Origin of the sequence: Streptomyces sp. NPDC006872, from assembly GCF_040635845.1 — a bacterium.
In the GTDB taxonomy this organism is placed as follows: Bacteria; Actinomycetota; Actinomycetes; order Streptomycetales; family Streptomycetaceae; genus Streptomyces.
The window spans coordinates 1,083,293-1,182,147 of record NZ_JBEYIL010000001.1 but is presented as its reverse complement, the minus strand read 5'-3'; the positions used below and the strand labels follow the sequence as shown (position 1 = coordinate 1,182,147).

Annotated in this window: 73 protein-coding genes and 1 pseudogene (1 of these 74 cut by a window edge); 33 read left to right on the top strand and 41 right to left on the bottom strand. The window is 71.6% G+C overall.

Annotated features, from left to right (window positions below):
• The 3 genes from treS to glgB all read left to right on the top strand — a co-directional run.
• A partial coding sequence (gene treS / locus ABZ725_RS05090) for a maltose alpha-D-glucosyltransferase (RefSeq protein WP_358801336.1) occupies positions 1-1,356 on the top strand: 1,356 nt, incomplete at its 5' end.
• A gap of 87 nt (positions 1,357-1,443) precedes the next feature.
• A complete protein-coding gene (locus ABZ725_RS05085) occupies positions 1,444-2,838 on the top strand; it encodes a maltokinase (protein ID WP_358801335.1) in 1,395 nt (464 codons plus the stop codon).
• Positions 2,839-2,851: 13 nt separating this feature from the next.
• Positions 2,852-5,479: a 1,4-alpha-glucan branching enzyme gene (glgB, locus tag ABZ725_RS05080; RefSeq protein WP_358801334.1), complete on the top strand. Its 2,628-nt coding sequence runs from the start codon at positions 2,852-2,854 to the stop codon at positions 5,477-5,479.
• Positions 5,480-5,520: 41 nt separating this feature from the next.
• Here glgB and ABZ725_RS05075 read toward each other — a convergent pair whose 3' ends face one another.
• From ABZ725_RS05075 to ABZ725_RS05055, 5 genes are all read right to left on the bottom strand, one after another.
• On the bottom strand, positions 5,521-6,918 hold the full coding sequence (locus tag ABZ725_RS05075) for a cytochrome (protein ID WP_358801333.1): 1,398 nt from the start codon (positions 6,916-6,918) through the stop codon (positions 5,521-5,523).
• 75 nt (positions 6,919-6,993) lie between these two features.
• The gene (locus ABZ725_RS05070; protein WP_358801332.1) at positions 6,994-9,237 is read right to left on the bottom strand and encodes a UvrD-helicase domain-containing protein; all 2,244 of its coding nucleotides are present in this window, start codon (positions 9,235-9,237) and stop codon (positions 6,994-6,996) included.
• 180 nt (positions 9,238-9,417) lie between these two features.
• The gene (locus tag ABZ725_RS05065) at positions 9,418-9,771 is read right to left on the bottom strand and encodes a thioredoxin domain-containing protein (RefSeq protein WP_358801331.1); all 354 of its coding nucleotides are present in this window, start codon (positions 9,769-9,771) and stop codon (positions 9,418-9,420) included.
• Positions 9,772-10,194: a MerR family transcriptional regulator gene (locus ABZ725_RS05060; protein WP_358801330.1), complete on the bottom strand. Its 423-nt coding sequence runs from the start codon at positions 10,192-10,194 to the stop codon at positions 9,772-9,774.
• A gap of 29 nt (positions 10,195-10,223) precedes the next feature.
• Positions 10,224-10,679 (bottom strand): Lrp/AsnC family transcriptional regulator, encoded by a 456-nt coding sequence (locus tag ABZ725_RS05055; RefSeq protein ID WP_358801329.1) that lies wholly within the window; start codon positions 10,677-10,679, stop codon positions 10,224-10,226.
• A gap of 99 nt (positions 10,680-10,778) precedes the next feature.
• Here ABZ725_RS05055 and ABZ725_RS05050 point away from each other — a divergent pair, with 99 nt between their 5' ends.
• Both ABZ725_RS05050 and ABZ725_RS05045 read left to right on the top strand, forming a co-directional pair.
• Positions 10,779-11,693, top strand: a complete 915-nt coding sequence (locus ABZ725_RS05050) for an NAD-dependent epimerase/dehydratase family protein (RefSeq protein WP_358801328.1) — start codon at positions 10,779-10,781, stop codon at positions 11,691-11,693.
• A 1-nt stretch (position 11,694) separates the two neighbouring features.
• Positions 11,695-12,591, top strand: coding sequence for an aldo/keto reductase (locus ABZ725_RS05045; protein ID WP_358801386.1), 897 nt, complete (start codon positions 11,695-11,697; stop codon positions 12,589-12,591).
• Positions 12,592-12,776: 185 nt separating this feature from the next.
• Here the strand turns inward: ABZ725_RS05045 and ABZ725_RS05040 are convergent, their stop codons facing one another.
• Complete coding sequence (locus ABZ725_RS05040; RefSeq protein WP_358801385.1) at positions 12,777-14,210, bottom strand: cation:dicarboxylase symporter family transporter; 1,434 nt, start codon at positions 14,208-14,210, stop codon at positions 12,777-12,779.
• A 121-nt stretch (positions 14,211-14,331) separates the two neighbouring features.
• Between ABZ725_RS05040 and ABZ725_RS05035 the strand changes: the two genes are divergently transcribed.
• The 3 genes from ABZ725_RS05035 to ABZ725_RS05025 all read left to right on the top strand — a co-directional run bounded on the left by ABZ725_RS05035 (position 14,332) and on the right by ABZ725_RS05025 (position 17,534).
• The gene (locus ABZ725_RS05035) at positions 14,332-15,981 is read left to right on the top strand and encodes a sensor histidine kinase (RefSeq protein WP_358801327.1); all 1,650 of its coding nucleotides are present in this window, start codon (positions 14,332-14,334) and stop codon (positions 15,979-15,981) included.
• Positions 15,978-16,673 carry a response regulator gene (locus ABZ725_RS05030; protein ID WP_358801326.1) on the top strand — a complete coding sequence of 232 codons (696 nt, stop codon included), beginning with the start codon at positions 15,978-15,980 and terminating at the stop codon, positions 16,671-16,673. Before ABZ725_RS05035 ends, ABZ725_RS05030 begins: the two co-directional genes overlap by 4 nt.
• Positions 16,674-16,811: 138 nt before the next feature.
• Entirely contained in the window at positions 16,812-17,534 is a 723-nt protein-coding gene (locus ABZ725_RS05025; protein ID WP_358801325.1) for a helix-turn-helix transcriptional regulator, read from the top strand.
• 21 nt (positions 17,535-17,555) lie between these two features.
• Here the strand turns inward: ABZ725_RS05025 and ABZ725_RS05020 are convergent, their stop codons facing one another.
• The gene (locus tag ABZ725_RS05020) at positions 17,556-18,581 is read right to left on the bottom strand and encodes an ATP-dependent 6-phosphofructokinase (protein WP_351913199.1); all 1,026 of its coding nucleotides are present in this window, start codon (positions 18,579-18,581) and stop codon (positions 17,556-17,558) included.
• A gap of 183 nt (positions 18,582-18,764) precedes the next feature.
• Between ABZ725_RS05020 and pta the strand changes: the two genes are divergently transcribed.
• From pta to pyk, 3 genes are all read left to right on the top strand, one after another.
• On the top strand, positions 18,765-20,855 hold the full coding sequence (gene pta / locus ABZ725_RS05015) for a phosphate acetyltransferase (protein WP_358801324.1): 2,091 nt from the start codon (positions 18,765-18,767) through the stop codon (positions 20,853-20,855).
• A complete protein-coding gene (locus tag ABZ725_RS05010; protein ID WP_358801323.1) occupies positions 20,852-22,060 on the top strand; it encodes an acetate kinase in 1,209 nt (402 codons plus the stop codon). Before pta ends, ABZ725_RS05010 begins: the two co-directional genes overlap by 4 nt.
• Positions 22,061-22,175: 115 nt before the next feature.
• Positions 22,176-23,606 (top strand): pyruvate kinase, encoded by a 1,431-nt coding sequence (pyk, locus tag ABZ725_RS05005; RefSeq protein ID WP_358801322.1) that lies wholly within the window; start codon positions 22,176-22,178, stop codon positions 23,604-23,606.
• 104 nt (positions 23,607-23,710) lie between these two features.
• On the opposite strand, the gene ABZ725_RS05000 is transcribed toward pyk, so the two are convergent.
• From ABZ725_RS05000 to ABZ725_RS04985, 4 genes are all read right to left on the bottom strand, one after another.
• Positions 23,711-25,066, bottom strand: a complete 1,356-nt coding sequence (locus tag ABZ725_RS05000; RefSeq protein ID WP_358801321.1) for a hypothetical protein — start codon at positions 25,064-25,066, stop codon at positions 23,711-23,713.
• Complete coding sequence (locus tag ABZ725_RS04995) at positions 25,056-25,694, bottom strand: DUF6114 domain-containing protein (RefSeq protein WP_358801320.1); 639 nt, start codon at positions 25,692-25,694, stop codon at positions 25,056-25,058. Before ABZ725_RS04995 ends, ABZ725_RS05000 begins: the two co-directional genes overlap by 11 nt.
• Before the next feature lie 132 nt (positions 25,695-25,826).
• Positions 25,827-26,459, bottom strand: coding sequence for a DUF6230 family protein (locus tag ABZ725_RS04990; protein ID WP_351913211.1), 633 nt, complete (start codon positions 26,457-26,459; stop codon positions 25,827-25,829).
• A gap of 670 nt (positions 26,460-27,129) precedes the next feature.
• Complete coding sequence (locus ABZ725_RS04985) at positions 27,130-28,107, bottom strand: tetratricopeptide repeat protein (RefSeq protein WP_358801319.1); 978 nt, start codon at positions 28,105-28,107, stop codon at positions 27,130-27,132.
• Positions 28,108-28,355: 248 nt separating this feature from the next.
• Between ABZ725_RS04985 and ABZ725_RS04980 the strand changes: the two genes are divergently transcribed.
• Positions 28,356-28,991 (top strand): TetR/AcrR family transcriptional regulator, encoded by a 636-nt coding sequence (locus ABZ725_RS04980; RefSeq protein ID WP_358801318.1) that lies wholly within the window; start codon positions 28,356-28,358, stop codon positions 28,989-28,991.
• On the opposite strand, the gene ABZ725_RS04975 is transcribed toward ABZ725_RS04980, so the two are convergent.
• The 4 genes from ABZ725_RS04975 to ABZ725_RS04960 all read right to left on the bottom strand — a co-directional run bounded on the left by ABZ725_RS04975 (position 28,988) and on the right by ABZ725_RS04960 (position 32,965).
• Positions 28,988-30,688: a methylmalonyl-CoA mutase family protein gene (locus tag ABZ725_RS04975; RefSeq protein ID WP_358801317.1), complete on the bottom strand. Its 1,701-nt coding sequence runs from the start codon at positions 30,686-30,688 to the stop codon at positions 28,988-28,990. The two genes, ABZ725_RS04980 and ABZ725_RS04975, sit on opposite strands and share 4 nt — an antisense overlap.
• An 87-nt stretch (positions 30,689-30,775) precedes the next feature.
• Positions 30,776-31,114 carry a DUF3817 domain-containing protein gene (locus tag ABZ725_RS04970; RefSeq protein ID WP_351913218.1) on the bottom strand — a complete coding sequence of 113 codons (339 nt, stop codon included), beginning with the start codon at positions 31,112-31,114 and terminating at the stop codon, positions 30,776-30,778.
• 63 nt (positions 31,115-31,177) lie between these two features.
• Positions 31,178-31,687, bottom strand: a complete 510-nt coding sequence (locus ABZ725_RS04965) for a MarR family transcriptional regulator (protein WP_358801316.1) — start codon at positions 31,685-31,687, stop codon at positions 31,178-31,180.
• Positions 31,688-31,720: 33 nt separating this feature from the next.
• On the bottom strand, positions 31,721-32,965 hold the full coding sequence (locus ABZ725_RS04960; RefSeq protein ID WP_358801315.1) for an MFS transporter: 1,245 nt from the start codon (positions 32,963-32,965) through the stop codon (positions 31,721-31,723).
• A 108-nt stretch (positions 32,966-33,073) separates the two neighbouring features.
• Between ABZ725_RS04960 and ABZ725_RS04955 the strand changes: the two genes are divergently transcribed.
• A complete protein-coding gene (locus tag ABZ725_RS04955) occupies positions 33,074-34,078 on the top strand; it encodes a DUF5937 family protein (protein WP_358801314.1) in 1,005 nt (334 codons plus the stop codon).
• On the opposite strand, the gene ABZ725_RS04950 is transcribed toward ABZ725_RS04955, so the two are convergent.
• The 3 genes from ABZ725_RS04950 to ABZ725_RS04940 form a co-directional block, all read right to left on the bottom strand.
• Positions 34,072-35,046 carry a matrixin family metalloprotease gene (locus ABZ725_RS04950; RefSeq protein ID WP_358801313.1) on the bottom strand — a complete coding sequence of 325 codons (975 nt, stop codon included), beginning with the start codon at positions 35,044-35,046 and terminating at the stop codon, positions 34,072-34,074. The genes ABZ725_RS04955 and ABZ725_RS04950 overlap by 7 nt on opposite strands.
• Positions 35,047-35,180: 134 nt before the next feature.
• Positions 35,181-35,474 carry an MTH1187 family thiamine-binding protein gene (locus ABZ725_RS04945; RefSeq protein ID WP_358801312.1) on the bottom strand — a complete coding sequence of 98 codons (294 nt, stop codon included), beginning with the start codon at positions 35,472-35,474 and terminating at the stop codon, positions 35,181-35,183.
• Complete coding sequence (locus ABZ725_RS04940) at positions 35,471-35,815, bottom strand: DUF3817 domain-containing protein (RefSeq protein ID WP_351913229.1); 345 nt, start codon at positions 35,813-35,815, stop codon at positions 35,471-35,473. The genes ABZ725_RS04945 and ABZ725_RS04940 overlap by 4 nt, the downstream gene beginning before the upstream one ends.
• 164 nt (positions 35,816-35,979) lie before the next feature.
• On the opposite strand from ABZ725_RS04940, the gene ABZ725_RS04935 reads away from it, so the two are divergent.
• From ABZ725_RS04935 to ABZ725_RS04920, 4 genes are all read left to right on the top strand, one after another.
• A complete protein-coding gene (locus ABZ725_RS04935) occupies positions 35,980-36,612 on the top strand; it encodes an AIM24 family protein (protein WP_351913307.1) in 633 nt (210 codons plus the stop codon).
• Position 36,613: 1 nt separating this feature from the next.
• Positions 36,614-37,264 (top strand): AIM24 family protein, encoded by a 651-nt coding sequence (locus ABZ725_RS04930; RefSeq protein ID WP_351913231.1) that lies wholly within the window; start codon positions 36,614-36,616, stop codon positions 37,262-37,264.
• Between the two features lie 2 nt (positions 37,265-37,266).
• Complete coding sequence (locus tag ABZ725_RS04925) at positions 37,267-38,073, top strand: AIM24 family protein (protein WP_358801384.1); 807 nt, start codon at positions 37,267-37,269, stop codon at positions 38,071-38,073.
• 92 nt (positions 38,074-38,165) lie between these two features.
• Positions 38,166-38,642, top strand: a complete 477-nt coding sequence (locus ABZ725_RS04920) for a MarR family transcriptional regulator (RefSeq protein WP_351913233.1) — start codon at positions 38,166-38,168, stop codon at positions 38,640-38,642.
• A gap of 27 nt (positions 38,643-38,669) precedes the next feature.
• Here the strand turns inward: ABZ725_RS04920 and ABZ725_RS04915 are convergent.
• The 4 genes and pseudogenes from ABZ725_RS04915 to ABZ725_RS04900 all read right to left on the bottom strand — a co-directional run.
• Positions 38,670-38,957 (bottom strand): annotated as a pseudogene (locus ABZ725_RS04915) (ATP-binding protein); the annotation flags it as partial.
• A gap of 158 nt (positions 38,958-39,115) precedes the next feature.
• Complete coding sequence (locus ABZ725_RS04910) at positions 39,116-40,357, bottom strand: MFS transporter (protein ID WP_358801311.1); 1,242 nt, start codon at positions 40,355-40,357, stop codon at positions 39,116-39,118.
• A 193-nt stretch (positions 40,358-40,550) separates the two neighbouring features.
• Positions 40,551-41,507 carry a methylmalonyl Co-A mutase-associated GTPase MeaB gene (meaB, locus tag ABZ725_RS04905; RefSeq protein WP_358801310.1) on the bottom strand — a complete coding sequence of 319 codons (957 nt, stop codon included), beginning with the start codon at positions 41,505-41,507 and terminating at the stop codon, positions 40,551-40,553.
• A gap of 42 nt (positions 41,508-41,549) precedes the next feature.
• The gene (locus tag ABZ725_RS04900; RefSeq protein WP_358801309.1) at positions 41,550-42,761 is read right to left on the bottom strand and encodes an acetyl-CoA C-acetyltransferase; all 1,212 of its coding nucleotides are present in this window, start codon (positions 42,759-42,761) and stop codon (positions 41,550-41,552) included.
• 151 nt (positions 42,762-42,912) lie between these two features.
• Between ABZ725_RS04900 and mce the strand changes: the two genes are divergently transcribed.
• The 7 genes from mce (at position 42,913) to ABZ725_RS04865 (ending at position 52,739) form a co-directional block, all read left to right on the top strand.
• The gene (mce, locus tag ABZ725_RS04895; protein ID WP_358801308.1) at positions 42,913-43,353 is read left to right on the top strand and encodes a methylmalonyl-CoA epimerase; all 441 of its coding nucleotides are present in this window, start codon (positions 42,913-42,915) and stop codon (positions 43,351-43,353) included.
• Between the two features lie 232 nt (positions 43,354-43,585).
• Positions 43,586-47,434 carry a polarized growth protein Scy gene (scy, locus tag ABZ725_RS04890; protein ID WP_358801307.1) on the top strand — a complete coding sequence of 1,283 codons (3,849 nt, stop codon included), beginning with the start codon at positions 43,586-43,588 and terminating at the stop codon, positions 47,432-47,434.
• Positions 47,435-47,617: 183 nt separating this feature from the next.
• Complete coding sequence (locus ABZ725_RS04885; RefSeq protein WP_079659495.1) at positions 47,618-48,556, top strand: cellulose-binding protein; 939 nt, start codon at positions 47,618-47,620, stop codon at positions 48,554-48,556.
• 85 nt (positions 48,557-48,641) lie between these two features.
• Positions 48,642-49,595, top strand: a complete 954-nt coding sequence (locus ABZ725_RS04880) for an ABC transporter ATP-binding protein (RefSeq protein WP_358801306.1) — start codon at positions 48,642-48,644, stop codon at positions 49,593-49,595.
• Complete coding sequence (locus ABZ725_RS04875) at positions 49,595-50,365, top strand: ABC transporter permease (RefSeq protein WP_358801305.1); 771 nt, start codon at positions 49,595-49,597, stop codon at positions 50,363-50,365. Before ABZ725_RS04880 ends, ABZ725_RS04875 begins: the two co-directional genes overlap by 1 nt.
• A 110-nt stretch (positions 50,366-50,475) precedes the next feature.
• Positions 50,476-51,855 carry an ABC transporter ATP-binding protein gene (locus ABZ725_RS04870; RefSeq protein ID WP_358801304.1) on the top strand — a complete coding sequence of 460 codons (1,380 nt, stop codon included), beginning with the start codon at positions 50,476-50,478 and terminating at the stop codon, positions 51,853-51,855.
• A complete protein-coding gene (locus ABZ725_RS04865; RefSeq protein WP_358801303.1) occupies positions 51,852-52,739 on the top strand; it encodes an ABC transporter permease subunit in 888 nt (295 codons plus the stop codon). The genes ABZ725_RS04870 and ABZ725_RS04865 overlap by 4 nt, the downstream gene beginning before the upstream one ends.
• 30 nt (positions 52,740-52,769) lie before the next feature.
• Here ABZ725_RS04865 and ABZ725_RS04860 read toward each other — a convergent pair whose 3' ends face one another.
• The gene (locus ABZ725_RS04860) at positions 52,770-53,102 is read right to left on the bottom strand and encodes an ATP/GTP-binding protein (RefSeq protein ID WP_351913257.1); all 333 of its coding nucleotides are present in this window, start codon (positions 53,100-53,102) and stop codon (positions 52,770-52,772) included.
• Positions 53,103-53,324: 222 nt separating this feature from the next.
• Between ABZ725_RS04860 and ABZ725_RS04855 the strand changes: the two genes are divergently transcribed.
• Complete coding sequence (locus ABZ725_RS04855) at positions 53,325-54,353, top strand: LLM class flavin-dependent oxidoreductase (protein ID WP_358801302.1); 1,029 nt, start codon at positions 53,325-53,327, stop codon at positions 54,351-54,353.
• A gap of 89 nt (positions 54,354-54,442) precedes the next feature.
• Here ABZ725_RS04855 and ABZ725_RS04850 read toward each other — a convergent pair whose 3' ends face one another.
• Positions 54,443-54,835 carry an SCO5389 family protein gene (locus tag ABZ725_RS04850; RefSeq protein WP_358801301.1) on the bottom strand — a complete coding sequence of 131 codons (393 nt, stop codon included), beginning with the start codon at positions 54,833-54,835 and terminating at the stop codon, positions 54,443-54,445.
• Positions 54,836-55,088: 253 nt separating this feature from the next.
• Between ABZ725_RS04850 and nucS the strand changes: the two genes are divergently transcribed.
• Positions 55,089-55,760 (top strand): endonuclease NucS, encoded by a 672-nt coding sequence (gene nucS, locus ABZ725_RS04845; protein ID WP_327185120.1) that lies wholly within the window; start codon positions 55,089-55,091, stop codon positions 55,758-55,760.
• Between the two features lie 67 nt (positions 55,761-55,827).
• On the opposite strand, the gene ABZ725_RS04840 is transcribed toward nucS, so the two are convergent.
• On the bottom strand, positions 55,828-58,338 hold the full coding sequence (locus ABZ725_RS04840; RefSeq protein ID WP_358801300.1) for an ATP-binding protein: 2,511 nt from the start codon (positions 58,336-58,338) through the stop codon (positions 55,828-55,830).
• Between the two features lie 235 nt (positions 58,339-58,573).
• Complete coding sequence (locus ABZ725_RS04835; protein ID WP_358801299.1) at positions 58,574-58,897, bottom strand: STAS domain-containing protein; 324 nt, start codon at positions 58,895-58,897, stop codon at positions 58,574-58,576.
• Positions 58,898-59,347: 450 nt separating this feature from the next.
• Between ABZ725_RS04835 and ABZ725_RS04830 the strand changes: the two genes are divergently transcribed.
• On the top strand, positions 59,348-59,920 hold the full coding sequence (locus tag ABZ725_RS04830; protein WP_351913267.1) for a cob(I)yrinic acid a,c-diamide adenosyltransferase: 573 nt from the start codon (positions 59,348-59,350) through the stop codon (positions 59,918-59,920).
• On the opposite strand, the gene ABZ725_RS04825 is transcribed toward ABZ725_RS04830, so the two are convergent.
• The gene (locus ABZ725_RS04825; protein ID WP_358801298.1) at positions 59,917-60,498 is read right to left on the bottom strand and encodes a hypothetical protein; all 582 of its coding nucleotides are present in this window, start codon (positions 60,496-60,498) and stop codon (positions 59,917-59,919) included. The two genes, ABZ725_RS04830 and ABZ725_RS04825, sit on opposite strands and share 4 nt — an antisense overlap.
• A gap of 153 nt (positions 60,499-60,651) precedes the next feature.
• Between ABZ725_RS04825 and ABZ725_RS04820 the strand changes: the two genes are divergently transcribed.
• The 3 genes from ABZ725_RS04820 (at position 60,652) to ABZ725_RS04810 (ending at position 64,463) form a co-directional block, all read left to right on the top strand.
• Positions 60,652-61,866, top strand: coding sequence for a histidine kinase (locus tag ABZ725_RS04820; protein WP_358801297.1), 1,215 nt, complete (start codon positions 60,652-60,654; stop codon positions 61,864-61,866).
• A 1-nt stretch (position 61,867) separates the two neighbouring features.
• Entirely contained in the window at positions 61,868-62,515 is a 648-nt protein-coding gene (locus tag ABZ725_RS04815; protein ID WP_358801296.1) for a response regulator transcription factor, read from the top strand.
• Between the two features lie 124 nt (positions 62,516-62,639).
• On the top strand, positions 62,640-64,463 hold the full coding sequence (locus tag ABZ725_RS04810; protein WP_358801295.1) for a glycoside hydrolase family 18 chitinase: 1,824 nt from the start codon (positions 62,640-62,642) through the stop codon (positions 64,461-64,463).
• 14 nt (positions 64,464-64,477) lie between these two features.
• Here the strand turns inward: ABZ725_RS04810 and ABZ725_RS04805 are convergent, their stop codons facing one another.
• The 13 genes from ABZ725_RS04805 to ABZ725_RS04745 form a co-directional block, all read right to left on the bottom strand.
• Complete coding sequence (locus tag ABZ725_RS04805) at positions 64,478-64,924, bottom strand: DUF2550 domain-containing protein (protein ID WP_351913277.1); 447 nt, start codon at positions 64,922-64,924, stop codon at positions 64,478-64,480.
• 141 nt (positions 64,925-65,065) lie between these two features.
• Complete coding sequence (locus tag ABZ725_RS04800; protein WP_079659511.1) at positions 65,066-65,440, bottom strand: F0F1 ATP synthase subunit epsilon; 375 nt, start codon at positions 65,438-65,440, stop codon at positions 65,066-65,068.
• Between the two features lie 133 nt (positions 65,441-65,573).
• Positions 65,574-67,010, bottom strand: coding sequence for a F0F1 ATP synthase subunit beta (atpD, locus tag ABZ725_RS04795; protein WP_351913279.1), 1,437 nt, complete (start codon positions 67,008-67,010; stop codon positions 65,574-65,576).
• Positions 67,010-67,927, bottom strand: coding sequence for a F0F1 ATP synthase subunit gamma (locus ABZ725_RS04790; protein ID WP_351913281.1), 918 nt, complete (start codon positions 67,925-67,927; stop codon positions 67,010-67,012). The genes atpD and ABZ725_RS04790 overlap by 1 nt, the downstream gene beginning before the upstream one ends.
• A 21-nt stretch (positions 67,928-67,948) precedes the next feature.
• On the bottom strand, positions 67,949-69,538 hold the full coding sequence (atpA, locus tag ABZ725_RS04785; RefSeq protein WP_351913283.1) for a F0F1 ATP synthase subunit alpha: 1,590 nt from the start codon (positions 69,536-69,538) through the stop codon (positions 67,949-67,951).
• Positions 69,539-69,672: 134 nt separating this feature from the next.
• Positions 69,673-70,494 carry a F0F1 ATP synthase subunit delta gene (locus ABZ725_RS04780; RefSeq protein ID WP_358801294.1) on the bottom strand — a complete coding sequence of 274 codons (822 nt, stop codon included), beginning with the start codon at positions 70,492-70,494 and terminating at the stop codon, positions 69,673-69,675.
• Entirely contained in the window at positions 70,491-71,039 is a 549-nt protein-coding gene (locus ABZ725_RS04775) for a F0F1 ATP synthase subunit B (RefSeq protein ID WP_351913313.1), read from the bottom strand. The genes ABZ725_RS04780 and ABZ725_RS04775 overlap by 4 nt, the downstream gene beginning before the upstream one ends.
• 46 nt (positions 71,040-71,085) lie before the next feature.
• Positions 71,086-71,331 (bottom strand): ATP synthase subunit C, encoded by a 246-nt coding sequence (locus tag ABZ725_RS04770; protein ID WP_020131181.1) that lies wholly within the window; start codon positions 71,329-71,331, stop codon positions 71,086-71,088.
• A gap of 90 nt (positions 71,332-71,421) precedes the next feature.
• Positions 71,422-72,231 carry a F0F1 ATP synthase subunit A gene (atpB, locus tag ABZ725_RS04765; RefSeq protein ID WP_358801293.1) on the bottom strand — a complete coding sequence of 270 codons (810 nt, stop codon included), beginning with the start codon at positions 72,229-72,231 and terminating at the stop codon, positions 71,422-71,424.
• 225 nt (positions 72,232-72,456) lie between these two features.
• A complete protein-coding gene (locus ABZ725_RS04760) occupies positions 72,457-72,870 on the bottom strand; it encodes a hypothetical protein (protein ID WP_358801292.1) in 414 nt (137 codons plus the stop codon).
• A 371-nt stretch (positions 72,871-73,241) separates the two neighbouring features.
• Entirely contained in the window at positions 73,242-74,150 is a 909-nt protein-coding gene (locus ABZ725_RS04755; RefSeq protein WP_358801291.1) for a 3-hydroxybutyryl-CoA dehydrogenase, read from the bottom strand.
• Positions 74,151-74,188: 38 nt separating this feature from the next.
• Positions 74,189-75,526, bottom strand: a complete 1,338-nt coding sequence (ccrA, locus tag ABZ725_RS04750; protein WP_358801290.1) for a crotonyl-CoA carboxylase/reductase — start codon at positions 75,524-75,526, stop codon at positions 74,189-74,191.
• Positions 75,527-75,581: 55 nt separating this feature from the next.
• Positions 75,582-76,085: a hypothetical protein gene (locus tag ABZ725_RS04745; protein WP_358801289.1), complete on the bottom strand. Its 504-nt coding sequence runs from the start codon at positions 76,083-76,085 to the stop codon at positions 75,582-75,584.
• 206 nt (positions 76,086-76,291) lie between these two features.
• On the opposite strand from ABZ725_RS04745, the gene ABZ725_RS04740 reads away from it, so the two are divergent.
• From ABZ725_RS04740 to ABZ725_RS04730, 3 genes are all read left to right on the top strand, one after another.
• The gene (locus tag ABZ725_RS04740) at positions 76,292-88,078 is read left to right on the top strand and encodes an SDR family NAD(P)-dependent oxidoreductase (RefSeq protein WP_358801288.1); all 11,787 of its coding nucleotides are present in this window, start codon (positions 76,292-76,294) and stop codon (positions 88,076-88,078) included.
• A 38-nt stretch (positions 88,079-88,116) separates the two neighbouring features.
• Complete coding sequence (locus tag ABZ725_RS04735; RefSeq protein WP_358801287.1) at positions 88,117-93,717, top strand: type I polyketide synthase; 5,601 nt, start codon at positions 88,117-88,119, stop codon at positions 93,715-93,717.
• Between the two features lie 149 nt (positions 93,718-93,866).
• The gene (locus tag ABZ725_RS04730) at positions 93,867-95,081 is read left to right on the top strand and encodes a cytochrome P450 (protein ID WP_358801286.1); all 1,215 of its coding nucleotides are present in this window, start codon (positions 93,867-93,869) and stop codon (positions 95,079-95,081) included.
• 260 nt (positions 95,082-95,341) lie between these two features.
• On the opposite strand, the gene ABZ725_RS04725 is transcribed toward ABZ725_RS04730, so the two are convergent.
• A protein-coding gene (locus ABZ725_RS04725) for a type I polyketide synthase (RefSeq protein ID WP_358801285.1) crosses the window boundary here: on the bottom strand, positions 95,342-98,855 show its final stretch. The gene runs 7,289 nt beyond the window's last position; 3,514 of the gene's 10,803 nt are visible here — the last part of the coding sequence; its start codon lies beyond the right edge, outside the window — the gene reads right to left on this strand; its stop codon occupies positions 95,342-95,344.

The window sequence follows — 98,855 nt, the reverse complement described above, 5'->3', positions numbered from 1 at the left end:
ACCAGCGACCAGCACCCGTGGTTCCAGGAATCGAGAAAAGACCCCGACGGACCCTACGGCGACTACTACATGTGGGCCGACGACGACAAACAGTACGCCGACGCCCGCATCATCTTCGTCGACACCGAGGTCTCCAACTGGACCTTCGACCCCGTCCGCAAGCAGTACTTCTTCCACCGCTTCTTCTCCCACCAGCCGGACCTCAACTACGAGAACCCTGCCGTGCAGGAGGAGATGATCTCGGCGCTGCGATTCTGGCTGGACCTCGGCATCGACGGCTTCCGCCTCGACGCCGTGCCCTACCTGTACGCGCAGGAGGGCACGAACTGCGAGAACCTCCCGGCCTCCCACGAGTTCCTCAAGCGGGTCCGCAAGGAGATCGACGCGCACTACCCGGACACGGTGATCCTCGCCGAGGCCAACCAGTGGCCGGAGGACGTCGTCGACTACTTCGGCGACTACGCGTCCGGCGGCGACGAATGCCATATGGCGTTCCACTTCCCCGTCATGCCCCGCATCTTCATGGCGGTCCGCCGGGAGTCCCGCTATCCCGTCTCGGAAATCCTCGCCAAGACCCCGGCGATCCCCGCCAACTGCCAGTGGGGAATCTTCCTGCGGAACCACGACGAGCTCACCCTCGAAATGGTCACCGACGAGGAACGCGACTACATGTACGCCGAATACGCGAAAGACCCGCGTATGCGCGCCAACATCGGCATCCGGCGCAGGCTCGCACCGCTCCTCGACAACGACCGCAACCAGATCGAGCTCTTCACCGCGCTCCTGCTGTCCCTGCCCGGCTCGCCGATCCTCTACTACGGCGACGAGATCGGCATGGGCGACAACATCTGGCTCGGCGACCGCGACGCTGTCCGCACACCGATGCAGTGGACACCGGATCGCAACGCAGGTTTTTCGTCCTGTGACCCCGGGCGGCTCTTCCTGCCGACCATCATGGATCCCGTCTACGGGTACCAGGTGGCCAATGTCGAGGCGTCGATGTCGTCGCCCTCGTCGCTGCTGCACTGGACCCGGCGCATGATCGAGATCCGCAAGCAGAATCCCGCCTTCGGGCTCGGGACGTACACCGAACTGCAGTCCTCCAACCCGGCCGTCCTCGCGTTCCTGCGCGAGGCCCCCCTCACCGAAGGGGGAGGGGACGACCTGGTGCTGTGCGTGCACAACTTCTCGCGCTTCGCACAGCCCACGGAGCTGGACCTGAGCCGCTTCAACGGGCGGTATCCGGTGGAGCTGTTCGGCGGGGTGCGCTTCCCGGCGGTCGGCGAGCTGCCCTACCTGCTCACGCTGGCCGGGCACGGCTTCTACTGGTTCAGGCTGCGCAGGGACGCGGCCTAGAACTCCGGGGCGGGGCGGTTTCCCCTGTCCCGCCCGGGGCACGCATCACTCACACCCCGACCCCCCGGGGAAAGGAATGTGACACATATGGCGGAGACTGTCACAATTTCCGGCAAGACCAGCCCCGGCCTGCTCGCATCGTTGGACCCCCTGCTGCGGGAGTGGCTTCCCCGGCAGCGCTGGTTCGCCGGCAAGGGGCGTCCGATCACCGGGTTCTCGCTGGTGACGGCCACCGAGCTGCTGCCCGCCGGGGCCAGGCTCGGCCTGTACCACCTGCTGGTGCGCGCCCGTCAGGGAGCCGCGCCCGGCGACTGCTACCAACTGCTGATCGGCGTCCGCGAGGCCCTTCCGCCCCGGCTGGCTCCCGCGCTGATCGGCCACGTCACGGACGGCCCGCTGGCCGGGCGGACCGTGTTCGACGCCTTGTACGACAGCCGGCCCGCCGAGGTGCTTCTGGAGGCGCTGCGCAGCCGGGCCCGGATCGGCGGGCTGCGCTGCGAGCGCGACCCGGGGCAGGAGATCCGGTCGGGGCTGGTCCCGCGCCGGCTGACCGGCGAACAGTCGAACTCGTCCGTCATCTATGGAGATACGTTCATCCTGAAGCTTCTGCGGCGGGTCGTGCCGGGCGTCAATCCCGACCTGGAGCTGCCGCTGGCGCTGGCCCGCGAGGGCTGCCCCAGGGTGCCCGCGCCGACCGCGTGGATGTTCGCGGACCCGAATGAGGACGACGGCGGCGGGGGCGAGGGCCAGTCGTACGTCCTGGCGGTGCTCCAGCCCTACGTCCAGGGCGCGGCGGACGGCTGGGAGCTGGCGTTGCGGGAACTGGCCAAGGGCGAGGACTTCGTCGCGGAGGCGCGGGCGCTGGGGCGGGCCACGGCCGAGGTGCACGGGGCCCTGGCCCGGGCGCTGCCCACGGCGACGCTGGGGCAGGCGCAGATAGGGCCGATGGTGGACGGCATGACCGAGCGGCTCGACGCGGCCGCGCAGGCGGTGCCCGCGCTGCGCCCGTACGCGCCCGCGCTGCGCACCGCCTTCACCGCGCTGGCCGACCTCGCGGCCGAGGGCTGCACCTGGACCGCCCAGCGCATCCACGGCGATCTGCACCTCGGCCAGTGTCTGCGCGCGGCCTCCGGCCAGTGGGCGCTGATCGACTTCGAGGGGGAGCCCGCCCGGCCGCTGGCCGAGCGGCGGATGCCCCAGCCGGCCGTGCGGGACGTGGCGGGCATGCTGCGCTCCTTCGACTACGCGGCCCGGTCGGCCGACCCGCCCGCCCCGGGCTGGGCGCACGCCTGCCGGGCGGCGTACTGCTCCGGGTACGCCGAGGCCGCGGGCGTCGATCCGCGTACCGACCCCGTGCTGCTGCGGGCCCACGAGACGGACAAGGCGGTCTACGAGGTCGTCTACGAAGCCCGGCACCGCCCCGACTGGCTCCCCGTCCCCCTGTCCGCGATACATCGCCTCGCCGCTCCCGACCTGCCTTGAGGAGGCTCCGTACGTGACTCCCCCGAAGAAGAAGGCCGCCGCGAAGAAAGCAGTGACCCAGAAGGCTGCGGGCAAGAAGGCGGCCGGCGACGAGGGGGTGGGCAAGAAAGCCGTGAGCAAGAAGGCGCCGGGCAAAAAGGCTCCGAGCAAAGAGGCTCCGGGCAAAGAAGCTCCGGGCAAGAAGGCGACAGGCGTCGCGAAAGCCGCCGCGCAGCCCGTGGCACCCGTGCCGCCTGTAGCGCCCGCGCAGCCCGTGGCACCCGCACAGCCCGTAGCACCCGCACAGCCCGTGGCAGCCGTGCCGCCTGTGGTGCCCGTGCTGCCTGTAGAGCCCGCGCCGCCCGTGGCACCCGCGCAGCCCGAAGCGCCCGCGCAGCCCGTGCCGCCCGTGGCAGCCGCGCAGCCCGTAGCGCCCGCGCAGCCCGTAGCACCCGTGCCGCCACTCGAAGCGACCCCCTCCCCCGCCCTCGACGCCGCCGACCGTGAGCGTCTGCTGCACGGCACGCACCACGACCCGCACGGCGTGCTCGGCGCGCATCCGGCGTCCGGCGGGATCGTCTTCCGGGCACTGCGCCCGTACGCGCGGTCCGTCACCGTCCTGTCGGGCGCTCTGCGCGCCGAGCTGCACGACGACGGCGACGGCTTCTTCTCCGGTCTGCTGCCCCTGGTCGAGGTCCCGGCCTACCGGCTCCTCGTGGAGTACGAGGGCACGAGCGTGGAGACCGAGGACGCCTACCGTTTCCTGCCCACGCTGGGCGACCTGGACCTGCATCTGATCGGCGAGGGCCGGCACGAGGAGCTGTGGACGGTGCTCGGCGCGCACCCGACGGCCCACGAGGGCGTGCCCGGCACCGGTTTTCGCGTGTGGGCGCCGAACGCGCGCGGGGTGCGGCTGGCCGGCACCTTCAACTTCTGGGATGGCACCGGGTATCCGATGCGCTCCCTCGGTTCGTCCGGGATCTGGGAGCTGTTCGTGCCCGGGATCGGCGAGGGCGAGCTGTACAAGTTCGACATCACCCGCCCGGACGGCTCGCACACCCTGCGCGCCGACCCGATGGCGAGGCGTACGGAGGTCCCGCCGGCGACCTCGTCGATCGTGCACGCCTCGCACTACGAGTGGGGCGACGAGGAGTGGCTGGCCCGGCGGGCCGAGACACCCGTGCACGAGGCCCCGTTCTCCGTCTACGAGGTCCATCTGCCCTCCTGGCGGCCTGGCCTGACGTACCGTCAACTCGCCGAGCAGCTGCCCGCGTACGTCAGGGACCTGGGCTTCACGCACGTCGAGCTGATGCCGGTCGCCGAGCATCCCTTCGGCGGCTCCTGGGGCTACCAGGTCACCGGCTTCTACGCGCCGACGGCCCGGCTCGGCACGCCGGACGACTTCAAGTACCTGGTGGACGCGCTGCACCGGGCCGGCGTCGGCGTCCTGATGGACTGGGTGCCGGCGCACTTCCCACGCGACGAGTGGGCGCTGGCCGAGTTCGACGGGCGTCCGCTGTACGAGCACGAGGATCCGCTGCGGGCCGCGCACCCCGACTGGGGGACTCTGGAGTTCGACTTCGGGCGGCGCGAGGTGCGCAACTTCCTGGTCGCCAACGCCAGTTACTGGTGCGAGGAGTTCCATGTCGACGGGCTGCGGGTGGACGCCGTCGCCTCCATGCTCTACCTCGACTACTCACGCGAGCACGGTCAGTGGTCGCCGAACGAGCACGGCGGCCGGGAGAACCTGGACGCGGTGGCGTTCCTGCAGGAGATGAACGCGACGGTCTACCGCCGCAGTCCCGGGGTCGTCACGATCGCGGAGGAGTCCACGGCCTGGGACGGCGTCACACGGGCCACCCACCACCCGGGTCCGAGCGGCTTCGGCGGGCTGGGTTTCGGGCTGAAGTGGAACATGGGCTGGATGCACGACTCGCTGCAGTACATGAGCCACGAGCCGGTGCACCGCAGCTTCCACCACCATGAGATGACCTTCTCGATGGTGTACGCGTACAGCGAGAACTATGTGCTGCCCCTGTCGCACGACGAGGTGGTGCACGGGAAGCGCTCGCTGGTGTCGAAGATGCCCGGCGACTGGTGGCAGCAGCGCGCCAACCTGCGCGCGTACCTGGGCTTCATGTGGGCCCACCCGGGCAAGCAGCTCCTGTTCATGGGGCAGGAGTTCGCCCAGGGCGCGGAGTGGTCCGAGGCGCACGGCCCGGACTGGTGGCTGCTGGACCCGGCGTACGGCGCGCAGGCCGATCACCGGGGGGTCAGAGACCTGGTCCGGGACCTCAACACCGTCTACCGGACGGCCCCCGCCCTCTGGCAGCGCGACACCGACCCGGGCGGCTTCCAGTGGGTGGTGGGGGACGCGGCCGAGGACAACGTCTTCGCGTTCCTGCGGTACGACGCCGAGGGCTCCCCGCTGCTGTCCGTCTCCAACCTGTCCCCCGTCGTCCGCCACGACTACCGCCTCGGCGTCCCCGACGACGTCCCGGCCTGGCACGAGATCCTCAACACGGACGCCGAGCGGTACGGCGGCAGCGGGGTCGTCGGACCGGAGCCGGTCAAGCCGGAGCCGCAGGCCCTGCACGGCCGGCCGGCGAGCGTCCGGCTGACCCTGCCTCCGCTGGCGACGGTGTGGCTGCGGCCGGCCTGAGCCACGGCGGTCTGAGCCACGCCGGTCTGAGCCGCGGCGGCCTATTTCCTGCCGAACATCAGCCGTCGCAGCGCCGCCAGCAGTCCGCTCGTCCGGTTCTCGTCGCGGTGCGAGGCCGGCGTGGCCTGCCGGGGGTCCGTAGGGCGCAGCGTGGGCGCGTCGGCGGAGAGTTCGTAGCGCACGGGCAGTACCCGCAGCCCCCGCACCACCGGGCCCGAGCGCCAGGGCAACTGGTCGGAGGGAAGGGTCAGTTCGGCGCGGATGAAGTGGTCGAAGACGCGGCCGACGGCGGTGGTGACGATGAGGCCGCCGAGTTCGCGGGCCGCGCTGGGGCACTGGTGGGCCCCGGCGCCCCAGCCCAGATGGGCGCGGGTGGAGACGGTGGAGCCGACCATGTGGGAGGAGCCGATCGCCAGCAGGTCCTGGTGGGCGGCGGCGGAGGACGGGGAGACGATGTCCCCGGCACGGATCCAGAACCGGCCCAGCCGCACGTCCCGGGCGGCGAACCGGAAGCACATGTTGGCGACGGGCGGGTTGGCGAGGGCGGCCCGGTTGACGGTCTCGCCGAGCTGCCCGGCCGACAGGCTGCGGCGTACCGTCGCGTTGCCCCGCAACACCTCCAGGAGGGTGTTGAGGACCATGTTGCCGGTGATGTCGTTGAGGTAGACGGCGTTCATGAACAGCTCCCGGCCGAGCTGATCGTCGGTGAGGTCGGGGTCGGCGAGCATCATGTACGAGGTGAGGTCGTCGCCGGGCCTGGCCCTGCGGTGGGCGGCGAGGCGGGTGAAGGCGGCCAGCGCCCGGCCGGTGGCGGGCCCGGAGTCGGGGCCGCCGTCGAGCATCCGCCACAGGTCCATGACCAGTTCGTCGCCGAGTTCGACCGGGCAGCCGAACAGTTTGGCGGTGATCATCAGCAGCAGCGGCCGGGTGTACTGCGCGCCCAGGTCGGCGAAGCCGGAGCGGCCCGACTCGGCGGCGAGCAGCGCGACGAGTTCGTCGGCGTAGCGGGCGACGGCCGCGCGCAGTTCCCAGCCCTCGGGGCTGCTGGCGTCCTGGAAGGGGCGCAGGGCGGCGTGCTGGGTACGGCGGGCGGCCCGGTGCTCCTCGTCGTCCATGAACATCGTCTGCCGCACCTCGTAGCCCGCGAGCAGCGGCCAGCCGGGCGGCAGTTCGCCCTGGGCGCGGGCCCGCCAGTGCCGTACGTCGCGCCGCCACCGGCTCTCGTTCTTCAGGACCTCGAGGACCTCCCGGTAGTCGAGCACGAGCCACACCGGCACGCCCATGAGCCCGACGGGGGCCACCGGCCCGTACCTGCTCCGCAGCCGCCGGTACACCGCGCCGGGGTCCGCGTCGAACTCCGCCGTGAGCAGCGGCTGGACGGGGAGCGACTCCAGGTGCGGGCTGTCGGCCGGTGCGAGGGCGTGCGGCTGGGCTTCCATACCGCCACGCTTACCGCACCGGCCGTGCACGCGCAGTGATCACGGCACGAACTGTTACGTCTTGGTGATCCTGAGTCAGACCGAGGGCGCCTCCAGGGCCGCGGCCAGCGCTTTCGGCAGTTCCTTGGTATGGACCACTGCGAGCCGTTGGGTGGCGCGGGTCAGCGCGACATAGAGATCGCTGGTGCCGTAGTCGCTCGGTTCGACCACGAGCACGGAGTCGAACTCCAGGCCCTTGGACTGGCGGGGGTCGAGCAGGACGACGGTGTGGGTGAGGTCCGGTTCGGCCCCCGCGGTCACCCCGTCGAGGCGGGCCGCCAGCCGCCGGTGCAGTGCACGCGGGGCGATCACCGCGAGCCGGCCCTCGGCGGGCGTGAGCTCGGCGACGGCCTCGGCGACCGCGCCGGGCAGGTCGTCCGTGGCACGCGCCCAGGGCCGTACGCCGGTGGAGCGGACCGAGCTGGGCGGCTCGAAGCCGGGGTGCTCGGCGCGGACGACCGCCGCCGCGACCTCCATGATCTCGGCCGGGGTGCGGTAGTTGACGCCGAGCCGGGTGTGCTCCCAGCGGTTCTCGACGTACGGGGCGAGGATCTTCGACCAGGAGCCGACGCCGGCCGCCTCCGCCGTCTGGGCCGGGTCGCCGACCAGGGTCATCGAGCGGGTCGGGCTGCGCCGCATGAGCAGCCGCCACGCCATCGGCGACAGCTCCTGCGCCTCGTCGACGATGATGTGTCCGAACGCCCAGGTCCGGTCGGCCGCCGCGCGCTCGGCGGCGCTGCGGTGATCGTCCTCCTCGTGCCGCTCGGCGAACCGCTCGGCGTCGATGATGTCGTGCGCGGAGAGGACCTCGCCGGCCTCGGGGTCGTCGTCCTCCTTGTCCTCGAACTCGAAGCTCCGGGAGGCGTAGGACACGTCGAGCACGCCCTGCGCGTAGGCGACCTGTGTCTCCCGCTCGCGCTCGGCGAGCGCCCGCGCCGACCGGTCGTCCTCGCCGAGGAGTTCGGCGGCCTCGTCGAGGAGCGGCACGTCCGACACGGTCCAGGCCAAGGTCACCGGACGGCGGACGGCGGCCGCGTCCTCGGCGCTCAGATGGGCCTCGGGGGCAGCGAGGAAGTCGGCGACCAGGCGCTGCGGGGTGATGCGCGGCCACAGCTCGTCGATGGCGGACCAGACTTCGGGGTTCTCGGCGAGCTCGTCGCGGATCTGGGTGATGTCGCTCGCGTCGAGCAGGTTCGAGCCGTCGTAGGGGTCGGTGCCGATGCGTTCGGCGACCATGTCCGTCAGCGCGTTGAGGATGTGGCCCTCGAAGTGCTCGCGGGCCGCGTTGTGCGGCAGCCCGGCGGCGCGGGTGCGGTCGCGGGCGACGCCGGCCAGTCCGTCGTCGAGCATCAGGATCTCGCGGTCGTGCTCGATCGTGATCACCGGGTCGGGCAGCGCCTGCCGGTCGCGTACGACGGCGGCGAGGACGTCCGCCATGTCGGCGCGGCCCTTGACGGCGGCCGCCTCGGGCCGGTCCGCGGCCGTCGCGTGGACGCCCGGGTACAGCTCGCCGACCGTGGCCAGCAGGACGCCGGTCTCGCCCAGCGAGGGCAGCACCTCGCCGATGTAGCCGAGGAAGGCGGGGTTGGGGCCGACGATCAGGACGGCCCGCTTGGCGAGGAGCTCCCGGTGTTCGTACAGCAGGTATGCGGCGCGGTGCAGGGCGACGGCCGTCTTTCCGGTGCCGGGGCCGCCCTCGACGACCAGCACCCCGCGGTGCGGCGCCCGGATGATCTCGTCCTGCTCGGCCTGGATGGTCTGCACGATGTCGCTCATCCGGCCGGTGCGCGCGGCGCCCAGCGCGGCGAGCAGCACGGCGTCGCCGGTCGGGTCCTCGTGGCCGGTGCGCTCCTGGTCGCCGAGGTCGAGGATCTCGTCGTGCAGGGCGGTGACCCGGCGGCCCTCGGTGGTGAGGTGCCGGCGTCGGCGCAGCCCCATCGGGGTGTGGCCGGTGGCCAGGTAGAAGGGGCGGGCGACGTCGGCCCGCCAGTCGATCAGGATCGGCGTGAGCTCGGCGTCGTCGGCCCGCAGACCGATGCGGCCGATGTGGTGCTTCGTGCCCGAGGTGAGGTCGATGCGGCCGAAACAGAGGGAGCCGTCGACCGCGTTCAGCGCGGCCAGCAGCCCCGAGCGCTCGGCGACGAGGATGTCGCGCTCCAGCCGGGCCTGCATGGGCGTGTTGCCCTGGGCGAGGGCGTCGGTGACGGAGGACTCGGTGTCACCGCGCAAGGCGTCCACGCGCGTGTACAGGCCGTCGATGAATTCCTGTTCGCGGCACATTTCATCGTCTGGAAATTCGCTGTTTGACAATTCTGCTCCCGCCCGGATATACTGTGCTCACTGAGCTTCTTTGTGACTCCAATTCCCGTGAAGTCACGAACCATTAAATATACGCAAAGCAATCCCCCGAGCGCAATTGCTCGGGGGATTTCTTCGTATTACGTCAGGTCAGAGCTCAGGTCAGAGCTCAGGTCGGAACACCGCGTCCGGGAGCACCTCGGACAGTTCCGCCAGGAGTCGGCGCTTGGGCCGGGCGCCCACCATCGACTTCACCGGCTCGCCGCCCCGGAAGACCATGAAGGTCGGCATCGACAGCACCTTGTAGGCGTTGGTCGTCGACGGGTTGTGGTCCACGTTCAGCTGCACCACCTTCAGCCGCTCGCCCTCCTCCGCGGCGAGAGCGCTGAGCACCGGCCCCATCTGCCGGCACGGCGGACACCAGTCCGCGGTGAACTCCACGAGCACCGGCAGATCGGACCCGATCACCTCGGCCTCGAAGTCGTCGTCCGTCACATCGGTCACACCTGTCCCCATTTACCGGCCTCCCAGTTCGCACCCGGGTTCCGGACCCCCCGGAACCAGCGCCTCGGCGCCCAGCCGGTCCCGGGCCCGCTCGGCCCGCACCAGCTGCCCGGCGACCGTCTCCCGCACCGCCTTCAGCTCCCCGATGAGCGCGTCCAGCTCGTCCAGCTTGCTCCGGTAGACCGCGAGCGACGCCGGACACGAGTCGCCCTCGGGATGCCCGGCCCGCAGACACTCCACGAAGGGCCGGGTCTCCTCCAGGTCGAACCCGAAGTCCTGGAGCGTCCGGATCTGCCTGAGCAGCCGCAGATCGCTCTCGTCGTACGTCCGGTACCCGTTGTCGCCGCGCCGCGCGGGCAGCAGCCCGCGCGACTCGTAGTACCGCAGCGTCCGGGTCGTGGTCCCGGCCCGCGCGGCCAGCTCTCCGATGCGCATGCCTACGAACGTAGGGCTTGACGCCGACGTCAAGGCAAGAGGGGTTTGCGTTCGACCGGCGAGGTGAGCACGATCGAGGTGGTGGTGCGGCCGAGGACCGAGACCGCCTCCAGGACCTCCTCCAGGTGCACCGTGTCGGTGACGGCGACCTTGAGGATCCAGCAGTCCTCGCCGACCACGTGATGCACCTCGGTGATCTCCGGCCGCTCCATCAGCTCCAGGGTCCTGGGGTGCTTCAGGTTGTAGCCGCCGTGCGGATTGACCCGGATGAACGCCTGGATCCCGTAGCCGAGCCGGGCCGGGACGACCCTGGCGCCGTACCCGCTGATCACCCCCGCGGACTCCAGCCGCCGCACCCGCTCGGTCACCGCCGCGGGACTCAGCCGCACCCGGCGGCCCAGCTCGCTGAGCTTGATCCGGCCGTCGGTCTGGAGCAGCTGGAGGATCTGCCGGTCCACGGCGTCGAAGGCCGCCGATGTTTCCATGGCGCCGACTCGTGAATGCCGCGGTTCTTTCGGCGCGGCGGCCGGAACTCCCATGGTTCCCCCTTCAGAACAGACGGACACGCCGGGAGAATTATGGTCATGGACAAGCCACGAGAGGTACTGGTCATCGGCGGGAACCGCTACTTCGGCAAGCGGCTGATCAGTCGGCTGCTCGCCGCCGGGGACCGGGTGACCGTGCTGAACCGCGGATCGTCGGCCCCGCCGCCGGGCACCGTGCACCTGGTCGCGGACCGCGACGACGAGACGTCGCTGCGCAACGCCCTGGGGTCCCGCGTCTTCGACGTCGTCGTCGACCAGGTCTGCTACACCCCGCGCCAGGCGGCCGTCGCCCGCCGGGTGTTCGCGGGCCGCACCCGGCGGTATGTGATGACGTCGACGGTCGAGGTGTACGAGTACGAGGACTCGATCACGCTCGTACGGGAGGACGCCGTCGATCCGCTGGAGGTGTCGGTCGATCTCGAACTCCCCTGGGACGACCCGGAGTTCCTCGACGCCCACTACGGCGAGGGCAAGCGGCAGGCGGAGGCGGTGTTCGCGGCCTCGGGTCCCGAGCTCCCGTATGTGGCCGTGCGCGTGGCCCATGTACTGGGCGGGGACGACGACTTCACGGGCCGCCTCGACCACTACGCCTCCCGTATCCGGGACGGCCGGCCCATCGCGGTGCCCTTCTCGAACCAGCCCGCCACCTACATCCACGTCGAGGAGATCGCCGACTTCCTGGCGTGGACGGCGGGCGAGGAGTTCACCGGGCCGGTCAACGCGGCCTCCCACTCCCTGCTGACCACCGTCGATCTCTGCGAGGCGGTGGCCGCGCACCTGCCCGAGAGCGAGGTCGTGCTCCAGCTCGTCGAGATCGGCGAGGTCTCGCCGTTCTCCTTCTTCCGCTCCTACGGCATGGACAACTCCCGGGCCACCCGCCTCGGTTTCACCTTCGCAGACGTACGGCACTGGCTGCCCACGGCGGTCGCCGAGACCCTCGGGACGGGTGACTGACATGCGCTACCGCACACTTGGCGACCTCCGCGTGAGCGCCATCGGGCTCGGCGCGATGCCGCTGTCCATCGAGGGCCGCCCGGACGAGGCCCGCGCCCTGGCGACGATCCACACCGCGCTGGACGCGGGCGTCACCCTGCTGGACACCGCGGACTCCTACCAGCTGCCCGGCGCCGACCCCGGCCACAACGAACTGCTGGTCGCCCGCGCGCTCGCCGCATACGGCGGCGACACCTCCGACGTGCTGGTCGCCACGAAGGGCGGCCGGGGCAGACCGTCCGACGGCAGCTGGACGGTGAACGGCGACCCACGCCACCTCAAGGCGGCCGCCGAGGGCTCCCTCAAGCGGCTCGGCGTCGAGGCGATCGGCCTCTACCAGCTGCACAAGCCCGACCCGGCGGTCCCCTTCGAGGAGTCCGTGGGCGCGCTGCGGGACCTGCTCGACGAGGGGAAGATCAGGCTGGCCGGCGTCTCCAACACGGACCCTGCCCAGATCCGCCGGGCCCACGAGATCCTCGGCGACCGACTGGTGTCCGTACAGAACCGGTACTCCCCCGCCGTGCGCGACAGCGAGCCCGAGCTGCGGCTGACGGCCGAACTGGGACTGGCGTTCCTCCCGTGGAGCCCCCTGGGCGGCATCTCCCGCAGCGCACTGGACGGACCGGGCGCGGGGAGCGGCGAGCGGAGGTTCGGCGCGTTCCACGAGATCGCCCGGGAGCGAGGCGTGAGCCCCCAGCAGATCTGCCTGGCCTGGCTCCTGTCCCGCGGCCCCACAGTGATCCCGATCCCGGGCGCGAGCCGCCCGGAGACGATACGAGACTCGGCGGCGGCAGCCGACTTGGTGTTGGGCGAGGCGGAGCTGCGGCGACTGGATACGGCGGTGGAACGCACCCCCTAAGGGGCGCGGGGCTGTGACATCTGCGGCTCCGCCGCGGGGCACGACCAGCCCCAACGCACCCGCGGACAAAGACCGGACGGCCGAGCCACGGGGGAGTGCTCGACCGTCCGGAGTATGGGGGGCTGATGGCCGGATGTCCGGCCCCGGTTCAGGCGGGGCCGGACATCCGGAACTGAGGGGAGGAACTACGCCTTCGCGAGTTCCTTCTCGCCGCCTTCGCGCTGCTCGGGCAGGCTGCTGTCCGTCAGGACGTCGTCGTCGCCGTCCTCGTCGAGAAGGGTCTTCTCGTCGAAGGGCAGGCCGCCCGCGAGCACCAGCTGCACGCGCTCCTTGTCGATCTCCTTGGTCCAGGTGCCGACCAGGACGGTCGCGACGGCGTTGCCGGCGAAGTTGGTGAGGGCGCGGGCCTCGCTCATGAAGCGGTCGATGCCGACGATGAGGCCGATGCCGTCCACCAGGGCGGGCTTGTGCGACTGCAGTCCGCCGGCCAGGGTCGCCATGCCGGCGCCGGTGACGCCCGCGGCGCCCTTGGAGGCGACGAACAGGAACAGCAGCAGCGGGATCTGCTCGCCGATCGACATCGGGGTGCCCATCGCGTCGGCGATGAACAGGGACGCCATGGTCATGTAGATCATGGTGCCGTCGAGGTTGAAGGAGTAGCCGGTCGGGACGGTGATGCCGACGACGGGCTTGCTGATGCCCAGGTGCTCCATCTTCGCGATGAGGCGCGGCAGCGCGGACTCGGAGGAGGAGGTGGACAGGATCAGCAGGAACTCACGGGCCAGGTACTTGAACAGGGAGAGGATGTTCAGGCCCGAGATGATCTTCAGCAGGGCGCCGAGGACGATGAAGACGAAGAGGAAGCAGGTGACGTAGAAGCCGAGCATCAGCACCGCGAGGCTCTTCAGGGCGTCCACGCCGGCCGAACCGACGACCGCGGCCATCGCGCCGAAGGCGCCGACCGGGGCGGCCCACATCACCATCGTCAGGACGCGGAAGACGAGCCGCTGGATGTGCTCGACGCCGCGCAGGATCGGCTGGCCGGCCTTGCCCATGGCCTGCAGGGCGAAGCCGCAGAGCAGGGCGATGAGGAGGGTCTGCAGGACCTCGCCCTCGGTGAAGGCGGAGACGATCGTCTTGGGGATGATGCCGAGCAGGAACTCGGTGGTGTCCTTGGCCTCCGGCGAGACCTGCGCCTGTCCGGTCTCCTTGACGGCGTCCGTGATGGCGAGGCCCGTGCCCGGCTCCAGGATGTTGCCGACGACGAGGCCGATGCCGAGCGCGACCAGTGACATGACCACGAAGTAGCCGAGGGCGATACCGCCGACGGCGCCGACCTTGGCGGCCTTCCGTACCGACCCGATACCGAGGACGATCGTGCAGAAGATGATCGGCGAGATCATCATCTTGATCAGGTTGACGAAACCGGTTCCGATGGGCTTCATCTCGACGGCGAAGTCGGGGGCGATGAGGCCCACGGCGATGCCGATGGCGACCGCGACGATCACCGCGATGTACAGATAGTGGGTGCGGTCCCGCTTGACTGCGGGTGCGGCAGGTGCCGTATCGGGGGTGCTGCTGGCGGCCACGGCTGCCCTCCTTGACGTCTTCGTCGGCATCACCGGCGTGCGGCTCACGTCCGGGGTTATGGGGGATTGCCGTGACTATCTCCCGCCCTGTGAGGCCGGTCACCCTTCCGTTCATTTAGTTCACACTTAACCTCGGGGGCACACTGACGACATGCGCATCCCGTCGCTCCCCAGACCCCGCAGCCTGGCCGGCCAGCTCTTCGCCATGCAGGCGGTGCTGATAGCGGTCCTCGTGGCGGGGTACGCGCTGTTCACGTACGTCAGCGACCGCAGCCAGGCCGAGGAGGCCGCGGCCCGCCAGGCCACGGCGGTGGCCCGCTCGGTCGCCGACTCCCCCTCCGTGCGGGCGGCCATAGGGACCCCGGACCCCACCGCCGAGCTCCAGCCGTACGCGCTGCGGGTCATGCGCGACACGGACGTCGACTTCGTCACGATCATGAACCCGGAGGGCATCCGCTGGACCCACCCGGACGAGACGCAGATCGGCCAGCGCTTCCTCGGCAACACGGCGAAGGCCCTGAAGGGCGAGTCCTTCACCGAGACCTACACCGGCACCCTCGGCGCGTCCGTCCGCGCGGTCACCCCGATCGAGGACGACGACAAGCACGTCGTCGGGATGGTCAGCGCGGGCATCAAGGTCGAGTCGATCAGCCATCGGGTGCAGGACCAGGTGACGGCCATGCTCGCGGTGGCCGTCGGCGCGCTCGCGCTGGGCGCGATCGGCACGTACGTGATCAACGCGTCCCTGCGCCGGCACACCCACGGGATGAACGCGGCCGAGCTCAGCGCCATGCACGACTACCACCAGGCCGCGTTGCACGCGGTGCGCGAGGGACTGCTGATGCTGGACGGGCAGTACCGGGTGGCGCTGATCAACGACGGGGGTCGGGAACTGCTCGGGGTGTCGGGCGAGGTGGTGGGCAGGTCGGTGGCGGAGCTCCGTCTGCCGGCCCCCCTGACGGGCGCGCTGCTCGCCTCGGAGCCGCGGGTGGACGAGGTGCATCTGACGGCGGACCGCGTCTTGGTGGTGAACACCTCGCCCGTGTCGGGCGGCGAACGCAGGGGCACGGTCGTCACCCTGCGCGATGTGACCGAACTCCAGTCCCTGATGGGCGAGCTGGACTCGGAGCGCGGCTTCACACAGGCCCTCCGCTCGCAGGCCCACGAGGCCGCGAACCGGCTGCACACGGTCGTCTCGCTGATCGAGCTGGGGCGCGCGGAGGAGGCCGTGGACTTCGCGACGGCGGAACTGGAACTGGCCCAGGCCCTGACCGACCAGGTGGTCGCGGCGGTGAGCGAGCCCGTGCTGGCCGCCCTTCTGCTGGGCAAGACGGCCCAGGCGAACGAGCGGGGCGTGGAACTCGTCGTCTCGGAGGCGAGCGGCCTGGACGACGGCCTGCTGCCCGAGTCGCTCCCGGCCCGCGACCTGGTCACGATCCTCGGCAACCTCATCGACAACGCGGTGGACGCGGCGCAGGGCAGCGTCCGGGGCCGGGTGACGGTGACGGCGTGCACGGAGGGCGACGAGCTGCTCCTGCGGGTGGCGGACACCGGCGCGGGGGTCGATCCCGCGCACGCCTCGCTGGTCTTCGAACGCGGCTTCTCCACCAAACCGGCGGGACCGGGCGGCCGGGGCCTCGGGCTGGCCCTCGTCCGGCAGGCCGTGAACCGGCACGAGGGAACGCTGTCGGTGGCGGAGGCCGAGGGCGGCGGAGCCGAGTTCGTGGTACGCCTGCCGTTGCGGACCACGGCCGTGTCCGGTACCTCCGGGTCCGTGTCCGGGACTGGAGGCCGAGGATGACAAGCGAAGAGCCGATCAGAGTGCTGGTCGTGGAGGACGATCCGGTCGCCGCGGACGCCCATGTCATGTACGTGGGACGGGTCCCGGGTTTCGTGGCGGTGGGCAAGGCCCACACCGGCGCGGAGGCCCGACGCCTCCTGGACCGCACCCCGGTGGACCTTCTCCTCCTGGACCTGCACCTCCCCGACGCGCACGGCCTGCAGCTGGCCCGCTCGCTCCGGGCGGCCGGCTACCACGCGGACGTGATCGCGGTGACGTCGGCACGCGACCTGACGGTGGTGCGGGAGGGCGTCTCGCTGGGGGTGGTGCAGTACGTCCTGAAGCCGTTCACCTTCGCGACGCTCCGCGACCGCCTGGTCCGGTACGCGGAGTTCCGTGGGGCCGCGGGCGAGGCGAGCGGCCAGGACGAGGTGGACCGCGCCCTGGCCGCACTCCGCGCACCGGGCCCGGCAGCCCTCCCGAAGGGCCTGAGCGCGCCGACGCTGGAACGGGTGACGGAGACGGTGCGGGAGGCGGCGGAGGGACTGACGGCGGCGGGGGTGGCCGAGGCGGTCGGAATCTCTCGTATTACGGCCCGCCGGTACCTGGAGCACCTGGTCGAGGCCGGGCGGGCGGAGCGGAAGCCGTTGTACGGGCAGGTGGGGCGGCCGGAGCTGGTGTACCGGTGGGTGAAAGGGACTCGGGGGCGGTGAGGGGGCGGGCCTGACGGCCCCGTCGTCGGAAAGATCGACGGACGCCGGTGAGCCGACGACCCACGGGGAATTCAACAATCCGTTGCCTTCGGCCAACCCCCAGTAGTCATCGCACGCCCCACCGCCTACGGTGTCCCCGTGCCCAGACCCCCGTCCCACACTCACCAGCCCGGTCCGCCCTTCGACTCCCCCGCTGCCGCCAGGCTCCGCTCAGCCCTCGGCATGGCCCCCGAGCATGTCGCCCACAGTCTTCGCTCGTCCTACGGGCTCCCCTACGCCACCCCGGATCTCGTCGTCGCCTGGGAACGCGGGATCATGACGCCGAGCAGTCCCGAACTCACCGCCCTCGCGGGCGTGTTGTGGTGTTCGCCCGCCGAACTGCTCGGCAGGCCCCGCACGCTGCGCGAACACCGCATCGCCCGTGGCTTCGCGCCCGAGGACGTGGCGCGGGCCGTGGGGCACGCGTTCCCGGAGTACGCGCGGATGGAGGAGAGCGGGCAGTGGGAGGGCTCGGACCGGCAGTGCGCGGCCCTCGCCGAGCTGCTGGACCTCTCGCTGCCCGACCTGGTCACCGTCACCGGCCGTGAGGGCAGGCTCGGTGATCTGCTGCGGACCGCCGCCCGCACCCGTTGGCAGGCACATGTGAAGCCGGTGGCCAAGCTGCTGCCGCTGGACCGGCGGCTCGTGGAGCACGCGCTGCGGGAGCTGCATCAGGTCTATCAGGGGCAGCTGGTCGCCACGCCGAACTGGTCCGGGGGCGACGCGGCCGGCGCCGCGAGCGACGCCGGCCGGGACTTCCTCGACGGGATCGTCGACGCCTTCTGGACGATCGTGCAGAACCGCACGTCGCAGAACGGTTGAACGCTTGACCGGTTGAACGGGTTAGAAGACCGACTCCGCCTCGTCCATCCGGTCCTTCGGGACCGTCTTCAGCTCGGTCACCGCCTCCGCCAGCGGCACCATGACCACGTCCGTTCCGCGCAGGGCCGTCATCCTCCCGAACACGCCTCGGTGCGCCGCCTCCACCGCGTGCCAGCCGAAGCGGGTCGCGAGGACACGGTCGTACGCCGTCGGGACGCCGCCGCGCTGGATGTGGCCGAGGATGACCGGTCGGGCCTCCTTGCCGAGCCGCTTCTCCAGCTCGTAGGCCAGGGCCGTGCCGATGCCCTGGAAGCGCTCGTGGCCGAACTTGTCGATCGCGCCCTTGCCGTAGTCCATGGTGCCGTCGGCCGGGTGGGCGCCTTCCGCGACGCAGATCACCGCGAACTTCTTGCCGCGGGCGAAGCGCTCCTCGACCATCTTGACCAGGTCGGCCGGGTCGAAGGGCCGCTCGGGGAGGCAGATGCCGTGCGCGCCCGCCGCCATCCCGGACTCCAGCGCGATCCAGCCGGCGTGGCGGCCCATGACCTCGACGACCATCACCCGCTGGTGGGACTCGGCCGTCGTCTTGAGGCGGTCCATCGCCTCCGTGGCGACGCCGACCGCCGTGTCGAAGCCGAACGTGCGGTCCGTCGAGGAGATGTCGTTGTCGATGGTCTTCGGGACGCCCACCACCGGCAGCCCGGCGTCCGACAGCATGCGCGCGGCCGTCAGCGTGCCCTCGCCGCCGATCGGGACGAGCGCGTCGATGCCGAAGGCCTCGATCATGTCGGAGGCGCTCTCGCAGGCCTCGCGCAGCCGGTCGCGCTCCAGACGGGACGAGCCGAGGATGGTGCCGCCGCGGGCCAGGATGCCGCTCACCGCGTTGAGGTCGAGGACTCGGTAGCGGCCGTCGAGCAGACCCGCGTAGCCGTCCTCGAAGCCGATGACCTCGTCGCCGTAGTTGTCGACCGCTCGGTGTACGACCGACCGGATCACTGCGTTCAGGCCTGGACAGTCGCCACCTGCGGTGAGAACTCCGATGCGCATCGTGCTGTGTCTCCTGCTCGCTGTCGATACCGGTGAGCCGGGTTCGATTGTTTCACGCCGCCGAACGGGCTGTCGCTTGACGGGCGCCTTAACTACGCGCAGAGGTATTGTCAAGAGGGATCTGCTCACCTAGGTGGGCGATTTTTGCGACAGGGCCAGAACTTCATCGAACGGAGAGCTCGCGTGACCCGCAGCGTGTACGTGACCGGGATCGACCGCGGCGACGGCCGCCAGGTCGTCGAGCTGGGAGTCATGGAGCTCCTGACCCGACAGGTCGACCGGGTGGGCGTGTTCCGCCCCCTCGTCCACGACGGGCCCGACCGGCTCTTCGAGCTGCTGCGCGCCCGCTACCGGCTGGCGCAGGATCCGGCCACGGTCTACGGGATGGACTACCACGAGGCGTCCGCCCTCCAGGCGGAGCAGGGCGCGGACGAGCTGGTCTCGACCCTCGTCGACCGGTTCCATCTCGTCGCCCGCGACTACGACGTCGTCCTGGTCCTCGGGACGGACTTCGCCGACACGCAGTTCCCCGACGAGCTGGCCCTCAACGCCCGGCTCGCGAACGAGTTCGGCGCTTCGGTGATCCCCGTGGTCGGCGGCCGCAAGCAGACCGCGGAGTCGGTGCTCGCCGAGACCCGCAACGCCTACCGGGCCTACGAAGGCCTCGGGTGCGACGTCCTCGCCATGGTCGCGAACCGGGTCGCCCCGGAGGACCGGGACGAGATAGCCGCCGGTCTCGCCCTCCGGCTGCCCGTGCCCTGCTACGTCGTGCCCGACGACGCCGCCCTGTCCGCGCCGACCGTCGCGCAGATCAGTCACGCCCTGGGTGCGCGGGTGGTCCTCGGCGACGACTCCGGGCTGGCCCGCGACGCGCTCGACTTCGTCTTCGGCGGGGCGATGCTGCCGAACTTCCTCGACGCGCTGACCCCGGGCAGTCTGGTCGTCACCCCGGGCGACCGGGCGGACCTGGTCGTCGGCTCGCTCGCCGCGCACAGCGCCGGCACCCCGCCGATCGCCGGGGTGCTGCTCACGCTGGGCGAGGTCCCGAGCGCGGAGGTCCTCACGCTCGCCGCCCGGCTGGCCCCCGGCACCCCCGTCCTCTCGGTGCCCGGCACCAGCTTCCCCATCGCCGAGCAGCTGTTCTCCCTGGAGGGCAAGCTGAACGCGGCCACCCCGCGCAAGGCCGAGACCGCCCTGGGGCTGTTCGAACGGCACGTCGACACGAGCGAGCTGCTGAAGCGGGTCTCCGCGCCCAGCACCGACCGCGTCACCCCGATGATGTTCGAGCACAAGCTCCTCGAGCAGGCCCGCTCCGACAAGCGCCGGGTCGTCCTCCCGGAGGGCACCGAGGAGCGCGTCCTGCACGCCGCCGAGGTGCTGCTGCGCCGGGGCGTGTGCGACCTCACCCTGCTCGGTCCCGTCGACCAGATCCGCAAGAAGGCCGCCGACCTGGGCATCGACCTCGGCGACTGCCAACTCATCGACCCCGCGACCAGCGAGCTGCGCGACCGCTTCGCCGAGCTGTACGCCGGCTTCCGGGCCCACAAGGGCGTCAGCGTCGAGCTGGCGTACGACGTCGTCTCCGATGTGAACTACTTCGGGACGCTGATGGTGCAGGAGGGGCTCGCCGACGGCATGGTCTCCGGGTCCGTGCACTCGACGGCCGCGACCATCCGGCCCGCCTTCGAGATCATCAAGACGAAGCCGGACGCCGACATCGTGTCGTCGGTGTTCTTCATGTGCCTGGCCGACAAGGTCCTCGTCTACGGCGACTGCGCGGTGAACCCCGACCCGAACGCGGAGCAGCTCGCCGACATCGCCGTCCAGTCGGCCGTGACCGCCGCCCGGTTCGGGGTGGAGCCGCGGATCGCGATGCTGTCGTACTCGACGGGCACGTCCGGGTCGGGCGTCGACGTCGACAAGGTGCGCGAGGCGACCGAGCTGGTCCGCTCGCGGCGGCCCGATCTGAAGATCGAGGGGCCCATCCAGTACGACGCCGCCGTGGAGCCGAGCGTCGCCGCGACCAAGCTGCCGGGCTCCGAAGTCGCCGGACAGGCAAGCGTGTTGATCTTCCCGGACCTCAACACGGGCAACAACACGTACAAGGCCGTGCAGCGTTCGGCCGGCGCGATCGCGGTCGGGCCGGTGCTGCAGGGTCTGCGCAAGCCCGTCAACGACCTGTCCCGGGGCGCCCTCGTCCAGGACATCGTCAACACCGTCGCCATCACGGCCATCCAGGCCCAGAGCTCCGAGCAGAAGGTTTCCCAGCTGTGAGCCCCACCCGTGTCCTCGTCCTGAACTCCGGCTCCTCGTCGGTGAAGTACCAGCTGCTCGACATGCGCGACGGCAGCCGGCTGGCGATGGGGCTCGTCGAGCGCATCGGCGAGCAGTCCTCGCGGCTGAAGCACACCCCGCTCGCCGCCGGCGGCGCGAGCCGTGAGCTGACCGGGCCGATCGCCGACCACGACGCCGCGCTGAAGGCCGTCGCGGAGGAGCTGGCGAAGGACGGGCTCGGCCTCGACTCCCCCGAACTCGCCGCCATCGGGCACCGCGTCGTGCACGGCGGGCAGAGCTTCACCGAGCCGACGGTCGTCGACGACGCCGTCCTCGCCGAGATCGAGCGGCTGATCCCGGTCGCCCCGCTGCACAACCCGGCCAACCTCACCGGTATCCGCACCGCGCAGGCGCTGCGCCCCGACCTGCCCCAGGTCGCCGTCTTCGACACCGCGTTCCACACGACGATGCCGGAGGCGGCCGCGCGCTACGCGATCGACGTCGAGACCGCCGACGCCCACCGGGTGCGGCGCTACGGCTTCCACGGGACCTCGCACGCGTACGTCTCCCGGGCGACGGCGAAGCTGCTCGGCAAGACGCCCGAGGAGGTCAACGTCATCGTGCTGCACCTGGGCAACGGGGCGTCCGCGTCGGCGGTCGAGGGCGGCCGGTGCGTGGACACGTCCATGGGGCTCACCCCGCTGGAAGGCCTCGTCATGGGCACCCGCTCGGGGGACGTCGATCCGGCCGTCATCTTCCATTTGGCGCGTGTTGGCGGAATGTCCATCGACGAAATCGACACTCTTCTCAACAAGAAGAGCGGTCTCATCGGGCTGTGCGGTGACAACGACATGCGGGAGATCCGGCGGCGGATCGACGAGGGCGACGAGCGGGCGAAGCTCGCCTTCGACATCTACATTCACCGACTGCGGAAGTACATCGGCGCCTATTACGCGGTACTCGGGCGGGTGGACGCGGTCGCGTTCACGGCCGGGGTCGGGGAGAACGCGGCGCCGGTGCGGGCGGCGGCCGTGGCGGGGCTGGACTCGCTGGGCCTGGCGGTGGACGGTGAGCTGAACGCCGTACGCGGCGACGAGCCGCGGCTGATCTCGCCGGCCGGCGCGCGGGTGGCGGTCGCCGTGGTGCCGACGGACGAGGAACTGGAGATCGCCGCACAGACCTACGCGTTGGTGGGGCGGTATTGATATGCGGCTCCGTCGCGCGGCAACTGATCAGGAAAGCAACTGAGCACCTGCGCACTCATTTGTTCTTCCACCAGACGGAATATTCCGTAGCGAAACAAACCGATAGGATCGCCCCATGCGCCGTTCGAAAATCGTCTGTACTCTCGGCCCCGCGGTCGACTCCCACGAAATGCTCGTGTCCCTGATCGAAGCCGGTATGAATGTGGCCCGCTTCAACTTCAGCCACGGCACGCACGCCGAGCACCAGGGCCGGTACGACCGGGTCCGGGCCGCCGCCAAGGAGACCGGCCGGGCCATCGGCGTCCTCGCCGACCTCCAGGGCCCGAAGATCCGCCTCGAGACCTTCGCCGAGGGTCCGGTGGAGCTGGTGCGCGGTGACGAGTTCACCATCACCACCGAGGACGTCCCCGGCGACAAGACGATCTGCGGCACCACGTACAAGGGCCTGCCCGGCGACGTCTCGCGCGGCGACCAGATCCTGATCAACGACGGCAACGTCGAGCTGAAGGTCCTGGACGTCGAGGGCTCGCGGGTGAAGACGATCGTCATCGAGGGCGGTGTCATCTCCGACCACAAGGGCATCAACCTGCCCGGCGCGGCCGTCAACGTGCCCGCGCTGAGCGAGAAGGACATCGAGGACCTGCGGTTCGCGCTGCGGATGGGCGCCGACCTGGTCGCGCTGTCCTTCGTCCGGGACGCGGCGGACGTCGCCGACGTCCACAAGGTCATGGACGAGGAGGGCCGCCGGGTCCCCGTCATCGCCAAGGTGGAGAAGCCGCAGGCGGTGGAGAACATGGAGGACGTCGTGATGGCGTTCGACGGTGTGATGGTCGCGCGTGGCGACCTCGCCGTCGAGTACCCGCTGGAGCGGGTCCCCATGGTGCAGAAGCGCCTCATCGAGCTGTGCCGGCGCAACGCCAAGCCGGTGATCGTGGCGACCCAGATGATGGAGTCGATGATCACCAACTCCCGTCCGACCCGCGCCGAGGCCTCCGACGTGGCCAACGCGATCCTGGACGGCGCGGACGCGGTCATGCTGTCCGCCGAGTCGAGCGTGGGCGCCTACCCGATCGAGACCGTGAAGACGATGTCGAAGATCGTCACCGCGGCCGAGCAGGAGCTGCTCAGCAAGGGGCTGCAGCCGCTCGTGCCGGGCAAGAAGCCGCGTACGCAGGGCGGTTCGATCGCCCGTGCCGCGTGTGAGATCTCCGACTTCCTGGGCGGCCGGGGCCTGGTGGCCTTCACGCAGTCCGGCGACACCGCCCGCCGGCTGTCCCGCTACCGGGCGTCCCAGCCGATCATCGCGTTCACCACCGACGAGAACACCCGCAACCAGCTGGCGCTCAGCTGGGGCGTGGAGTCGCACGTCGTGCCGTTCGTGAACAGCACCGACGAAATGGTCGACATGGTCGACCAGGAGATCGCCAAGATCAAGCGCTTCAACCCGGGCGAGATCGTCATCATCACCGCCGGCTCGCCCCCCGGCGTCGCCGGCACCACCAACATGCTGCGCGTCCACCACCTCGGCGGCGGCGACCGCGACTGACCGGACGGCCCCGTGAAGGGGCTGGTACAGCGCTGAGGGCGCTCCCTGCGGACAGGGGGCGCCCTCAGCGCTTTCTGCGGCTCCCGAACGGGTCTTGGGGGTGCTCAGCCGGCCGTCGTGTACTGGTGGAGGCCGGGTATGGTCAGCGTGCCGCCCAGCTGGCCCGCCTGCTGCACCTTCACATTGGTGAAGTAGATCAGCGGGATGTTGAGCGGCGGCGGGCTCTGAGGGGTGAACGTGACCGGGATCAGGCCGAACAGGTTGCCGGAGATGCTCTCCGTGTACATGATCGTGTCGCCGTCACGGATGGTGGACGTGGTGCCCTTGCCCGCCTGCACGTGGTAGGTCTTGCCGGACTGCTTGTCGGCCACCGTCTGGTGCAGGTCGCCGATGTCGGTGCCGTCGGAGATGACGTACTTCAGCACCTCCTTGACGGTGCCGTTGGCGGTCTTCACCTTGACGATGCCCTGGTAGTCGGCGCCCTTGAGAAGCAGCGAGCTGGCGTTCAGGAACCAGGGGTCGTCGGGCAGCCTGATCTTGTTGTCGATGCCGCTCTCGTCCTCGGTGGCGACGGGGCAGTCGTCGACGTCCGTGGCGGCGCTCTCCGAGGGGCTCGGCGAGGCCGTGGCGTCGTCGGCGGCCGCCTCCGTGTCCTCCTCGGTGTCCTTCGCCGTCTCCTCGGTCGTCTCGACGGTGTCCTTCGCCTCGTCGGTGACGGCGTCGGTGGTGTCCTTGGACGTGCCCGAGGAGTCGGACGAGCCGGAGCCGTCCGACGAGCCCGATCCCGAACCCGAGTCAGACGTCGAGTCGTCGGCCGAGGCCGACGCGGAGGCCGACGGCGACGGGCTCGAACTGGCCGTCGCGTCGGAGCCGCTGCCGTCGAAGAGGTCGGTGATGGCGTCGCCGATGGTCTCCAGGACGTTCTTGCTCGTCTCGGTGTCCGACGGCTCGGTGGTCGTCGTGTCGCCGGAGTTCGTCGACGTCGAGGGCGAGGAGGACGCCGAAGGGGACGGCTCGGTCGTGTCGTCGGAACCTGAATCCGACGAGGACGAGTCGTCCGTGTCGCCCGCGTTGCTCGACGTGTCCTTCGAGTCGTCCGTGGACGTGTCCGAGGACTCGTCGGCGGAGGGCTCGGCGGACTCGGCCGCGCTCTCCGAGGCGGACGGCGACGGCGAGGCCGACGCGGAGGCGTCCTCGTCTTCCAGGGCCGCCAGACAGTCCTTGTACTCGTCGATCGTGAGGCTCTTGGACGTCGGCTGGTCCTCGGCGTTGGCGAGGGTGGGCGTGAAGCCCATCCCCATCAGCACCGCCGTCGGCATGGCCGCCAGGGCTATCGCCTTGCCGGCCGGCATGTGGAACCTGGTGAACAGCGGCTTCTTGGGTGCCGCGTGCCGCGGCCCGGTGGTTCTCACGCGGGCAGCGTCCACATCGCTCCCGGTGGAAACCTCGTCAGCCGGCACTGTGCCTCCCGTTCGCCCCGTTGGCCGGGCTCGTTCCTGACAGATCGTGCAGATCGTGCGGCTCGCCCGGGCCCTCGTCGTCCTTGGTGAAGGACGGCTTCTCGGTGAGGGCGGGGCCCGTGCTGTACGGGTTCTCGCTGAGGTCGCCCGGCGTGGCGGGACCCTCGGGGAACACACCCTCGGGGGCGTCTCCGGCAGCCGTGCCGTGCTCCGGCGCCGGTGTCGGCGCGGGCGGCGCGCCCGGCGCCCAGGAGACGGCCATCGCACCGCCGATCAGAGCGAGCAGAAAGCCGATGAGGAAACCGCCGAGGTTGGAGACGGGGATGGACACCAGCCCCAACAGGATCGCCGCGACGCCCGCGAAGGTCTGTACGTGCTTCTGAAACCACAGGCTGACGCCCAGCACACCCAGCAGCACACCGATGATCAGGGACCCGGCGCCCGCGGTGGTCGCCATCGCCAGCGTCAGATGGCCCACCTGGAGGTGCGCGTACGGGAAGTAGGCGATGGGAAGTCCGCTGAGAAGGACGAACAGACCGGCCCAGAACGGCCGCGTACCTCGCCAGGCGCGGAACTGCTGCCTCCGGCGGGTGAACTGGCCGGGGGCGACAGGGGTCTCGGCGCTCATGGAAAACAGCTCCCTGGTGCGGCTTTGCTGTGGTGGTGAGTTGTACTGCGGGTGGAGGCCCGGGCCGTGAAGACCCGGGCTCCAACTGGACGGGCGGGGGCGCCACCGGCTCCCCCGCCCGTCAGAGAGTGCTTAGTAGCACTCCTTGACACCCGTCGACAGCGACATCTTCAGGCCGCTGAGCTTGAAGGTTCCGGCAGTGGTGGCCCACGCCGTCTGCTTCACGTCGGTCAGCGTGGCGGAGTCCGCCTGCTGGGCGAACCCGTACGGGTTGGCCGTGTCACCGCTCTTGAGACCCGGACCCTTGGAGGCGTCCTTGGCGGCCACACCGATGTCGATGCCCCTGAAGACGGCGTTCGCCTGCAGGTCCTCGACGTCGATGTACAGGTTCTCGGCCTCGACCGGAGTACCGTCGCCACCGGCCTTCAGCGTGAGGCTGACCGAACCGAGCAGCGGGATGTTCGGGGTGACCACGGACTGGCACATGTTCGTGATCGAGGCGGTCTTGAACGCCGAGACGGCGACGGCGTGCGCCGTCTTCTTGCCGTCGAGGGTGTAACCCGTGTCGATCGCGCCGTACTGCGAGAAGCCCGTGCCGTCGAGCTTGTCGGCCGTGACCTTGAACGACTGCCCCGACACGCTGAACGACGCGGCGAGCGCGCCCTGCGCGAGGGCGACGCCTATGCACGCCGTGGCGGCCACGCTGGGCACCATGACGACGGCGAACCGCTTCCATCTGGTCCCGCCACGCACCTGGGACTCCATATTTCCTCCTTCTCGGACGTACATCTCCTGGTCCCGACTCGCCCCCGGTTGCGGCGGCTCAGACGGGCAGGGATGGGAGAAGTGCTACGTCCTCGGGAAGGGGAGCGCCCGTCTCGGAGGCGCGAACCGCGCACCGATCACCGGCGATCACCCCCGAGCGACAACCACTGGTCGCGCCTGACACGCATCACGCACAACCTTGCTGGACAGGCTTCGCCACAGCGAAGACCCCCCTGCCCAAGGGCCGACGTCACTGTCGTCGTCCCTGCTCGGTGGGGACCCAGGAAAACCCATTGACCCAACCGGCTGTCGGGGTACGGGATTGGACCGAGCGTGGCCGATCGTGGTGCATTCTCGCGGCTCGCACAAGGGGGTTCGTTACTGGCTAGTAACGGCCGGATAACCGAACAACGACCCACAGGTCTCGACCGGCGACGCAGGGTGTCAAACATGCCCAGGACAAAGCTGTTGATCGCTGGACAGAATCCGACAGATCGGCGGCCTCGTCTTACTTGCAGTAACAGCTGCCGCGATTACCAAGATTTGGTAAAGCGCGGCCGCACGGGAACCACTTGGGCAGAACTTTCACTCCGACAACACGGGCCCCGACGTTTAGCGACTGGTCAGAACCCGCGCTTCCGGCCACAGGGGCCGGGCCGACCGGACCGGATCAGAACAGCGCGCGGGCCAACGCCCGCCGGGCCGCCGCCACTCGCGGATCCTCCGGACCGACCACTTCGAACAGCTCCAGCAGCCGCAGTCGTACGGCGTCCCGGTCCTCGCCGGCCGTGCGCCGCACGGTGTCGATGAGCCGCCCGAACGCGTCCTCGACATGACCGCCCACCAGATCCAGGTCGGCGGCGGCGATCTGGGCAGCGGCGTCCGTCGGCCGCTCGGCGGCGTCCTTCCGTACCTGCTGCGGATCCATACCGCCCACCCGCTGGAGCAACTCGGCCTGCGCGAGCCCGAGTTCGGCCTCGCTGTTGCCCGGGTCGTCGGCGAGCACGTTCTTGTAGGCCTGCACCGCGCCGGCGAAGTCACCGGCGTCCAGCGCCCGTACGGCGGCTTCGAGCAGCCCGTCGTACGGCCCGGCCTGCTCCACCGCGACCTCCTGCGGGCCGGCGCCCGGCGCGGCGTCGGGGTCGACCGTCAGACCGGTGAGCCCGAACCGCTCCTCGGCGACCTGGATCAGCTGGTCGAGGGTCTGCCGGATCTGCGCCTCGCCGGCGGCCCCCTGGAAGAGCGGCAGCGCCTGCCCGGCGACGACCGCGAACACTGCCGGGATGCCCTGCACCCCGAACTGCTGCATCAGCATCTGATTGGCGTCGACGTCGATCTTGGCGAGCAGGAAGCGGCCGTCGTACTCGACGGCGAGCCGCTCCAGGACGGGGCTCAGCTGCTTGCAGGGCTGACACCACTCCGCCCAGAAGTCGATGACGACGGGTACCTCGGCGGACCTCTGCAGGACCTCCCGCTCGAACCCCGCCTCATCGACGTCGATGACGAGATCGGCCGGGGAGACGGCCCCCGCGCCGCCCTGCCTGGCCGCTTCGGCGCGCGTCTGCTCCGCCTTCGCCTTGGCCTCCTGGGCCGCCTTCACCGCGGCGAGGTCGACGACTCCGCTCATGGACATGTTCCGTGGCTGCATGCGTCTATCCTCCCCCGTCCGCGCGCCTGCGTGAAAAGCGATCCGAATACATCCCGAACTGCGCCTCGAACATCCCGAACACGAGCGCCCGGGTCCCCACCCGCGCCCTGCCGGGCCCGGCCCGTGTACGTCCGTCACGGGCTTTCGCTACGAGTCGTAGCGTAATGGCACTGAGTGCCTGTGCAACACCGCTACCAGGTGATCTCCCTCACGGGAGGCCGGACAAAACCTGCGGTTATCGTCTGGGGATGCAGATCCGCACCCCCGTCTGTCGCGCCGGCCGCACCGGCCGTCCGCGCAGCGCCGCCGCGGACACCGCGATCCTGGCCGCGACCCGGCAGGCACTGGTCGAGCTGGGCTGGTCGAAACTGACCCTGGGAGACGTGGCGACGCGCGCCGGAGTCGCCAAGACGACCCTCTACCGCCGCTGGGCCGGCAAGAACGAACTGGTCGTCGACGCCGTCGCGGAACTCTTCGGCGAACTCGAACTCCCCGACCGCGGCAGCCTCGCCGCTGACATCGAGGGCGTGGTCCTGCAGTTCGCGGCGATCCTGGCCCGCCCGGAGGCCAAGAGCGGCCTGATGGCGGCCGTCGCCGAGTCCACCCGCGACGACGCCCTGCGCGAACGCATCCGGGCCTCCATCGTCGACCCCCAGAAGGACCTGGTCCTGGAGGGCCGGGCCCGCGCCCAGGCCCGCGGCGAACTCCCCCCGGAGACGGACGCGTCCGAGGCCGCCCGCACGGTCGACCTCATCTTCGACGTGGTGGCGGGCGCGGTGGTGCACCGCACCCTGGTCAGCGCGGAACCGGCGGACGACGCATGGGTGCGGAGCTTCACGAGACTCCTTCTGACGGGCCTGACGGCAGGCCCGGGAGTGGGCTAGAACCCCGGGGGCTCGGTGTACACGCCCCACTCGTCCCGCAGCACGCCGCAGATCTCACCGAGCGTCGCCTCGGCGCGGACGGCGTCCAGCATCGGCCCGATCATGTTGGAGCCGTGCCGGGCGGCGCCCAGCATCGCATCGAGCGCCCCGCGCACGGCGATCTCGTCGCGAGCGGCCTTCCGCGCCCCCAACTCCCGCACCTGCTCCCGCTCCACCTCATGGCTGACGCGCAGGATCTCCAGATCCCCGGTCACCGACCCGGTGTGCGCGTTGACGCCGACGACCCGCTTCTCCCCCTTCTCCAGCGACTGCTGGTACCGGAACGCCGACTCCGCGATCTCCCCGGTGAACCAGCCGTCCTCGATGCCCCGCAGGATCCCGGAGGTGATCGGCCCGATCGGGTGCCGTCCGTCGGGGTGGGCCCGCAGCCCCCGCTCCCTGACCTGCTCGAAGATCTTCTCGGCGGCGGCCTCGATCCGGTCCGTCAGCTGCTCGACGTACCACGAACCGCCCAGCGGATCGGCCACGTTGGCGACCCCGGTCTCCTCCATCAGCACCTGCTGCGTGCGCAGCGCGATCTCGGCGGCCTGCTCGCTCGGCAGGGCGAGCGTCTCGTCGAGGGCGTTGGTGTGCAGCGAGTTGGTCCCGCCGAGGACCGCCGCGAGCGCCTCCACCGCCGTACGCACCACGTTGTTGTACGGCTGCTGCGCGGTCAGCGAGACACCGGCGGTCTGCGTGTGGAACCGCAGCCACTGCGCCTTTTCGGACTCCGCGCCGTACACGTCCCGCATCCATCGGGCCCAGATCCGGCGCGCCGCGCGGAACTTGGCGATTTCCTCGAAGAAATCGACGTGCGCGTCGAAGAAGAAGGAGAGGCCGGGGGCGAACACGTCCACGTCCAGCCCACGGCTGAGCCCCAGTTCCACGTACCCGAAGCCGTCCGCCAGCGTGTAGGCCAGCTCCTGCGCGGCCGTGGCTCCCGCCTCCCGGATGTGGTAGCCGGAGACGGACAGCGGCTTGTAGGCGGGAATGCCCGTCGCGCAGTACTCCATCAGATCGCCGATCAGCCGCAGATGGGGCTCCGGCTGGAAGAGCCACTCCTTCTGCGCGATGTACTCCTTGAAGATGTCGGTCTGGAGCGTGCCGTTGAGCACCCCCGGATCCACCCCCTGCCGTTCGGCGGCGACGAGGTACATGCAGAAGACGGGCACGGCCGGCCCGCTGATCGTCATGGACGTCGTGACCTCGCCCAGCGGGATGTCCTTGAACAGGACCTCCATGTCGGCGGCCGAGTCGACGGCGACCCCGCAGTGTCCGACCTCGCCCAGCGACCGGGGGTCGTCGGAGTCCCGCCCCATCAGGGTGGGCATGTCGAACGCCACGGACAGGCCCCCGCCCCCGTTGGCGAGGATCGTCCTGTACCGCTCGTTGGTCTGCTCGGCGTTGCCGAACCCGGCGAACTGCCGGATGGTCCAGCTGCGCCCCCGGTAGCCGGTCGGGTAGAGCCCGCGCGTGAAGGGGTACTCCCCCGGCCACCCGATCCGCTCGAAGCCGTCGTAGACATCCCCCGCGCGTGGCCCGTACACCGGCTCCACCGAGTCTCCGGAGAGCGTGCTGAAGTCGGCCTCGCGCTTGCGTGAAGCGTCGTACCGGGCCTGCCAGCGGCGACGGCCCTCTTCGATGGCGTCAGCGTCCATGCCCCCAATTTACTAGGACGTCCTAGTAAACGTCGACAGCTGACCGCCGTACGTGTGTACGTACGGCGGTGGTCCCGGCGGTGGGGGTTACGCCTTGGCGGCCACGGGGGCTTCGTCCACGACCTTGGCCTCCAGCTCGCGGCTGATCTTCCGCTCCACGAAGAAGGCGGCCGTCGGGATCGTCCCGGCCAGCAGCACCCACAGCTGACGGGCCACCGGCCACTTCGCCTTGGAGCCCAGGTCGAAGGCGAAGACGAGGTAGAGGACGTACAGCCAGCCGTGCGCGATGGCGACGACGCGGGTGAAGTCGGCGGCGCCGTCGACGTCCAGGCCGTACTTGGCGATCATGCTCAGGCACAGCAGGACCAGCAGCACACCGGTGACGTAGGCCAGAACGCGGTAGCGGGTCAGCACGCTTTTCTTCATGCCATCGAGCGTAACGACCCGTTCCGGGGGATCTTGCCCCGGGTCAGCGCTGCGGGATCCGGGTCACTCCTCGTCGAAGTCGCTCGCGGCGACCCGCAGCGGCCGCAGCATCGCGAAGATCTCCCCGCACTCCTCCGCGTCGTACACCCCGAGCCCGAAGTCCATCGCCATCAGGTCGCGGGTCGCCGCCTCGACGACCTCGCGGCCCTTGTCGGTGATGACGGCGAGGGTGCCGCGCCCGTCGTTGGGGTTGGGGCGCCGGGCCACCAGGCCCGACTTCACCAGGCGGTCGACGGTGTTGGTCACCGAGGTCGGGTGCACCTGGAGCCGCTCGCCGATCTTCGACATGGTCAGCTCGCCCTCCTTGGAGAAGGTGAGCAGCACCAGCGCCTCGTAGCGTGCGAACGTCAGGCCGTACGGCTTGACCACGGAGTCCACCTCGGCGAGCAGGATCTGGTGCGCACGCATGATCGACGTGATCGCGGCCATGGACGGCACGCTCCCCCAACGCTGCTTCCAGAGCTCGTCGGCACGGGCGATGGGGTCGAAGGGGAGACTGGGCGGTTTCGGCACGCTTCCAGACCTTACCGGCCGGTCATATCGCGGTCAGCCCCTGTCTCGGCCCTCGGTCCGCCGCACTTCCCGGGCCGCCAGCACACAGACCGCCGTCCCCAGCACGCCCGCCCCCATGACCGCGGCCGCCACGCCAACGAGCTCGGCGGCCGCCCCCGCCAGGGCCATGCCGACGCCCTGGAGCGTCATGAGCCCGGCCGTGAGCAGCGTCATCGCCCGGCCGCGCAGTTCCTCGGGCACGTCCCGGACGATCCACTGGTCGAGGCCGAGGGTGTACGCCGATCCGGCGCCCGCGACCAGCAGCAGGAGCAGTGAGACCGCGAGGCCCGGGTGGAAGGCGTAGCCGAGGTAGGGCAGCAGGGTCACACAGACGAGCGGGAGGGCGATGCGCTCGCGGGTGACGGGGCGCAGCCGCGACCCGGCGTACAGCTCGCCGGCGATCGTGCCCACCGGCAGCGCGCACATCAGCAGGCCCAGGCCGGCCGGGCCGACGCCGAGGTCGTCGGCGTACGGCGCCGACAGCGCCTCCGGGGCGACGGTGAACGTCGGCGGCAGCCAGAAGAGCAGCAGCAGCGCCCGGGTACGCCGGTCGGCGAGGACCTGTCGGGCCCCGTTGAGGGAGTCCGTGACCAGCGCCCCGCCGGTGCGGGCCCGGGCGGGACGGCGGCGGGTGCCCAGCCGCAGCAGGACGGCGGAGGCGAGGAAGGTGCCGACGGTGATCAGGAGGGCCTGACGCGGGGAGGCGACGGTGAGCAGCACCCCGCCGAGTCCGAAGCCGACGAGCAGCGCGCTCTGCGCGGTGATGCGCAGCAGGGAACGGCCGAGGACGAACAGGTCGCCGTCGCCGAGGATGTCCGCGAGGGTGGCCATCCGGGTGCCCGCGAAGATCGGCGAGACGACGGCGAGGCAGCAGCGCAGGGCCAGCAGGACGGCGAGGGGCGCGCCCGGCGCCGTCATCGGCAGCACGCACACCGCGCACACCAGGTCGCAGCCGACGAGCACCCGCCGGGCGGGGTAGCGGTCGGCGACCCCGGCGAGCAGGGTGCCGCCGACGATGTACGGCAGGAAGCCGACGGCCCAGGCCAGTGCGCTCATCAGGGGCGAGCCGGTCAGGTCGTAGACGAGTACGGACAGCGTGATCTCGGCGACGATCACGCCGAGCATGGACAGCAGATGGGCGGCGAAGACGGCCCGGAACTCGCGCACGGCGAAGACCCGGCGGTATCCCGCGGGCGCGGCTTTCGTGGTGGCGGTCGTGACCGTCTCGGCTTCTGACATGGGCAGCAGCGTGCTGGGGCACGGGCGTGCGCCCTAGAGTTTCGGGCACAGCCGAATGTTCGGCCGAATGATCTGCCGAACATTCGGGAGAGTCCGCAAGGAGGGAATGTGCCGTCGCACCTGCATTTCGGGGAGGACGACTTCCTGCGCTGCCGCTTCGCCGTGTCCCCGCTGTGGGAGACGCAGGAGGTCGCGCGCACCCTCAAGCGGCCCGACCGGCACGGCTACCACGCACCGTGGCTGCGCCGGATCCGGACGGCGGCCGAGGCGCTCGACCTGACCGGTCTGTGGCTGCTGATGCCGCGCCGGGGCCACACCCCCGACTGGCTGTGCCCGCCGCCGCTCGGGCCCGCGGCCGGTTTCGAGGAGGAGCTCGCCGCGGTCCGGGCCGCCGATCCACGGGCCGCCCGGGAGGACAGCGCCCGCTCGCTCGCGGACACCCCCGGCGCGCTGGACTCGCCGCGGGGGCGGGCCTGGCTGGCGGATCCGGAGCGGATGATCGAGGAGGTGGCCGATGTGCTGGAGGAGGTCTGGCACACCCTCCTCGCGCCGGACTGGACGCGGCTGCGCGCCCTGCTGGAGGCGGACGTCGCCTTCCACTCGCGTCGGCTGGCCGAGGTGGGTCTGGGCGGGCTGCTGCCGGAGATCGACCGGCGGTGCGGCTGGCGGGCCGGGACGCTGACCGTCGCCTCGAACGGCGCGCACGAGCGGCACCTGGGCGGGCAGGGGCTGGTGCTGATGCCGAGCGTGTTCTCCTGGCCGGACGTCGTCACGGGATTCGATCCGCCCTGGCAGCCGACGCTGGTCTATCCCGCGCGCGGGATCGCCGGTCTGTGGTCGGATCCCGTCGACCGCTCCCCCGAGACCCTGGTCCGGCTGCTGGGCCGGGGCCGGGCCGCCGTGCTCACCGCACTGGACGATCCGGCGACCACCTCCGCCCTCGCCCACCGCCTCGGCCTCGCCCCGTCCTCGGTGTCCGCGCACCTGACCGTGCTGCGCGACTCCGGCCTGCTGGTGTCCCGGCGCTACGGCCACCGGGTGCTGTACGAGCGGACGCCGCTGGGCATCGCGCTGGTGTCCGGCGGCGCCCGCACGCCGGACGGCGCTCAGTAGAGGCTGCGCAGGCCGAGGACGTCGCCCTTGCCGAGGGTGCGGGCGCTGGTGGAGCAGGCGAACGAGCTCGAGTACATGGTCAGGTTCTGGTGTCCGGCGCCGGAGTGGCCGAGGCCGAAGACGTGCCCGGCCTCGTGGGTGGCGACGCTGCGGACGTCGTACGCGTGCGTGCAGGCGCCGGACGGGCTGTCGGTGAACGCGTAGTCGTGGGTGTTGAAGCGGACGTCGGCCTCGAGGAGCTCGTCCGGTCCGCCCTGCACCGGCCTACTCCAGGAGCAGGTCGTGGCGACGGCGTCGCTGCCGATGTCGCCCGCGTCCCAGACGCTCAGGCCGTCCCGGCGGACGCAGCGGGCGGCGCGGTCGATGCCGGCCTCGTTGGCGGTGGTCGACAGATAGCGGGCCTTCGCCCCGACCGCGTCGTCGTAGCCGCAGTCGTTGCGGCTGCCGGTGATGGTGGCGACGGCGTCCTCGAAGGCCCGCCGGGCCTCGGCGCCGGAGAGGTTGCCGGGCAGGGGGCCGTCGCCGACGAACCACTCGTAGGTGCCGTACTCCTTGCGCCCGGCGGTGGAGTACGCGCCGTCGGTGCAGGGGCCGGGGGCGTCGGCGCGGCTGTCCGGGCGGGCGGGTGCGTGGGCCGCCTCGTAGGTGTAGGCGACCTTGCCGTCGGCGGCGACCGCCACGGTGAAGCCGTGCTCCTCGCCGTCCGCCGTGAGGGCGTCGACGCTGACCGTCGTGCCGGGTTCGGGCACGGTCACACCGGCGCCGGCGTGCGTGACGACGCGGCCGACGGCGAGACAGTCGAGCACGGACGAGCCGGCGGGCAGATCGTCCACGGTCAGCTCGCCCCGGGCCGGCGCGCACGCGGGCGTGCGCTGCACCTCCCCCACGCAGACCGCCGACAGCGCCGCCCCCAGTACCAACGCCGTGATCGCCCTGCCGAGAGACCCCGGCCCGCGCCGCCCTGCCACCGCACACTCCCCTTCAATCCCGCGCCACAGCACGGAACTTGATCGACCCCGGGAGACATTGCCAGGCGGCACGTGCCAAAACCCCGTCCCACGTCACCCGTTCGGGCGATTGGTGAGACAAGTGCTCAGGTCGGTCACTGCGCCAGGTGCCGCTCCACGGTCTCGACCTTCGAGGTCAGGCCGTCCGTCACACCGGGGCGGATGTCCGCCTTCAGGACGAGGGAGACCCGGGGGGCGCGTTCCTCGACGGCGGCCACGGCGCGCTTGACGACGTCCATGACCTCGTCCCATTCGCCCTCGACGGAGGTGAACATGGCGTCGGTGCGGTTCGGGAGGCCGGATTCGCGGACGACGCGGACGGCGTCGGCGACGTATTCGCCGACCTCCTCGCCGACGCCCAGCGGGGTGACCGAGAAGGCGACGATCATGCGCTCACGACGCCTTCCTTGCGGGCGCGGGAGGCGATGACGGCGTCCTCGGCCTCACGGCGCAGCTTGCGCTCGGCGAAGAAGCCGCCGGTCGGCAGGACCGAGAGGACGAAGTAGAGGGCCGCGGTCCCGAAGGACCACTTGGTGCGGTTCCAGGCGTCCGCCCAGAAGAGCACGTACAGGATGAACAGCACGCCGTGGACCATGCCCATGACGGGCACCGCGTTGAAGTCCGTGGTCCGCTTCAGCACCGAGCAGAGCAGCAGCAGGAGGAAGGACACGGCTTCCGGGGCGGAGACCAGGCGCAGGCGTCGGAGGGCGGAGGCTGTCTTCAGGTCCACGGGTCACCTTCGGGGGAGGTTTGAGGGGGCGGCGGTTTGTGAACGCACGCACAAGCGTTCACCCATTGTGGCAAACGGTCCCCCTAGGGGTGCGTTCAGGGTCTCTCTCCACCTACGGGTGCTGTTCCGCGCCCCGGTCCGGCGGTTACCTTCGCAGCGTGGCGATGTTTCGACTTCAAGGCAGCAAGGTGCTTGCCGTCGACATGACCGGGGACGCCGTGAAGGCGAAGAACGGCTCGATGGTCGCGTACGACGGACAGATGGCCTTCAAGAAGCTCAGCGGCGGCGGTGAGGGCATCCGGGGCATGGTGACCCGGCGGCTCACCGGTGAGCAGATGACCGTGATGGAGGTGAAGGGACAGGGCACGTGCTGGTTCGCCGACCGTGCCTCCGAGATCAACCTCGTCCAGCTCCAGGGCGACAAGCTGTACGTCGAGTCGAGCAATCTGCTGGCGACCGACGCCGGCCTGCGAACCGGGACGAGTTTCACCGGGCTGCGCGGCGCGACCCAGGGCAACGGGCTCTTCACGACGACGGTCGAGGGCCACGGGCTGGCCGCGATCACCTCGGACGGGCCGGCCGTGGTGCTGCGCGTCAGCCCGCAGTACCCGCTGACCGTCGACCCCGGCGCCTATGTCGCGCACCAGGGCAACGTCCGGCAGTCCTTCCAGTCCGGTGTGACGTTCCGCACGTTCATGGGCGAGGGCGGCGGCGAGGCCTTCCAGATCCGGTTCGAGGGGGACGGCCTGGTGTACGTCCAGCCGAGCGAGCGCAACACGATCGCGGGGGATGTGTGACATGACCCTCCGCGAGATCAACTCCAAGATGGTCGAGGCGACGGTCGCCCCCGGGCAGCGGCTCTTCAGCCAGCGCGGCGCCATGCTCGCGTACCGCGGCGAGGTGTCCTTCACTCCCAACGTCCAGGGCGGACAGGGCGGCGTGATGTCCATGATCGGGCGGCGGCTCGCCAACGAGGACACGCCCCTGATGACCGTCGAGGGCAACGGCACGGTCTTCTTCGGGCACGGCGGCCATCACGTCCAGGTCATCCGGCTCGCCGGCGACACGCTGTACGTCGAGGCGGACCGGCTGCTCGCCTTCGAGGGCACGCTCCAGCAGGGCACGATGTTCCTGGGCGCGCAGGGCGGGGTCATGGGCATGGTCCGCGGCCAGGTCAGCGGGCAGGGGCTGTTCACCACCACGCTGAAGGGCCACGGGGCGGTGGCCGTGATGGCGCACGGCGGCGTCTTCGAGGTCCCGATCACCCCGCAGCGCCCGGTCCACGTCGACCCCCAGGCCTATGTGGCCCACCACGGCGACGTCCGCAACAAGCTGTCGACCGCGCTGGGCTGGCGGGACATGGTGGGCCGCGGCTCCGGCGAGGCGTTCCAGCTGGAGCTGAGCGGCAGCGGTGCGGTGTTCGTCCAGGCGTCGGAGGAGAAGCTGTGAGCATGTACGGGGCTCCGGGCGGCGGCCCGACGGTCTACGACCCCATGACCCTGCCGGTCGACGACAACGTGAACAGCTACACCTTCTGCGTGGAGCTCAAGGGGAGCCAGTGGTTCCTGCAGAAGGGGAAGATGATCGCCTACTACGGGTCGATCGACTTCAACGGCGTCGGGCACGGCCGGCTGGACCGTCTCGTGCGCACCTCGTTCCATTCGCCTCTGCACGCGAGCGACTGGGTCGTGGCGGAGGGCTCGGGCAAGATGCTCCTCGCCGACCGGGCCTTCGACGTGAACTCGTACGACCTCGACGACGGCAATCTGACCATTCGCTCGGGCAATCTGCTCGCGTTTCAGCCAACTCTGTCGCTCAAGCAGTCGATCGTCCCGGGATTTCTCACGCTGATCGGAACCGGAAAGTTCGTGGCGGCATCTAACGGGCCGGTGGTGTTCATGGAGCCTCCCATCCGGGTGGACCCGCAGGCACTCGTCGGCTGGGCTGACTGCCCGTCCCCGTGCCATCACTACGACCACGGGTACATGACGGGCCTGATGGGCGGTCTACGTGCGCTGACGGGCCTCGGAGGGGCCTCCGGGGAGGAGCATCAGTTCGAGTTCGTGGGCGCCGGCACCGTGCTGCTGCAGTCGACCGAGACCCTCATGGCCGAGCAGGCCACGGGGGCGGTTCCGCACGAGCCGGGGGTGCCCGGCGGCGGCGTCGGCCCGGGGGGACACGGCGGCCACGGCGCGCAATCCGGCGCACCGCGCCTTCCCGGACAGCTGGGGGACCTCCAGCGTCGCTTCGGGCTGTGAGCGGTAGTCTGCGGAGTGTGACATCGAACGCGTGCGCACAGTCACACCACCCTCACTAGTTCGCCTTTCAACATTTTAGGTAGACTTCATTTATGGAGACCGAAACGGCCACGCGCTGGCTGACCGATGCGGAGCAGTGCGCCTGGCGCACCCACCTGGAGGTCAACAGGCTGTTGACGTACCAGCTCGAAAGGGATCTCCAACCGTTCGGCCTGACCATGAACGACTACGAGATCCTCGTGAACCTCTCCGAGTCGGAGGGCGTCCGGATGCGGATGAGCGACCTCGCGTCCGCCACGCTCCAGTCCAAGAGCCGGCTCTCGCACCAGATCACCCGGATGGAGAACGCCGACCTGGTGCGCCGTGAGAACTGCGAGTCGGACCGCCGCGGTCTGTACGCGGTGCTGACCGACCACGGCATGGAGACGATGCAGAAGGTCGCGCCCCACCATGTGGACTCGGTGCGGCGGCACTTCATCGACCTTCTCTCCCCCGAGGCCCTGGCGGAACTCTCCAAGGCCCTCAAGCCCGTCGCGGAACACCTCCGCGGCCACCGGGGACGGCCGTAACAGACGCCCTGCGGGCGATCCGGGGGATCAGGCGATCGGCAGGCGGAGCTCGAACAGGGCTCCGCCTGCCGGCGTCTCACGGACCGTGAGCGTGCCGCCGTGCCGGACGGCCACGTCCCGGGCGATCGCCAGACCGAGGCCCGCCCCGCCGTCGTCCCGGCTGCGCGCGTCGTCGAGCCGGACGAACCGCTCGAAGATCCGCTCCCGGTCCGCCTCGGGCACGCCGTCCCCGTCGTCGGCGATCTCGACGACGGCCCGCTCCCCCACCTGCCGCACCCGCACGCCGACCGCCGACCGGGCGTGCCGCCGCGCTGAAGGGCGCGGACGTCGAGGCCCGCGAGGCCGCCCTGGCCGTCGCGGGCAAGGGCGCGGTGACCGACGTCGACCTGGACGGCGAGGACCGCGCGACGGCCTGGAGCGTGGACACCGCGGGGGGGGCGGCGAGTGGCTGGTGGACGTGGGCACCGGCAAGGTCACGCAGGACCAGGACGACTGAGCCCGCCGAGCCGGCCGGGCCGGCGGAGCGTTCCGGCGACGGCGACGACCGCCGCCGTCGCCAGCACCGCCGCCCCCGTCACCGCGAAGCACACCCCCACCGGCAGCCGCGCGGCCAGCGCTCCCGCGGCCGCCGTGCCGGCCGTGCCCCCCGCGTTGACGGCCGTGTTGACCCACGCCCCGGCCCGCACCCGGGCCTCCGGGGCAGCGGCCTCGTCGGCGATCAGATAGGCCGTGGTGATCGCCGGCGACACGAAGAACCCGGCGGCCGCGGCGGCCACCGCGAGCGTGCCGAGCCCTGACGCCAGTCCCGCGCCGCACAGCGTCAGACCGAGCCCCGCCGTGAGCAGCGGCAGCCGCGCCCCGGCCGAGGTCCGCCAGTCGACGGCCCCGTTGAGCAGCCCGCCGACGGCGCTGCCGGCCGACAGCGCGGCCAGCACCCAGGCCACGGCCGACCCACCGGTCCCGTGCCCGTGCCGTTCGGCGAACGCCACGACCAGCAGGTCGACCACGCCCAGCGCGAGCCCGACGCCCGCGATGGCGACCACGGGCCGGCCGAGCCCGCGCAGCCCGCCGCCGCCCCGCCGCGCGGCGGCCGCCTTCCCCGGCGGCACCGCCCGCACCACGGGCGAGGACACGAACCCGGCCGTCCCCGCGACCATCAGGGCCGCCCCGACGACGATCCCGGCGGCCGGCGGTGCGCAGCCGACGAGCACGCCGACCAGCAGCGGCCCGGCGACGAAGAGCAGTTCCTCGGCGACCCCGTCGAGGCTGTAGGCGCGCTGGAGCAGCGCCCGGTCCGGGGCGAGCCTTCCCCACACGGCCCGCATGGTCGGTCCCAGCGGCGGCACCGAGGCGCCGGCGGCCGCGGCGAGGGCGCCCAGCACGGACGCGGGGGCGGGGTCCGGGCGCACGAGAGCCGCGGTCAGCAGTCCCAGCAGCGCGGTGTACACGGCCGTCATCCAGGCGAGCGACCGGCGCGGCCCGTGCCGGTCGACGAGCGCCGCCCGCGCGGGCGACAGAAAGACGGCGGTGGCTCCGAACAGCGCCATCACGCCGCCCGCCACCGTGTACGAGCCCGAGGCCCGGGTCACGGCGAGCATCACGGACAGCGGGACGATCCCGTACGACAGCCGGCCGGTCAGAGCGGCGGCGAAGGTGCGCCGGGCGTGCGGAATGCGCAGCACGACGGCATACGAAGCGGACATGGGGGTGGCCATGACGGTTCCTCGACTCGAGGCAGAGCGGAAAAGGGGACGCCTGATCGCCGCGACCGGGCGGCCGACTGCCGCTCGCCGATCACGGGCCTGGGCGGGCCCTATGCCAAGAGGAGGAACACGCGGCCGAACGTATCAGCGCGGCCGGAAGACCCACCACGCCTTTTCCGGCCCCGAGGGACCCTTGCGGCGCGGCTCAGCCCTGGGTGAGTCCCGCCACCAGTTCGTCCGCCGCGCGGTAGGGGTCGAGGTCGCCGGCGACGATGCGTTCGGCGAGGGTGTCGAGGCGGCGGTCGCCGTGCAGGTCGCCGATGCGTTCGCGCAGGGCCGTGACGGCGATGGTCTCGACCTCGCGGGCGGCTCGGGAGGCGCGTCGCCGGTCGAGGACGCCGTGCTCCTCCATCCACGCGCGGTGCTTCTCCAGCGCCTCGACGACCTCGTCGACGCCCTCGGCGCGACTGGCGACCGTCTTCACGATGGGCGGCCGCCAGTCGCCGGGGCGGCGGGCCTCGCCGAGGCCGAGCATGTGGTTCAGCTCGCGGACGGTGGCGTCGGCGCCGTCCCGGTCGGCCTTGTTGACGACGTAGACGTCGCCGATCTCCAGGATGCCCGCCTTGGCGGCCTGGATGCCGTCCCCCATGCCGGGGGCCAGCAGGACGACGCTGGTGTCGGCCTGGGAGGCGATCTCGACCTCCGACTGGCCCACGCCGACCGTCTCGACCAGGATCACGTCGCAGCCCGCCGCGTCCAGCACGCGGATCGCCTGCGGGGCCGACCAGGCGAGGCCGCCCAGGTGGCCCCGGGTGGCCATGGAGCGGATGTAGACGCCGGGGTCGGAGGCGTGCTCCGACATCCGGACGCGGTCGCCGAGCAGGGCTCCCCCGGAGAACGGCGACGACGGGTCGACGGCCAGGACGCCGACCCGTCTGCCCTGCTTGCGGTAGGCGGTGACCAGCGCGGAGGTCGACGTGGACTTGCCGACGCCCGGCGAGCCCGTCAGGCCGACGACGTACGCGTTCCCCGTCAGCGGGGCCAGGGCCGCCATGACCTCCCTGAGCTGCGGGGACGCCCCCTCCACCAGGGAGATCAGCCGGGCCACGGCCCTGGGCCGGCCTTCCCTGGCCTGGGCGACCAGCGAGGAGACGTCCTGCATCACAGCTCCGTTCGGAAAGGAACCAAGGGGCCTACGGGGGCCTCAGGCCTTGGGTACCCGGACGATCAGCGCGTCACCCTGACCGCCGCCGCCGCACAGCGCGGCCGCGCCGACGCCGCCGCCCCGGCGCTTGAGCTCCAGGGCCAGGTGCAGCACGAGCCGGGCGCCGGACATGCCGATCGGGTGGCCCAGGGCGATCGCGCCGCCGTTCACGTTCACCTTTTCCGTGGACACGCCCAGGTCGTTCATTGACTGCACGGCGACAGCGGCGAAGGCCTCGTTGATCTCGATCAGGTCCAGGTCGGAGACGTCCAGGCCCTCCTTCTTCAGGGCGTGCAGGATGGCGTTGGACGGCTGCGAATGCAGCGAGTTGTCCGGCCCGGCCACATTGCCGTGGGCGCCGATCTCGGCGATCCAGGCGAGGCCCAGCTCCTCGGCCTTGGCCTTGCTCATCACGACGACGGCGGCCGCGCCGTCGGAGATCTGCGAGGACGTGCCCGCGGTGATCGTGCCCTCCCGGGTGAAGGCCGGGCGAAGCTTGCCCAGGGACTCCGCCGTGGTGTCGGCGCGGATGCCCTCGTCCTTGCTGAAGACGACCGGCTCGCCCTTGCGCTGCGGGATCTCGACCGGGGTGATCTCGGCCTCGAAGACGCCGTTCTTCTGGGCGGCGGCCGCGCGCTGGTGGGACAGGGCGGCGAACTCGTCCTGCTCCGGGCGGGCGATGCCCAGCCGGGTGTTGTGGTTCTCCGTGGACTCGCCCATGGCGATGTTCTCGAAGGCGTCGGTCAGCCCGTCGTGCGCCATCGCGTCGAGCATCTCGATCGCGCCGTACTTGAAGCCCTCGCGGGACTTCGGCAGCAGGTGGGGGGCGTTGGTCATGGACTCCTGGCCGCCGGCCACCACGATGTCGAACTCGCCCGCGCGGATCAGCTGGTCGGCGAGCGCGATCGCGTCGAGGCCCGACAGACACACCTTGTTGATCGTGAGCGCCGGCACGTTCATCGGGATGCCGGCCTTGACCGCGGCCTGGCGTGCCGGGATCTGCCCCGCCCCGGCCTGGAGCACCTGGCCCATGATGACGTACTGCACCTGGTCGCCGCCGATCCCGGCACGGTCGAGGGCGGCCTTGATCGCGAAGCCGCCGAGGTCGGCTCCGGAGAAGGACTTCAGGGAGCCCAGCAGTCGTCCCATGGGCGTACGCGCGCCCGCGACGATCACCGAGGTCGTGCCGTTGGTTCCAGTCGATCCAGTCATGAGCTGCGATTCCCCTTACCGGCCTGCACTGGCCGAGGAGTGAACGAGGGTTTACTGCGAATGTACTGAGTGGCACTCCGTGCCGTCATCGGGCCGTCAGTGTGATCGCGCGCACGTTGCGTAACCACCTCCTTCGCGCTGCACTGACACCATGCTGACGCGAATCGACCACATCGGGATCGCCTGCCACGACCTCGACGCGACCGTCGAGTTCTACCGTGCCACCTACGGCTTCGAGGTCTTCCACTCCGAGGTCAACGAGGAGCAGGGCGTGCGCGAGGCCATGCTCAAGATCAACGATACGTCCGACGGAGGCGCCTCGTACCTGCAGCTTCTCGAGCCGACACGGGAGGATTCGGCCGTGGGCAAGTGGCTCGCCAAGAACGGCGAGGGCGTCCACCACATCGCTTTCGGCACGGCGGATGTGGACGGCGACTCCGCGGACATCCGCGCCAAGGGCGTACGCGTTCTGTACGAAGAGCCCCGGATCGGCTCCATGGGGTCACGAATCACGTTCCTGCATCCAAAGGATTGCCACGGAGTACTGACAGAACTGGTCACTTCGGCCCCTGTTGAGTCACCTGAGCACTGACCCTCGTACATATGGGCCGGTAGGGTTGGGCTCGGTCGCCGCTCACACCGGGGCGACCCGGTCCTGCCGTTCGGCGGCGGGACGCAGCCGGGGTCCGGGTTTCGGGGGACGAGCGTCGGGGCAGCAGCCCATGCTCCGTCGTTGATCTGACACCATTCCCCGGGGGCCCCGTTCGGCGGATGGACGGAGCTCGTTCGGGAAGCTTGCGACCAGGGACGGATGGGACCGCGCAGTGCGGGGCTACGAGAGCCAGGAGCGGGAGCCGGCGGCTGACGTCGACCACCTGACTCGGTTCGAAGCCGAGATGAAGCGGCTGAAGACCGAGCGGGAAAAGGCGATTCAGCATGCCGAGGACCTCGGCTACCAGGTCGAGGTGCTGCGCGCCAAGTTGCACGAGGCGCGCCGCACCATCATGTCCCGGCCCGCCTTCGACGGCGGCGACATCGGGTACCAGGCCGAGCAGATGCTGCGTAATGCGCAGATGCAGGCCGACCAGTTGCGGCAGGACGCCGAGCGCGAGCTCAGCCAGACCCGCGCGCAGACGCAGCGCATCCTCCAGGAGCACGCCGAGCAGGCGGCGCGTCTGCAGGCGGAGCTGCACCAGGAGGCGGTGGCCCGTCGCCAGCAGCTCGACCAGGAGCTGGCGGAGCGCCGGCAGAACGTCGAGTCGCACGTCAACGAGAACGTGGCGTGGGCGGAGCAGCTGCGGGCCCGCACCGAGGCACAGGCACGCCGGCTGCTCGACGAGTCGCGGGCCGAGGCCGAGCAGTCCCTGGCGGCCGCTCGTGCCGAGGCCGAGCGGGTCGCCACGGAGGCCCGTCAGCGGCTCCAGGCCGACGCCGAGACGACCCGTGCGGAGGCCGAGCAGCTCCTGCTGCGGGCCCGCACGGACGCCGACCGGCTGCTGACTGCCGCCTCCACCCAGGCCCAGGAGGCCAACGACCACGCGGAGCAGCTGCGCAACTCCACCGTCACGGAGTCCGACGCGGCCCGCCGCCAGGCCGGTGAGCTCAGCCGCGCCGCCGATCTGCGCATGTCCGAGGCCGACGAAGCGCTGCGCAAGGCGCAGGCCGAGGCGGACAAGGTGCTCGGCGAGGCGAAGGCCGCCGCCGAGAAGGCGCTCGCCGGCGCCGAGTCGGCCAACGAGCAGCGCACCCGTACCGCGAAGGAGCAGGTCGCCCGCCTGGTCACCGAGGCCACCAAGGAGGCCGAGGCGACCAGGGAGTCGGCCGAGCAGGTCGTCGCGGACGCCCGCGCGGAGGCCGAGAAGATCGTCGGCGAGGCCTCGGAGCGGGCCCGCACGCTGACCGCCGAGGAGTCGGCGACCCAGCTGTCGAAGGCGGCCAAGACCGCCGAGGACGTCCTGAACCGGGCGCAGGAGGACGCGCAGAACACCACCAAGGCCGCCGCCGAGGAGGCCGAGCGGATCCGCCGCGAGGCGGAGAACGAGGCGGACCGGCTGCGGTCCGAGGCGCACGACATCGCCGAGCAGCTCAAGGGCTCCGCGAAGGACGACACCAAGGAGTACCGCGCCAAGACGGTCGAGCTGCAGGAGGAGGCGCGCCGGCTGCGCGGCGAGGCCGAGCAGCTGCGCGCCGACGCGGTGGCCGAGGGCGAGAAGATCCGCGCGGAGGCCCGCAGGGAGGCCGTCCAGCAGATCGAGGAGGCGGCCAGGACCGCCGAGGAGCTGCTGTCCAAGGCGCGGGCCGACGCGGACGAGCTGCGCCAGAAGGCCACCTCGGACAGCGAGAAGGTGCGCACCGAGGCCATCGAGCGCGCCACCACGCTGCGCCGGCAGGCCGAGGACACCCTGGAGCGCACCCGCGCGGAGGCCGAGCGCTCCCGCGAGGAGGCGGTGGAGCTCGCCGAGACCATCACCTCCAACGCCGAGCAGGCGGCGCGCGAGCTGCGCGAGGAGACCGAGCGCGGGATAGACGCCCGGCAGGCGGAGGCCGCCGAGGAGCTGACCCGGCTGCACACGGACGCGGAGGCCCGGTTCGCCTCCGCCGAGCAGGCGCTGTCCGACGCCCGCGAGGAGGCCGCGCGGATCCGTCGCGAGGCCGCCGAGGAGACCGACCGGCTGCGCGGCGAGGCCGCGGAGCGGATCCGCGGCCTCCAGCAGCAGGCCGACGCGGAGGCCGACCGGCTGCGCAACGAGGCCGCCGCCGACGCGTCCGCCTCGCGTGCCGAGGGCGAGGCCGTCGCCGTACGGCTGCGGTCCGAGGCCGCCGCCGAGGCGGAGCGGTTGAAGTCCGAGGCGCAGGACACCGCCGACCGGCTGCGCGCGGAGGCGGCGGCCGCGGCCGAGCGGCTGGCCGACGAGGCGACCGAGACGCTGGCCGCCGCCCAGGAGGAGGCCCTCAGGCGCCGGCGCGAGGCCGAGGATCTTCTCGGTTCCGCCCGCCAGGAGGCCGACCAGGAGCGCGAGCGGGCCCGCGACCAGAGCGAGGAACTGCTGGCCTCGGCGCGCAAGCGTGTCGAGGAGGCGCAGACCGAGGCCGTCCGGCTGGTCGAGGAGGCCGACCGGCGGGCCGTCGAGATGGTGTCGGCGGCCGAGCAGCACGCGCAGCAGGTCCGGGACTCCGTGGTGGGGCTGCACGAGCAGGCCCAGGACGAGATCATCGGGCTGCGTTCCGCCGCCGAGCACGCGGCGGACCGTACCCGGCGCGAGGCCCAGGAGGAGGCGGACCGGGTCCGCGCCGACGCCTACGCCGAGCGGGAACGGGCCGCCGAGGACGCGGGCCGGGTCCGGCGCGAGGCGGGCGAGGCCTCTCAGGCCGCGCAGGAACTGGCCGAGCGGACCGTCGGCGAGGCGATCGCGGAGGCGGAGCGGATGCGTTCGGAGGCGTCGGCGCACGCCCAGCGGGTGCGCACCGAGGTCTCGGACTCCATCGCGCAGGCCGACCAGGACGCGTCGCGCACCCGGGCGGAGGCCCGCGACGACGCCAACCGCATCCGCTCGGACGCGGCGACGCAGGCCGACACCCTCATCACCGAGGCACGCAACGAGGCGGAGCTGCTCCAGTCGGAGACGATCACGGAGGCCGAGCGGCTGCGCGCCGAGTCGGTCGCCAAGGCGGAGAAGCTGATCTCGGACGCCTCCGGGGACGCGGAGCGGCTGCGCGCCGAGGCCGCCGACACGGTGGGTTCCGCGCAGGCGCACGCCGAGCGGGTCCGCACGGAGGCCGAGCGCTTCAAGCGGGAGGCGGCCGCGGAGGCCGACCGTCTGATGAGCGTGGCCCGCGAAGAGGCCGACTCGACGCTGGACGAAGCCCGCAAGGAGTCCAACAAACGGCGCTCCGAGGCGGCCGAGCAGGTCGACACCCTCATCACGGAGACCGCGGCCGAGGCGGACAAACTGCTCAACGAGGCGCAGACCCAGGCACAGCAGGCGACCGCGGACGCGGAGGCGCAGGCCGACTCGATGGTCGGCGCGGCCCGCAGCGAGGCGGACCGGCTGGTGTCCGAGGCGACCGTCGAGGGCAATTCCCGGGTGGAGAAGGCCCGTACGGACGCGGACGAGCTGCTCGTCGGCGCCCGTCGGGACGCGACGGCCATAAGGGAGCGGGCCGAGGAGCTGCGCGACCGCATCACGAACGAGATCGAGGCGCTGCACGAGCGGGCCCGCCGCGAGGCCTCCGAGACCATGAAGTCGACCGGAGACCGCTGCGACGCGCTCATCAAGGCGTCCGAGGAGCAGCTCACCAAGGCTCAGGCGAAGGCGAAGGAGCTGGTGTCGGACGCCAACTCCGAGGCGGGCAAGGTCCGTATCGCCGCCGTGAAGAAGGCCGAGGGGCTGCTCAAGGAGGCCGAGCAGAAGAAGTCGACACTGGTACGGGAGGCCGAGGAGCTCAAGGCCGAGGCGATCCGCGAGGCGCGGCGCACGGTCGAGGAGGGCAAGCGCGAACTGGAGGTCCTGGTGCGTCGGCGCGAGGACATCAACGCCGAGATCTCCCGGGTTCAGGACGTCCTGGAGGCGCTGGAGTCCTTCGAGGCCCCGGCCGGCGGCAAGGACGGGGGCGTCAAGGCGGGCGTGACCATCGGGTCGCCCCGATCGGGTGGGAAGTCCTCGGACGGCTAGCGGAATGTGTGAATTGCGTTAAAGTCTGGGGTCTTTGACCGAATCTCTGGCAAGGGTCCTGCCGGTCAGCCACCCAAAAGGGGTGTCATTCTCCAGATCAAACACGCATACGCTCTATGACACACCGCTCAGGCCCCTAGGATTCCACCTATCACCTCACCGGTCTCATTCGACAGGAACCCCATGAGCGACACTTCCCCCTACGGCTTCGAGCTTGTGCGGCGTGGGTACGACCGCGCTCAGGTGGACGAACGCATCTCGAAGCTCGTCTCCGACCGTGACAGCGCTCTGGCCCGTATCACTGCTCTGGAAAAGCGCATCGAGGAGCTCCACCTCGAAACGCAGAACGCCCAGGCCCAGGTAAGCGACGCCGAGCCGTCGTACGCAGGTCTCGGCGCGCGTGTCGAGAAAATCCTCCGCCTCGCCGAGGAAGAGGCCAAGGATCTGCGCGAGGAGGCCCGGCGGGCGGCCGAGCAGCACCGCGAGCTCGCCGAGTCGGCGGCCCAGCAGGTTCGCAACGACGCAGAATCGTTCGCTGCGGAGCGCAAGGCCAAGGCTGAGGACGAGGGCGTCCGGATCGTCGAGAAGGCCAAGAGCGACGCGTCGCAGCTGCGTTCCGAGGCGCAGAAGGACGCGCAGTCGAAGCGTGAGGAGGCCGACGCCCTCTTCGAGGAGACCCGTGCCAAGGCCGCCCAGGCCGCCGCCGACTTCGAGACCAACCTCGCCAAGCGCCGCGAGCAGTCGGAGCGCGACCTGGCGTCCCGTCAGCAGAAGGCGGAGAAGCGTCTCGCGGAGATCGAGCACCGCGCGGAGCAGCTGCGGCTGGAGGCCGAGAAGCTGCGCACGGACGCGGAGCGTCGCGCCCGTCAGACGGTGGAGACCGCTCAGCGTCAGGCCGAGGACATCGTCGCCGACGCCAATGCCAAGGCGGACCGGATCCGTTCGGAATCCGAGCGCGAGCTGGCGGCCCTCACCAACCGTCGCGACAGCATCAACGCCCAGCTGACGAACGTCCGCGAGATGCTCGCCACGCTGACCGGCGCCGCGGTCGCCGCGGCCGGCACGCCGTCCACGGACGACGAGCCGATCTCCCGCGGGGTTCCGGCCCAGCAGTCCCGGTAACGTCCGGCGGTACAGCGACTGAACATCGCCGAAGCCCTCCGTCACTGCGGTGGCAGAGGGCTTCGTCGCGCACTAGCGTGTCGGCATGATCGAGCTGGAAGGCCTGACGAAGCGGTACGGCGAGAAGCTGGCGGTGAACAACCTCACCTTCACCGTGAGACCGGGCATCGTCACGGGCTTCCTCGGTCCCAACGGCGCCGGCAAGTCCACCACCATGCGGATGATGCTCGGCCTCGACCGGCCCACCGCCGGGGACGTCCGTATCGACGGGCAGCACTACGACCGGCTCAAGGACCCCTTCAAGTACATCGGCGCCCTGCTGGACGCCAAGGCCATGCACGGCGGGCGCAGCGCCTTCAACCACCTGCTGTGTCTGGCGCAGAGCAACGGCATCCCGAAGAGCCGGGTGCACGAGGTGCTCGACACCGTCGGGCTGACGGCCGTGGCGAAGAAGAAGGCCAAGGGGTTCTCGCTCGGCATGGGGCAGCGGCTCGGCATCGCGGGCGCGCTGCTCGGCGACCCCCGGATCCTGATGTTCGACGAGCCGGTGAACGGCCTCGACCCCGAGGGCATCCACTGGATCCGCAACCTGATGAAATCGCTGGCCGCGCAGGGGCGGACGGTGTTCGTCTCCTCCCACCTCATGAGCGAGATGGCGCTGACCGCCGACCATCTCGTCGTGATCGGCCAGGGCCGGCTGCTCGCCGACACCTCCATGGCCGACTTCATCGAGCAGAACTCGCGCAGTTACGTCCGTATCCGCACCCCGCAGCGGGAGCGCCTGCTCGACGTGCTGCACAGTGCCGGGGTCACCGTCGTGGAGAGCGGCAGCGGGGTGCTGGAGGTGGACGGCGGCAAGGCCGAGCGCATCGGCGAGCTGGCCGCGCAGCACCAGATCGTGCTGCACGAGCTGAGCCCCCAGCAGGCCTCCCTGGAGGAGGCGTTCATGCAGCTGACCGCGGAGTCGGTGGAGTACCACGCGCACGCGGACACGCCCCCCGAAGAGCCGTGGGGCGACGACTGGACGAGGAGCCGATGATGGCGGCGACGCAGGTCATCCGGTCCGAGTGGACCAAGATCCGGTCGGTGGCGTCCACCGTGTGGACGCTCTCGCTCGCCGTGGTCGTCACGATCGCCCTCGGCATGCTGATCTCCGCGCTGTCGAAGAACGAGTTCGACAACATGAGCCGCGACGACCGGCTGTCCTTCGACCCGACGTTCATCAGCTTCGCCGGGATGAGCCTCGGACAGCTCGCGATGATCGTGTTCGGCGTGCTGGTGGTGTCGAACGAGTACAGCACCGGCATGATCCGCACCTCGCTGGCCGCCGTTCCGCAGCGCGGCACGTTCCTGTTCAGCAAGATCACGGTGGCCGCCGGGCTCTGTCTCGCCGTCGGACTCGTCACCAGCTTCGTCACGTTCTTCCTGGGACAGGCGATGCTCGGCACCCACAAGGCGTCGATCGGCGACAGCGGAGTGCTGCGCGCGGTCATCGGCGGTGGCTTGTACATGACCCTGATCGCGGTGTTCTCGATGGGCGTGGCCACCATGCTGCGTTCGCCGATGCTGTCGCTCGGCATCCTGATGCCGTTCTTCTTCCTGATCTCCAACATCCTCGGGAACGTCCCCGCGACGAAGAAGATCGGCCGGTATCTTCCCGACCAGGCCGGCAGCAAGATCATGCAGGTGGTCACGCCGATCGACGACGACACCCCGTACGGACCGTGGGGCGGGCTGGCCATCATGGCGCTGTGGGTGGTCGCCGCGCTCGCCGGCGGATACCTCCTGCTGAAGAAACGCGACGCGTAACGCTTTCGCCTTTGCTTTCTTTTGAGCGGAACCGTCAGCGCCCGGATATCCTCCTAACCCTTACGGGGGCGTGTGCCCTGCTGTCCTGAACCTTTCGATGGGTGCGGAGCATGATCGAGGCTGTCGGCCTGACCAAGCGGTACGGCGACAAGACCGCTGTGTACAACCTTTCCTTCCAGGTGCGGCCCGGCGCCGTCACCGGCTTCCTCGGACCCAACGGCTCGGGCAAGTCGACGACCATGCGGATGATCCTGGGCCTGGACAACCCCACCGCGGGATCGGTGACGATCGGCGGCTACCCGTACCGCCGGCTGCCGAACGCGGCCCGCCAGGTGGGCGCCCTGCTCGACGCCAAGGCCGTGCACGGCGGCCGGCACGCCCGCAACCACCTGATGTGCCTGGCCCAGCTGTCCGGCATCCCGGCCCGGCGGGTCGACGAGGTGCTCGGCGTGGTCGGCCTCCAGGACGTGGCCCGCAAGCGCTCCAAGGGCTTCTCGCTCGGCATGGGCCAGCGGCTCGGCATCGCGGCCGCGCTGCTCGGCGACCCCCAGGTGCTGCTGTTCGACGAGCCGGTCAACGGCCTCGACCCCGAGGGCATCCTCTGGGTGCGCAACCTGATGAAGTCGCTGGCGGCGGAGGGCCGTACCGTCTTCGTCTCCTCGCACCTCATGAGCGAGATGGCGCTGACCGCCGACCATCTGATCGTCATCGGACGCGGCCAGTTGCTCTCCGACATGAGCGTGAAGGACTTCATCTCGGCCAACTCCGCCGACTTCGCGCGCGTACGCATCCCGGACACCGAGCCGCAGCTGCGCGAGAAGCTGGCCTCGGCGCTCACCGAGGCGGGCGGCGCCGTGCTGCCCGAGCAGGACGGCGCCCTGCGCGTGACGGGACTCGCCCTCCCCCGCATCAGCGACATCGCCCACGACGCCGACGTCCGCCTGTGGGAGCTGTCGCCGCACCAGGCCTCGCTGGAGGAGGCGTACATGCGGATGACGCAGGGCGCCGTGGACTACCGGTCCACCATCGACCAGAAGGCCGGGCTCCAGCAGCAGCTGCCGCCGGGCGCGCAGCCGCCGATGCCGGTGCCGGGCCAGGGCCAGCCCGGCTGGTACGCCCCGCCGCACCCGCAGCAGCAGGGCTACGCGCCGCCGCAGCCCGCCCAGACACCTCCGGCTGCCTCCTACGGGGCCTACGGCGCGCCGGGCGCGCCCGCGGTGGCCCCGGGCCCGAACGTCGCCAACCCGTACGCCCAGGGCCCCGCGCACGCCCCCGCGCAGCCCCCGGCCGCGTCGGCCGCTCCGGCCCAGCCCGCCGCCCCGATCACGCCCGCGGCGCCCGCAGCGCCCGCAGCGCCCGCGAGTCAGGCACCGGCCGCTCCGGCACCGGCGACCACGGCCGCGCCCGCCCCCTCGCTGGACAAGGCGTCGGCCGTGTCCGCGCCCACCCCCGCACCCGACGCCACGACCAAGTCCGAGGACGCCCGATGAGCACCCCGCAGCATCCGTCGCCGCAGGCCGCGCCCGCCTGGCAGGGGGCGCCCGGTCCCTCGTACGCCGCTCCCGTGCCCGTGCCGGGCTACACCTCGCCGATCCCGATCGTGCGCACCCACCTCGGGCACGCCGTCGCCTCGGAGTGGACGAAGATCCGGTCGGTGCGCTCCACGATGTGGACGCTGGGCGTGTTCGTGCTGCTCGTCGTCGGCATCGGACTGCTGGCCGGGGCGATCGTCTCCGCGAACGCCTCCGAGGCCGACCTCGCCGGCGAGACGGCACTGTCGTTCGGCTTCTTCGGGGTGCTGCTCGGCAGCATGTGCATCATCACGCTCGGCGTGCTGACCACGGCCTCGGAGTACGGCACCGGCATGATCCGCACGACCATGGTGGCCTGCCCGTCCCGCAGCCGGGTCCTCGTGGCGAAGGCGATCGTGTTCTTCGCCGTCGCGTTCGTCGTGACGCTCGCGTCCTCGGGCTTCGTCGCCATGGTGCACGTGGGCATGCTGGGCGACGCCCGGCAGCCGACCGGCGAGGAATGGCTCAAGGCCACCTTCGGCGTCTCCTTCTACATCGCGCTGCTCGGGCTGCTCTCGCTGGCCGTCGGCTCGATCATCCGGCACTCGGCGGGCGCCATCACCATCATGATCGGCGTCCTGCTGGCCCCGCTGGTCATCGCGATCTTCATGTTCTCGTCCTCGCTGGCGGACCTTCAGCAGGCCCTGTTCGAGTACTCGATCCCGAACCAGCTGAGCATCTTCTACTCGTCCTCGCTCAGCGACAGCGGTCCGAGCGGCTGGGACCCGCTGTGGATCGCGCTGGGCCTGACGACCGCCGTCCTCGGCGCCGCCTTCGCCCTGCTGGAGAAGCGGGACGTCTAGAACAACCAGAGCTACCAGGCCTGTCCGGCCCTAGAACTTCGGCGTGTTTCGGGACCGCCGCACCCCCGGGGTGCGGCGGTCCCGTGCGTTCCAGCACGCCTTGTGCCAGTGCCGGCGGTCGTCGACGCCCGCGTGCTCGGGCCAGGCGACGACGTGCGGGACGCCGTCGGGGATCAGCTGGTCGCAGCCGGGGCACCGGTACGCCTTGCCCTGCGCGCTCGCCCCGGCCACATGCCGTACGCTCCACTGCTCGCCGTGCCAGCTCTCCGCCGACTGCCAGCCGCCGTAACGGCTCGTGCGGTCGTCCTCGGCACTCTGGCCGGACGAGCCCTCACCCTTGGGTCGGTTGCGACGCGGGGACACAGGACACCTCACGGGGCTATACAGGAAGCAGGGTTGGTATCCAGCCTACGCGGCGTGAACGCGGGCACCCGTAGGGCAGCGACCCCCATAAGTCCCCCTCCCGACCGTCGCATTCTGCAGACAATCCGCAAATCTCTTCGCCAGGCCGTGTCCTCGGCACGTGTCAGACGGTTATGCCGGGTGGGGGAGCTCCGTGTCGGAGCCAAGGAAGCAGGAAAGTCCATGCGCGTTGGAAGTTTCGTGTTGGGAGCCCAGTTTCCCGGCCAGGGTCAGGGCGAGGCACTGCACCGTGCGGTCCGCTCGGCCGAGGTGGCCGAGGAGGCGGGTCTCGACTCGGTCTGGCTGGCCGAGCACCACTTCGTGCCGTACGGCACATGCCCGTCGGCAGTGACGCTCGCCGCTCTGCTGCTGGGCCGCACCCGCCGTATCCGGGTCGGCACGGCGGTCAGCGTGCTGCCCACCGTCCATCCCGTCGCCCTCGGCGAACAGGCCGCACTGCTGCACCTGACGAGCGGCGGCCGCTTCTCGCTGGGCGTGGGGCGCGGCGGACCGTGGGTCGACCTGGAGGTGTTCGGCTCAGGTCTGGAGGCGTACGAGCAGGGGTTCCCGGAATCACTCGATCTGCTGGTGCGCTGGCTGCGCGAGCCCTCCGTGGGGTCCGACGGCGAGCGTTTCCGGTTCCGTGAAGTCGCCGTCGTGCCAAGGCCGTCGGAGGCGCTGACGGACGTCGGCGGGCCGGAGGTCGTCGTGGCCTGCACCTCGCCGGGGAGCGTGCGGCTGGCCGCCGAGCGCGGGCTGCCGATGCTCCTCGGCATGCACGTGGGGGACGAGGAGAAGGCCGAGATGGTCGCCCTGTGGCGCCAGTACGCGCGCGCGGCCGGGCGGTCCGGGGACGAGATCCGGAGTGTGGCGCATGTCTCGGCAGGCGTCTGCCAGATCGCGGACCGGCGTACGGACGCGGTGGAGACGCTGGTGAAGGCGATGCCGGGCTGGCTGCGGCAGGGGCTCGACGCGCATGTCACGGTCGACGGCCGGGCCCGCGGTATGCGGGACCCGGTGGCGTACACCGAACTGCTCTGCGGGCTGCATCCGGTGGGCACCCCGCGACTGTGCGTCGACCGCCTCGCGGCGACCAGCGAACGGACCGGCATCTCGCGTTTCGCCCTGCTCGTCGAGGGCTCCGGCGACCTGGCGGCCACGGAGGAGAACGTACGGCGGCTGGGCGCTGAGGTGCTCCCCCACCTCGGGTGAGCGGCCCAGCCGACCGCGAAGCTTGCCGCTCCCGTACTGATGGCACCTCCCGCGTCAGGAGCGGCAAGCAACAGGTTCACACGGGTACCTCAGCAGTCCCGGAATTCCGGGGACTGGTTCAGTACCTGACTGCGGAGCGAGGTGAACCGGGTGAGCTTCTCGTCGACAGCCGAGTCCAACGGGAACACCGCCACCCGGTGGCAGTTCTGGAAGGCCAGCCGCACACCGAAGTGCCGCTGCAGCGCGCCGCGTATCGCGTCACTCGCGAGCGCACGCAGCAACTGGCCGCGCGCCTGCTCGTCCGGCGGGGGCGTCTGGTTGTCGGCGAAGTCTCCGCCGTCCACCTTCAGCTGGGCCACCAGGGAGCTGACCATCTCCCATGCATAGGGCAGGGAGGTCCGGACGCAGTCGACGAATTCTGCTTCGTCGACCTCGCCTCGCTCGGCCTGTTCGAGTAGCGCCGGTGAGACGTCGAGCGACATGGGTACTCCTCTCGCACCCCCGGAACAACAGGGGTTGCCGGACAGGGAAAGGGAGTCCGCATGCCGAAACACCGCACACGCTGAGTACACGCATCGCGACCTCCCGTTCACTACGGTAGGCAACGGACCGTGACCGCACCAGGAGAATGGGCACATAGGGAACCCCTATGTGGCACACAATCGGCCACTGTCGAACGATCTTTTTCCAGGGCGAATCGCGTACGCGCGTGCGGGTCGGATAGCGTTGCGCCCCATGCGTCTCGTCATCGCCCGGTGCTCCGTCGACTACGCCGGCCGGCTCACCGCCCACCTCCCCTCCGCCCCCCGTCTCATTCTGGTGAAGGCGGACGGCAGCGTCTCGATCCATGCGGACGACCGGGCCTACAAGCCCCTGAACTGGATGTCGCCGCCCTGCACGCTGAAGGAGGGCACGGGCGACGAAGAAGGCGTCTGGACCGTCGTCAACAAAGGCGGCGAGAAGCTCATCATCACGATGGAGGAGATCCTCCACGACTCGTCGCACGAACTGGGCGTCGATCCGGGCCTGATCAAGGACGGCGTGGAAGCGCACCTCCAAGAGCTGCTCGCGGACCGCATCGAGACCCTCGGCGAGGGCTACACCCTCATCCGCCGCGAGTACATGACCGCCATCGGCCCGGTGGACATCCTGTGCCGGGACGCGGAGGGTCAGACCGTCGCGGTGGAGATCAAGCGGCGCGGCGAGATCGACGGGGTCGAGCAACTCACCCGCTATCTGGAGCTGTTGAACCGCGACCCGCATCTCGCGCCGGTCCGCGGGGTGTTCGCGGCCCAGGAGATCAAGCCGCAGGCCCGCGTGCTCGCCACGGACCGCGGCATCGGCTGCCAGGTCCTGGACTACAACGCGATGCGCGGCATCGAGGACGACAAGCTGCGGCTGTTCTGACCCCTGCACCCACCGAGGGCCGGGCTCCCCTGACGGGAACCCGGCCCTCGGCGCTGCCCGGAGGCGCTCAGATCACCTGATCCGGCGAGGCACTGCTCTCGGCGGAGCTGATCGAGCCGGCGGGCGACGACGACATCGAGCTGCTGGCCGAGTTCGAGATGGGCGGGCTGGTGCCGACCGACGGGGACGGGCTGGTCGTGGCAGATCCGGACGGCGAAGGCGACGTCGATCCTGTTCCGCTGCTGGACGAGGACGGCGACGGCGACGGCGACCCGGAACTCGAGCCCGACGACGACGGCTTGGGCGAGCCGGAAGACCCGCCGTTGCCCGAGCTGTGCGAGCTGCTCGCCCCCGACGACGGCTCCGTCTCCTCCGTGGGCGTCGGATCGTCCGACGTCCCCATCGTGCCGTCCGGGCCCGGGTCCGTCGGTCTGCTGGTGGCCGTGCCCGTGTCGCCGGAGGAGCCGGTGTCGTCGCCCGGGGTGTCGGAGTCCAGGCCGCCGTCGTCCGGGCCGGTGCTGGCGGACGGGTTGACGCTGACCTGGTTGGAGGGGTCGTTGGCGTCGTTGTTGGACGTCGCGCCGAGCCCCACCACCGTGCCGAGGACGGCGACGAGCAGGGCGCCCGCGCCGGCCGCGACGAGGTTGCGCTTGGCCAGGTGCTTCAGGCCGCCCCGGCTGTGCCTGGCGGGCGTCGACGGGGGCGCGGAGCGGTGGACGACGGTCTCGGCGTCCGGCGGGTAGGTCGGAAGGGCCGCCTGGATGCCGCGGGGCGGGGACGCCGACTCCTCGTGGCGGGCGTCGGGCACCTCCTCGCCGGCGGTCGCCGCGGCCGGGCCGGGCACGTCGCCGGAGCGGTCGGAGACCAGGGCGAGGGCGCGGCGGCCGGCGACGGTGCCGCGCTTGTCGGCGATGGTGGAGCGCAGGGCGAGGGAGGCCTCGAGCTCCGAGCGGGCCCGGTCGAGTTCGCCGACGCACAGGGCGAGAACGCCGAGCTCGTGGTGGAAGTAGGCGCGGTCGGCGGACTCCCCGGCGAGCCGGGCGGCTTCGGCGCCCTCGTGCAGGCTGCTCTCCCAGGCGCTCCAGTGCAGGCCGGCGGCGAAGGCGGGCGCGGCGGTGCGGGCCAGCTGAACGGGGGTGGACTCCTCGCCCTCGTCGGGCCGGGTGGTGGTGGGGACGACCGCGATGAGGGCGGCGAGCACGGCGTCGGCCTCCGCGCACACCCGCTCGGGGGTGACCGAGGGGTGTCCGGCCCACCAGGTGTAGTGCTGGGCGGCGGCGTGGGCGCGGGCCGCGCGGTCGTCGGCGTATCCGGCGGCCTCCAGCTGGGTCTGGACGCCCGCGGCGAGCCGGTAGCGGGTGCCGACCGGGGAGACGAGTCCGCAGGCGGTCAGTTCGCCGAGGGCCGCGTCGGCGTGGGTGTCGCCGACCAGGGCGGGCAGGTGGGCCTGGTGCGGGACCTCGCCGCCGAGGGCGACGGCGAAGCGCAGGGCGGCGCGGGCGCAGGCGCTGAGCCGGGCGGCGAGCAGCGGGGCGGGCGCGGCGGCCTCGCCGAGCGAGGGCAGGGGTATCTCCTCGGCCTCGCCGGCCCCGGCGACGAGGTCGGCGTCGGCGGGCGCGACGAAGGGCCGGGCGTCCTCGAAGACGCCGAACGCGTCGACGGCGTCCGCGCCGGCCCGCAGCCGGTCGCGCTGCGAGAGCAGGGCGCCGGCCTGGACGAACCGGAGCGGCAGGCCCTCGGACTCGAACCAGAGGTCGCCGGCCCAGTTGGCCTCCTCCTCGGTGAGGACGCGGCCGACGGCGTGCTCGATGACCTCGACGCCGCCCGCCCGGTCGAGGCCGGTGAGGACGACCTCCTCGACGGCGGAGTCCGCGGTGGGCAGCGGGGTGTCCGGGGTCGCGCCGAGCAGGAAGGCGCACTCGGGCGTCGCGTCCAGCAGTTCGTCCAGGGCGGCGCCGCCGAGGTCGAGGTCGTCGATGACGACGACCGCGCCGATCTCGCGGACGAGGGCGCGCAGGTCGTCTTCGTCCGGGCGGTGGAGGGGGGCGTCGAAGACGGCGTGGAAGAGCTCGTGCAGCAGGTCGGCGGCGGTGCGGCCGAGGCCGCTGAGGCGGACCACGCCCTCGGGGGCGAGGTCCTCGCAGTCCTCGGCGACCAGGTCGAGGAGGCTGGTGCGGCCGGAGCCGGGGGCCCCGGTGAGCCGGACGGAGCGGCCGCGGGCGAGCAGCCGGACCAGCTGTTCGCGTTCGTCCTGACGGCCCTGGAGGGGCTGTGCGGGCCGGGCGGATCCGGCGGGGGCGGGCGGCCGGGCGGCGCGCTCGGCCTCGGCCCGCTGCTCGGCGGTGCGCTTGGCGGGCCGCTCGGCCCGCTGGGTGGGCGGGCAGAGTTCTATCTCGCTGCCGTCGACCGGGTTGACCGTGAGCAGGTGTTCGCCGGCGACGAGCCGCACCGTGCGGGCCTGGGCCGGCGCGTGCTGGCCGAAGTCGGGTGTCAGGGGGTCCCTGGACGGGCGCGGACGCGGCGTACCGCCGTCGTCGTCACGGTCGTACTCCTCGGGCCCCTGGGTGTTCGGGTCCATGGCTCAAGCCCCCCAAAAGCGTCGTGTGGCGGTGCCCCTCCCGGCCTTGCTGCACACTGCGCTGTCGCGTCTGGTCCGGTGCCCGCTCGAGGGCTGAGGGCGGCGGGCAGACGAACCGTAAACCTTCGCACAGTATCTACGACAGCCCGGGGTGCCGCGCCGCCCGAAGCGTCACAGTCTCGTGAGGATTGCACCCGTCGCACGTTTTCCGCCGCAGGCCACACCCTGTCCACGGTCACACCCGGGGCAGGGACTCCACTCCGATGCCGCCCTCGATCGCGAGGATCCGGTGCAGCCGGGTGGCCACCAGCAGGCGTTGCATCTGCGGAGGCACGCCGCGCAGCACCAGCCGTCGGCCGCAGCGGCCGGCCCGCCGGTGGACGCCCATGATGACGCCGAGACCGGTGGCGTCCCATGAGTCCAGTTCGGACAGGTCGAGCACCAGGTCGCCGACTCCGTCGTCGACGGCCGTGTGGAGGGCCGTACGGGCGTCCGCCGCGCTGCGGACGTCGAGACGGCCCCCGACGACCAGCTCGACGTGGTCGCCCCTGATGTACATAGCGCTCCCCTAAGCGTGCGTCTCGTGCTCCGCGGTGTGGTTGTCCGGTGTTGCATCCTCTGACTGCACGAAGCGGTCATAGGTTGCCGTCTGTGAGCGAACCGATACCGAATTCACCCGCAGGAGTGAGGCCCGTGCGGCCTGTGCGGTTTCGATGCCTGTAGAAGCCCTGCCCGCTCACGCGTCCGATGTCACCGGCGTCAACCATCCGGCGCAGCCGCTCCGGTCGCCCGACCGGCTGTCTGTCCGTCCGTCTGCCCGTCCGTCTGTCCGTGCGCCTGTCCGTGTGCCTCTCGGCGGGAGATTAGCGGTCGGGAGGCGCTGTGTGACCGGTTAGTAACGCGTTTCACGTCTCAGGGGGTGAGACGCCGGTCACGTCGTCAATTCCTGTCCGATTCAGGCCTGTTCCCACCGATTGGTGGGGCCGCTCGGACGGTCTAGATTGGCCGCATGGTCAATCTGACGCGTATCTACACCAGGACCGGCGACCAGGGCACCACCGCTCTCGGCGACATGAGCAGGGTCGCCAAGACCGATCTCAGGATCGCCGCCTACGCCGACGCCAACGAGGCGAACGCGGTCATCGGCACGGCGCTCGCGCTGGGCGGGCTCGACGAGGAGCTCGTCAAGGTCCTCATCCGCGTCCAGAACGACCTGTTCGACGTGGGCGCGGACCTGTCGACGCCGGTGGTGGAGAACCCGGAGTTCCCGCCCCTGAGGGTGGAACAGTTCTATGTCGACCGGTTGGAGGCGGACTGCGACCACTTCAACGAGCAGTTGGAGAAGCTGCGGTCCTTCATCCTGCCCGGCGGCACCCCGGGTGCGGCCCTGCTCCACCAGGCCTGCACCGTCGTCCGCCGGGCCGAGCGCTCCACCTGGGCCGCGCTGGAGGCGCACGGCGAGCGGATGAACCCGCTCACCGCGACGTATCTCAACCGCCTCTCGGACCTGCTCTTCATCCTGGCCCGCACAGCCAACAAGGCAGCCGGCGACGTCCTCTGGGTACCGGGCGGCGAACGTTAGGGCATCTTGGCCTGTTCCCGTTCCGCCTCCGGGTCCGGGTCGGCCGCAGGGCGCTCCTTCGGGAAGAGGGTGTAGCTGCCGGCGATGACGACGTTGATGCCGATCACCCACAGCATCCGCTGCTGCCAGGCCCGCAGCGAGCCGATGTCGCCGTCGCCGCCGACGTACCAGACGGCCGCCTGGAGCAGGGCCATGGCGACCAGCGCGGCGACGACCCAGCGGCCCGCGACCTTCCACTCGTGGACGGCGCGGGCCGTGCCGTACTTCGGCGGCCGCACCGGCGGCGGGCCGCCGGCGAAGCGGTGGGCGACCCGGGCGTCGGCCCACTTGACGGTGGAGTGGCCGAGGCCCACGGTGAAGCCGATGTAGACGGCGGCCAGGCCGTGCCGCCAGTCCGGCTCGGCGCCGTTCTTGAGGTCGATCGCGGTCACGGTGAACAGCACGACCTCCAGCAGCGGCTCGCACAGCAGCAGGGCCAGCCCCAGCCGCGGCATCCGGAACACGTACCGGAAGGCCAGTCCCGCGGCCAGCAGCACCCAGAAGGCCGCCTCGCAGGCGATGATCAGTGCGACGATCACGGTTCGCTCCTCTCGCTCACCCTCCCAGGCTCCCGTCGCGGGCCGACGGTTTCGTCGTCGTCGCTGACGAGGTCGCCGTACATCGAAAGATGCAGTTCGGGACCGTCCGTGGGGAGCAGGCGGCAGGGGCGCGGGGCGTGTTGGATGGAGGACATGGCTGTCCGAGAGCTGCGCCGCCTGCCCCGCCCGCACCGCTTCGACGTGTACATCGCCGTCGGCGGGCTGCTCGGCGGACTGCTGCTGGCGGCCGTCGGCCTGAGCACCCGGCCCGCCAAGGACCCGATCACGCTGTTCGACGGCCCCTGGCCGGCCCTCGTGCCGCTCGTCGTGCTGTCCGGCTGCGAGCTGCTGCGCCGGACGGCCCCGCGCGCGGCCCTGCTGACCGGCACGGTCGCGGTCGGCGCGGACGTGCTGACCCAGGGCAGCCTGGCCACCGTCCTGATGTTCACCGACGTGATGTACGCGGCCGTCCTGTACGGCCCGCTCGCCTCGGCCCGTCGCATCCAGTGGATCACCGGCCTGCTCACGGTGGCCGGGACGCTGGTGCCGTTCGCGGTGTGGCGCACGCCCGAGGCGCTGCTGATCGGCGTGGTCGTCGGCGTCGTCGCCTACGCGCCCGCCGCCACCGGCTGGATCGTGCGCAACCACCGCGACGCCGCCGAGGCCGCCCGGCTGCGCGCCGAACAGACGGCGCTGCTCGCCGAGATGGACCGCGCCCAGGCCGTGACGTCCGAACGGGCGCGGATGGCCCGGGAGCTGCACGACATGGTCGCCAACCATCTGTCCGCGATCGCCATCCACTCCACGGCCGCGCTGTCCATCGACGATCCCGCGACCTCCCGACAGGCGCTGAAGACCATCCGGGAGAACAGCGTCGAGGGGCTCGCGGAGATGCGGCGGCTGATCGGAATCCTGCGCGACGGCGGCGGGGACAAGGAGCCCGCCGCGATCCCGACCCTGGACGGCCTCGCCGCCCTGGTCGACGGGGCCCGCGCCAACGGTCTCGACGTGGGGCTGGAGGACGGGTCGGACGACGGGCCGGACGACGACCACGGCCCGGTGCCGACGCCCGTCGAGCTCGCCGCGTACCGGATCGTCCAGGAGTCGCTGACCAATGCCCTCAAGCACGCCTGCCCCGGCCGGGTGACGGTGCGCCTCGCCCGGCGCGACGGGGTGCTCGACGTACGGGTGAGCAGCCCGTACGGCCACCGGGACGGGCCGCGCGCACCCGGCTCCGGGGCCGGTCTGGTGGGGATGCGCGAGCGTGCGGCGCTGCTGGGCGGCACCTTCGCGGCCGGGCCCGACGGCGAGTCGTGGACCGTGCGCGCCGCGCTGCCGCTGACCGAACCCCCGTCCGAGGAGAGCTGACATGATCCGAGTGCTGGTTGCCGAGGACCAGTCCGCCGTCCGCGCCGGACTGGTGCTGATCCTGGGCAGTGCGCCCGACATCGAGGTGATCGGGGAGGCCGCGGACGGGGAGCAGGCGGTGGCGCTGGCCAGGGAGTCGAGGCCGGATCTGGTGCTGATGGACATTCAGATGCCGCGTCTCGACGGGGTGTCGGCGACCCGGATGATCGTCGAGGAGGGCCTTGCGGACGTTCTGGTGCTGACCACCTTCGACCTCGACGAGTATGTGTTCGGGGCGCTGCGGGCGGGTGCGGCCGGGTTCCTGCTGAAGAACACGGAGGCACGGGATCTGCTCACGGCGATCCGTACCGTGGCGGGCGGGGAGGGGCTGATCGCCCCGGCCGTGACGCGCCGTCTGATCGCCGAGTTCGCCGCCAAGCCGGTCCGGGCGCCGGCCGCGGATCCGGCCGTCCTCGACTCGCTCACCCGGCGCGAGCGCCAGGTGCTGGTCTGTCTCGGCGAGGGGCTGTCCAACGCGGGGATCGCCGAGCGGCTGGACATGGCGGAGGCGACGGTGAAGACGCATGTGAGTCGGTTGCTGGGAAAGCTGGAGCTGCGCAGCCGGGTTCAAGCGGCCGTATTGGCACAGGAGTTGGGGATCCAGAGGTGATCTGGAGGTTTAAAGGGCGGGACTGGTCCAGACCTCTTGACCGGTGGTCCAGACCTTTCTATTCTCGCGGCACTGTGGGCGTGAAGGCTCAGTCGCGCCCCCCGACTCCCCTAGGAGGCGCAGGATGCGCTTCAGACACCGAGTCGCGGCAGGGTTCGCCTCCCTGTTGCTCCCGCTGGCCGGCGCGGTAGGCCTCGCAAGCCCCGCCGAGGCCGCCACGACCGCCACCGCCACCTACACCAAGGCCTCGGACTGGGGCACCGGCTTCGAGGGCAGGTGGACGGTGAAGAACACCGGCACCACCGCCATCAGCTCCTGGACGATCGAGTGGGACTTCCCCTCCGGCACGTCCGTCACCTCCGCCTGGGACGCCGACGTCACCTCCTCCGGCACCCACTGGACCGCCAAGAACAAGTCGTACAACGGCTCGATAGCCGCCGGCGCCTCGGTCTCCTTCGGCTTCAACGGCGCGGGCTCCGGCTCCCCGTCCAACTGTCGGCTCAACGGCGACAGTTGCGACGGCACGACGGTCCCCGGCGACGCCTCCCCCTCCGCCCCGGGCACCCCCACCGCCTCGGCGATCACCGACACCTCGGTGAAGCTGACCTGGTCCGCCGCCACCGACGACAAGGGCGTCAAGAACTACGACGTCCTGCGCGGCGGCGCCAAGGTCGCCACGGTGACGACGACCTCGTACACCGACACCGGTCTCACCGCCGGCACCGACTACTCCTACACCGTCCAGGCCCGGGACACCGTCGACCAGACCGGACCGGTCAGCGGAGCGGTCGCCGTGCACACCACCGGCGGCGGCACCAATCCCCCGACCACCGGTGCCAAGGTCAAGCTCGGCTACTTCACCGAGTGGGGCATCTACGGCCGCAACTACCAGGTCAAGAACCTGGTGACGTCCGGCTCGGCCGCGAAGATCACACACATCAACTACGCCTTCGGCAACGTCACGGGCGGTCAGTGCGCGATCGGCGACTCCTACGCCGACTACGACAAGGCGTTCACCGCCGACCAGTCGGTCAGCGGCGTCGCCGACACCTGGGACCAGCCACTGCGCGGCAACTTCAACCAGCTGCGTCAGCTGAAGGCCAAGTACCCGAACATCAAGGTGCTGTGGTCCTTCGGCGGCTGGACCTGGTCCGGCGGCTTCGCCCAGGCCGCCGCCAACCCGGCCGCGTTCGCGCAGTCCTGCTACAACCTGGTCGAGGACCCGCGCTGGGCCGACGTCTTCGACGGCATCGACATCGACTGGGAGTACCCGAACGCCTGCGGCCTGTCCTGCGACACGTCCGGGGCGGCGGCCTACAAGAACCTGATGCAGGCCCTGCGCGCCAAGTTCGGCACGGGCAACCTGGTCACCGCGGCCACCACCGCCGACGGCTCCGCCGGCGGCAAGATCGACGCGGCCGACTACGCGGGCGCCGCGGCCTATGTGGACTGGTACAACGTGATGACGTACGACTTCTTCGGCGCCTGGGCGGCGCAGGGCCCGACGGCCCCGCACTCCCCGCTCACCTCGTACAGCGGCATCCCGACGGCCGGGTTCACCACGGCCGACGCGATGGCCAAGTTCAAGGCGAAGGGCGTCCCCGCGAGCAAGCTGCTCATCGGCATCGGCTTCTACGGCCGCGGCTGGACCGGCGTCACCCAGGACGCCCCGGGCGGCACGGCCACGGGCGCGGCGGCGGGTACGTACGAGCAGGGCATCGAGGACTACAAGGTCCTCAAGACGTCCTGCCCGGCCACCGGAACCATCGCGGGCACGGCGTACGCGAAGTGCGGCAGCAACTGGTGGTCCTACGACACCCCGGCCACCATCGCCGGCAAGATGACCTGGGCCAAGAACCAAGGCCTGGGCGGCGCGTTCTTCTGGGAGTTCAGCGGTGACACCAGCAACGGCGAGCTGGTGAGCGCCATCAACAGCGGACTGTCGTAAGACAGTTCGGCGAATTAAGCGACGTTGACGCGCTGACCGGGCGGGGCTGCCTCCAGCCACGCGAGGAAACCGGTCAGCGCGTCTTCGCTCATCGCGAGTTCGAGGCGCGTGCCCTGGTGCACACAGACGAGGATCACCGCGTCGGACAGCAGGGCCAGCTCCTCCTCGCCCTCGGGGAGGCGGCGGCCCGCCACCTCGATCGAGCCGCGCTCCAGGACGCGGCGCGGGCGGTAGGCGTAGGAGAAGACGCGGTACCACTCGATGCGGTCGCCGTTGTAGCGGGCGACGCCGTAGCTCCAGCCTTTTCCGCTGGTGTCCGGTTTCTCGGGCACGTCCCAGCGCAGGGAACAGTCGAAGGTGCCCCCGGAGCGCTGGATGAGTCTGCGGCGCAGGCCGAAGACGAACAGCCCCAGCGCCACCAGGGCCACGACGATTCCGCACACAGTCAGAGCGAGGACCATCGACACCGACCTCCTCGTCTCCTAGGTACCGAAAATAGGTAACGGAACGGAAAAAACATCCATATCTGCCTCAGCCGCGACCGGCTCCGGATTGCTCCGGAGCCGACCGCGGCTGAGTGACGTCATGCAGGCTCGCGCGGGTTAGCGCGTCGCCGCCGCACGCAGTCGAACATCCGCGCGACGCTCGGCGGCGGCGTCGCCCTCCGCCTTCGCGCGCTCGAGCTCCCGCTCCACGCGCTGGACATCGATCTCGTCCGACAGCTCGGCGATCTCGGCCAGCAGCGACAGCTTGTTGTCCGCGAACGAGATGAAACCGCCGTGCACCGCGGCGACGACCGTTCCACCATCACTCGTACGGATGGTCACCGGGCCCGACTCCAGCACACCGAGCAGCGGCTGGTGACCGGGCATGACGCCGATGTCGCCGGACGTGGTGCGCGCGACGACCAGGGTGGCCTCGCCGGACCAGACCTCTCGGTCGGCCGCGACCAGCGCGACGTGCAGCTCAGCAGCCAAGGTGGCTCCTCGGGTCACCACCCGGCGGGTTCTGCCGGGTGTTGGTTACAAGTCTAATGGGCGTGAAAGAGGGGGCGGGACGCACCCGCCCCCTCAGACGTGAGCCGAAGGGCTCACTTCGAACTCAGGGAGTTCAGGAGACGCCCAGCTCCTTGGCGTTGGCCTTGAGGTCCTCGATGCCACCGCACAGGAAGAACGCCTGCTCCGGGAAGTGGTCGTACTCGCCGTCGATGATCGCGTTGAAGGCCACGATCGACTCGTCCAGCGGGACGTCCGACCCGTCGACGCCGGTGAACTGCTTGGCGACGTGGGTGTTCTGGGACAGGAAGCGCTCCACGCGACGGGCGCGGTGGACGGTGAGCTTGTCCTCCTCGCCCAGCTCGTCGATACCGAGGATCGCGATGATGTCCTGGAGGTCCTTGTACTTCTGCAGCACCGTCTTGACGCGCATGGCGGTGTTGTAGTGGTCCGCCGCGATGTAGCGGGGGTCCAGGATCCGGGACGTGGAGTCCAGCGGGTCCACGGCCGGGTAGATGCCCTTCTCGGAGATCGGACGGGACAGAACCGTCGTCGCGTCGAGGTGGGCGAAGGTGGTGGCCGGGGCCGGGTCGGTCAGGTCGTCCGCGGGGACGTAGATCGCCTGCATCGAGGTGATCGAGTGACCACGGGTCGAGGTGATGCGCTCCTGGAGGAGACCCATCTCGTCGGCCAGGTTCGGCTGGTATCCCACCGCGGAGGGCATCCGGCCGAGCAGGGTCGAGACCTCGGAACCGGCCTGGGTGAAGCGGAAGATGTTGTCGATGAAGAACAGCACGTCCTGCTTCTGCACATCGCGGAAGTACTCCGCCATGGTCAGACCGGCCAGGGCCACGCGCAGACGGGTGCCCGGGGGCTCGTCCATCTGACCGAAGACCAGGGCGGTCTTGTCGATGACGCCCGAGTCGGCCATCTCCTCGATGAGGTCGTTGCCCTCACGGGTGCGCTCGCCGACACCGGCGAACACGGAGACACCGTCGTGGTTGTTGGCGACGCGGTAGATCATCTCCTGGATGAGCACCGTCTTGCCGACGCCGGCACCGCCGAACAGACCGATCTTTCCACCCTTGACGTACGGGGTGAGAAGGTCGATGACCTTGACGCCGGTCTCGAACATCTCGGTCTTCGACTCGAGCTCGTCGAAGCGCGGGGCCTTGCGGTGGATGGACCAGCGCTCGCCCTCGTACTGCTCGTCGACGTTCAGCACCTCACCGAGGGTGTTGAACACCTTGCCCTTGGTGAAGTCGCCGACCGGGACGGTGATGCCCGTGCCGGTGTCGGTGACCACGGCCTGGCGGACCAGACCGTCGGTGGGCTGCATCGAGATCGTGCGGACCAGGCCGTCACCCAGGTGCTGGGCGACCTCCAGGGTCAGCGTCTTCTTCTCGCCGGCGAGGGCCGGGTCGGCCACCTCGACGTGAAGGGCGTTGTAGATCTCCGGCATGGCGTCGACGGGGAATTCCACGTCGACGACCGGGCCGATGACCCGGGCGACGCGGCCCGTGGCAACGGCCGTCTCAACTGTCGTCGTCATTACCTGTCACTCCCCGCGGTCGCGTCGGCCAGGGCTGCGGAGCCACCGACGATCTCGCTGATTTCCTGGGTGATTTCGGCCTGGCGGGCCGCGTTGGCAAGGCGGGAGAGCGTCTCGATGAGCTCTCCTGCGTTGTCGGTCGCCGACTTCATCGCGCGCCGCGTGGCGGCGTGCTTCGAGGCTGCCGACTGGAGGAGAGCGTTGTAGACGCGGCTCTCCACATACCGCGGCAGAAGGGCGTCGAGGACGTCCTCCGCCGAGGGCTCGAAGTCGTACAGCGGAAGGATCTCGCCCTTCGGCGCCGACTCCTTGGCAACCTCGTCGAGGCTGAGCGGCAGCAGACGGTCATCGAGCGCCGTCTGCGTCATCATCGAGACGAACTCGGTGAAGACGATGTGGAGTTCGTCCACGCCGCCCTCGGCCGTGTCCTTCTCGATCGCCTCGATCAGCGGACCCGCGACCTTCTTGGCGTCCGCGTACGTCGGCTCGTCGGTGAAGCCCGTCCACGACCCCGCGACCGTGCGCTCACGGAAGTGGTAGTGGGCCAGACCGCGCCGGCCGACGATGTACGTGTCGACCTGCTTGCCCTCGGCCTCGAGGCGCGCCGTCAGCTGCTCCGCGGCCTTGATGGCGTTGGAGTTGAAGGCGCCCGCGAGACCTCGGTCGCTCGTCAGGAGCAGCACCGCGGACCGCACGACCGTCTCGGCCTGCGTGGTCAGCGGGTGCTTCGTGTTCGAGCCGGTGCCGACCGCCGTGACCGCGCGGGTGAGCTCGGCCGCGTAGGGCGAGGAGGCCGCCACCTTGCGCTGCGCCTTGACGACACGCGAGGCGGCGATCATCTCCATCGCCTTGGTGATCTTCTTGGTCGCGGTGACGGATCGGATGCGACGCTTGTAGACCCGGAGCTGGGCTCCCATGAGTCAGGTCCCTTCCTTACGTCACTTGGCCGCGGCCGGGGCGTCCTCGCCGAGAAGCTTGCCGTCCGAGGTCTCGAACTGCTTCTTGAACTCGGCGATCGCGTCGGCAACAGCGATGAGGGTGTCGTCCGACATCTTCGCGCCCTCCTTGATGGAGGTCATGAGGCCCTGCTCCTTGCGGTGCAGGTGCTCCAGGAGCTCCTTCTCGAAGCGGCGGATGTCGGCGACCGGAACGTCGTCCATCTTGCCGGTGGTACCGGCCCACACGGAGACGACCTGGTCCTCGGTCGGCATCGGCTGGTACTGCGGCTGCTTGAGCAGCTCGACCAGTCGCTGACCACGCTCCAGCTGCGACTTCGACGCGGCGTCCAGGTCGGAACCGAAGGCGGCGAAGGCCTCCAGCTCACGGTACTGGGCGAGGTCGAGGCGGAGCCGGCCGGACACCTGGCGCATCGCCTTGTGCTGGGCGGAGCCGCCGACGCGGGAGACCGAGATACCGACGTTCAGGGCCGGACGCTGGCCGGCGTTGAACAGGTCGGACTCCAGGAAGCACTGGCCGTCGGTGATGGAGATGACGTTGGTCGGGATGAACGCCGAGACGTCGTTGGCCTTCGTCTCGACGATCGGCAGACCGGTCATCGAGCCGGCGCCCAGGTCGTCGGAGAGCTTCGCGCAGCGCTCCAGCAGACGGGAGTGCAGGTAGAAGACGTCGCCCGGGTAGGCCTCGCGGCCCGGCGGGCGGCGCAGCAGCAGCGACACGGCGCGGTAGGCGTCGGCCTGCTTCGACAGGTCGTCGAAGATGATGAGGACGTGCTTGCCCTCGTACATCCACTGCTGACCGATGGCCGAGCCGGTGTACGGCGCCAGGTACTTGAAGCCGGCCGGGTCGGACGCCGGGGCGGCGACGATGGTCGTGTACTCCAGCGCGCCGGCCTCTTCGAGGGCGCCACGCACGGAGGCGATGGTCGAGCCCTTCTGACCGATGGCGACGTAGACGCAGCGGACCTGCTTGTTCACGTCACCGGAGCGCCAGTTGTCACGCTGGTTGATGATCGTGTCGACGGCCAGGGCGGTCTTGCCGGTCTGGCGGTCACCGATGATCAGCTGACGCTGACCACGGCCGATCGGGGTCATCGCGTCGACGGCCTTGTAGCCGGTCTCCATCGGCTCGTGCACCGACTTACGGGCCATGACACCCGGAGCCTGCAGCTCCAGGGCACGGCGGCCGGACGTCTCGATCTCGCCGAGGCCGTCGATCGGGTTGCCGAGCGGGTCGACGACACGGCCGAGGTAGCCCTCGCCGACGGCCACGGACAGCACCTCGCCGGTGCGGGTGACCGGCTGGCCCTCCTCGATACCGCTGAACTCACCGAGGACGACGGCGCCGATCTCGCGCTCTTCCAGGTTGAGCGCGAGGCCGAGGGTGCCGTCCTCGAACTTCAGCAGTTCGTTGGCCATGGCCGAGGGGAGGCCCTCGACCTTCGCGATGCCGTCGCCGGCAAGGGTGACCGTACCGACCTCCTCGCGCGAGGCCGCGTCCGGCTTGTACGACTGGACAAAGTTCTCCAGCGCGTCCCGGATCTCCTCCGGCCGGATCGTGAGCTCCGCCATCTGGGTTCCCTGCTCTCCTTGTTGGGCCCGAAGTTTCACTTTGGGGGGATGGGGACTCCCCCCTGAAAGAGGTGAATCCTCTGCACGGCCCAACCAGGGCCGCCATCAGTTCGACTTGCGGTCTTGAGTTGCTGCTAGCTCGCCATGCGGCGGGCGGCGTCCTCGATGCGGTCCGCGAGGGAGCCGTTGATCACCTCGTCGCCGACCTGCACCCGGATCCCGCCGAGGACCGCGGGGTCCACGTCGAGGTTGAGGTGCATCGGGCGGCCGTAGAGCTTCGCGAGGGCGGCGCCGAGGCGCTGCTTCTGCGGGTCGCTCAGCGGTACCGCCGAGGTGACGACGGCGACCATGCGGTCCCGGCGCTCAGCGGCGAGCTTGGACAGGGCTTCGAGGCCCGCTTCCAGGCTACGTCCACGGGGCGCGGTCACGAGGCGCGTCACCAGTCGCTCGGTGGCCGCGTCGGCCCGGCCGCCGAGCAGGCTGTGCAGCAGCTCGCTCTTGGCCGAGGCGGTGGCCTTCCGATCGGTCAGTGCGGCGCGCAGCCCGGTGTTCGAGGAGACGATCCGTCCGAAACGGAACAGTTCGTCCTCGACGTTGTCGAGCGTGCCCGCCTTCTGCGCGGCGGTGAGGTCGGCGATGTTCGCCAGCTCCTCGAGCACGTCCACCAGGTCGCGGGACTGCGACCAGCGGGAACGCACCGTGCCGGCGACCAGGTCGGCCGCGCTGCCGCCGACCTGGGTGCCGAGGAGGCGCTGGACCAGCTCGGCCTTGGCGTCGCCGGCCTGCGACGGGTCGGTGAGGACCCGGCGCAGGGAGACCTCGCGGTGGAGCAGGGCGGTGACTGCCGCCAGCTCTCCGGCCAGCCGTGCCGCGTCCACGGACGTGGAGTCCGTCAGCGCGTCGAGACGCTCACGGGCTGCTGCGAATGCCTCGCGGCTCGCTCCGTGTGCGGTCATCGAGACGCCTCGGCCTTCTCCTCGAGCTCGTCGAGGAAGCGGTCGATGACGCGGCTCTGGCGGGCGTGGTCCTCAAGGGACTCGCCGACCAGCTTGCCGGCCAGTTCGGTGGCGAGCTTGCCGACGTCCTGGCGCAGCGCGGACGCTGCGGCCTTGCGGTCGGCCTCGATCTGGTTGTGCCCGGCGGCGACGATCTCCTCGCGCTGGCGCTGGCCTTCCGCGCGCATCTCGGTGATGAGCGTGGCGCCCTGCTCCTGCGCTTCCTGGCGCAGCCGCGCGGCCTCGTGACGGGCCTCGGCCAGCTGGGCCTTGTACTGCTCCAGAACGCTCTGCGCCTCGGTCCGAGCAATCTCGGCCTGTTCGATCCCGCCCTCGATGGCGTCGCGGCGCTCTTCCAGAACCTTGTTGATGTTCGGAAGGAGCTTCTTGCCCAGGACGAAGAACACGATCGCGAACGCGATCAGACCGATGACGAGCTCGGGGATCTCCGGGATCAGAGGATTCTGGGCCTCCTCCTCAGCCGCGATTTGCAGCAAGGGCGAGATCACATCAGTTCCTTCCGTGGAATTCTCTCGTCGGCGTTAAACCGGATCAGGACGTCGGGTAGACGAAGCCCATGACCAGGCCGATCAGGGCAAGCGCCTCACAGAGCACGAAGCCGAGGATCTGGTTCTGGCGGATCAGACCGGCGGCCTCGGGCTGGCGGGCGAGCGCCTGCGTGCCGTTACCGAAGATGATGCCAACGCCGACGCCGGGGCCGATGGCCGCGAGACCGTAGCCGATGGCAGCGAGGTTGCCCTTGATTTCGACCGCGGCGAGGGTGTCGAGAGCGGACATGCCGTAACTTCCTTCTCTTTACACAGGCCGGTGGGGGTTGGCCACCGGAAGTTCAGGGGATGTTGATCAGGTGATCGGTGGTGCTGGTGCTCAGTGGTGCTCGGCGAGCGCGCCCTGGATGTAGCTGCAGGACAGGAGGATGAAGACGTAGGCCTGGAGGGCCTGGATGAACAGCTCGAAGACCGTCATCACGAGGACCATCAGGAACGAGACCGCCGAGTAGGCGATGCCGATGCCGTTGAGCAGGTACCAGGTCCCGATGGTGAAGATCAGGATCAGGACGTGCCCGGCGAACATGTTGGCGAAGAGCCGGACGGCGTGCGTGAAGGGCCGGATGAACACGTTCGACAGGAACTCGAAGAACATGACCATCGGGAACACGGGGCCGAGCGACGGGTCGTAGCCCGTGATGTTCTTCCAGCCGCCGATGAAGCCGTGGCGCTTGAACGTGATGCTCATCCACACGATGTAGACGAGCGCGGCGAGACCCACCGGGAAGGCGATGACCGCCGTGGCCGGGAACTGGGCGACCGGGATGATCGACCAGAGGTTCATGATCCAGATGAAGAAGAACAGCGAGACCATCAGCGGGACGTACTTCTCGCCCTCCCGCTTGCCGATCGTCTCGTACACGACCCCGCGGCGCACGAAGTCGTAGCCGGCCTCGCCCACCATCTGCAGCTTGCCGGGGATCAGCTTCGGCTTGTTGAACGCGGCCCAGAAGAATCCACAGACGAGGACGGTGGAGACCAGCGACAGCAGCATCGGCTTGTTGAATTCGATGCCGCCCACGGTGAACAGCGGCTCGAACAAGAACGAGTGCAGGCCGGGGGTCGGGAAACCGCACCCGTCGAAAATATGACAGTCGGTCTCGAAGGCGAGCGTTTGGGCGTTACTCACCGCGAGCTCCTTCAGCGTGGCGCATGGGTACGGCAACCTCGATGTGTCGGCGCGGCCTGCGACCGCGGGACGGCACTGGACTGGACTTACGGATACGGGGGCGGCGGCGACTGGGCTCCGAGCCGTGAGGCGTCACAGGCACGGCTGCCGCCCGCGCCAGCTCTGCCGCAGTTGTGGCGAGACCATAGCAAAAGAGCGGAAGGCCCTTTACCCCGGCCCTACAGGTCACGACGTCGTCCGGGCTGGGTCCGGCTCGACGTAGAGGATCTTGGCCTTCATGTGCGAGCGCACCTGCGCGGCCATCCACACGAGGGTGGCCGCGAGCAGGGTGAAGGCGAAGGCTTTCGGATTGAAGGCCGAGGTCCCCTTGAAAACGATCAGCAGGATCATCAGGAACAGGATCTGCGTGGTGTAGAGCAACAGCCCCATCGACTGGAACAGGTGGGGAAGTTGGCGCGCGGTGCGCAGCAGCACCATCAGTCCGCCGCCCATGAACAGCAGGACGAGAACCGCGCCGAAGACGGCGCCGAGCGCTCCTTTGCCACCGGCAACGGCAGCACTCACCGCGACTCCCGCCGCACCCGCGAGCGCGGTGGGCAGAGCACAGTGCACGAGCGTTCGTACGTCGTTGGACTGCATGGCGGCAACTCCGCATTCAAGGGGGGCAGGGTGTCGTCATGGACGAGCGTAGTCCCGGCCCGAGGGGCGAGAGACCTCGCGCCACCTCGCTCCAATGAACCGTCGTGGTGCGGTCCTTCGGCTGTCTCCGGGGGTTCTCGTGAACCGTATCACAAACTATTTGATGAGGTCTTTACCTAGTGGGTGTGCGGGCTGTCACACATGAGAGTGACAGTGCGCGTCTGTGCGAGAACCCGGGGAGGTTGTCTGGTAATGAGAGGCTTTGCCCGCTCGCGGTTCTCCCACGACTTGGCAATGCTCTAGTCAGATTCTTACCTTGTCGGCACGAGTCGGCGGGAGCCGGCGGGGGTCGACAGGCGTCGGCAGCCGTATCAGTAGCTGTAGAAGCCCTGTCCCGACTTCCGGCCCAGCTGCCCGCCGTCGACCATGCGGGACAGCATCGGGGGCACCGCGTGGGTGGGCTCCTTGAACTCCTCGTACAGCGCCGTGGCGATCGCCGCGACCGTGTCCAGACCGATCAGGTCGGCCAGGGCCAGCGGGCCCATCGGGTGGGAGCAGCCCAGAGTCATCGCCTTGTCGATGGTCGGGGCGTCCGCGTAGCCGGCCTCGTACATGCGTATCGCGGCGACGAGGTAGGGGATCAGCAGGGCGTTGACCACGAAGCCGGCGCGGTCGCCGACGTGGACGGCCTGCTTGCCGAGTACCTCGGTGACGAACTCCGCGGCGGTCTGCCGGGTGCGTTCGCCGGTGAGCAGTGAGCTGACCACCTCTACGAGCGGAAGTACCGGGGCCGGGTTGAAGAAGTGCAGACCCAGGACGTGTTCCGGGCGCTGCGTCGCACGGGCCAGCCGGATGAGGGGCAGGGCGGAGGTGTTGGAGGCGATGATCGCGTCCGGGTCCTCGACGACCTGGTCCAGGGTCTGGAAGACGCCCAGTTTCGTGGGCTCGTGCTCGGGAACGGCCTCCAGCACGAGCTGGCGGTCGTGGAACGAACCGAGGTCGGTGACATAGGTGACGCGGGAGAGCGTCTCCTCCCGGCCCGCCTCGCTGATCTTGCCCTTGCGGACCGCGTTGCCCAGCGAGCGCTCCAGCCGGCCGCGCCCCCTGGCCAGGCCGGCCTCCGAGGAGGAGACGAGCAGCACGTCACGGCCGGCCCGGGCGCAGACCTCGGCCAGCCCCGCGCCCATCACGCCGCAGCCGACGACGCCGACGCGCTGGATCGCCTGCGCCGGCGATACCGGCGCGGATACGGGTGCGGTGGTGGGGGGCGCGATGGTCATGACATCCCTGCCTTTTTCTCGGGTTCGTTCCGGTCGCTTCAGGAGGTGAGGCTCTGGAGGGGGTTCAGACGGGTCTCGCCCAGCGCGGCGCGCAGGTCGGGGTCGGTGACGCCCTGGCCGGGGGCGGAGGCCAGGCAGAGGACGCCGACCTTGCCGAGGTGCTGGTTGGTCTGCACCGAGCGGGCCGCCTCTCCGATCTCCGCCAGCGGGTAGACCGCGGACAGCGTCGGCATGATCCGGCCCAGGGAGATCAGGCGGTTGCACTCCCACTGTTCCTGGAGGTTGGCGGCGTGGCTGCCGATGATCCGCTTCAACTTCATCCACAGATAGCGGTTGTCGTAGCCGTGCTGGTAGCCGGTGCTGGAGCCGCAGGTGACGACCGTGCCGCCGCGCCGGACCACGAAGACCGAGACGCCGAAGGTGGCCCGGCCGACGTGCTCGAAGACGACGTGCGGGTCCTCGCCGACCTCGCGGCGGATGATCGAGCCGAGCTTCTTGCCCACCTCGATGACCGCGCGTGGATCGTCCGCCGTACGGTCGTCCAGGCCGATCTCCCGGCGGTCGATGACGACGTCGCAGCCGAGCCGGCGCGCGGCCGCCGCCTTCTCGGGCGAGCTGACGACGCCGACCGGGATGCCGCCGCCGTTCTTGACGAGCTGCACCGCGTACGCGCCGAGTCCCCCGGCGGCGCCCCAGATCAGGACGACGTCGCCCTGCTTGAAGCGGGCCCCGCGCTCACCGACCAGCATCCGGTACGCGGTCCCCGCGCAGAGCGGGTTGCAGGCCGCCTCCTCCCAGGTGAGGTGGCCCGCCTTGGGGATCAGCTGGCTCGCCCGGACCACCGCGTAGTGGGCCAGACCGCCGAAGTTGGTCTCGAAGCCCCAGATGCGCTGCTCGGCGCCGAGCATCCCGTCGTGGTGGGTGGCCGGTTCCTGGTCGTCGGTCTGGACGCAGCTCATCACCACGTGGTCGCCGACGCGCCAGCGCCGCACGCCGGAACCCGCGCGGACGATTACGCCTGCGCCGTCGGAGCCGATCACGTGGTAGGGCAGATCGTGCCGTTCGGCCCAGCCGCCCTGTGCCGCGAACTGCTTCAGGAAGCGGAAGGTGGGGATCGGCTCGAACATCGCCGACCAGACGGTGTTGTAGTTGACGGCGCTGGCCATGACGGCGACCAGCACCTCGTCCGGCGCCAGTTCGGGCATCGGCACCTCGCCGACGCGCAGCGACTTGCGGACGTCCCGGTCGGCCACCCCGTCGAACATCCGGGCGTCCTCGGACTGGATGTAGGCGGCGGTGTACTCCCGGGGCAGTTCCGCCCGCTCCAACTCCTGCGGCGACGCACCCGCGCGTACCGCTTCGGACAGCAGGGTCATGGTCGGTTCACCTTTCCCGGGAGTCATGAACCCGAGCGTCGATTCTTCCCGGCGTTCAGACGCGGTAGCAGTGGACTTCGTCGGCGGGAATCCAGTCGCCTTCGGTATCGAACTTCACGAAAGCGCATTTCACATAGTGGTTCTCGTCGATGATCTCGTACCGCTCTTTGAGCAGGAAGGACTTGCCGAATCCGAAGCACTCGCCGATGAACGCCAGATATCCGTCCTGCCAGCCCTCGGCGGTGAGCAGCGTGCGGTTTCCCCAGTCGTCGTAGTAATAGCCGGAGAACGCCGATTCCGACTCGACCCACTGGAATACGAAACGCCCGGTGAGGTCGTGCTCGGGTACCAGTTGGGTCATCTCGTAGGCGTGGCCGGCGAAGGTCGACGCGGTGTTCCAGGCCGCCGTGCCCTTGGTGGGCGGATCGGCGGTGAAGTTCGTCCACTCCGTGCGGAAATCCCCGAGCAGAAAGTCGAGGTCACGCATCTTTTCCGAGGCGGTCGGCTTCGTGAATTGCGGCTCCGCCGATTCTTCGGCTTCCTGCTCGGCAACGCTCATCGCGGGATACACTCCAGTCCTCGTCACGGCACGGGAATTTCCCCAGATGCTAGACAGCAGGTCACCCCTACCGCCAACCCCTACCTCGCCATATGCGTTCACCCGCTGCTTTCTGGGGTGGCTGAGGGGACGTGGTTAGGGGGGTGAGGTTTGTAGCTTCGCCCTCGAAGGGCGCGGTTTGCCAATCTCTCAGGTGGGGTTCTCGGGTGACGAACGAAGCGCAGCTGGTTGATTACCTCAAGAAGTTGGCAGCCGATCTGCGGCAGGCCCATCGACGCATCAAGAAGCTCGAGGCCGGCGACACCGAGCCGATAGCGATCGTCGGGATGGCCTGCCGGCTGCCCGGCGGGGTCGGTTCGCCCGACGAGCTGTGGGATCTCGTCCTGCGGGGCGAGGACGCCGTCACCGGGATGCCGACGGACCGCGGCTGGGCGCTCGACGAGCTCTTCGACGCCGACCCCGACCGGCCGGGCACCGCCTACGCCTCCGAGGGCGGGTTCCTGCGCGGGGCCGCCGAGTTCGACGCGGAGTTCTTCGGGATCTCCCCGCGTGAGGCGCTGGCGATGGACCCGCAGCAGCGGCTGCTCCTGGAGACCGCCTGGGAGGCGCTGGAGAACACCGGGGTGGACCCGCGCTCCCTGGCCGGTTCCCGGACCGGCGTCTTCACCGGCCTGATGTACCACGACTACGCGTCCGGGCCCGGCGCTCTCCCCGACGAGGTCGAGGGCTATCTGAGCACCGGCATGGCCGGGAGCGTGGCGTCGGGCCGGATCTCCTACTTCCTCGGGCTGGAGGGCCCGGCCGTCACCCTCGACACCGCGTGCTCGTCGTCGCTGGTGGCGCTGCATCTCGCGGTGCAGGCGCTGCGCGACGGGGAGTGCGAGCTGGCGCTCGCGGGCGGCGCGACCGTGATGTCCACCCCCGCCACCTTCGTGGAGAACTCCCGGCAGCGCGGCCTCGCGCCCAACGGACGCTGCAAGTCGTTCGCGGCCGCCGCCGACGGGGTCGGCTGGGGCGAGGGCTCCGCGCTGCTCGTCGTCGAACGGCTCTCCGACGCCCGGCGGCTGGGCCACGAGGTGCTGGCGATCGTGCGGGGCAGCGCGGTCAACCAGGACGGCGCGTCCAACGGGCTCACCTCCCCCAACGGGCCCTCGCAGGAGCGGGTCATCCAGCAGGCCCTGGCCTCCGCCCGGCTGGGCTTCGCCGACGTCGACGCCGTGGAGGCGCACGGCACCGGCACCAGGCTGGGCGATCCGATCGAGGCGCAGGCGCTGCTGGCCACGTACGGCCGGGAGCGCCCGGACGGCAGCCCGCTGTGGCTGGGGTCGGTGAAGTCCAACCTCGGTCACACCCAGGCCGCGGCGGGCGCCGCCGGGATCATCAAGATGGTCATGGCGATGCGCCATGAGCAGCTGCCGCGGACGCTGCACGTCGACCGGCCGACCCCCGAGGTCGACTGGTCCGTGGGCGCGGTGGAGCTGCTGACGGAGAACCGTGCCTGGCCGCGCGCCGAGCGTCCCCGGCGGGCCGGGGTCTCCTCGTTCGGGATCAGCGGCACCAATGTGCACGTCATCCTGGAGGAGCCCGCCGCCGCCGATCTGCCGACGCCGCAGGACGCGGTCGCGGACTCCCCGCACTCCCCGGCCGGCCCGGTGGTGCCCGTGCTGCTGTCGGCTGCCACGCCCGCCGCGCTGCCGGCGCAGGCCGCCCGGCTGCACGCCCGGCTGCTGGAGCGTCCCGAGCTGCCGCTCGGTGAGGTGGCGGCGGCGCTCGCGACCGTCCGCACCGCGTTCGAGCATCGTGCCGTGCTGCTCGCACAGAGCCGTGCGGACCTGTTGGACGCGCTCGCCGGGCTGGCGCGCGGGGAGCGGCCCGCCGCTCTGGTGGACGGGGTCGCGGACGAGGTGCGCTGCGCCTTCCTGTTCACCGGCCAGGGTGCCCAACGGCCCGGCATGGGACGGGAGTTGTACGAGACGTTCCCGGTCTACGCCCGAGCCCTGGACGAGGTCTGCGCCGAGCTGGACGGGCGGCTGGACCGGCCGCTGCTGCCCCTGCTGCTAACCGACGCGGACAGCGCCGAGGCGCGGCTGCTGGACCGGACGCTGTACACCCAGTCGGCGACGTTCGCGCTCGGGGTGGCGTTGTTCCGGCTGCTTCAGGAGTGGGGGGTGCGGCCGCGGCTGCTGTCCGGGCACTCGGTCGGCGAGCTGACCGCCGCCCATGTCTCGGGCATGCTGTCGCTGGCCGACGCCTGCGAACTGGTCGTCGCCCGGGGCCGGTTGATGCAGGAGCTGCCCGAGGGCGGGGCGATGGTCTCGGTGGCGGCGACCGCCGACGAGGTGCTGCCGCTGCTGGCCGGACACGAGTCGGCGGCGGGCCTCGCGGCCGTCAACGGGCCCGGATCCGTGGTGGTGTCGGGCGACGAGGACGTCGTCACCGGGATCGCGGCGCACTTCACCGGGCTGGGGCGCAGGACCCGCCGGCTGCCGGTGAGCCACGCCTTCCACTCCCCGCTGATGGACCCCGTGGTGGGGCCGCTCGGAGAGGTCGCCGGGCGGCTGTCGTTCGAGCCGCCGCGCATCCCGGTCGTGTCCAGTGTGACCGGCACGCTGCTCGCGGACGCCGAGTGGGCGGACCCGGCGTACTGGGCCCGGCAGGCGCGCGAGCCGGTCCGCTTCCAGGACGTGGTGTGCGCCCTCGACGCCGAGGGCGTCTCCGTGTTCCTCGAACTCGGGGCCGACGCCGCGCTCACGTCGATGACCGAGGAGACCCTGTCGGACTGCGGCGTCACCGCCGTCGTCGCCCCGGCGCTGCGCCGCAAGCGTCCGGAGATCCGCACGCTGACGGCGATGCTGGCGCAGGCGCACACGGCCGGTGTGCCGGTGGACTGGGCGGCGTTCTTCGGCGGCGACCGTCCGGCGCGGCGGGTGCCGCTGCCGACGTACGCCTTCCAGGGCGCCCGGTACTGGGTGCAGACCCTGCCCGGGGCCGGGGACATGGGCGCGGCTGGCCTGGTCCCCGCACAGCACCCGCTGCTGGGCGCGATGGTGGCGCCGGCGGCCGGGGGCGGGCGGCTGTTCACCGGCCGGCTGGCCATGGACACCCTGCCGTGGCTGGCGGACCACGCGATCGGCGACACGGTCCTGCTGCCGGGCACCGCCGTGGCCGAACTGGCGCTGTGGGCGGGCGGACACGTCGGGCTCGACCAGGTCGCGGACCTCGCGCTGGAGCTGCCGCTGGCGCTGCCGCGCGGCGGCGGTCTGCGCGTCCAGCTCGCCCTGGACGGCCCGGACGACTCCGGCGACCGCGCGTTCGGCCTGTACACCCAGACCGAGGACGCCGCCGAGGACGTGTGGACCCGGCACGCCGGCGGCACCCTCACCACGGCGGGCCCGCCGCCGCGGGAGGAGCTGACGGTCTGGCCGCCCGCGGGGGCCGAGGAGCTGGACATCGCCGGCTGTTACGCGGACTTCGCGGCGGCCGGGGTCCACTACGGGCCGGCGTTCCAGGGGCTGCACGCGGTGTGGCGGCACGGCGAGGAGGTGTACGCCGAGGTCCGGCTGCCGGAGGAAGTCGCCGGTGAGGTCGGGGAGTTCGGGCTGCACCCGGCCCTCGCGGACGCCGCGCTGCACGCGTCGGCGTTCGTGCCGGGCGAGTTCGGCCGGGAACAGCGCGCCCGGCTTCCGTTCGCCTGGCGCGGGGTGTCGCTGCACGCGGCCGGGGCCTCCGTCCTGCGCGTCCGGCTGACCCCGACCGGCCCCGACACCCTCGCGCTGTTCTTCGCCGACGCCGCCGGCCGTCCCGTGGCCACCGTGGAGTCGCTGGCGGTCCGCCCGGCCGGTGCGGTCGCGGCGCCGGACGCCGCCGGGGGCGCGCTGCTCCTGCCGTCCTGGGTGCCGGTCGACGGTGCCGGAACGACGGGACGCTGGGCCGTGCTGGGCCCCGGACCGCTGGCCGACCTGCCCGACGCCGAGGTCCACGCCGACCTGGCGGGGCTGGCGGCGGCGGTCGCGGCGGGTGCGGAGGTTCCGGACTTCGTCGCCGCCACGGTCGGGGTGTCGGACGGCTCCATCGACGCCGAAGTCGACGCGGGCGCCGACGCCGACGCCGCGCATGAGGCCGTCGAGCGGGCGCTGGAGCTGTTGCAGGCCTGGCTGGCCGACGAACGGCTCGCCGGCGCGCGGCTGGTCGTGGTGACCCGGAACGCCGCGGCCGTGGCCGAGGGGGCCGCCGCGGATCCGGTGCAGGCCGCCGTGTGGGGGCTGTTGAGCTCCGCGGTGACCGAGCATCCCGGACGGGTCGGGCTCGTGGACCTCGACGGGACGGCCGCCTCCCTGGCCGCGGTCCGCTCGGCGGTCGGGGCGGCCGTCGGGGCGGACGAGCCTCGGCTGGCGGTGCGGGACGGCCGGGCCATGGCGCCGCGGCTGGTCCGGGCCGCCGGGACGCCTCGGTCGGCGCGGGCGATCGATCCGCACGGCACCGCCCTCATCACCGGCGGCACCGGCGCCCTCGGCGCCCTCCTCGCCCGCCACCTCGTCCACGAACACGGCGTCAGCCGGCTGCTGCTGACCAGCCGACGGGGCCCCGACTCCCCCGGCGCCGCCGAACTCGTCGAGGAACTCACCGCCGCCGGAGCCCACGTCACGGTCGCCGCCTGCGACGTCGGCGACCGCGACCGGCTCGCCGCGCTCCTCGACACCGTCCCGGACGACCACCCCCTCACCACGGTCGTCCACACCGCCGGTCTCCTCGACGACGCCACCACCGACAACCTCACCCCCGACCGGCTCCACGCCGTCCTGCGGCCCAAACTCGACGCCGCCGCCCACCTCCACCGCCTCACCCTCGACCACCCCGTCACCACCTTCGTCCTCTACTCCTCCGCCGCCGGACAACTCGGCACCGCAGGACAGGCCAACTACGCCGCCGCCAACGCCTACCTCGACGCCCTCGCCCACCACCGCCGCACCCACGGACACCCCGCCGTCTCCCTCGCCTGGGGCTTGTGGAGCACGCGCAGCGCCATGACCGGACACCTCGCCGACGACGGGCAGACGATGCGTCGGGCGGCCGGGGCCGGGGTGGTGGCGATCTCCGAGGAGCAGGGGCTCGCCCTGTTCGACGCGGCGGTCGCGCTGGACGCGCCGGTCGCCGTGCCGCTCCCGTTGGAGCTCGGGGCGCTGCGTGCCCAGGCCGCGGCGGGCACGCTGCCGCCGCTGCTGCGGGGGCTGGTGCGGGCCCCGGTGCGCCGGGCGGCGGGCGCCGGGCAGGAGTTCGGCGCCGGGCTGTCGGAGGCGGAGCTCGGGCGGCTGCTGCTGGATCTCGTACGGACGCAGGCGGCCGGGGCGCTCGGGCATGCGAGCCCCGAAGGGCTGGACGCGCGGCGGACCTTCCGGGAGCTGGGCTTCGACTCGCTGGCCGCGATCGAGCTGCGCAACGGGGTGGGTGCGGCGACCGGGCTCAGGCTGCCCGCGACCCTCGTGTTCGACCATCCGACGCCGTCGGCCGTGGTGGACTTCCTGCTCGGCGAGCTGACCGGCGCGGGGCGACGGCTGCCGGAGGCCCCCCGGCCCTCGGTCGCCGTGGACGCGGGCGAGCCGATCGCCATCGTCGGCATGGCGTGCCGCTACCCGGGCGGGGTGACCTCGCCCGAGGAGCTGTGGGAGCTGGTCGCCGCCGGCCGGGACGCGATCGCCGGCATGCCCGAGGACCGCGGCTGGGACGTGGAGCGGCTCTACGACCCGGAGCTGACCCGGCCGGGGACGTCGTATGTGCGCGAGGGCGGGTTCCTGTACGACGCGGCGGAGTTCGACGCGGAGTTCTTCGGGATCTCGCCGCGTGAGGCGCTGGCGATGGACCCGCAGCAGCGGTTGTTGCTGGAGACGTCGTGGGAGGCGTTGGAGCGGGCCGGGATCGATCCGCGTGCGGTGCGGGGCAGCCGGACCGGGGTGTTCGCCGGGATGATGTACCACGACTACGGCACCGGTCCGGGCGTGCTGCCCGACGAGGTCGAGGGGTTCATCGGCACCGGGTCGGCGGGCAGTGTCGCCTCGGGGCGGGTGGCGTTCACGCTGGGTCTGGAGGGGCCCGCGGTCACCCTGGACACGGCGTGCTCGTCGTCCCTGGTGGCCCTGCATCTGGCGGCGCAGGCGCTGCGCAGCGGTGAGTGCGATCTGGCGCTGGCCGGGGGCGTCACCGTGATGGCGACGCCCGGGGTGTTCGTGGAGCTGTCCCGGCAGGGCGGGCTGTCGCCCGACGGCCGCTGCCGGTCCTTCGCCGAGGGCGCGGACGGCACAGGCTGGGGCGAGGGCGCCGGAATGCTGCTGGTGGAGCGGCTGGCCGACGCGCGCCGCAACGGGCATCCCGTGCTGGCGGTCGTGCGCGGCTCCGCCGTCAACCAGGACGGCGCGTCCAACGGGCTGACCGCGCCCAACGGGCCCGCCCAGCAGCGGGTGATCGAACAGGCCCTGGCGGTGGCCGGGTTGGGCGGCGGCGACGTCGACGCGGTGGAGGCGCACGGCACCGGAACCACCCTTGGCGACCCGATCGAGGCGCAGGCTCTGCTGGCCACGTACGGCAGGGAGCGGACGGACGGCGACCCGCTGTGGCTGGGGTCGGTGAAGTCCAACATGGGGCACACGCAGGCCGCGGCCGGTGTCGCCGGGATCATCAAGATGGTCATGGCGATGCGCCATGGCGTGCTGCCGCGGACGCTGCACGTGGATCGGCCGTCCCCGCAGGTCGACTGGTCGTCCGGCGCGGTGGAGCTGCTCACCGAGGAGCGGGCGTGGCCGGAGGCCGGTCGGCCGCGGCGGTCCGGGGTGTCGTCGTTCGGCATCAGCGGCACCAACGCCCACATCATCCTCGAACAGCCGACGGTCGACGAGCCGGACCGTGCGACCGAGCCTGCCCGGCCGGTCGTCGGCGGGGTCGTGCCGTGGGTGCTCTCCGCGCACGAGCCGGCCGCGCTGTACGGGCAGGCCGGGCGGCTCGTCGACCGGCTGACGGAGGCTGCGGAGCTGTCGCCGGTGGACGTCGGCCACACCCTGACGGGCCGGGCCCGGCTGCCGCATCGCGCGGTGGTGCTGGGCGGCGACCGGGCCGAACTGCTCGCCGGGACCGCCGCGTTGGCGCGCCGGGCGACCGAGCCGGACGCGGCGCTGCCCCCGGGCGTGATCGAGGGCGCCCGGGTCGGCGACGGCCGGGTGGTGTTCGTGTTCCCCGGGCAGGGCGCGCAGTGGGCGGGGATGGCGGCGGAGCTGCTGGCCTGCGAACCGGCGTTCCGGGCCCGGCTGTCGGAGTGCGAGGAGGCGCTGAGCCCGTACGTCGACTGGTCGTTGTCGGCTGTGCTGCGGCAGGAGCCGGGCACGCCGCCGTGGGACCGGGTGGACGTGGTGCAGCCCGCGCTGTGGGCGGTGATGGTGTCGCTGGCGGCGCTGTGGCGGGCGTACGGCGTGGAGCCGGACGCCGTGCTCGGGCACTCGCAGGGCGAGATCGCCGCCGCCTGCGTCTGCGGGGCGCTTGAGCTGGGCGACGGCGCCCGGGTGGTGGCGCTGCGCGCCCGGGCGATCGGCGAGTCGCTGGCCGGGCGCGGCGGGATGGTGTCGGTGGCGCTGCCGGCCGCGGCGGCCCGGGAGCTGATCGCCGGGTGGTCGGGGCGGATCTCGGTGGCCTCGGTCAACGGGCCGGCCAGCACGGTGGTGGCCGGTGAGCCGGCCGCCCTGGACGAGCTGCTCGCCCGGTGCGCCGAGGACGGGGTCCGGGCCCGCCGGATTCCGGTGGACTACGCCTCGCACACCGCCCAGGTCGCGGAGATCGAGGAGACGCTGGCGGGCGAGCTGGCGGGGATCGCCCCGCGTTCGTCGGCGATCCCGTTCTTCTCCACCCTCACCGGCGCTCCGCTGGACACCGCGAAGCTGGACGGCGGCTACTGGTACCAGAACCTGCGCCACACCGTGGAGTTCGAGGCGGCGACGCGCGCCGCGCTCGACCAGGGCTTCTCGGTGTTCGCGGAGATCAGCCCGCATCCGGTGCTGGTGCCGTCGGTGCTGGACAGCATCGACGCCGCGGACCGGGCCGGCGCCGCGGTGGGTTCGCTGCGCCGGGACGACGGCGGCACGCGTCGCTTCCTGACCTCGGTGGCCGAACTCGGCGTGCTGGGCGTCGAGGTGGACTGGGCGGCGGTGTTCGCCGGGACCGGCGCCCGCCGGGTCGAGCTGCCGACCTATGCCTTCCAGCGGCGCCGGTTCTGGCTGGAGTCCCGTCCGGGCGCCGGTGATCTGACCGCGACCGGGCTGGAGGCGGCGGACCATCCGCTGCTGGGCGCGGCCGTGGCGCTGGCGGGCGGCGAGGGCGTGCTGCTCACCGGACGGCTGTCCGGGCGCACCCAGCCCTGGCTGCTCGACCATGCCGTCTCCGGCCAGGTGCTGCTGCCCGGCACGGCCTTCGTCGACCTGGCGATCCGGGCGGGCGATCTGCTGGACCGCCCGCAGCTGGACGAACTGACCCTGCAGGCACCGCTGTTGCTGGGCGCGGGCGCCCAGGGCGAGGTCACGGTGCAGGTCCGGGCCACTCCGGACGGCGACACCGGCCGCTGCACGGTCACCGTGCACTCCCGCACCGGCGAGGACGCCGACTGGACGCTGCACGCGACCGGCACGCTGAGCGCGGACGCGCCGGCGGAGCCCGCCCCCGAGACGGCCTGGCCGCCGGCCGGGGCCGAGCCCGTCGAGACGGACGGCGGCTACGCGGAGCTCGCCGCGGGCGGCTACCACTACGGGCCCGCCTTCCAGGGCCTGCACGCGGTGTGGCGGCGGGGCGAGGAGCTGTTCGCCGAGATCCGGCTGCCCGAGTCCGAACACGAGGAGGCCGCCCGCTTCGGCGTCCACCCGGCCCTGCTGGACGCCGCGCTGCACGCCATGGCGTTCGCCGGCGACCAGGAGGGCGGCGTACGGCTGCCGTTCTCCTGGACCGGGGTGCAGCTGCACGCGACCGGCGCGACCTCGGCCCGGGTGCGGCTCACCGGGTCGGGCGACCAGCTCGCCCTGCTGCTCAGCGACGACACCGGGCGGCCCGTCGTCTCGGTGGGGTCGCTGGTGACCAGGCCTGCCGTGCTCGACCGGCCCACGGGCGGCGCGCTGGAGGAGGCGCTGCTCCACCTCGACTGGACGGAACTGCCCCTGCCGGCCGCTCGCCCCTACGCCCTGGTCGGCGACGACCCCTTCGGGCTGGCCGACGCGGCCCTGCGGGTGGCGGCCGGACCGGCGGAGCTGGCCGCGGCCGGTCCCGTCCCGGACACCGTGGTCCGCTGCCTGCCCGCCGCGGCGTCGGACGACCCGGCCGCGGATGCGCACGCGGCGGCCGAGACGACGCTGGGCATCGTCCGCGGCTGGCTGGCCGACGAGCGGTTCGCCTCCTCGCGGCTGGTCCTGGTCACCTCGGGAGCGGTCGCCGCGGGCGACGCCGAGGACGTGACCGACCTGGGGAACTCGGCGAGCTGGGGGCTGGTGACCTCGGCGCAGACCGAGAACCCGGACCGGTTCGCGCTGGTCGACCTGGACGGGCTCGACGCGTCACGGGAGGTGTTCGGGGCCGCGCTCGCCTGCGCCGAGCCCCGGATCGCGATCCGCCGCGGCACGGTCACCGCGCCCCGGCTGGCCCGCACCCGCTCGCATCCCGCGCTGCTGCCGCCGCCCGGCCGGACGCCGTGGCGGCTGGAGAGCACCGGCCGCGGCACGATCGAGAACGTGGCCCTGGTGCCCTGCCCCGAGGTCCTGGACCCGCTCGGACCCGGGCAGGTCCGGCTCGCCGTGCACGCGGTCGGGCTGAACTTCCGGGACGTGATCGTCGCCCTCGGCATGGTCGAGGGGCAGAACGGCATCGGCGGCGACGTGGCCGGCATCGTGCTGGAGACCGGCCCCGGGGTGACCAATGTGGCGGCGGGCGACCGGGTGCTGGGGCTGTGCTCCGACTCCTTCGGCCCGGTCGCGGTGTGCGACCACCGGTTCCTGACCCCGATGCCGGACGGCTGGTCCTACGAACAGGCGGCGACCGTCCCCATCACCCATCTCACCGCCTACTACGGCCTGGTGGACCTGGCGGACGTGCAGCCCGGCGAGTCGGTGCTCGTCCACGCGGCGGCGGGCGGCGTCGGCGTGGCGGCCGTGCAGCTGGCCCGTCACCTGGGCGCCGAGGTCTACGGCACCGCGAGCACCGGCAAGTGGCCGACGCTGCGGGAGTACGGCCTGGACGACGCGCACATCGCCGACTCCCGGACCCTGGAGTTCGAGCAGCGGTTCCTGGACACCAGCAGCGGCTGCGGGATGGACGTCGTCCTGGACTGTCTGGCCGGTGAGTTCGTGGACGCCGGGCTGCGTCTGCTGCCGCGCGGCGGACGGTTCCTGGAGATGGGCAAGACCGACAAGCGCGACCCGGCGCAGATCGCCGAGGCGTATCGGGGCGTGGCCTACCAGGCGTACGACCTGCTGGAGGCGGGTCCCGACCGGATCCAGCAGATGCTGGTCGCGGTGATGTCGCTGTACCGCGACGGAAAGCTGACAGCGCCGCCCATCACCACGTACGACCTGCGCCGGGCGCGGGAGGCGATGCGGGATCTGAGCCAGGCCAAGCTGGTCGGCAAGGCGGTCCTCACCGTGCCGCAGGGCGTCGATCCGCACGGCACCGCCCTCATCACCGGCGGCACCGGCACCCTGGGCGCCCTCCTCGCCCGCCACCTCGTCCACGAACACGGCGTCAACCGCCTGCTGCTGACCAGCCGACAGGGGCCGGACGCCCCCGGCGCCGCCGAGCTCGCGGACGAGCTCACGGCCGCCGGAGCCCACGTCACCGTCGCCGCCTGCGATGCCGCCGACCCCGACCGGCTCGCCGCACTCCTGGACACCGTCCCCGACGACCACCCGTTGACGACCGTCGTCCACACCGCCGGCGCCCTCGACGACGCCGTCGCGACGAGTCTCACCCCCGAGCAGCTGCACGCCGTCCTGCGGCCCAAGGTCGACGCGGCGACGCACCTCCACCGCCTCACCCTCGACCACCCCGTCACCACCTTCGTCCTCTACTCCTCCGCCGCCGGACAACTCGGCACCGCGGGACAGGCCAACTACGCCGCCGCCAACGCCTACCTCGACGCCCTCGCCCACCACCGCCGCACCCACGGACACCCCGCCGTCTCCCTCGCCTGGGGCTTCTGGAACACCCGCAGCGCCATGACCGGGCATCTGAGCGACGACGAGGTACAGCGGATGGAGCGGGCCGGGATGCGGCCGCTGGACGACGCGGAGGGGCTCGCCCTGTTCGACCTGGCCTGCGGGGCCGACGTGCCGTTGCAGGTGATCACCCGGCTGACGGCGTCGGCGCTGCGGGCGGGCGCGGACGACGTGCCGCATCTCTTCCGGGGCCTGGTGCAGGGCACCGCGCGGCGGGTGGTGCGGGCCGGCGGCGACGGCTCCGAGCTGCGCACCCGGCTGACCGGGCTGCCGGCCGTCGAGCAGCATCGCAGGCTGCTGGAGCTGGTGCGCTCCAACGCCGCAGTGGTGCTGGGGCACGCCTCGGCGGCCTCGGTCGCGGCGGAGCAGTCCTTCAGCGAGCTCGGCTTCGACTCGCTGACCGCGGTGGAGTTCCGCAACCGGCTCGCCGCCGCCACCGGGCTGCGGCTGCCCGCCACCCTCGTCTTCGAGCATCCGACGCCGACCGCGCTCGCCGGGGAGCTGCTCACCGAGCTGGCCCCCGCCGGACTGTCCGGCGTGGAGACCGCGCTGGCGGAGGTGGACGCCCTGGAGGCCGCCCTCGGGGCGATCGACGCGGACGACGGCGACCGCGACCGGGTCGTGCGCCGGCTGCGCGGGCTGCTGTCGAAGTGGAGCGCGCAGGACCCCGAACCGGCCGCCGGGGACGGGCGCGACGACCTCGCCGACCTCGACACGGCGACCACCGACGACCTCTTCGACGCGATCGACCAGGGATTCGGCCTGTGACTCCAGGAACCCCACCTCACCAAGGAGCTGGCAGCGACATGTCCGACGAGGAGAAGTACCGCGAGTACCTCAAGCGGGCCGTCACCGAGGCACGCGGACTCCAGCGCCGGCTGCGCGAGGTCGAGGACAAGGCACGCGAGCCGATCGCGATCGTCGGCATGGCCTGCCGGTTCCCGGGCGGCGCGGACACGCCGGAGGACGTGTGGCGGATGGTGTCCGAGGGGCAGGACGCGATCTCGGGCTTCCCCGACGACCGCGGCTGGGACCTCGACGGGCTGTACCGCACCGACGCCGTGGAGTCCGGCGCCTCCACCACGCTGGAGGGCGGTTTCCTGCGCGGCGCGGGCGAGTTCGACGCGGACTTCTTCGGCATCTCCCCGCGCGAGGCGCTCGCCACCGACCCGCAGCAGCGGCTGCTCCTGGAGACCTCCTGGGAGGCGCTGGAGCGCGCCGGGCTCGACCCGCGGTCCCTGCGCGGCAGCGCCACCGGGGTGTTCTTCGGCGGCACGGGCGGGGACTTCGCCGGGCTGCTCGGCGCCTCGCCGCAGGCACTCGACGGCTACATGCTGACCGGCACCTCCAGCAGCGTGCTCTCCGGCCGGGTGGCGTACGTGCTCGGTCTGGAAGGCCCGGCGGTCACCGTGGACACGGCGTGCTCGTCGTCGCTGGTGTCGCTGCACTGGGCCGTGCAGGCGCTGCGCAAGGACGAGATCTCGCTGGCCCTGGCCGGCGGCGTCTCGGTGCTGGCGACGCCCGGCGCGTTCCCGGAGTTCTCCCGGCAGGGCGGTCTGGCCTCCGACGGCCGCTGCAAGGCGTTCGCCGCCGGCGCCGACGGCACCGGCTGGGGCGAGGGCGTCGGCGTGCTGGTCCTCCAGCGGCTCTCCGACGCCCAGCGCGCCGGGCACGAGGTGCTCGCCGTGGTGCGGGAGACCGGCGTCAACCAGGACGGCGCCAGCAACGGCCTCACCGCGCCCAGCGGCCCGGCCCAGCGCCGCCTGATCCTGCGGACCCTGGACGAAGCCGGCCTGGCCACCGCCGACGTCGACATGGTGGAGGCGCACGGCACGGGGACGAAGCTCGGCGACCCGATCGAGGCACGGGCGCTGCTGGCGACGTACGGCCAGGACCGTCCCGCCGACCGGCCGCTCTGGCTGGGATCCATCAAGTCCAACATCGGCCACACCCAGTACGCGGCCGGAGTCAGCGGCGTCATCAAGACCGTCATGGCGCTGCGGCATGGCCTCATGCCGAAGACCCTGCACGTGGACGAGCCGACCCCGCACGTGGACTGGACCTCGGGCGCGGTGCGGCTGCTGACGGAGGCGCGTGAGTGGCCGGACACGGGACGTCCGCGCCGGGCCGCGGTGTCCTCCTTCGGCGTCAGCGGCACCAACGCCCACCTGATCCTGGAACAGGCCCCGGAGCCGGACCTGGAGCCCGAGCCGCTCGAGTCCGGGGGCGAGTTCTCCGGGCCGGTGCCGTGGGTGGTCTCCGGACGCGGTGAGACGGCGTTGCGGGCACAGGCCCGGCAGTTGCTGGAACGCGTTGTGGAGCGGCCCGAGCTGGGCCCGGTGGACGTGGGTTTCTCGTTGGCGGGGACGCGGTCGGCGTTCGAGCAGCGGGCGGTGGTGCTGGGTGGTGGCCGGGAGGAGTTGCTGGCGGGGTTGCGGTCGGTGGCGGAGGGGGTGCCGGGGGCGGGTGTGGTGAGCGGGCGTGCGTCTGCTGACGGCGGTGTGGTGTTCGTGTTTCCGGGTCAGGGGTCGCAGTGGGTGGGGATGGGGCGTGAGTTGTGGGATGCGTCGCCGGTGTTCGGGGCGCGGATGGAGGAGTGCGGGCGGGCGTTGAGTCCGTATGTGGGGTGGTCGTTGCGGGATGTGGTGTTCCGGGGCGGGGATGATCCGTTGTGGTCTCGGGTGGATGTGGTGCAGCCGGTGTTGTGGGCGGTGATGGTGTCGTTGGCGGGGGTGTGGCGGTCGTTCGGTGTGGAGCCGGCGGCGGTGGTGGGTCATTCGCAGGGCGAGGTGGCTGCGGCGTGCGTGGCCGGCGGGCTGTCGCTCGAAGACGGTGCCCGGGTGGTGGCGGTGCGTTCGCGTCTGGTGCTGGAGAAGCTGTCCGGCAGGGGCGGGATGGTGTCGGTGGCGCTTCCGGTCGTGGAGGCGGAGGAGCGGCTGGCGCGGTTCGAGGGCCGGGTCGGGATCGCCGCCGTCAACGGGCCGTCGTCCGTCGTGGTGTCCGGTGAGCCGGAGGCGTTGGACGAGCTGCTCGCCGGATGTGCGGCGGACGGCGTGCGGGCGCGTCGTATCGCCGTCGACTACGCCTCGCACTCCGCGCAGGTCGACGCCCTCAACGACGACCTTCTCGCCGAACTGGCCGACATCCGGCCGCAGTCGTCGTCCGTGACGTTCCATTCGACCGTGACCGGGGAGCAGTTGGACACGGCGGGGCTCGATGCCGGGTACTGGCTGCGGAACATGCGGCAGACCGTCGTCTTCGAGGCGGCCGTGCGGGCCACGCTCGACGAGGGGCACCGGACCCTGCTGGAGGTCAGTCCGCATCCGGTGGTCGTGATGGCCGTGCAGGAGATCATCGACGGCGCCGGGGTGTCCGCCCGGGTGTCGGGTTCCGTGCGGCGGGACGACGCCGGCCTCGGGCGGCTGCTGACCTCGCTGGCCGAGGCGTATGTCGCGGGGGCGCCCGTGGACTGGTCCGCGGTGTTCGAGGGCGTCGGCGCCCGGGCCGTCGATCTGCCGACGTACGCCTTCCAGCGGCAGCGGTACTGGTTGCGGATGCCGGTCTCCGGATCCGGTGATGTGACGGCCGCCGGTCTGCGCTCCCCTGGGCATCCGCTGCTCGGCGCCGTCGTGGAGCCCGCGGAGTCCGACGGGCTGGTGCTGACCGGGCGGCTCGCGCTGCGGGAGCATCCCTGGCTGGCCGACCACCGGGTGATGGGGACGGTTCCGCTGCCGGGGACCGCGTTCGTGGAGCTGGCGGTGGTCGCGGGCGATCTCGTCGAGTGCCCGCACATCGAGGAACTGACCATGCAGGCCCCGCTCGCCCTGCCCGAGACCGGCGGTCTCGATCTCCAGCTCACCGTGAGCGCCCCGGACGGGTCCGGGCGGCGCGAGCTCGGGTTCTTCGCGCGCACGGACGACGAGTTCACGGCGGGCGAGTGGACCCGGCATGCCACGGGCGTCCTGTGCCCGGCCGGTCCGGCGCCGGAGGCGGCGAAGGGCAGCTGGCCGCCGCGTGCCGCCGAGCGCATCGAACTCGGTGATCTGTACGAGCAGTCGGCGGACGGGCCGTTCGCGTACGGGCCCGCCTTCCAGGGGCTGCGGGCCGCCTGGTCGCGTGGCCGGGAGGTCTTCGCCGAGGTCGCGCTGCCCCAGGAGCTGCACGAGGCGGCGGACGACTATCTGTTGCACCCGGCGCTGCTGGACGCGGCCCTGCACGCGGTGGGCCTGGGCGGTCTGCTGGACGGCGCGACCGGTCCGCTGCGTCCCTTCGCGTGGAACGCGGTGTCGTTGCACGCCACCGGCGCGACCGCACTGCGGGTGACTCTCTCCCCCGCGGGCGAGAACGCCGTCGCGCTGCACGCCGTGGACGGCTCCGGCGCTCCGGTCGTCTCGGTCGGCTCGCTGCTGCTGCGGCCCGTCGACCTCACCGAGACCGACCCCGGGGCGGCGGCCGGGCGGTCCGCCGCGCACTCCTCGCTGCTGGCGATGACGTGGACGCCGGTGCAGCTGCCCCCGGTCGAGACGGCCGGGTGGGCGGTGGTGGGCGCGGCCCCGGAGTGGGCGGACGCCGACAGCGGCGCCGTCCGCCATCCGGATCTTGCGGCGCTGAGCGCGTCGGTCGCGGCGGGCGGGCCGGCGCCCGGCTTCGTCGTGCTCGCCCTGCCCGACGGCGATCCGGGCGCTGCGGGGCTCCCCGCGCTCACCCGGGAACGCGCCGGGCTGGTGCTGGACGCGGCCCGGACGTGGGTCTCCGAGGAGCTGGACGAGCGGCTGGCGGCGGTGCCGTTGGCGGTCCTGACGACCAACGCCGTGGGGACTTGCGCGCAGGACACGGTGGCCGGGCTCGGGTCCGCGCCGCTGTGGGGGCTGATGCGTTCGGTGCAGTCGGAGAATCCGGGGCGGTTCGTCCTGCTGGACACCGACGGGAGCACCGGGTCCGGGCGGGCGGTGCCGGCCGCGGTCGCGTCGGGGGAGGCGGAGCTCGCCCTGCGCGGCGGGGTCGCACTGGCGCCCCGGCTGCACCGGCCGCCGGCCCTGGACGTCCCGGACACCGTGCCCGGTACGGGACTCGACGCGCTCGACCCGGCGGGCACGGTGCTGGTGACCGGGGCGACGGGTGGGCTCGGGGCGCTGGTCGCCGCCCGGCTGGTGGAACTGCACGGCGTGCGCCGGCTGCTGCTGCTCAGTCGGCGGGGCCCGGACGCGGAGGGCGCGGGTGAACTCGTGGCCCGGCTGGAGGAGTCGGGGGCCGCGGTGACGCTGGCGGCCTGCGACGCGGCGGACCGCGCGGCCCTGGCGGCCGTCCTGGACGGGATCCCGGACGCACATCCGCTCACCGCGGTGGTGCACTGTGCGGGCACCGCCGAGAACGCGCTGCTGGCCTCGCTGGGGCCGGAGCTGATCGACCGGGTGTTCCGGGCCAAGGTGGACGCGGCGGTGCATCTGCACGAGCTGACGGCGGGGCTGGAGCTGTCCGCCTTCGTGCTGTTCTCCTCGATCGCGGGCACCCTGGGCGGCACCGGACAGGGCAACTACGCCGCCGCCAACGCCTTCCTGGACGCCCTGGCCCAGCAGCGGCGTCGCAACGGGCTCGCCGCGACCTCGCTGGGCTGGGGGCTGTGGGCGACCGAGCGGGGCATGGGCGGCGGGCTCACCGAGGCGGCCTCGGCGGGCACGCCGATGCGCGGGGTGTCCGCGCTGCCGACGGACGAGGGCCTCGCCCTGTTCGACCTCGGCTGGCGCAGCGCCGAGCCCGTCGTGTTCCCGGCCCGGCTGAACGGGGCCGCGCTGCGGGCGCAGGCCGCGGCCGGCTCGCTGCCGCCGGTGCTGCGCGGGCTGTTCCGGGCGCCGGCGAGGCGGGCGGCGCAGAGCGAGGGGCAGGACGCGGGGGCGCAGCTGCGGCGGCGGCTCGCGGAGATGGTGCCGCTCGAACGCCAGGAGACGCTGCTGGAGCTCGTCCGCGACCGGATCGCCGCCGTGCTGGGGCATGCGTCGACCGACCGGGTGGAGACCGACCGGCCGTTCCGCGACCTCGGCTTCACCTCGCTGACCGCGGTGGAACTGCGCAACCGGCTCAACGCGGCGACCGGTCTGCGGCTGCCCGTCAGTCTCGTCTTCGACTATCCGACGCTCGGCGAACTGGTGACCCTGCTGGTCGGCAGACTCTCCCCGGACGGGGCTGAGGCCGCCGCGACGCCCGAGGACGAGCAGGAGGCGGCCGTCCGCCGGGCCCTGCTGTCCGTGCCGCTGCACCGGCTGCGTGAACACGGCCTGCTGGACGCGCTGTTGGCGCTGACCGGGGAGCAGACGGGAGCGGAGCCGGAGGCGGTCGACCGCAGCGAGGACATCAGGTCCATGGACGTGGCGGCGCTGCTCGCCATGGCCAGGGAGGCCGGGGAGCGGTGACGCGGTGACGCGGTTGCCCGGCGCGCTAGTGGGGCGATGTAGGGGGCGGGTGTAGGGGCCGTTCGTGCATAGCCTGCGAGGAAGGCCGGCCTGCCCACCCCATCACTCGTCGTTTCGTCGTTCATTCTCACGAATCTGGAGAGCAATCCATGGCCGAAGCGCCTTCCGAACCCATAGCGTTCCCGTTCCCCGACCCGCCGTCGGTCTGTGAGATGCCGCCGGAGCTCGCCGCCATCCGGGACGGCGAGTCCGTGGTGGAGGTGAAGTTCCCGGACGGCATCACCGGCTGGATGGTGACCAAGCACGCCGATGTCCGCAAAGTGCTCGTGGACTCCCGGTTCAGCAGCAAGGTCATGGCCGCCGCGGCCGCCGCCATGTCGGAGACCGAGTCCGGCAAGCTGATGAACGAGTCGCTGGTCGGCATGGACGCACCGGAGCACACCCGGCTGCGCAAGCTCGTCAGCAAGGCCTTCACCGCACGGCGGGTCGAGCAGCTGCGGCCCCGGGTCGTCGAGCTGGTGACCGAGCTCGTCGACGAACTGCAGACGCTGCCGCGTCCGGTGGACCTGGTGAAGAGCTTCTCCGTCCCGCTGCCGGTCCGCGTGATCTGCGAGCTGCTCGGTGTGCCCGCCACCGACCAGGACACGTTCCACGCCTGGTCGAACGCGCTGCTCGGCGACTGGATGCAGGTCGCGGAGAAGGAAGCGGCGACGGTCGCGCTGGTGAAGTACTTCGGCGACCTGATCGCGGTCAAGCGGGAGAAGCCCGCCGACGACCTGATCAGCGAGCTGATCGCGGTCAGCGAGGAGGACACCACGCTCACCGAGCGCGAGATCATCGCGCTGAGCATCGGCATCCTCAGCGCGGGCCACGAGACGACCGCCAACCAGATCAGCATGTTCCTGGTGACCCTGCTGCACAATCCCGAGGAGTTCGACAAGCTGCGGGCCAACCCCGAGGCGATCCCGAAGGCGATCGACGAGCTGCTGCGCTTCGTCCCGCTCACCACGACCGGCGGCATCATCCCCCGGCTCACCACCGCGGAGGTGGAGCTGAGCAACGGCAAGGTGCTGCCCGCCGGCGTGGTGGTCCTGCCCGCGGTCGCCACCGCCAACCGGGACCCCGAGGTGTTCGAGGACGGGGAGCGGCTGAACCTCGGGCGCGAGCAGAACCCCCACCTGGCCTTCGGCGGGGGCATCCACTACTGCCTCGGCGCGCAGCTCGCCCGTATCGAGCTCCAGGAGGCGTTCCGGGCCATCCTGGAGCGGATGCCGGAGGTACGGCTCGCGGTGCCCGAGTCGGAACTCCGGCTCAAGCCGGCTTCGATCATCCGCGGACTGGAGAGCCTGCCCATCACCTGGTGACAGTCGCTCAGCGCACGGCACGGCCGACGGGCCCAGCAGATCGACACCTGCTGGGCCCGTCGGCCGTTCGCCCTCCGCCCGGGCCGACGCCGTCGGGCGTCGGCCGTCGGGCACTGTGCGTCGGGCACTGTGCGTCGGGCACTGTGCGTCGTGTGCCGGGCGCCGCGTGCCGCATGCCGCGTGCCGCATGTGGCGTGTCGCGTGCACGCGAAGGGCCGCGCTCCCACAGGGAGAGCGCGGCCCGTCTACGCGAGGTGGTCCTACGCGTCACGCTCCGACAGCCACTCGTGGACGGCGGCCGCCGTGACGTCTCCGTTGCCCTCCAGCATCGTGTAGTGGTTGCCCGGCACGTCGATCGCGTCGTGGGGCAGCGGCCAGGCCGACTGCCACTGCTCGGCCGGGGGCTGCTCCTCCCCCGGTTCTATGCCGTAGCACTCCGAGGCGCGCACCAGCAGGGTCGGGGTCGCGATCTCCTTCGGCTGCCAGTGCTCGAACATTCCGAAGTACGCGGCCATCGCCGTGAGCCGGGTCCCCGTCATCTGGCCGAAGTCCTTCTCCAGCTCCAGGGCCTTCGACTCCATGACCGGCACGATGTAGGAGGTGGCGTCGTAGCCGGCCAGGTAGCTGTCGATCAGCACCAGACCCTGCGGGGCCCGGCCCCGGCTCTCCAGCCTGGCCGTCACCTCATGGGCGATCCGGCCCCCCGAAGAGCGCCCCGCGAGCACGAACGGCTCGTCGCCCACCAGCTCCTCGATGAGTCGTACGGCGTACTCCGCGGCAGCGTCCACGTCGACGGCGACCGGCTGACCGGTGACGAAGCCCGGCAGCATCAGGGACCACACGTCGCGGACGCCGCGCAACGGCGCGGCCATGCTGACCAGTTCCTGATTGCTCGCCCACACCGACTGCGACGGGAACCCGATGATCTTCGGGTGCGGTGTTCCCTCACCGAGCCGGACGAGGGTCGGACCGTTGCGGATCTCGTCCGGCTCGGAGAAGTTCGCCCTCAGGTCGACCGAGTTCCGCAGCACACTGTGGCCGAGGTCGAGCCGGCCCAGTTCGATCGAGCGCCGGTAGAGCGCCTCCACCCCATTGATCACGGCGAGGTCCCCGGCGACGGCGTCGGCGCCCTGGGCACCGCCCGTGCTGTCGGCGCCGTCGGGGGCCTCGGCCCGCGGTGCGGTCGACGCGGTCGGCGCGCCGGTGGCAGTGCCGACGGCGCCCAACTGGTCGTTGAGCTCGGCCGCGAGCCCGATCGGTGTGGGGTGGTCGAAGACGACCGTGGACGCCAACCGCAGTCCGGTGCGCTCGCCGAGCCGGTTGCGCAGCTCGACGGAGGTGAGTGAGTCGAAGCCCAGCTCGACGAAGGCGCTGCCGTCCTGGACGGCCTCGGCCCCGCTGTGCCCGAGCACCTGGGCGACCTCGCCGCGGATCAGCTCGGTCAGGACGGCCAGCCGCTCGTCCCCGGTCGCTCCCGCCAGCCGCTCGTGCAGTTGCGAAGCGGCCCTCGCGTCCGAGCGGACGGCCCGCCGCTGCGGGGCACGCACCAGCCCGCGCAGCAGCGGAGGCACCTGCTGTTCGGCGGAGGCCCGAGCGGCCGCGGTGTTCATCCGCATCGGGACGAGCAGGGCCTCGGTGCCGGCGGCGAGGGCCTGGTCGAAGGCGTCCATGCCGGTCTCGGCGGTGAAGGGGGTGAGCCCGCCACGGGCCATCCGGGCGCGTTCGGCCCGGCCCAGGTCCGCTCCCATCCCGCCGGGCTGCTCCCACCAGCCCCAGGCCAGGGCGGTGGCGGCCAGTCCCGCTGCCCGCCGGTGCTCGGCGAGGGCGTCCAGGAAGGCGTTGGCGGCCGCGTAGTTGCCCTGCCCCTGGCTGCCCAGCAGGCCGGCGGCGGAGGAGAAGAGCACGAACTCCCGCACCGATGTGTCCGCGGTCAGCTCGTGCAGATGCCAGGCCGCGTCGGCCTTGGCCCGCAGGACCGTGTCGAACCGGTCCGGGGTGAGCGATTCGACCGTTCCGTCCGCCAGCACACCCGCGGTGTGCACGACGCCGGTCAGCGGCTGCTCGGCCGGGATGTCGCCCAGCAGCGTGGCCAGGGCGTCGCGGTCGGAGACGTCGCAGGCCACGATCGTGGTGTCGGCGCCGAGTTCGGTCAGCTCGGCCAGCAGCCCGGCCGCTCCCGGGGCGTTCTCCCCGCTGCGGCTGGCCAGGACCAGGTGCCGGACGCCGTGTGCGGCGACGAGATGACGGGCTGCCACCGCGCCGAGCGCTCCGGTGCCGCCGGTGACCAGCACGGTGCCGTCGGGTCCGAAGCCCGGGGAGGCCTCCGGCGCGCGGGTGTGCCGGGCCAACCTGGGTGCGCTCGCGGCGCCCGCACGCAGGGCGAGTTGTGGTTCGCCGGCGCCCAGTGCCAGGGGGAGCGCCCGGTACGACGCGGGGTCGTCGTCGAGGTCGACGAGGACGATCCGGCCCGGGTGCTCGGACTGCGCTGTCCGCACCAGGCCCCAGACGGCCGAGGCCGCCAGGTCCTCGATCCGGTCCCGTCCGGCGGCCGGGACCGCGTCTCGGGTCAGCAGTACCAGCTGCGAGCCCATGAGACGGGTGTCGGCGAGCCAGTGCCGAAGCACCTCGTGGACCCGCCGGACGAGCTCATGGGTGGCCGTGACGACGCCGCCCTGATCACCGCCGAAGCAGGACATCGCCACCACCGGCGGGGCGGGCCTGCCCGATGCCACGGTGTCGGTCAGGGACTGCGGGTCCAGGTACGGCGTCCCGGTGAGGCCGGCCTCGACGAGGCGCGGGCGGATCTCCAGCGGGTCGAAGCCGAGCATCGCCCACTCCCCGGAGACGGCGTGGGATCCGAGGGACACCGGGGCCCATGTCACGTCGAACAGCACGTCCTGCTGCGGCGCGGAGGCGGTGAACTGCTCCAGCGCCGGGTCGCGCATGGCCAGTGAGTCGATCGTGGCGACCGCCAGCCCGGCGTCGTCGGTCACGGTGACGGACACCTCGTTGCGTCCCGTGGGGGCCAGGTGGACCCGGGCGACCGCGGCATGGGTGGCGTGCAGCCGGACTCCCGTCCAGGCGAAGGGCATGCCGCCCTTGATGGGCTCTCGGTCGGCGGTACCGCCGAGGATGCCCAGCGCGAGGGGCTGAAGGGCCGCGTCCAGCAGGGCCGGGTGCACGCCGAAGCCGCTGTCCGTGTCACCCGCCTCGTCCGGGAGCCGGACCTCCGCGAACAGCTCGCCGTCCTTGCTCCACAGGGCCCGCAGCCCCTGGAAGACCGGCCCGTAGGCGAATCCGGCCTCGGCCGTGTCCCGGTAGAAGTCGTCGATCGCGATCTCCGTGGCGCCGGCGGGCGGCCACACCTGGACCGGTTCCGTGGCGGGTTCCGCTCCCCCGTGCTCGGCCAGTACGCCGGTCGCGTGCCGCAGCCACGGTTCGTCGTCGCCCGCGTCGTCGGGCCGCGAGTACAGGCCGATGCTCCGCCGGCCGGTCTCGTCGAGCCCGCCGACCATCACCTGGACCGCTCGACCGCCCTGCTCGCCCAGCACCAGCGGGGCCTCCAGGGTGAGTTCCTCGATCACCTCGCACCCCGCCTCACCGCCGACGCGCAGAGCCAGTTCCACGAACGCGGTACCGGGCAGCAGCGCGGTCCCCAGCATCGCGTGATGGGCGATCCAGGGCTGTCCAGCGAGGGAGAGCCTGCCGGTGAACAGGAAGCCGTCCGCATCGGGCAGCCGCACCCCGGCCCCGAGCAGCGGGTGTCCGGTGGCC

Excerpts from the sequence above, each read along its gene's own strand:
- ABZ725_RS05085 (WP_358801335.1), top strand. The coding sequence starts at position 1,444 with ATGGCGGAGACTGTCACAATTTCCGGCAAGACCAGCCCCGGCCTGCTC.
- ABZ725_RS05075 (WP_358801333.1), bottom strand. The coding sequence starts at position 6,918 with ATGGAAGCCCAGCCGCACGCCCTCGCACCGGCCGACAGCCCGCACCTG.
- ABZ725_RS05070 (WP_358801332.1), bottom strand. The coding sequence starts at position 9,237 with ATGTGCCGCGAACAGGAATTCATCGACGGCCTGTACACGCGCGTGGAC.
- ABZ725_RS05065 (WP_358801331.1), bottom strand. The coding sequence starts at position 9,771 with ATGGGGACAGGTGTGACCGATGTGACGGACGACGACTTCGAGGCCGAG.
- ABZ725_RS05060 (WP_358801330.1), bottom strand. The coding sequence starts at position 10,194 with ATGCGCATCGGAGAGCTGGCCGCGCGGGCCGGGACCACGACCCGGACG.
- ABZ725_RS05055 (WP_358801329.1), bottom strand. The coding sequence starts at position 10,679 with ATGGAAACATCGGCGGCCTTCGACGCCGTGGACCGGCAGATCCTCCAG.
- ABZ725_RS05050 (WP_358801328.1), top strand. The coding sequence starts at position 10,779 with ATGGACAAGCCACGAGAGGTACTGGTCATCGGCGGGAACCGCTACTTC.
- ABZ725_RS05045 (WP_358801386.1), top strand. The coding sequence starts at position 11,695 with ATGCGCTACCGCACACTTGGCGACCTCCGCGTGAGCGCCATCGGGCTC.
- ABZ725_RS05040 (WP_358801385.1), bottom strand. The coding sequence starts at position 14,210 with ATGCCGACGAAGACGTCAAGGAGGGCAGCCGTGGCCGCCAGCAGCACC.
- ABZ725_RS05035 (WP_358801327.1), top strand. The coding sequence starts at position 14,332 with ATGCGCATCCCGTCGCTCCCCAGACCCCGCAGCCTGGCCGGCCAGCTC.
- ABZ725_RS05030 (WP_358801326.1), top strand. The coding sequence starts at position 15,978 with ATGACAAGCGAAGAGCCGATCAGAGTGCTGGTCGTGGAGGACGATCCG.
- ABZ725_RS05020 (WP_351913199.1), bottom strand. The coding sequence starts at position 18,581 with ATGCGCATCGGAGTTCTCACCGCAGGTGGCGACTGTCCAGGCCTGAAC.
- pyk (WP_358801322.1), top strand. The coding sequence starts at position 22,176 with ATGCGCCGTTCGAAAATCGTCTGTACTCTCGGCCCCGCGGTCGACTCC.
- ABZ725_RS04995 (WP_358801320.1), bottom strand. The coding sequence starts at position 25,694 with ATGAGCGCCGAGACCCCTGTCGCCCCCGGCCAGTTCACCCGCCGGAGG.
- ABZ725_RS04990 (WP_351913211.1), bottom strand. The coding sequence starts at position 26,459 with ATGGAGTCCCAGGTGCGTGGCGGGACCAGATGGAAGCGGTTCGCCGTC.
- ABZ725_RS04985 (WP_358801319.1), bottom strand. The coding sequence starts at position 28,107 with ATGCAGCCACGGAACATGTCCATGAGCGGAGTCGTCGACCTCGCCGCG.
- ABZ725_RS04980 (WP_358801318.1), top strand. The coding sequence starts at position 28,356 with ATGCAGATCCGCACCCCCGTCTGTCGCGCCGGCCGCACCGGCCGTCCG.
- ABZ725_RS04975 (WP_358801317.1), bottom strand. The coding sequence starts at position 30,688 with ATGGACGCTGACGCCATCGAAGAGGGCCGTCGCCGCTGGCAGGCCCGG.
- ABZ725_RS04970 (WP_351913218.1), bottom strand. The coding sequence starts at position 31,114 with ATGAAGAAAAGCGTGCTGACCCGCTACCGCGTTCTGGCCTACGTCACC.
- ABZ725_RS04960 (WP_358801315.1), bottom strand. The coding sequence starts at position 32,965 with ATGTCAGAAGCCGAGACGGTCACGACCGCCACCACGAAAGCCGCGCCC.
- ABZ725_RS04945 (WP_358801312.1), bottom strand. The coding sequence starts at position 35,474 with ATGATCGTCGCCTTCTCGGTCACCCCGCTGGGCGTCGGCGAGGAGGTC.
- ABZ725_RS04935 (WP_351913307.1), top strand. The coding sequence starts at position 35,980 with ATGTTTCGACTTCAAGGCAGCAAGGTGCTTGCCGTCGACATGACCGGG.
- ABZ725_RS04930 (WP_351913231.1), top strand. The coding sequence starts at position 36,614 with ATGACCCTCCGCGAGATCAACTCCAAGATGGTCGAGGCGACGGTCGCC.
- ABZ725_RS04925 (WP_358801384.1), top strand. The coding sequence starts at position 37,267 with ATGTACGGGGCTCCGGGCGGCGGCCCGACGGTCTACGACCCCATGACC.
- ABZ725_RS04920 (WP_351913233.1), top strand. The coding sequence starts at position 38,166 with ATGGAGACCGAAACGGCCACGCGCTGGCTGACCGATGCGGAGCAGTGC.
- ABZ725_RS04910 (WP_358801311.1), bottom strand. The coding sequence starts at position 40,357 with ATGGCCACCCCCATGTCCGCTTCGTATGCCGTCGTGCTGCGCATTCCG.
- meaB (WP_358801310.1), bottom strand. The coding sequence starts at position 41,507 with ATGCAGGACGTCTCCTCGCTGGTCGCCCAGGCCAGGGAAGGCCGGCCC.
- ABZ725_RS04900 (WP_358801309.1), bottom strand. The coding sequence starts at position 42,761 with ATGACTGGATCGACTGGAACCAACGGCACGACCTCGGTGATCGTCGCG.
- mce (WP_358801308.1), top strand. The coding sequence starts at position 42,913 with ATGCTGACGCGAATCGACCACATCGGGATCGCCTGCCACGACCTCGAC.
- ABZ725_RS04885 (WP_079659495.1), top strand. The coding sequence starts at position 47,618 with ATGAGCGACACTTCCCCCTACGGCTTCGAGCTTGTGCGGCGTGGGTAC.
- ABZ725_RS04880 (WP_358801306.1), top strand. The coding sequence starts at position 48,642 with ATGATCGAGCTGGAAGGCCTGACGAAGCGGTACGGCGAGAAGCTGGCG.
- ABZ725_RS04875 (WP_358801305.1), top strand. The coding sequence starts at position 49,595 with ATGGCGGCGACGCAGGTCATCCGGTCCGAGTGGACCAAGATCCGGTCG.
- ABZ725_RS04870 (WP_358801304.1), top strand. The coding sequence starts at position 50,476 with ATGATCGAGGCTGTCGGCCTGACCAAGCGGTACGGCGACAAGACCGCT.
- ABZ725_RS04865 (WP_358801303.1), top strand. The coding sequence starts at position 51,852 with ATGAGCACCCCGCAGCATCCGTCGCCGCAGGCCGCGCCCGCCTGGCAG.
- ABZ725_RS04855 (WP_358801302.1), top strand. The coding sequence starts at position 53,325 with ATGCGCGTTGGAAGTTTCGTGTTGGGAGCCCAGTTTCCCGGCCAGGGT.
- ABZ725_RS04850 (WP_358801301.1), bottom strand. The coding sequence starts at position 54,835 with ATGTCGCTCGACGTCTCACCGGCGCTACTCGAACAGGCCGAGCGAGGC.
- nucS (WP_327185120.1), top strand. The coding sequence starts at position 55,089 with ATGCGTCTCGTCATCGCCCGGTGCTCCGTCGACTACGCCGGCCGGCTC.
- ABZ725_RS04840 (WP_358801300.1), bottom strand. The coding sequence starts at position 58,338 with ATGGACCCGAACACCCAGGGGCCCGAGGAGTACGACCGTGACGACGAC.
- ABZ725_RS04835 (WP_358801299.1), bottom strand. The coding sequence starts at position 58,897 with ATGTACATCAGGGGCGACCACGTCGAGCTGGTCGTCGGGGGCCGTCTC.
- ABZ725_RS04830 (WP_351913267.1), top strand. The coding sequence starts at position 59,348 with ATGGTCAATCTGACGCGTATCTACACCAGGACCGGCGACCAGGGCACC.
- ABZ725_RS04820 (WP_358801297.1), top strand. The coding sequence starts at position 60,652 with ATGGCTGTCCGAGAGCTGCGCCGCCTGCCCCGCCCGCACCGCTTCGAC.
- ABZ725_RS04815 (WP_358801296.1), top strand. The coding sequence starts at position 61,868 with ATGATCCGAGTGCTGGTTGCCGAGGACCAGTCCGCCGTCCGCGCCGGA.
- ABZ725_RS04810 (WP_358801295.1), top strand. The coding sequence starts at position 62,640 with ATGCGCTTCAGACACCGAGTCGCGGCAGGGTTCGCCTCCCTGTTGCTC.
- ABZ725_RS04805 (WP_351913277.1), bottom strand. The coding sequence starts at position 64,924 with ATGGTCCTCGCTCTGACTGTGTGCGGAATCGTCGTGGCCCTGGTGGCG.
- atpD (WP_351913279.1), bottom strand. The coding sequence starts at position 67,010 with ATGACGACGACAGTTGAGACGGCCGTTGCCACGGGCCGCGTCGCCCGG.
- ABZ725_RS04790 (WP_351913281.1), bottom strand. The coding sequence starts at position 67,927 with ATGGGAGCCCAGCTCCGGGTCTACAAGCGTCGCATCCGATCCGTCACC.
- atpA (WP_351913283.1), bottom strand. The coding sequence starts at position 69,538 with ATGGCGGAGCTCACGATCCGGCCGGAGGAGATCCGGGACGCGCTGGAG.
- ABZ725_RS04780 (WP_358801294.1), bottom strand. The coding sequence starts at position 70,494 with ATGACCGCACACGGAGCGAGCCGCGAGGCATTCGCAGCAGCCCGTGAG.
- ABZ725_RS04770 (WP_020131181.1), bottom strand. The coding sequence starts at position 71,331 with ATGTCCGCTCTCGACACCCTCGCCGCGGTCGAAATCAAGGGCAACCTC.
- ABZ725_RS04760 (WP_358801292.1), bottom strand. The coding sequence starts at position 72,870 with ATGCAGTCCAACGACGTACGAACGCTCGTGCACTGTGCTCTGCCCACC.
- ABZ725_RS04755 (WP_358801291.1), bottom strand. The coding sequence starts at position 74,150 with ATGACCATCGCGCCCCCCACCACCGCACCCGTATCCGCGCCGGTATCG.
- ccrA (WP_358801290.1), bottom strand. The coding sequence starts at position 75,526 with ATGACCCTGCTGTCCGAAGCGGTACGCGCGGGTGCGTCGCCGCAGGAG.
- ABZ725_RS04745 (WP_358801289.1), bottom strand. The coding sequence starts at position 76,085 with ATGAGCGTTGCCGAGCAGGAAGCCGAAGAATCGGCGGAGCCGCAATTC.
- ABZ725_RS04735 (WP_358801287.1), top strand. The coding sequence starts at position 88,117 with ATGTCCGACGAGGAGAAGTACCGCGAGTACCTCAAGCGGGCCGTCACC.
- ABZ725_RS04730 (WP_358801286.1), top strand. The coding sequence starts at position 93,867 with ATGGCCGAAGCGCCTTCCGAACCCATAGCGTTCCCGTTCCCCGACCCG.